Origin of the sequence: Halorussus halobius (assembly GCF_004765805.1) — an archaeon.
GTDB classification, from domain to species: domain Archaea; phylum Halobacteriota; class Halobacteria; order Halobacteriales; family Haladaptataceae; genus Halorussus; species Halorussus halobius.
Map to the genome: position 1 here is coordinate 1231405 of NZ_ML219773.1, position 106482 is coordinate 1337886.

The following is a 106482-nucleotide window of genomic DNA, read 5'->3' on the forward strand; positions in this document are numbered from 1 at the left end:
GTCGGGGGGGTCTAACCCCCCCGCCTGGGCGGCGCCCACCGCCGTGTCCTCGGCTATCCGCGACTCGATTTTGTCCGCGGTCCGTGCCATCGTGCCCAGTTTGGAACGTCCCGGTTAATCAACTTTCGCTCTCGGTTCGCGGTCGCGTTCAGATACGCGAGTTTCCGTGCCGACACGTCCTCGAACGCGCTCGGCGCGCTCTCACGCTCGAGAATCACACCGACGAACGCCCTCGGCGCGCTCGCGGTCGCTCTGGCGGACGTCCGCGCCTCACAGCCCCGCACCGCGACCGCGCGGATAGAGCCGCCGGCGACGACCACGGACGCGCGAGCGCCGGACGACGGGCCTGCTCGTTTCACTGGCTCCGAGAGCGTGACGACCAATCGCGCCACGGGCGCGATGACGTCCACGTAGCGTCGAACCCCTCGAATTATCTGTCATCGAATCTAACGGCGTCACATGGACGACTCTATCGAGGGGGTCGAATCTGAGGGGACCGCCAAGGTAGTGATGGCGGGAGTAGTTACGGTCGTACTGGGCACGGTCCTCGCCACCGAAGCGCCGACGGTGCTGGTCGTCCTCGCCGGCGTGCTGGGCGTGTTCGCGGTCGTCGGCCCGCTGGTGTGGTTCCTCGCGAAGACCGGAGCCGTCGATGGAATCGGCGGGTCGGAAGCCGACGACGCCGAGGCGGCGCTCGACCGACTCCGGCGGCGCTACGCCGACGGCGAACTGACCGACGACGAGTTCGAGCGCCGCCTCGACCGACTGCTGGAGACCGAGACGCTCGCAGACGCGAAAGTCCACCGAACCGACGCGACGCAGCCGACCGACCGGGAACTGGACGCCGAACTCGACCGGTAGGCGACCGCTCAGGCGTGCGTCTCGATGGCGTCGCTCACGTCGCCCCACACCTCGTCGGGGGTCTGTTCGCCGTCGACGCGGGCGAGTTCGCCCCGGTCGTCGTAGAACTCCACGACCGGCGCGGTGTTGTCCTCGTAGACGCGGATGCGCTCGCGAGCGGTCTCCTCGCTGTCGTCCTCGCGCTGGTAGAGGTCCCCGCCACACTCGTCGCAGACGCCCGCTTGCTCGGGCGGGTCGAAGTCGACGTGGAAGGTCGCGCCACACTCCTCGCACACCCGGCGGCCGGTCAGGCGCTCGACCAGCACGTCCTCGTCGACGTCGAGGTACAGCACGACGTCGAGGTCGGTCATCGCCGAGAGGTGCTCGGCCTGGTCGAGGTTGCGGGGGTAGCCGTCGAGCACGTAGCCGTCGGCCTCGTCGAGGGCCGTCTCGACGATCTCGTTGACGACCTCGTCGGGGACGAGTTCGCCCTTGTCCATGTACTCGCCGGGCGTGTCGTACGCCAGCCCGAGATGGCTGATGTCCATCCCCTTGTTCGACCGGAGGGCGTCGCCGGTCGTGACGTGGTCGACCCCGTACTCGTCGACGATGTTGTCGCTCTGGGTGCCCTTGCCTGCACCCGGCGCACCGAGTATCAGAATGTTCGGGTTCACGTTCCGACGTGCGGCGGCCACGTTTAAAGCTTTGAAGAAACCGGACGGGAGCCGAGGCGTGCGAGCGGCGAGCGCCGACGCGTCAGGACGGCAGCGGACAGAGGCTCGCGGTCAACACGACCGTCTCGTCGGTCTCGTTGCGCGCGCCGTGGACGACGCCGCGCTCGTGGACGACCACGCCCGGCGCATCGACGGGTTCCTCCTCGTCGCCCCGGACCACGGTGACGGTGCCCTCGACGACGTGGAAGACGTTCGTGGCGTCGGCGTGGTCGTGGGGCGACAGCTCCGCCCCGGGGCCGAGCGCGAACGCCTTGACCAGCACGTCGTCGGTCGCGGCCAGTTCGGCGTCGACGACCTCGCCCTCGTCGGGGTCGAGGTCGGGATAGCGGTCGAGTGCCATGTGTTCGCGGACGCAGCGACGCCACATAAGCTCCGGGCGTCGAATGGCTTCGGCGGTGCGGACCGCGACGCTCGCGTTACTCGTCCACCGGGAACCCCCGGTCGGCCAGCAGGTCGCGGACGCGCTCGCGATGGTCGCCCTGGAGCTCGATGCGGCCGTCGTCGACCGTGCCGCCGGTCGCGAGGTTGCTCTTGAGGTCGGAGGCCAGGTCCCCCACGTCGACCGACGACTCGTCGAACCCCGCCACTATCGTCATCGCCTTGCCGTAGGTGCGCTCGTCGACCCGGACGGTGAGTCGCTGGTCGGCCCGGCCGAGGTCCTCGTCGATACCGAGTTCGTCCGGTAGCCCCGAAACGTCGCTGATGTCGTCGTCCCCCATGGCTTCCCGTTGGAGTCGGACGCTATTGAGCCTTCGGCGGGCTCGCACCGTCGGGCTCCACACCGGACTCGACAGCCCCAACGCCCAGATTTAAGGCTGAGCGCCGCCTCTCCGAACGTAATGAGCCAGCAGGCGTCCCCGGAGTCGCTCCGGTCGGCCCTCCAGTCGCTGGCCGCCCGCCTCGGCAAGACCCCGACGGTCGTGGACATGCACGATGAGGGCGCGTACGCGCCCGAGCAGTACCAGGAGGCGTTCGGGAGCTGGAACGCCGCGCTGGAGGCGGCGGGGCTCGACCCCGACGAGATGGGGACCAAGCGCATCCCCGACCGGGAACTGCTGGCCGAGCTCCAGCGGCTCTACACCGAACTCGGCGAGCCCCCGACCCAGCGGGACATGACCGAGCGCGGCCGGTACTCCAACCGGACCTACCAGCTCCGGTTCGGGAGCTGGTCGGCCGCGCTCCAGGAGGCGATGCTCGACACCAACGACGGCATCTCCGAGGCCGAGCTCCTCCGGGAGATAGAGCGTCTAGCCGACGAGTTCGGCCGCGCGCCCAAGGTGGCCGAGATGGACGAGCGGGGCGCGTACGCCCCGGTGACCTACCACCGCCGGTTCGGCTCGTGGCGGCAGGCGCTCGACGAGGCCGACCTCGACCGGGAGCCGGACGCCGAACGTCGCCGGGTCGGTCGGTGACCGCGTTGGGCGGCCGACTCAGCCCTCGAACTCGTCGTAGGCGACCGAGCCCTCGTCCGCGATGGTCTCGGCGTCTGGTACCGCGCCGTCGGGCGGGTCACCCGTCACGTCGCCGGGCTGGCCGCAGACGACACGCCCGACCATCCCCAGGGTCTTGTGCGGGATGCAGAAGTAGTCGTAAGTGCCCTCGACCTCGAAGGTGTAGCTGAACGTCGCGCCCTCCTCGGTGAACGTGCCGCTGTCCCACGGCTCGGCGTCTTCGGGGATGCGCGTCACCTCCGCGCCGCCGGTGCCCTCGTCGTAGGCCGTCGCGGAGTGGGACCCGGACTCGTTGACCCACTCGACCGTGGTGCCCGGCTCGACGAACAGCCCGATTGGGTCGAAGTAGTACTCGTCGCCCTCGGTTATCATCGCGACCGTCCGGGTGCCCCCGCCGGCGGTCGTCTCCGCGCCCGCAGTGGTCTCGCTCCCCTCGGTCGTCGCCCCGTCCTCGTCGGCGGTCGTCTCGGCCCCCGCCGTCGTCTCGCCGCCTTCGGTCGCCTCCGCCGTCGTCGTGGTCCCGCCGGCCGGTGTCGTCTCGGTCTCGCCTTCGCCCCCGGCTTCCTCCTCGGTCTCCTCGTCGTCGGACGGACTGGCACACCCCGCGAGCCCACCCAGTAGCGCCCCGCTCGTCGCCGTGAGATACGTGCGTCGTCGCATGCTCGCAGGTAAGCCGTCGACCCGGAAAACCGGAGTGGCCCACACGTTCACGCGTCTCACGAGCCCACAGCCCTCGCGTCCGCGCCGTCTCCGGGTCACCGAACCTCGACGGTGGCCGCGCCGCGCTCGCGGTCGGCGCGAGCGAGGAGTCGCTCGACGCGCTCGTCCATGGCGGGATGGGTCGAGAGGAGTCGGGTGAGCCGCCCGTCCTCGTCGCCGTGCACGTACAGCGGCGCGGTCATGCCCCACCGGGGTCTGGTCGCGCGCTCTATCTTTCGGAGCGCACGAGCCAGCGCGAGCGGGTCGCCCGTGACCGAGGCGGCCCGGTCGTCGGCCGCGAGTTCCCGGCGGCGCGAGTGGGCCAGCAGGGCGAGCGTGAGCCCGGTGAACGCGACCATCACGACCTGTCCGACGCGGTGGCGAAGCTCCCCGAGCGGCGCGACCGGCCCGGACGGTCGCCCGCGGAGCCAGCCGAGCGCGCGACGCAGGCCCGACCCCACGAGCGCGACCGGGAGCGCGAGCACGACGACCACCCAGACCAGCGACTGGCCCGCGCTGACCGCCAGCGTCTGAATTAGGCTGTCCCGGCTCTCGAGGTGGGCGAGTTCGTGGGCCAGCAGCGCCGCCAGTTCGTCGCCCGACAGCAGTCGGAACAGCGAGCGGTCGAGCACGATTGCGCCGTCCCGGAGCCCGCCGACCGCCATCGCGTTCGGCGCGGCCATCCGGCCCACCAGCAGGCGGGGTCGGCCGACGTCCATCGCCTCGCAGAGCCGGTCGAACCGGGCGTGGAGCCGGGGCGCGCGCCGGCGCGGGAGGTCGGCCGCGCCGAGGCGGGCCAGCAGCTGGTCGGTGCCCCAGCGGTAGCTCAGGTAGCCCAGCGCGACCGCCAGCAGGGTGGTCCACGCGACGACCGCGAGCAGGTCGCCCCGGACGAGCCAGAGCGCCGCCAGCAGGCGGTAGCCGAGGTACGCGACGCCCGCGTAGACCGCGAGCAGGCCGACGCCGACGAGGACCGTCAGGGCGCGGCGTCCGAGGTGGCGCATGGTCGCTTGTTGGGTCGGGCGGGCCAAGGGGGTGTCGGTGGTGTGGCTGTCGGGGTGCTTGGCGTCGAGGCTCGGGTTTCGACGCCCTCGCCGCGCTCTGTGACATCGCTGGAACAGCAACTACGTCCTCGAACGCCCTCGGCGCGCTCTCTGACTCCAAAACAGCAGGCACAGCCTCGAACGCCCTCGGCGCGCTCTCTGACAGCAGACCCACAATCACAGCCCCGAAAGCTCTCGGAGCGGTCTCTGACAGCAAAACAGCAGGCACAGCCTCGAACGCCCTCGGCGCGCTCTCTGATAGCAGACCCACAATCACAGCCCCGAAAGCTCTCGGAGCGGTCTCTGACAGCAAAACAGCAGGCACAGCCTCGAAAGCCCTCGGCGCGCTCGCGGTCGCTCAGCGACATATTCGGCGCAAACCGCGCGCCGAATAGCGGTCGCTGAGACGACTGAACTGCACGCGACCGCGCCTCGCCCTTTCAGTCCGCCGAGGGTGGCGCACCGCCCCGCACCGCGACCGCACCGCGAACGCCTCACGCCTCCCCAGCCTCGGCGAGCGCCTGAACGCGCTCGCCTCCCTCGCGCAGTTGGCGCGGCACGGAGGCCGCGCCAGCGCGCGCCGACCGTGGAACGAGAACCACCACACGCCAGCGTGGAACACGGAACCGACGCGGAAAATGAATCGGCGCGCGTCGGTCGCGTGACCGAGTTGCCGGTACGTATCCGGACGCTGCGGTCTGGCAGAAGGAAAAGCTATAGTATCGTCGTCACCCGACTCTCGGACATGACCGCACCCGGAGAGCAGCGCGAGCGTGGCTTCGACCACGGCGAGGTCGAGCCGAAGTGGCAACGAGCGTGGGACGACGCCGACGCGTTCCGCATCGAGGACGACGCCGAGGACCCCGAGTACGTCCTCGCAATGTTCCCGTACACCTCCGGGAGCCTCCACATGGGCCACGTGCGCAACTACACCATCACCGACGCGTACGCCCGATTCGAGCGCCTCCGGGGTGAGGAGGTCCTGCATCCGATGGGGTGGGACTCCTTCGGCCTGCCGGCCGAGAACGCGGCCGAGGAGCGGGACACCAACCCCCGCGACTGGACCATGGACTGCATCGACTCGATGAAAGAGCAGATGAGCGCCATGGGCTTTGGCTACGACTGGGACCGGGAGGTAACCACCTGCGACCCCGACTACTACCGGTGGAACCAGTGGCTGTTCAAGCGGTTCCGCGACGAGGGGCTGGTCGAGCGCCAGAGTTCGGAACTCAACTGGTGTCCCTCCTGCGAGACGGTGCTGGCCGACGAGCAGGTCGAGGGCGAGGACGAACTGTGCTGGCGGTGTGACACGCCCATCGAGACCCGCGAGATGGACCAGTGGTTCTTCACCATCACCGACTACGCCGAGGAACTGCTGGAAGCGCTCGACGAACTGGACGGCTGGCCCAACAACGTCCGGGAGATGCAGCGCAACTGGATCGGCAAGCAGGAGGGCGCGTCGGTCGCGTTCGAGATTCCGGGCTACGGCGAGGTCGACATCTTCACCACCCGGCTAGACACCATCCACGGCGCGACCTTCTTCTCGCTCGCGCCAGGCCACCCCGTCGCGCAGGAAATCGCCGAGGGGAACGACGAGGTGGCCGAGTACGTCGAGATGGCCGAGAACGCCGACGAGGACGAACTCGACGTGACCTCGGGCGTGTTCACCGGCGAGTACGCGGTCAACCCCGCGACGGGCGAGGAGATTCCGGTGTACGTCGCCGACTACGTGCTGACCGACGTGGGGACGGGCGCGCTGTACGCCGTGCCGGGCCACGACGAGCGCGACCACGAGTTCGCCGAGGCCCACGACGTCCCCATCGAGCAGGTGGTCGAACCAGCGCCCGACGCGGAGGCCGACCCCGAGGACGTCGACGTGCAGGAGGCGGCCTACCCCGAGGACGGCGTGCTGGTCAACAGCGGCGAGTACGACGGACTGGAGAGCGCGGAAGCGCGCGACCGCTTCGTCGAGGAGTTCGACGGCGAGCACCGGACCGAGTACAACCTGCGGGACTGGGGCATCTCGCGCCAGCGATACTGGGGCACGCCCATCCCGATGATCCGGTGCGAGGAGTGTGGCTACGTGCCGGTGCCCGACGAGGACCTGCCGGTCGAACTGCCGGAGTTCGTCCACACCACGGGCAACCCGCTGGACGCCGCCGAGGAGTGGAAGTGCGTCGACTGTCCCGAGTGTGGCGGCGAGGCGGTCCGGGAGACCGACACGATGGACACCTTCGTCGACTCGTCGTGGTACTTCCTGCGATACGTCTCGCCCGACCTCGACGCTGCGCCGTTCGATTCCGAGCGCGCGAGCGACTGGATGCCGGTCGACCGGTACGTGGGCGGCATCGAACACGCCGTGATGCACCTGCTGTACGCTCGATTCTTCACCAAGGTTCTGGACGACGTCGACCTCGTCGAGGACGTGCGCGAACCGTTCGCGGACCTGACGAACCAGGGCATGGTGCTGGGCGAGGACGGCGACAAGATGTCCAAGTCCAAGGGCAACGGCGTCTCCCCCCAGCGCATTGTCGACGAGTACGGTGCCGACACGGCTCGCCTGTTCATCATGGAGGCCGCCCAGCCCGAGAAGGAGTTCGCGTGGAGCGCCGAGGGCGTCCAGTCGGCTCACGACTTCCTCCAGAACCTGTACACGCTGGTCGAGGAGTACGCCGCCGGCGAGGTCACGGGCGGGGCAGACGGGTCGGCGGGCGCGGTCGGCGAGTACGTCGTTCGAGAGATAGACGCGACGGTCGCGACCGCGACCGCCGAGTACGAGAAGTTCCGGTTCAACCACGCGCTACAGGCGGTCCGCGAGCAGGTGTCGCTGCTGCGGCGCTATCGGGAGCACACCACGCCCGACGCCGACACCTTCGAGCGCGGGCTGGTCGCGGCGGTGAAACTGCTCGCGCCGGTCGCGCCCCACGTCACCGAGGAGATGTGGAATCTGCTGGGCAACGACGGCCTGCTCGCGGCCGACGCCGACTGGCCCGACGCCGACGCGCCCGCCGACTACGACGTCGAGCGCCGCCTCGTGGAGAACACCCGCGCGGACGTGCGGGACATCGTAGAGACGGTGGGCATCGAGGACCCCGAGACCGTCACGCTCGCGGTCGCGCCCGAGTGGATGCACCGCGCGCACGAGCTCGCTGCCGGGGCCGACGGCGACGTGGTCGGGACGGTGATGGGCGACGAGCAGCTCCGACAGCAAGGCGAGGACGCCGCCGACTTCGCCAAGGACCTCGCGGCCCAACAGGAGGCGCTCGACGAGCAACTGTCGCCCGAGCGCGAGCGCGCCGCGCTCGAACGCGCCGCGTGGCTGCTCGAACGCGAGTTCGGCGCGGACGTGGTGGTCCGGAGCGCCGACGAGGCCGACCCGGACCTCGCGGGCAAGGCCGAACCGGGCCGGCCCGCCATCGACATCGCGGAGTAGTCTCGCGCGGCGACCGAGGCTCGTCGAAACGGTCGACCTGCGGGCACTCGTCTCGTGCAGTATCCGCGCTCGCGCGACCAATCCGCTATCAAATTCTATAATTGCATTTTCAGGTAAGCAAATATTTATATAGGGTTATTCCCAACGTGGCCACTACGCACGTATCATCTCGACAGAAGTGCCGGAACGGGGCGGCTTTGACGAACCCCCGCCGACGGAACTACCGTATTCCGCCGGACTAATAAAGGCGCGGCCACTTCTCACGGATGATAACGTGACGGGATACGGAGGAATCCAACGACATGAAAAGTAAACGCCTGGTCGACGACGAATCCGGGGTCTCGCCGGTCATCGGGGTCATCCTGATGGTGGCCATCACGGTCATCCTCGCGGCGGTCATCGGAACCTTCGTCCTCGACCTCGGCAATCAAGTCCAAAGCAGTTCTCCCACGGCGAGTTTCAGCTTCGACGAATCCGTAGGGAATGACGATACGGTCCAGATCGTCCACGACGGCGGAGATACGATTTCGGGCGACCAACTTAGTGTGAACTGCGGTAGTTGGTCGGGCAATTCGATCTCTGCCGGAGACACGACCCAGTGCGACATGAGCAGCGTTGAGACGGTCCAAGTCGTCTGGGAAAGCACCGACGGAAGTAACAGCCAGATACTCGCGGAATACGAAACCGACTAACGACACGACACAATGAAACTCAAAAACCTACGTTCGGACGACAGCGCAGTCTCGCCGGTCATCGGGGTCATCCTGATGGTGGCCATCACGGTCATCCTCGCGGCGGTCATCGGGACCTTCGTCCTCGACCTCGGCAATCAGGTGCAGAGTAGTTCACCGACTGCGAGCTTCAGCTTCGACCAGCACAGTAATAGTTCAGTCACAGTCACCCATGATGGTGGCGACACCATTCCTCATAGTAACATTGAGGTGACGGTGAACGGCAGTGATGCAAAAAATAATGGTGGCAGTAAGGTTTGGAATTCAGGTGAGGTAAGCGCGGGTAATTCGGCGCAAATCGTCAAATACGGGCAGGATGCGAATAACGACGTGTCATCTGATGACATCATCCGCGTGGTCTGGACGAGCGACAGCGGCGAGAACTCCCAGGTCCTCGCCGAGTACACCGTCGCGTAACCCGGCAACTCGCTCGAACTGACCTCGATTTTTACCGACCGCTTCGACCGGGAGCGACAGCGACCGAACAGCCAGCAGTCCTAAGCGTGCGCTCGTCCTGACTCCGCCGGGGGAACGCAGATGGCAAATCCACACCGAGAGCGAGAGCGGCGCGACGCCGCCGACCGGGACGAACTTCACGACAGCGACGACGGGGAGATGGACTGGACCGACCGCGACCGCGACCGCGACCGCGACCGCGACCGGTCCGGGCGCGGCGAGTCCGACCAGCGACATCATGGCGACCGGTCGCGGCGGGCGAGTCGGTCCCGGCGGAACGGGCAGTCCCGCGACCGCAAGTACGGCAGTCGCCGGCGGGACCGGAGCGACCGTCAGCGCGCCACCGCAGGGCAGGGGAGCCAGCGCGGGAGCGACCGCGACACCGACGAGCGCGACCGCAGGTACGGCAGTCGGCGCGGCCACGGCAGCCACCGCCGCGACCGTCGCCCCGACGAGTGAGCGCGCGACCGGCCCCGCGTCGTTCCGTACCGCCGGCGCGGTCGCCGGTCCGTCGACCGCGAGCGAGGTCGCTCACCGCGGCTCGGCGTCACCGACTCGCGGCCCGACGGCTCGCTTGCACGAACCGATACACCGCGAGCGCGACGAACGCGGTGCTTATCGCGCCGGTCATCGCGCCCAGCGCCGGGCGGGGCGCGCCGCCGACCAGCCAGACCACGCCCAGCACCAGCGAGTACGCGACCGCGACGAGGTAGAGTATCGGCCGCCAGAGCCGGGAGGCGAACAGGCCGACGCCGAGCAGGAAGCCCGCGCCCACCACCAGAAACGGCGTGCGCCCGTCGGCGACGCCCAGCGACAGGTGGACGCCCGCGAGGACGAGGCCGAACGCGACCACCAGCCAGTCGAGCGTCCCGCCGAACCCCGGCCGGACGACGCCCGACGACCGCGAGCGACTTCCCATATCGGTACTTCGACGGCCGGCGTGTTAGCTTCGTGGGCGGACGAGAGGCTGCGTCCTCGGCGCGCTCTCTGACAACATTTGAACCGCAACCCCAAACGTATCTTCGAAAGCCCTCGGCGCGCTCGCCACCGTCAGACGTTCCTGCTCGCTTCGCTGCGCGGGCTGCGACTGACGAGGTCTCGTTCGCTTCGCTCACGAGACGGTCGCTCAGCGGGATATCTCGCGGGCGCAGGACTGCGCCCGCGAGATAGTAGCCACGCTGAGGCGACCACGGCCTTCGGCCGCGAGCCCGCCTCGCCCTTTCAGTCCGCCGTCAGAGACGAGTTCTGACGAGCCTGCGCTCACGTTCGTTCGCGCAGACGCCGAGGGCGTGGATGTCTCAGTTCGCCGAGGACATGGACGTTTCAGTCCGCGAGGACATGGACGTTTCAGTCCGCCGAGGGCGTGGATTGTGTCATCGAGCGCACGTAGCTGCTGGTTGCCGGATTTGAACACTGCGCGGACGATTTCGGCGTTCACACCGTGAACAGGTGGCCCTCGCGGGGCACGTCGAACAGGCCGACGCGTGCGCCCGCGTCGAGCCACGCGTGGCCGTACGAGAACGAGGCGAGCGCGTTCACGGGGTCGCCGTCCTCGCGGAAGTGGCGGCCGTCCCGCAGGTACGACTCGGCCATCTCCAGACACTCGGCGGCGGCCTCGCCCATCGGCGTGTCGGCCGGGGGCGCGACCTCGGCGGCGTCCAGCGCCTCGGCGAGCAACTCCTCGTACCGGTCGGTCTTCTCGTGTAGGTCGGCGGCCATGCGCCCAACGAGGCGCGGAGTCGGGGTAAGCGCTTCGGGGGTCTATCGCCCGGCGATTCATCCGCGTCGTCGCCTCTCGACTCCGACGCCCTTGGTCTGTGCCCGCCGGTTTCGTCGTCGGTCGTGCCCCCGCCGCGGTTCCGCGCTTGTCCCGCTCTCGCTCATACGTCTGCCCACCGTCGCCCGGTCGCGAAGCGACGATACCGGAAACGCGACGCGACAACACAAGCTAAATACGCCCGCCGCGACAATATTGCACTATGAGCGAACAACCCCGAGTCGAGATATACACCAAGGAGGACTGTCCGTACTGCCGGAAGGCCAAGGACCTGTTCGATTCGAAGGGCGTCGACTACGAGACGTACAACGTGACCGGCGACGACGACCTGTTCGAGGAGATGGTCGAGCGCGCGGACGGCCGCAAGACCGCGCCCGAGGTGTTCGTCGACGACGAACTCATCGGCGGCTGGGACGACACGCAGGCGCTCGACGAGTCGGGCGAACTCGACGAGAAGCTGGGCATCGCCGACGACGCCGGCGACGGGCCCGAGCACCGCCGGCTCGTCGTCTCGGGCAGCGGCATCGCGGGGCTGACCGCCGCCATCTACGCCGCCCGGTCGAACAACGACCCGCTCGTGCTGCAGGGCGACGAGCCCGGCGGCCAGCTCACCCTGACCACCGACGTCGAGAACTACCCCGGCTTCCCAGAGGGCATCAGCGGCCCGGAGCTGGTCGACCAGATGAAAGAGCAGGCCGAGCGCTTCGGAGCCGAGATACGCAACGGCGTCGTCGCCGACGTCGACGACTCCGCCCGACCCTACCGGGTCGAACTCTCGAACGGCGACGTACTCACCGCCGACGCCTTCATCGCCGCCTCGGGCGCGAGCGCGCGAACCCTCGGCGTCCCCGGTGAGGACGAACTCATGGGCTACGGCGTCTCGACCTGCGCGACCTGCGACGGCGCGTTCTTCCGCGACGAGGACATGATAGTCGTCGGCGGCGGCGACGCCGCCTTCGAGGAGGCCGACTTCCTCACCAAGTTCGCCGACACCGTGTATCTGGTCCACCGCCGCGAGAACTTCCGCGCGGAGGACTACTGGGTCGACCGCGTCCAGGAGAAGGTCGACGCCGGCGACATCGAGATAATCGAGAACGCCGAACTCGTCGAGGTGCACGGCTCGGTCGAGGACGGCGTCGACTACGCCGAACTCGTCCGCCATCCCGAGGGCTACCCCTCCGAAAAGCTCGACGACCCGGAGACCGAGACGGTCGAGATGGACGTGGGCGCGGTGTTCCTCGCCATCGGCCACACGCCCAACACCGAGTACCTCGAGGGAACCGGCGTCGAACTCGACGAGGCGGGATACATCAAGACCGAGGGCGGGACGGGCGGCGGCCAGACCAAGACCGGCGTCCCCGGCATCTTCGGCGCGGGCGACGTGGTCGACTTCCACTACCAGCAGGCGGTGACCGCCGCCGGCATGGGCTGTAAGGCCGCGCTCGACGCCGACGACTACCTCGAAACCGCCGACCTCGGAGCCGGCCAGCCCGCGACCGAAGCGGCGGCGGGCGACGACTGAGCCGTCCCGAACCCACTCTTCTCCGCTCGCCGGTCAATCGTCGGTGAGCGCCGCGTCCCCGTCGCTCGCGTCGGTCGGGCCGGGGCCGGAGGTCCCGCGGACGTCGCCCTCGCGCCACGTCTCGCGCCGGAACCACAGCCACGCGATGGTCGCGCCGAGGACGTTCGAGACCCCGAACGCGAGCCAGATACCCGAGGCGCCGAGGAAGAACTCCGAGGCGACGAAAGCGACCGGGAGCCGGATGCCCGCGAGCGTAATCACGGAGATGGCGGCGGCCACCATCACGTTGCCAGCGCCCCGGAACCCGCCGGTGAACGCCCGCATGATGCCGATGAACCCGAAGGTCGGCGCGACGTACCGCAGGAAGGTCGCGCCGACCTCGACCACCTCGGGGTCGTTGGTGAATATCGCGACGATGGGGCTCGGCACGAGGAACACGAAGACCCCGACGACCGCGAGGATGACGAACAACACCTTCGCCGCGACGTAGTTCGCCTGCGCTGCGCGGTCGGGCTTGTCCGCGCCGATGTTCTGCCCGGTCATCGTCTCGACGCCGCGAGCGACCGCGATAGCGGGCAGGAAGATGACCGAGAACACCCGCGTTCCGATGCCGTAGGCCGCAACCACGGTCGTCGAGTACATCCCCACGACTATCAACAGCGCGTTCATCGACAGCGCCCGACCCGTGCCCTCGACGCTCGCGGGCACGCCGATCTGGAGTATCTTCCGGAGGTACTCGAAGTCGGGCCGCATGTCCGGGAAGTTGATCTGGATGCCGCGATTCCCCCGGAACAGGATGGCGACGCCCACGACCATCGCCAGACTCCGCGAGAACACGGTGGCGATGGCCGCGCCCTCGATGCCGAGTTCGGGGAAGCCGACCGTGCCGACGAGCGGCGCGCCCTCGACCAGCGTCCAGCCGTTGATGAGGAACGGGTCGACGACGATGTTGACCACGACCGTCCCGGCCATCAGGAACATCGGCGTCAGCGTGTCGCCCGACCCCCGCATCAGCGCGTTGAACACGAAGAAGCCGAACATGAACGGCAGGCCGAGCGAGATGACCTGCATGTAGGCGGTCGCGCCCGGCAGGACGTCGGGCGAGGCACCGAGGAAGCCAAGCAGGGGTTCGACGAAGGGGAACGCGGCCGTCCCGAAGATGGCCGACGCCGCGACCGCGAACACGACGGTCTGGGAGGCAGCGTACTCGGCCTGCTCGGTTTCGCCCGCGCCGGTGTGCTGGGCCACGAGGACGCTGCCCGCGACCGACAGCCCGAGTCCGAGCGAGATGAGCAGGAAGACGACCGGGAACGCGAAGGAGATGGCCGCGAGCGACTCGGTGGAGTACTGGCCGAGCCAGAACGTGTCCGCGAGGTTGTACGCGGTCTGCATCAGGTTCGTGAGGACGATGGGCAGCGAGAGGTAGAACAGCGGCTTGACGATGCCGCCCTCGGTGAGGTCGAGGTCGGCTTGGCCCTTGAGGAGGTTCACGCGACCACCTCCGGGGCGTATCCGAGCCGGTTGGACAGGTACGACTCGACGAGCTGGGCCGTCTCGCCCGGCGACTCGTCGAGCGCCACCTCCCGAGCGTGCGCGCCGTTGATCGCTGTGACGACGAACCGCGCCACCGTCTCGGGGTCGGCGGGCTCGAAGTCCCCCGACTCGACGCCGTCGCGGACCGCGGTCGCGACGCCCTCCCGCATCCGGTCGTCCATCTCGACGAACCGGTCCCGGTAGGTGTCGTGGTACGGCGCTTGGGCCTTGAGCTCCATGAGCGCCGTGGGGAAGTCGCCGTTCTCGTCCTGCGCGGGGCCGAACACCGCGTCCAGCAGGGCGTCGAGGCGCACGCGCGGGTCGTCGGACTCGCTGGCGAGTTGTTCCTCGAACCTGTCGAGGAAGTCGTCGAGGAACGCCTCCAGCAACTCCTCTTTGGTGTCGAAGTGGTAGTGGAGCGCGGACTTCGACACCGACGACTCGTCGGCGATTCGTTGCATCGTCAGGCCGGCGTACCCGTGTTCGCAGAGCGCGCAGTAGGTCGCCGCCATCAGATCGTCGGATGCGTCTCCCATTCTCTACTACTATTGACTAACCAGTCAGTCAAAAGGCTTGGGAAGTCGGCCGGGCCCGCCGGCGGCGTCGGGAGAACGCACCTGACGACCGACCGAGTAGCACCGCCGAATATCGAACCGCCTCGCGCTCGTCGCGTTCGTCGCGCTCGTCGCGGCCGCCGGTTGCGCCGGACTCGCGCCCGGCGAGGACGCGACGCCGACCGAGCACCCCATCCAGTCGACGACTGGTCCTGGAGCGACCGACCGCTCGGCCCCGCCAACGACCGTCGACGTCCCGTCGGCGACCACGAGGACACGACGGGGACGGCGAGTTCGACCGGACGGTCGACCGCGCCTGCGCCAGCGACGGCGAACTCGTCCGGGCCGGCCCGTCTACCGTCGACTTCGACGAGTTCGGGGACCGACCCCGCTTCCACTACATCTTTACGTCCGCCGGCGGAAGAGCGGGTATGGCAGACGACGTCGAAACCATCACGTACACCATCGAATCGCCGGAGGGCGACGCCGAGGAACTGACCGCGCCCGCGGGCGTCGTCGACCTCCTCCGGGAGGACGACGACGAGACCGACGCCGAGGTGCTGGGCGACCTCGCCATGCTGTCGCTGGCCCAGCAGGCCCACGCGCTGGTCCACCACGCCCCCGAGGACCCCGGCGAGGCGGTCCGGGCCCAGGAGGAGAAGGCGCTGGAACTGTTCGAGGAGCGGTTCGGCCAGTCGTTCGGCGAGATGACCGGCCACTCGCACTGACCAGCCGCTTCGTTCTCGCGCGGTGGCCTCCGACGCTGGTTGATTTACCAACAGGCGATGGCGGTTAAAAACCGCCGGCTATGGCAGGGGAAACCACTCCCCAACGGAGGACGAACGACTACCGGCCGATGGCCGAGGACGGGACCACGATCCGAGTGAAGTGCAAGGACTGCTCGTTCGAGCGAGTCGTGGACGCCGACGCCGACCCGAGGCCGGCCGACGTCGTCATCCAACACGGCGAGCGAACCGGCCACACCCTCGCGGTCTCACGCATCGAGGACGACGCCTAGGTCGCCTCGTATCGTAACACGACCCCGTCGTCGACGCGCTCGACGGCCTCCAGTTCGAGGTCCGGGAACCCCTCGACGAACCCCTCGCCGTCCGCCAGCGTCGGGGCGTCGCGGCCGCCGATGACCGTCGAGCCGACGAACAGCCGCAGCTCGTCGACGAGGCCCGCCTCGAACAGCGAGAAGATGAGTTCGCCGCCGCCCTCGACCAGCAGTCGGTCGACGCCTGCGTCGGCCAGCGCGGCCAACCCGGCGGTCAGGTCGACCCGCTCGTCGCCCGCCGTCCGGACCGTCGCGCCCGACGCCGCCAGTTCCGCCACGCGCTCGGCCGGGGCCGCTTCAGAGACGAGGACGTAGGTGGTCGCGGCGTCGTCCAGAATCCGGGCGTCGGCCGGGGTCCGGGCCCGCGAGTCCGCGATTACTCGGGCCGGGTGGGCCGACTCGCCGCGCTCGCGCCGGGCGTCGCTGCGGTCGGGGTCGTCGAGCGTGAGGTGGGGGTCGTCGGCCAGCACGGTCCCGACCCCGACCATCACGGCGTCGCTGTCGGCCCGGAGCGCGTCGACCCGGTCGAAGTCGTCCGGGCCGCTGATGGCGAGCTGCTCGCGCCGGCGCGACGACAGCTTCCCGTCGACGCTCGTCGCGGCGTTGACGACCACGCGCATACCGCAGCTAGTCGGCCGGGCGGAAAACCCGTTTCGGTCGGGCGGCCGGGGCGCGACCGCGAGCAGACTCCGGGTCGCCCCGGGTGACGAACACTTTTTACTTCGCCCGGGTAAAGTCCGAGCCATGAGTCTCGACGACCATGCCGAGGACCTCGCCTCCGACCTCGGCGTCGACAAGGAGGAGGTCAAAGCGGACCTCGAAAACCTGGTGGAGTACAGCGTGCCGGTCGAGGAGGCCAAACAGAGCCTCCGGCGCAAGTACGGCGACGGTGGCGGCGGCTCCGGGGGCCCCTCGGAGGTCGACGTCGCCGACGTGACCACCGACCAGGGCAACGTCACCGTGACCGCGAAGGTGTTGACCGCCGGCAAGCGCTCCATCCGGTATCAGGGCGACGAGCAGGTCATCCGCGAGGGCGAACTCGCCGACGAGACGGGACGGATTTCCTACACCGCCTGGCAGGAGTTCGGGCTCTCGCCCGGCGACACGGTCACCGTGGGCAACGCCGGCGTCCGCGAGTGGGAGGGCGACCCCGAACTCAACCTCGGCGAGAGTACCAACGTGGCGTACGCCGACGACATCGACGTGCCCGACGAGGCCGGCGGCGACTCGGACCTCTCGACGCTCGAACCCGGCGACCGGGGCCGGAACGTCGAGGTCACGGTTGTCGAGGTCGAGCGCAAGACCATCGACGGCCGCGACGGCGAGACCGAGATCAACAGCGGCGTGCTCGCCGACGAGACAGCGCGCCTGCCGTTCACCGACTGGGAGGCCCGCGAGGCGGTGGTCGAGGGCGCGACCCTCCGGGCCGAGGACGTGTACGTCCGGGAGTTCCGGGGCGTCCCCTCGGTCAACCTCTCGGAGTTCACGACCGTCGAACCCCTCGACCGCGAGGTCGAGGTCAGCGACACCGCGACCCGGATGTCGGTCCGGGACGCCGTCTCGACCGGCGGGGCCTACGACGTGGAAGTGCTGGCCAACGTGGTCGCGGTCCGGGACGGCTCCGGACTCATCGAGCGCTGTCCCGAGTGCGGTCGCGTCACCCAGAACGGCCAGTGTCGGAGCCACGGCGACGTCGACGGGCAGGACGACCTGCGCGTGAAGGCGATACTCGACGACGGCACGGGCACCGTCACGGCTGTCCTCGACGACGAACTCACCGCCGAGGTGTACGGCGGCGACCTCGACGACGCCCGCGAGCAGGCCCGCGACGCGATGGACAAGGAGGTCGTGGCCGACCGGATACGCGAGCGAATCGTGGGCCGGGAGTTCCGCGTCCGGGGCAACCTCTCGGTCGACGACTACGGCGCGAACCTCGAAGTGACCGAGTTCGAGGCGTCGGACGAGTCGCCGACCGACCGCGCGACGGCGCTGCTCGCGGAGGTGGCCGAATGAGCGCGAACGACGACGACGGGCAGGGCGGCGCGGGCCGCCGCGAGGTGGCGTGGCGCGTGTTCGCCGCCGAGTACGACGACGCCGACTTCGACTACTCCGAGAGCGACGAGGAGCGCGCGCCCAACTACGTGGTCACGCCGACCGGCGCGCGCGTCAACCGGCTGTTCGCGGTGGGCGTGCTGACCGAGGTCGAGCAGGTCAGCGACGACGTCCTGCGGGGCCGAGTGGTCGACCCCACCGGCGCGTTCGTCCTCTACGCCGGCCAGTACCAGCCCGACGAGATGGCGTTCCTCGAACGCGCCGACCCGCCGACGTTCGTCGCGGTGACGGGCAAGGCCCGGACCTTCCAGCCCGAGGATTCCGACCGGGTGTTCACCTCCATCCGGCCCGAGTCCATCAACGAGGTCGACGCCGAGACCCGCGACCGCTGGACGGTCCAGACGGCCGAGCAGACCCTCGCGCGCGCGTCCACCTTCGCGGACGCGCTCGACTCGGGCGAGCGGGGCGAGGACCTCCGCGGGGCGCTCGAAGCCGGCGGCGCGGACGCCGGCCTCGCGGCGGGGATTCCGCTCGCGCTCGACCACTACGGCACGACGCGGGGCTACCTCGCGGCCGTCCGGGACCTCGCGATCGACGCGACCCGCGTCGTGGCCGGCGAACTCGACGCCGACGACGTCGGGTCGCTCGACCTCGCGCCCGACGAGGGCGCGAGCGCGGCCGACGTGGCGCTCGACTACTCGCCGGGCAACGTCGACGTCGATTCGGCGGCGTCGGCGTCCGAAGGGAGCGCCGAGCCGGCCGCGAGCGACGACCTCGGCGACGCGCCAACCGGTACCGTCGACGACGCCGAGTCCGCGCCCGCGTCGGAAGCCGAGGCCGAACCGGACACCGACGATGAACCGGAAACCGAGGCCGAACCGGACGCCGAGGACGCGTCCGAACCCGAATCGGCTCCCGACCTCGGAGACGCGCCCGAACCCGAGGTCGAACCGGGAGTCGAGTCCGAGGGCGACGCGGAAGCCGTCCCCGAAGCTGACGCCACAGCGGACGCAGCGGAGCCGCCCGAGGTCGAGGACGCCGCGGACGCCGCCGAGTTGCAGGAGGAGGTCGGCACCGACGAACCGCCGGAAGTCGAGGCCGAGCAGGCCGGCACCGCCGACGCGGCGTCCGACCCCGAGGGCGACGCGGACGGTCCCGACCTCGGGACGGCCGGCGCGGGCGACGAGATGTACGAGTTCGACGACGAGGAGCGCGAGCAGGTCGAGGAGGAGTACGGGCTGGAGTTCTCGTCCGGTAGCGAGGTCGACAGTCCCGAGGAATCGGAGATGGAACCACCCGAGCCCGGCGTCGAGGCCGAATCCGGCGACGACGACCAGCACGCCGAGTCGACCGGCAAGGCGGTCGACGCCGAGGAGTTGCAGGACGTCGAGTCCGCGCAGGGCGGCACCGAGGCGGCCGTGAACGCCGACGACCAGTCGCCGGCCGGCGGGGAGACCGCCGCCACAGAAGCGGCCGGCGCGTCCGTCGGCGAGGACGCGCCGGCCGACTCGGGGGGCGAAGCGGACGAGTCGAGCGCCGACGAGAGCGGGGCGACCGACGAGGGCGGGGAGACGCCCGACGACCTCGAAGACGCCGTGATGGACCGAATGCAGGACCTCGACGACGGCGACGGCGTCGAGCACGAGGCGCTGCTGGCGGCCGTGGTCCAGACGTACGACGTGGTCCCCGCCGACGTCGACGACGCAATCGAGTCCGCGCTGATGGCCGGCCGGTGCTACGAGTCGGGCGAGGACACGCTCAAGCCCATCTGATGGGCCTCGTGGAACCGGTCCCCGGCGAACCGGCGGCGGTCGCGACCCTCGGCGAGGCTGGCGTCTCGCCCGCCGACTCCGGGGGCGGTCGACCCGCCGACGCCGCTCCCGAGCGCGCGCTGGTCGTGGCCGACTTCCACGCGGGCGTCGAGCAGGCGCTCCGCGCGGAGGGCGTGTCGCTCGACAGCCGCGCCGACCGTCGCCGCGAGCGCCTGCTGGACCTGCTCGACCGGACCGACGCCGACCGCGTCATCTTTCTCGGCGACCTGATGCAGGCCATCGGCGACCCCGGCGGGGCCGAGCGCGGCGAAATCGAGGTCCTGCTCGAGCGCCTCGACGACCGGGGCGTGCCCGCCACGCTCGTCAAGGGCAACCACGACGGGGCCATCGAGTCGTGGGCCGACCTCGACGTGACCGACGGCGCGGGGGTCCGACTCGGCGACGTGGGGTTCGCCCACGGGCACACGTGGCCCACGAGCGACGCGCTCGCCGGCGACGTCCTCTGCGTCGGTCACGAACACCCCGCCGTCCGACTCGAAGACGAGGTGGGCGGCAGTCGGGTCGAGCGCGTCTGGCTTCGCGGCGGGGCGAATCCGGCGGCGTTCGCGGGCCACGGCGAGGTCGGACCGGGGACCGAACTCGTGGTCTTCCCCGCGTTCAACGACCTCGTCGGAAAGACGTGGGTCAACGTCGCGGGACAGGAGTTTCTGGCCCCGTTCCTCCCCGCGGGGCTGGCAGACGGCGAGGCCTACCTGTTCGACGGGACGCGGCTGGGCGCGTACCGGACGGTCTGACTCGGTTCGCGTCGGACGACTCGGCTCGGCGCGCGCCCGACGAGCCGACCCGGCGCGTCTCAGACCTCCCGCCCCGACGCGTCCTGCACGGCGGCCAGCAGTTCGTCGGGGTCCTCGGAGCCGACGAACACCGACGACCCGTCCGACCGCTCGAACCGGACGCCGGTCGTCCCGCTCGCGGTGTAGGCCATCTCGCTCGGCCGCCACCGGATTCCCCAGCCGCCGTACCGGAGCGGGCTGTACCCCATCGACTGCACGTCGGCGAGTTCCGAGAACGGAATCCGCCGGAACGACCGGTGGAACGGCGCGAACTTCACGTGGATTCCGTCGGTCCGGACCTCGGTGTAGAGGGTCGCGGTCCGGACGAGCGCGGCGGCCGCGAGGACCGGAACCAGCGAACGGGCCGTCTCGCGGGTCGACCGCTCGCCGCGCGCGGCGCGAGCGAGCACGACGAATACCCGTAGCCCGAGCAGGCCCCAGAGCCACGGCTGGTCGAACGTCTGGGTTTCGCGATAGTGGACCTCGGTATCCATGCGACGCGATTCGTCGGCGAGGGACAAGTGGGTTGTCGCCGAGTCGGGGGGTGTCCAGTAGCCAGTTCGAGTAGTAATCGGTCCTCGAACGTCCTCGGCGCGGTCTCTGACACTGAGACAGCAATTACAGCCTCGAACGCCCTCGGCGCGCTCTCTGACAGCAGGACAGCAATCACAGCCTTGAACGCCCTCTGTGCGCACTGTGACAACAGAACCGCAACCACATCCCAGAAAGCCCTCGGCGCGCTCGCCACCGTCGGAGGCAAGCTCCGACGAGCCCTCGTTCGCTTCGCTCACGAGGAGGCCGCTCAGCGACATATTCGACGGACGTAGTTGCGTCGAATAGAGGTCGCTGAGACGACCACGCGATGCGCGAGCGCGCCTCGCCCTTTCAATCCGCCGTCAGAGGAAAGCTCTGACGAGCCTGCGCTCACGTTCGTTCGCGCAGACGCCGAGGACGTGGACGTTCTAGTCCGCCGAGGGCGTGGAGTGTGTCACCGAGCGCAACTCGTCGGTGGTCGCGCCTATTGAACGTCGTTGGTTCGTCCGAGTTGGGAGGCGGCGAGCGCCCCGCTACACCGCCTCGACGCGCTCGAACAGGTAGGTGCCGATGCCCACCATCACGACCGACGAGAGCACGAGCGCGCCCAAATCGACCGCCACCGGGTACGACGAGGTGCCGACCAGCACCGCGCGCAGCCCGTCGACGCCGTAGGTCAGCGGATTCGCCAGCGCGAGCAACTGGACCGGGTCGGGCAGGCTCCCGACGGGGTATATCGCGCCCGAGAGGAAGAAGAGCGGGAAGATGACGAACTGGACGACCAGCCCGAACCCCTCGCTGTCGCTGAACTGGGAGGCCAGTGCCACCCCGAATCCGACGAACGTGACCGCGATGAGGACGAGGAAGACGACCGCCAGCGGGAGCGACAGCAGGCTGTCGACCTCGAAGCCGAGCGGAATCGACAACAGGAGGATGAGTCCCGCCTGCACCAGCGCGGTGGTCGACCCGCCCGCGATGCGCCCGAGGACGATGGAGGTCCGGCTGACCGGCGCGACCAGAATCTCCTTGAGGAAGCCCACGTCCTGGTCCGAGAGGATGGACATGCCCGCGAACGACGCGCCGAACAGCATCGTGAACCCGACCATGCCGGGCACGAGGTACTGGAGGTAGTCGACGCCCTCGGGCAGGCCGGGGATGGCCGCGCCGCTGAAGCCGAACCCGAGGAACACGAGGAACAACAACGGCATGGCGATGGAGCCGATTATCCGGGAGGGCGCGCGCAGGAACCGCTTGACGTCCCGGAGCCAGAGCGCGTAGACGCTCAGGGGGTCGACGAGGTTCATGCCTCGTCCTCCGTGGCCGCGAGGTGGGCGCGCTCGCCGACTCGCTCGTCGCCCGCTCCCGAGTCGCTCGCGGTCCCGGACCCCTCGCTCGTGCCGGACTCGCGCTCGGCCATCGTCGCGCCGGTCAGCGAGAGGAAGACGGTTTCGAGGTTCGGCCGGTGGATGTCGACTGACCGTATCGCCACCCCGGCGTCGTCGGCCAGTCGCACGAGGTCGGCCACGCGGGCGTCGCCGCGCTCGACCGTGACCCGAATCCCCGCGTCGCTGCTGGCGTACTCGCTGACCCACTCGCAGTCGTCGAGCCGGCGGCGGAAGTCGGCAGTCGAGCCGTCGGCGTCGAGCGAGACCACGTCGCCCCCGAGCGATTCCTTGAGCGCGTCGGGCGTGTCGACCGCCGCGATGTCGCCGTCGTCGACCACGGCCACGCGGTCGCAGAGCTGTTCGGCCTCCTCGATGTAGTGGGTCGTCAGCACGATGGAGACGCCGGCCTCCTCGTTCATGCGCTGGATGTACTCCCACGTGTCCCGGCGCGTGCGGGCGTCGAGACCGACCGTCGGCTCGTCGAGGAAGAGGACGGACGGCTCGTGGAGCAGTCCGCGCCCGATTTCGAGCCGGCGCTTCATCCCGCCCGAGTAGGTCCCCACGCGGTCGTCGCGCTCCTCGGAGAGGCCGACCAGGTCGAATATCTCGTCGACGCGGCGCTCGCGGTCGGCCCTGTCCATCCCGTACAGCCGGGCGTGGAAGTGGAGGTTCTCCGCGCCGGTCAACTCCTCGTCGAGCGCGGGCTCCTGAAAGACGATGCCGATGCTGTTGCGGACCGCGCCGGTCTCCGAGACCACGTCGTGGCCGTCGACGCTCGCGGACCCCGACGTGGGCCGGAGCAGCGTCACCAGTACGTTGATGAGCGTCGACTTGCCCGCGCCGTTCGGCCCGAGCAGCCCGAACAGTTCGCCGTCCTCGACGCTGAAGGAGAGGCCGTCCACGGCGGTCGTGTCGCCGAACGTCTTCGTCAAGTCGTCTACCTGTATCGCGGCCATGATTTCCCGTTCGAACCTGACTAACCGGTCAGTACGTAAATAGCCACTGGAGACCGAACCGTCCCGGCTCGGACGCTACCGGTCGGTCTCGTCGTCGGCGTGGTAGATGGCCCGCCGGAGGACCCCGCGCAGGGTCCGGACCTCCCGGCCCGTGGGATGGGCGCGCCCGAACAGTCGCCGGACGAGCCGGAGGGTCTTGTCGCGCTTCTCCTCGGGATGGTCGATGGCCGCGAGGAAGTCGGCGAAGTGGTCGTAAAACCCCTCGATTTCGGCCTCGTCGGCTCGCTCGCGTTCGACGTCGGGAAGTTGGGTCTCCTCGACGCCCAGCTCGCGGAGTTCGTACAGCGTGACCGTGGCGGCCTGCCCCAGATTCAGCGACGGGTAGTCGGCGCTGGCGGGAATCGAGCATACCTCGTCCACGCGGGCGATCTCCTCGTTGGTCAGGCCGTTGTCCTCGCGGCCGAACACCAGACAGGTGTCGGCCTCGACCGTCCGGAGCGAGTCGGCCAACTCGTCGGGTGTCGTGAAGGGAAATCGGCGGTGCTTGCGAGCGTCCTCGTTGGTCGTGGCGGTCAGCCCCACGGTGTGGTAGTTGTCCACGAGGTGGTCGAAGGTGACCTCGTCGTGGTTCGGGAGCACGTCCTCGCGGGCCTGCCCGGCGTAGCCGTAGGCCTCGCCGTCCCGGTCGAGTTCCGGCGGGTCGACCAGCTTGAGGTCGTGCATGCCGAAGTTCTTCATCGCTCGCGCGATGGTGCCGACGTTGCCCGGGGTCTGGGGTTCGACCACGGCGACTGCGGGCGGACTCATGAGGGATAGTCGGCGTCGAGGTCGAGGTCCTCGGGCTCGTCGAGTTCCTGCCGGAGGTCGATGCGCCGTTGCTCCTCGCCGGGCTGGTCGACGTTGAGCGCCTCGGGGTCGGGTTCGGGCGGCTCGGGCACGTCCTCGGGGTCGGTCTCGACGTGTTCGACGCCGGCGTATCCCTCGGGGGCGCGCCCGCCGTCGGCGAACCACTCGTGGAACTCGTCCTGTAGCTCCTGTTGGCCCTTGAATCGGTCGCCGCCCGCCTCGGCGAACCAGTACAGGAAGTCGGGTTCGTGGTCCGCACAGAGGACGACCTCGGCCAGGGGCTCGCCGTACACCACGTCGGCGACGTTGCACTCGTCGAGGCCGGCGTCGCCGTGAATCAGCCAGCACGCGTCACAGGGCGCGGTCACCAGCGCCTGCAACCGCACGAGTCGCTTGCGGGCGTCGTCCGGCATCTCGTCGGTCGGCTTGAACTCGCCGTTCTCGGTAAACACGTCGCTCTCCTCGAATCGCCAGCCTCTGAGTCCGATGCTGACTTTGCCCATTTGCTCGGGATGTTGGTGTTCGGTGGTGAAAAAGAGCGCGTTCTACGCGTGGTCCGCCGTGTTCGATGTCGGTGTTCTCGCGTTCTCGCTCGATGCGTGAGTTCCGCTTTCCCGCTCCGGCCGTGATTTCGTCCTTCCCGCTCCAGACGTGATTTTCCGCCCGGCGCGTGCTGGTGGACCCTCGTGGTCCGCCAAAACGCGCGAGGGAGGCGAGCGCGTTCAGGCGCTCGCCGAGGCTGGGGAGGCGTGAGGCCCGCCGTCGCGGTGCGGTCGCGGTTGCTGTGCGGTCGCGGTTGCCGTGCGGTCACTCATAGGTCGAGGCTGAAGCTAGCGCGTTCGATGTGACGACAACTGTCGGGAAGCTAGCTACTGCCTCGACAAATGAGTACCCGCAACCGCCCCGCTCCGCAACCGCACAGCACCGCTCCGAAACCACATCGCGACCGCCCCGCACCGCAACCGCACAGCACCGCTCCGAAACCACACCGCGACCGCCCACCACACAGCACCGCAACAGCGACGGCCTCGTCCTCCCCAACCGCTTGCGCTTCTCGCTCCGCTGCGATGCTCAGCCCTCGCACGAGATGGCGCGGCGCACGAGAGCGCCGCGCAGCGCGCGCCGAAGTCGACAGTCAAATCACTGTGCGTGCTTTCGAGAGCGGCGTCACCGTGTGCCGGGGGCGGGACGCAGAGCCACCGCACTCCGACCGCAGCCGCCGTTTCCGGAAACAAACCCCTTTTGTCGCTCCTCGCCCGCCTACCCGACATGCAGAACGTCACCGCGTCGGGGCTGGGCATCGGCGACGACCACCCGCCCCGAATCATGGGCGTGCTCAACGTCAGCGAGGAGTCGCCCTACGACCCCAGCGTCTACGACGACCCGGGCGAGGCCGCCGCGTACGTCGACTCGGAGCTCATCGCGGAGGGCGCAGACATCGTGGACGTGGGGCTCGAATCCGCGAACAAGCGCTTCGAGGTGCTGTCGGCCGACCAGGAACTCGACCGGCTCGACACCGCCGTCGAGGCCATCGAGAGCGTGTCCGGCGACGCGGTGTTCTCCATCGAGACGCGGTACGCCGAGGTGGCCGACGAGGCGCTCTCGCGGGGGTTCGACATGGTGAACGACGTCTGTGGCTTCGCCGACCCCGAGATGCCCGAGGTCTGTGGGGCCCACGACGCCGCCGTGGTCAAGATGGCGAGTCCGCCCGACCTCGAACGCCCCGGCGCGGTTGAGCGGCCCGACGACATCTACGACGCCCTCGAACGGGGCGGCCTGACCGACAAGACCATCGTGGACCCGGCGTTCGGCGGCTGGTCCGAGGACAAGACCCTGGCGGACGACCGCGAGACCTTCCGCCGGCTCCGGGAGTTCCGGGGGCTTGGCCAGCCCATCCTCGTCTCCATCAACCGGAAGAACTTCCTGCGGGAGCTCGCCGGCCGGTCGACCGAGGAGGCCCTGCCCGTCTCGCTGGCCGCGACCGCGATGGCGGTCGAGCGCGGCGCGCACGTCGTCAGGACCCACGACGTGGCCGAGACGGCCGACGCCGCGACCGTCGGCGCGACCTTCGCCCGCGAGCGCGCTTTCGCGGCGATAGGCGGCGACGGCGAGACCGAGCTCCGGGTCGAGGAGCTCGACGTGACCACGGCCGCCGAGGCGGCCCGCCACCTCGACCGGCTCGGGGTCGACGACCGAGACGCCGGCTCGCTGGCCGACGAGGCCGCGCTCGACGTGTTCGAGTTCTCCGGGCTGACGAGCGACGAGCGCGAGGTCCTCGGCGCGGCCGCCCCGGAAGCGGGAGTCGCGGTCGCGGCGGGCGCGTCGGGCGTCCTGCTCGCGGGGACGCCGGCCGGACTGGCCCGGCTCCGGAACGCGGTCGGCGGGTCGGCCGACCGGCTCCGAACCGCCCTCGAACGGGCCGGCGAATCCAAACGCTAAGAGAAAACTTATGCCGGGGGAGCCAGAAACGTCGGTTGGGAAGCTGGAAGGGCACCTCGCGGGTAGGGGTACTTGCAAGGTGACCTTCCGGCTCGAACGGTTCTGCCATGAACTACGAAACGTGGAGTCCCGTGTATCGCGAGATTCTGGCCGACTTCGGGTTCGACGCCGGGGGCGACGAGCGCGCCCGCGACGAGCTCGCCGACCTGACCGCCCCGTTCGAGTGGCCCCGTCTCGACGCGACCGACCGGACGGTCGCCATCGCCGGGGCGGGGCCCTCGCTGGTCGACCCCGACCACCCGGACCGCGAGGACCACCTCGCTCGCGCTCGCGGGGCCGACGCGGTGTTCGCGGCCTCGACGGCGGCGCGCGCGCTCCGTGACGCGGGCCTCGCGGTCGACTGCATGGTCACCGACCTCGACGGTGCGCCGGAGACCGCCCGAGCGCTGACCCGCGAGGGGACGCCGGTCGCGGTCCACGCCCACGGCGACAACCTCTCGGCGGTCCGCGAGTGGGTCCCGCGACTCGACGCCGACCACGTGCTGGCGACCACGCAGGCCCGGCCGGTCGCGCACGTCCGCAACCCCGGCGGGTTCACCGACGGCGACAGGGCGGCGTTCCTCGCGGACTGCTGTGGCGCGGCCGAACTCCGGTTCGTCGGCTGGGACCTCGACGACCCCGACGTCGGCCCCCTCAAGGCGAGGAAACTCCGGTGGGCCGCGCGCCTGCTCCGGTGGCTCGAACGCCGTCGCGGCGAGCGGTTCGCGGTGCTGGACGGGCGGCGCGCCGGACTCGACGTCGACGGATTCCAGCTCGGGGACGGCTGACGCCGCCTCGAAACGACTTCCGACGGGCGCGTCGGCGCGCGAACGCCCGGTGGTCGTTTGTCGGTGTGGCTCGTCTGCGGTGGTGGACGATGAGCGTTCTCGCGGAGATAACGGTTCCGGCGAGCGAGTTCGTACTGACCGACACGCTGACCACGGCACCGGGGATGCGTATCGAAATCAAGCGCGTCGTCGCCGGGAGCGCGCGCGTGACGCCGTACTTCTGGGCGACCGGCGGGGACTTCGAAGCCTTCGAGCAGGCGCTCAGGGACGACCCGACTATCGAGGACATGCTCACGCTCGAAGAGCAGAGCGACGACGAGCGCTTCTACCGGGTCACGTGGGAGTCGGGCGACCCCAACCTGCTGTCGGCGGTCTCGGACACGAAGGCGACCATCCTGGAAGCGGTGACCGACGACGGCGACGAGTGGAGCCTCAAGGTGCTCTTTCCCGACCGAGACGCCCTCTCGGCGTTCCACGGCTACTGCGTGGCTCACGAGTTCTCGTTCCAACTCGAACGCGTCTACACCGCGGACAATCCGGAGGAAGCGGGCGAGTACGAAGTCACGAACGAACAGCAGGAGGCGCTAAAGGCGGCCTACGAGGCCGGCTACTTCGACGTGCCACGCCAGACCACGCTGACCGAACTCGCCGACCGACTCGGCATCTCCAGCAACGCGCTCTCGGCCCGGCTCCGGCGGGGTCACCGGAACCTCCTCTCGAACACGCTCGTCCACGATGAGTGACCGGTTCGCGCCGGGGCGAGACTCGACCCTCCATATAAATCACGCAGTGCTACCACACGGGGCCTTTGGACCGCGTGGCCCAACACCCCACGACGGACCCGGTGATACGATGAACCTGAACGAGAGACGACCGACCGACGACGGTACAAAAGCACCGAACCAGCCGGCAGTCGAATACGAGCGCGCGGACGACGAGACGACGACCCGCGCCGTCGTCACGGCGTTGAGTATCGCGCTGGACGTCCCCGAAACCGAGCTGTCCCCCATCTACGACGCGGTCGACCCGGACGCGCTCGACGCTCTCTTCCGGCCGGACGGCGCGCTGACGACCGCCGTCGACGGGCGCGTCGTCTTCGAGTACGGAACCCACCGCGTTCGGGTCGACAGCGACGGGCGCGTCTGCGTCTACTGAGCGGCGACGACCCAGGCGGACGCCGGGTCCACCGGACCCGCGCTATCGCGTGACGCGGTAACGTGATTCCGGCAAGCCTCAAGGGTAGGTGGTGCCTACGGTGTATCCTCCGAATCACGATGTGGAATCCGAACCTCCGCTCTCACGCCGATATCGGCCTGTTCGTCGGCCTCGCCGCAGTCTGGGGTACCGCCTATCTCGCCATCGAAGTCGGGCTGGCGACCGCTCCGCCAGTCACGTTCGCCGCGCTCCGGTACGACGTGGCCGGACTGGTGTTGCTCGCCGTCGCCGGCGTCCTCGCCGTCCGGCGCGGCAACCGGCTCCTGCCGCGCACCCGCGACGAGTGGACGCTGGTCGGCGTGGGCGGGCTGCTGGTCATCGGCGTCCACTTCGCGCTGCTGTTCGCCGGCCAGCGGTACGTCTCGGGCGGCGTGGCCTCGGTGGTGATGAGCCTGACGCCCGTCCTGACGCCGCTGTTCGCGCTCGGGCTGTTGCCCGACGAGCGCCCGGACGCCCGCCAGGCCGTCGGCGTCGTCCTCGGACTCGTCGGCGTGGGCATCGTCGCCCGGCCCGACCCGTCCGGCGGAGCCACTGCCGTCGGGGTCGGCCTGCTCGTCCTGTCGGCCGCGAGCTTCGCGCTCGGGTCGGTGCTCACCCGGCGCTACGAGTCGGGACTGTCGGTCGTGGCCGCCCAGGCGTGGACGATGCTGGTCGGAGCGGTCGTGCTCGACCTGCTGGTGGTCGGCCTGCCCGGCGAGTCGTTCGGGCGCGTCGTCGCGACGCCCGCGCTCGTCGGGGCGCTGGCGTATCTCTCGGTGGTCGCCAGCGTCGGCGGGTTCGTGGCGTACTTCCGGCTGCTCGACCGGTTCGGGCCGAACGAGGCAACGTTGGTGAGCTACGCGGTGCCGATGTTCGCCGCGCTGAGCGAGTGGCTCGTGCTGGGCGAGACCGTCACGGCGACCACGGTCGCGGGGTTCGCGGTCATCGCCTGCGGGTTCGCGGCCATCAAGTGGCGCGCGCTCCGGCGCGCCACGACGCCCTCGCCCGACAGGTCGGCCGCGCGGTCCCAGGCCTCGACCGCGGGCGCGGTGATGGTCCGGGGCAACGTCTACCTTCGCGACGCGGAGTAATAGGCCGAGGACTGTCCTCACGTCTCGTCCGCGCCGAGTCGCTCGCCGTGGAGGTACAGTCGCTCGGGGTCGGGCCGGCCCGCCGCGAAGGGCTCGTGGTACTCCATCAACTGGAAGAGCACGCCGGTCGGGTTCCGGGGCGAGACGAACGCCTCCGACCAGCCCTCGTAGTCTGTGCGGTCGACGACGCGAACGCCCTCGTCGTCGAGCAGGTCGATTGTGGCGTCCATGTCCCCGACTTCGAGCGTGACGTGGTGGACGCCCGGCCCGTTCTCCGCGAGGAACTCGGTCAGGAACGATTCGTCCGGTGCGTCCCCGCTGCCCGGCGACTCCTCCGGTCGCTCGTCGCGGACTGGTTCGATGAGTTCGACCCGCGAGGCGTCGCCCAGCAGGTAGTACGCCCACCGAAACGCGCCGGTGGGGTCGGTCTCGTGGACCAGCTTCTCGGCCCCCAGCAGTTCGAGCAGGGGTTCGGCGTCGGCGACCGATTCGACCGCGATGCCGACGTGGTCCACGCGGACGTCGGGACGGGGCTGGTCGGGTGACGCTGGGTCTGACGCGCCGGTCATGCCCTCGTCATCGCGTGCCACCGAGAAAGGGTTTGGGTGGTTTCGGACGGGGCGTTCAGATACGGGGCTGTGACCGCACTCATCCTCTCGACAACAGGACGACAAACGTGTCCTCGAAAGCCCTCGGCGCTCTTTGCGACTGAAACGATAATCAGCTCCTCGAAAGCCCTCGGCGCTCTCGCCACCGGAAGACGTTCCTGCTCGCTTCGCTGCGCGGGCATGCGACTTCCGAGGTCTCGTTCGCTTCGCTCACGAGACGGTCGCTCTGTGGGATATCCGACGGACGTAGTTGCGCTGGGAAGACGGTCCTGCTCGCTTCGCTGCGCGGGCTGTGATTTCCGAGGTCACACTCGCTTCGCTCGCGTGACCGCGTCTCGCCCGTTCAGTCCACCAAGGCCAACCGTACAGCCCCGCACCCGCACCGCACTGCCCCGTCCCGCACCGTGACGGCGGGCCTCACCCCGCCCCAGCCTCGGGGCGCATGAACGCGCCCCTCCCTCGCGCACGTCGGCGCGAGATGAACTCGCGCCAGCGCGCGCCACGTGAAACAGGAGTCAGCGCGTGTCGAGAGGACGTTCGAGGGGATGAGTGCGGTCACAGCCGCGTCACTCACCACCGCTCCCGAAACGGGAACAAGGTTGAAGCGTCGCGCCGGCCTACCGGTTCGCAGGTGGGGATTCAATGGATATCACCGAGGCAGTCACGACCGAGTACGTCGACGTGAACCCGGGGACGCGAGTCGGGAAGCTTCGGGGCATCTTCGACGGGGACCGGACCCTCGACGGCATCGTCGTCCGGGGCGAGGGGAAGTTCGACGGGCTCGTCACCCGCAAGGAGCTGGTGAGTTCGCACCACGACCCCGAACAGAAGGCCCAGTCGGTGGTGCGCCAACCGCCGAAGGTCGACCGCGACGAGGACGTGCGCGAGACCGCGCGACTCATGGTCGAAAACGAGTTCAAGCTGCTGCCCGCGTTCGCGGACGACCGGTTCGTGGGCGTCGTGACCGCCGACGACCTGCTCGAGCTGGTCCACGACAACCTCGGCGCGCTCGACGTGGCCGACGTCTACACTCAGGACGTGGTGTCGGTCGACCCCGACGCCGCCATCGGGGAGGTCATCAACCTGATTCGGACTCACAAGTTCACCCGCGTACCGGTCCTCGACGGCACCGACGCCGTCGGGATGATAAGCCTCTACGACCTCGTGTCGTTCACGACCCGGAAGCTGAACCAACAGCAGGGCGGCAACTCCAGCGACGCTCAGGACTCGTTCGGCGGCGGCGTCTCCAAGAGCCAGGGCCGGACCCACGGCGGGTGGGGCGAGCGCTCGGGGTCGCAGGCCAAACTGCTCGACGTCCCGGCCCGCGACGTGATGAACTCGCCGTGTGCGACCATCACCCCGGACGCCGGACTCGACGAGGCGCTGACCGAGATGAACGAGCACGGCTACTCGTCGCTGGTCGTCGTCCCCGACGAGTTCGAGTCGGCGTCGGGCATCGTGACGACCACCGACCTGCTCCGCGCGCTGACGTGGACCGACGGCGGCGAGGTCGCGGACGTGCAGGTCATCGGCGTGGACCTGCTCGACGACCTGTCCCGCGAGGACATCGCCGACCGGGTCGACGAGATCGACGGCAAGTACGAGAAGATGGACGTCCTCGAAGCCAACGTCATCTTCCACAAGCACAAGGAGCGCCACCGGGGGACGCCGCTGGTCCAGTGTACCGTCCGGCTGTTCACCACCGAGGGACTGTTCTCGGGCACAGGCGAGGAGTACGGCGCGCGCGCCGCGTTCCGGACCGCGGCCGAGATCGCCGAGTCGAACGCGCTCGACGACAAGGAACGCGGGTCGCCCCGAAACCAGATGCAGAACGAACGCGAGCGCGAGCGCACCGCGAACTTGGTCGAGTGGTGGACCACCACCGAGACCTGAGCGTCGAATCGCGAGTACCGGCCCACGGTCCCGAGTCGACGCCTCTACGGCTCCGAAGGGTGAAATCAGCGTTTGAGCCTCCGGAAGGTCCTTGGCCGCGGCCGTCCACGGAACGTGCATGGACCGACGGGAGTTCCTCCATCGCGGCGGCCCGCTCGCCGGGCTCGCGTGTCTCGGCGGCTGTCTCGGCGACGCGACCCTCGACTCGCCATCTGCGACCGCCCGGACGACCCGCGAAACCGCCGAGACGCCCAGAGAAACCGGCGAGGCGACCCGCGAGGGCGGCGAGACGACCGAAACCGCCGGGACGACTACCGACGACTCGTCGACGACCCGCGACGACGGCGAGGAGTTCCACGGCGTCGACTCGTCGGACGCCGAGCCGTTCCGGACCCTCTCGGTCGGCAGCCGCGAGGCCGTGACTTTTCCGGAGAGCAACCGACCCTGCTCGGTGTGGGTCTGGAACGACGCCGACGAGGACCGGGACCTCCGCGTCCGGGTGAACCGGGACGCGCGCGAACGCCTCGACAGGACGGTCGAGTTCGACGCCGACGCCTACCTCGCGGTCGAACTGAACGAGCCCGGCGACTACCGGGTCGCCGTGGGACTCGGGGACGACCGACCCACGACGTTCCGGGTCCGACCCGCGCGGTTCGACTGCAACCGCTCGACCACTCACGTCCGGGTCGCGCCAGACGGGCAGGTCGAGACGGCCGCGTTCTCGACGCTGATGGGCTGTCCCGCGCCGAGCGTCGCCGAGCGCGACCTCTCGGTGGGCGAGGCCGAGTGCGGGACCGACCACAGCGCGTCGGTCGAGTTCGACGGCGAGCAGGTCCGGGTCGAGGGTGCCGTCCGGACGCCCGAACCCGGTTACGACCTCGAACTCGCCGACGCGAGCTACGACCGGGAGGCCGACGAGTTGCGGGTCGAGGTCCGGGCGAGCGAGGACGACCTGTGGGGCGTCCAGTGCATCGGCGAGGTGCCGTACGAGGCGACGGTCGAGTTCGAGAACGCCCTGCCGGGCGAGGTGGTCGTCGTCCACGAGGTCGGCGACGAGAGCGAGGACGTGGCGCGGACGAGTCGGTAGCGCTCCGGCTCAGTCCCAGAACGACTGCGTGCGGGCGTACTGGCGCTCCTGGGCGAGGATGTCCCGGTAGAAGTCGTCCTCGTCCTCGCGGAGTTTGGCGATGATGCGGGCCGCGTTCTGCGGGCCGACGCCCCGGGCCGCGAGTGCGATTACCGCCTGCTTGCCGTGGCTCTGGACGAGGTTGCCGGCCTTGTAGGCGCGCTGGGTCATCTTCTCCTGCTCGTCGTCCTTCTCGTCGGCCCGGACCGCGTCGACCACCTCGTCGGCCCACGGATTGAGCGCCGCGACGCGGGTCGACCCGCACTCGGGACAACTGGGCTGGTCGCGGACGCGCCGGACCGGCTTCTTCCGCTTCCAGTCCTCGCAGTGGAGACACAACAGGATGACCTCGTCGTCCCGAATCCGCTCGCGGACGGTCTGGATGACGCTGGCGTCGGCGTTCTCGGGCGCGAGCAGTTCCTGCCCGGACGAGGTACCGCCCGTGCCGACCGGGGTGTGGCCGCCGGTGGTCACGACCTCGATGTCGCCCGACTGGATTCGGGCGAGTACCTCGCTGGCCCGCTCGACCGCTAAGTCGTCGTGGAACACTTCCCGCACCGCCTCGTCGTACATCGGCGTGTCCTCCAGCGCGGCCATGAGTCGGTCGATTCGGGGGCCGCCCGCGTTGCCCTCCCAGCGCCGGAGCGCGCCGAACTTGGCGGCGACCTGCGAGAGCTTGAACTTGAGCGAGTCCGAGTGCTTGAGGCTCAGCTCGATGATGGCCGCGACGTGGTCGGGGTCGGTCTCGTGGAGGACCTCGGCGACCTCTCGGCCCGACACCTTCGCCGGCACGTCGAGTTCGATGCGGTAGGGGTCGACCTCCAACCCGACCGACGAGCCGGTGCGCTGGCCCACCAGCGACGAGAGGACGCGACCGAGCGTCTCGTTGACCTTGTGGCCGAACGCGGCGTTGACCACCACCGTCCGGGCGGCGTGTTCGACCACGATTCGGTCGGCGGTCGGGACCGGCGCGTCGGTTTCCGCGTGTCTGTCGAGCTGGTCGAGCGCCTCGCTCGCGGTGTACTCGTCGGTCGGGTAGCGGTTCGTGAACTCCCGCGCCACGGCCTCGCGGGGCGCGCCGCGCTCGAACTGCGGGCCGGCCACCGCGCGCATCTCGCCGACCTCCTGTGCGACGTCGTAGGGCACCGGAATCTCCTCGCCGACCCACGAGGGAATCTCGCCGCCGGGGTCCTCTATCGGCGAGACCTTGACCGTCTCCTCGTCGTCGTCGACCTCCGTGATGCGCCACATCTCGCCGCGCTGGACGAAGATTTCGCCCGGTTCGGCGAAGTTGACCACGAACCGCTCGTCCAGCGTGCCGACCTGCGACCCGCTGGCGATGTCCTCGACGGTGTATTTCTGCTCGTCGGGAATCATCGAGAGGTTGGCGTAGAAGTACTGCCACGTCTTGCTCGACTTCTCCAACCGGTCGGCGTCCTCGTCGAGCCACACCAACCGGTTGCTCTTGAGTTCCCGGCAGACCGCCTTGAACGCCGATTCGGCGAGGTCCCGGAACGGGTAGGCCCGCGTGACGATTTCGTAGGCCCGCATCGCCGACAGCTCGTCGAAGTCCATCACCAGCCCGACTATCTGGTTGGCCACGGTGTCGAGGCTCCCGTCGTGTATCTCGGCGGCCTCGACCTCGCCGGCCTTCGCCTGCCGGGCGATTGCCAGCGCTTCGAGCGTGTCGTCGGGGTGTTTGGTGACGACGGTGCCGTGCGAGACCTGCTCGCTCCGGTGGCCCGCCCGCCCCACGCGCTGGAGCAGGCGCGCGACCTCCCGGGGGCTCGAGTACTGGACCACGTGGTCGATGCGGCCCACGTCGATGCCCAGCTCCATCGAGGAGGTACACAGCAAGGCGTCCAGCTCCCCGGCCTTGAATCGGTCCTCGACGTCGATGCGGGCCTCCTTCGACAGCGAGCCGTGGTGAACGCCGACGTCGGCGTCGAGTTCCTTGAACCGCGAGCCCAGCGCCTCGGCGGTCTGGCGCGTGTTGACGAATATCAGCGTCGAGTCGTGGGCCTCGACCACGTCCAGAATCGCGCGGACGTGGCTCGCGACCGACTCGTCGGTCGCCAGTTTCCCGGCGAGTCGCTCGTCCGCGTCGGTAATCTCGGGTTCGCGGACCGCGAACTCGACTTTGCTCCCCACGTCGACCTCCACGATTGCGGGGTCGTCGCGCTCGGCCGGGTCGCCGACGAGGAATCGGCCGACCTCCTCGGGGTCGCCCACGGTCGCCGACAGGCCGATGCGCTGGAACCCGTCGGCCAACTCCCGGAGGCGCTCCAGCCCGACGGTCAGTTGTGCGCCCCGCTTGGCGCTGGCGAGTTCGTGGACCTCGTCGACGACGACGTGATGGACGTCTTCGAGCGCCGTCCGGAGCTTGGAGCCGGTGAGCATCGCCTGCAGCGTCTCGGGCGTCGTGACCAGCACGTCCGGCGGGTCGTCGGCCTGCTTCTGGCGCTGGTAGTCGGTGGTGTCGCCGTGGCGCACGTCCACCCGGAGGTCGAGTTGCTCGCCCCACCACTCCAATCGCTGGCGCATGTCGCGGTTGAGCGCGCGCAGCGGCGTGACGTACAGCGCCGAGATGCCGAACCGGGGACCGTCTTCGGCCTGATTCCGTGCGATGGCGTCGAGGACGGGCAGCATCGCGGTCTCGGTCTTGCCGGTCCCGGTCGGCGCGACGACCAGGGCGTCCTCGCCCCGGACCAGCGGCGGGATGGCTCGGCGCTGTGGCTCGGTGGGCGTCGCGAACCCTCGCTCGGAGAGCGCCGCGCGGACCTGCTCGCCGAGTCGCGCGAAGGCCGCAGAACTCGCGGCCGACTGCTCGCTCATCGGTGTCAGGTTGGTCCTCGAAGGGATTAAGCCCGTTGTTCGCTCGGACCTCGTCGCCACGCAACCGTCGTCGGTCGTTCCGCATCGTCGAGGCTCCGACCGCGTCGAACCTGCTAGGCCCGTCGGAATCGACCGCCGAATCCGGTCAGGATGCGTCGCGACCGCCGACCTCGGTGTTACACCAGTGGCAGAAGTCGAGTTCCGGGTCGAGGTCGCGCCCGCAGTCGGGGCACGCCGGGCGCTCGTCGTCACGCGCCTCGCCGGTCGAAACGTCGCCGTCGAGCGTCGCGTCGCCGGCGGCCTCGGACGCGAGACGCGCCGAGTTGTGAGCGCGAGCGAGGACGTACGCGTCGGCGATGCTGAGGCTGCCGGCGACCAACACCGGCGCGATGGCCCCGACGTTCACTGCCTCGCCGTTCGCGAGCGCGTCGAGGGTCGCCGGCTCGACGAACAGCGCGGTCGTGCCGAACAGGACCGCGAGCCACCCCAGCGCGCGCCGCCACCGCCGCAGGTAGAGGTGGCCGAGCCCGGTAGCTACCGCCGCGAGCAGGACCGCGAGCCACGGTCGTTTCCGCGAGGTCGTCTGGCTCATACCGTTGACTAATCGGTCAGTCAGTGATAAGTCTTCTCCGTGAGTGCGACGACGCCGTCGGAGGTCAGTCCCGGCGATAGCGGCGCGTCCACTTCGGAATCGCGCGCCAATAGAGCGCCACGCCGACGCCCGCGAGCCCGACGCCCGCGAGCCCGACGCCGGCGAGGAGGCCGGTCGGGACGGGCGCGAGCGCGAACCCCACGACGAGGATCGGAACCAGCGGGACGACCATCGCCGCGCCGAAGGCGGCGAACGGACCGGCGTCGAAGAGGAACTCGTTGGGCGACAGCCCCGCGAGATACGCGGTCGTCCCGACGACGTAGCAGGCGACGCCGACCAGCAGGACGGCCCCGACGACGGCTTCGAGCGGCGGCGTCCCCAGCCAGCCGAGCGCCACCGCGTAGAACGCGAGGCCGACCGGCGGCCCGAGCGGGACGAACGCCCGGAACTTGGCCGCGAACACGTCGCCCACGGTCAGCGGGTGGGCGAGGGAGGCGTCGACGTCCTCGGACTGGGTGAGCCAGTTGTAGGTCGTGAACCCCGACAGGCCCAGCACCGCCCCGAACGAGACGCCCACGGACGGCGCGACGCCGGTTATCCGGCCGGCGAGGTCGACCAGTCCGACCGTGACCCCGAACAGGACGGCCGCCGAGAAGCCCACCTTCCCGACGCCGCCGGCGCTCCGGCGGAGGTCGAGCAGCGTCTTGGCCGCGACCGGGTCGCCGACCCGGGCCAGCCACCGCCGGAACGCGGGGGCGACCGTGCGCGCCGGTCGGCTCGCGGCCGGGTCGACGGCGGCGGCTCCGGCGACCGTGACCGTCACGACCAGCGCCGCGGCCGCGCCGACGTGCGGGAGCGTCGGGTCGCGGAACGCGCCGTAGGGCGTGTAAGCAAGGAGGTCGACCCCGCCGACCCACGCGGCGGCGGCCGCCGCGGCGACAGCGGCCAGCAGCGCCAGCCCCCGGACGCCCCGATTCGAGAGGCCGAGGCCGGTCAGCGTCGTTCCCATGCCGAGCACGAACGTCGCGGCGAGGCTCGCCCAGAGGCCGAGCGCGAGCTCGGCCGCGACCAGCGGCCCCAGTTCGCCGACGCCGAGCAGCCCCGAGGCCGTTCCGAGCGCCATCGGGAACAGGAACAGCAACGCGTAGTAGACGACGTCCTTGAGGACGAAGACGCCGAGCAGCCGGCCCGGGGACAGCGGGAGCGTCCGGGCCGAGGAGACCAGCAGCGTCACGTCCCCGAGCAGGTCGTCGAGCGCGTCCCGGCCGACGAGGCCGACCGACCCCGTGTGGAGGCCGAAGACGAACGCCAGCGCGTGGAGCCCGGCCAGGACCGTCCCGGTCGCCGTCCCCGTACTCGCGAGCAGCGCGGCCCCGCCGGCGGCGAGGGCGGCGACCAGCACGGGGAACGCCGCGAAGTGGCCGCCGCCGAACAGCCGGCTGTGGAGTCGCCACTCCTCGCGGACCATCTCGCGGAACGCTCGGCGGGTCCGACCGTCAGCCATGGAGCGGGGCACCCCGCTCGACCGTCTCGTCGACCCGGTCGAGGAACACGTCGAGCAGCGTCTCGCCCGCCGGCAGGTCCGCCGGGCGCACGTCCGCGACGAGGTCGCCGCCGTAGACGACGCCGACCCGCGAGCAGAGGTCGGCCGCCACGTCCACGTCGTGGGTCGTGAGGACCAGCGTGTTGCCCGCCTCGCGGTAGTCGCGCAGGAACCGCTTGACCCGCTCCTGGGCGATGGGGTCGAGGTTGGCCAGCGGCTCGTCGATGAACACGACGTCGGGGTCGTGGAGGAACGCGGCGGCGACCATCACCTTCTGCTGTTGGCCCCGCGAGAGGTCCGACGACAGGTGGTCGAGCCGGTCGGCGAGGCCGAGCCGGTCGGCCCACGTCCCGGCGCGCTCGTCGACCGTCTCGTCCGGCATCCCGCGAACCGCGCCGACGAACTCGAAGTACTCGCGCGGGGTCAGGAAGCTCGGCGGCGACGCCGCCTCCGGCAGGATGCCGACCCGCTCGCGGACGGCCGTGGGGCGCTCGACCGGGTCGACGCCCGCCACCGCGACCTCGCCGGCGTCGGGGACGGTCCGGCCGGTCAGCACCTCCATCGTCGTGGTCTTGCCCGCGCCGTTCGGCCCGAGCAGCCCGAACAGTTCGCCCTCCTCGACCGAAATCGAGAGGTCGTCGATGGCCGTGACGCCGCCGTAGGTCTTCCGGAGCGCCTCGATGTGGATGGCTGGCACGTGACTTCCGGGGGTTTCGCCTCCGATATCAAATAACTGCTGGCGGGCCGCCGTCCCCGTGCGGCCCCCTTCGGCGGGCCCCCGCTCGCTCAGTCGTCGACCGCGCGGGCCGACGGTCGGCCTCGCCCGGAGGTGATGCGCCGGACCGGCCGGAAGGCGAGGAGGGCGATGGCTATCTCCAGTCCGCCGGCCGCGAGGAACGCCGGGAGGTAGCCGTACGCGCTCGTGACGAGGCCGCCCACGAGGAAGCCGCTCAGCATCCCGAGGCTCCCGAACACGTTGAATCCGCCCATCGCCGCGCCCCGTTCCTCGGGCGGCACGATGTCGGTCACCAGCGCCATCGTGGTCGGCGAGACGAACGCGCCACAGACGCCCACGACGACCATCAGCCCGGCCGCGAGGGGGTAGCTCGGCGCGAGCCCGACCGCGATTATGACGACGCCGTACAGCGTCGACCCGCCGACCACCGGCAGGAACCGGCCGATTCGGTCCGAGAGCGAGCCGACCGGGTACTGCAACACCGCGAACGGGAGGAAAAACAGCGCGAGCGTGACGCCCGCCTGCGCCGGCCCGACGCCCTCGAACGCGTCCTGGAAGTAGGCCACGCCGGTCAGCGCGAAAAAGCCCGCGGTCAGCCGGTCGATGTAGCCGAACGCGAACGGGACGAGCAGGTCGGGACGGGCGCGGACGCGGTCGACCAGCGCGTCGACCGGGAGGCCGTCGCCGGGGCTCCGGTCGGGAACAGTCGCCGCGAGGGCGGCGACGCCGGCGAGGATGGCCGCGCCGCCGTACACCGGCCAGAGCGGGTCGACCGACGCGAGCTGGCCGCCGACCACCGACCCGAGCGCCGCGCCGAGCCCGATGGCGGTGCCGGCCGCGCCCATGTTCCGGCCGTGGCCCGACGAGAGGTCCATCAGCATCGTGATCGCCAGCGAGAACGCGCCGATGGTGAACGCGCCGCCGAGCACGCGCAACACCAGTACCGCGCCGAATCCGAGTTCGAGTCGCGGGACCAGCGCGACCCCGAGGTAGCTGGCCGCGCCGCCGACTCCCCCGAGGACGACCAGCGGCGTTCGGACGCCGAGTGCGTCGCTCAACAGCCCCCAGAGGACCGCACAGATTACGAACGCGCCGAACTCCGCGACGAGGAACCACGTCCGGGCGAGGATGCCGTCCCCGCCGCCCAGTGCGACGACCGTCGACTCCAGCCCGGGGTACAGCAACACCTGCGAGACGAGGACGCCCCACACGACTACGGCGAGGCGCGAGCGGTCGCTCATCCGAATCGGCTCCGGGCGGGCGCGGCGTCGGCGCGGCGATTCGACGGTTCGCTCGACGGACCCGGGCGGGCGGGCGGGACCGGGCGCGTGCGGTTCGCGACGTGCGTCCGCGACGGTTCGCCACCGGCGGTCGGATAGGTGGCCGGTCGGAACGCCATGTGCTAACCGAGCGATTAGCCGGGGGTAAATCTTGTCACTCGTGGGGACGGGCGGCGGTCTCACTGCGAAGATTTTTATCCTATCGCTTCGCTGGCGGGAACATGGTGGCCGGCTGGAACGTCGAGCGCTCGCGGGTCGGGTGGTGGCTCGTCGGGCTGGCGCTCGGCGCGGCGATACTGTTCGTGTTCTACTCGTTCGTCGGCACCTTCGTCTTCGGCATCTTCGTCTACTACGCCACGCGGCCGGTGTACCGGCGAATCCGCCGGCGGGTCCGGCCGCCGAGCCTCGCTGCCGGGACGTCGCTGCTCGTGCTCGCGCTGCCGGTCTTGCTCCTGATGGCATACACCGGAGCCATCGCGCTCCAGGAGTTCAACAGGCTCGTCAGACGGATCGACGTCGCGCTCGTCCAGTCGGCCATCAGGCCCTACGTGGACATCTCGTCGCTCGCGCGCAGCCCCGAGGAGCTGCTGGCGAACCCCGACCCGGCGCTGTTGCAGGACGTCGGGATGGCCGCGCTGGAGTACGCCGGCGTCCTCGGCACCGGCGCGCTCCACCTGTTCGTGATAATCGTCCTCGCGTTCTACCTGCTCCGGGACGACCACCGGCTCTCGCGGTTCGTCCGCCGGCAGTTCGCCGACGAGAGGGGCGTGCTGACGACGTACGTCCGGGCGGTCGACCGCGACTTCAACAGCATCTTCTTCGGCAACATCCTGAACGCGTTCGTCACGGGCATCATCGGCGCGGCGACCTACAACGCGCTCGACCTCGCCGCGCCCGCCGGACTGGGCGTGCCCTACCCGACCGTTCTGGGCCTGCTCACCGGGGCGGCGAGCCTCGTTCCCATCGTCGGGATGAAGCTGGTCTACTTCCCGGTGTCGGCGTACCTCGGCGTCCGGGTCGCGACCGGCGACCCGACGGTGCTGTGGTTCCCGATGTCGTTCTTCGTGGCCTCGTTCGTGGTGGTCGACTCCATCCCCGACCTCGTCCTCCGGCCGTACGTCTCGGGCCGGAACCTCCACCTCGGCATGGTGATGCTGGCGTACATCTTCGGCCCGCTGCTGTTCGGCTGGTACGGCATCTTCCTCGGGCCGATGGTACTCGTGCTGGTGGTCCACTTCGTCCGCATCGTGCTCCCGGAACTGGTCGCGGGCCAGCCCATCGAACCGTGGGCGGTCGACCCGACCTACCTCCTCGACGGGGTCGGGGACCCCACCGCCGGCGAGGGGACGGCGGCCGATGGTGCCGGGACGGACGCGACCGCTCGAACGGACTCGGACGGACGCTCGACCGCGGAACCAGCCACCGACCCGACCGGGTCGGGCGGCTCCCCGTCCGACTCGGGACGGGACGAGCCGCTGGACGAACCGGTCAGCGAGCCGCCCAACGACGACTGACGGGACTGCGGACCTGCGCCGGGCCGGCGACCGTCGGGGTGTGGATGCTCGGGACTCTCGCCGGCCTCAGGCCTCCGCGCTGGGATTCACGTACTGGGACTCCCACTCGCGGCGGGCCTCGATCTCGCGGGTCCCGCGCCGGGTCAGGGCGTAGTAGTTGGTGCGGCGGTCGAGTTGTCCCTTCTCGACGAGGCCCTTGTCGACGAGGGTGTCGAGGTTGGGGTAGAGCCGGCCGTGATGAATCTCCTTCTCGTAGTACGATTCGAGTTCCTCCTTGATGGCCAGCCCGTGTGGTTCGTCCAGCCCGGCGATGGCGTACAGCAGGTCCCGCTGAAACCCCGTCAGGTCGTACATCGGTACCGTACCAATCAGGCCGGCGACCTCCAAGAAGATGACGGCCCACCGTCCCCGACGCCGGACGGGCACGTCCGAGACGCGCCGAATCGGACGGTCGCGGTCGCGAACGGTGACCTCGTCCGGCGGGGCTCGCGAGCGACCGCGGACTTATGTCCGGCGACCCCATCGGTTCGCGTATGCCCGAAGAAGTCCTCTTCGAGACCGAGCAGCGCGCGTCCCGCGACGACGTCGCGGCCTACCTCAGGACCGTCGCAGAGAAACTGGAGGCGGGCGGGTCGGTCACGCTGTCGGCGGGCGACCAGTCGGTGACGCTCGACCCGCCGACGGAGCCGACCTTCGAGGTGAAAGCCGAGCGCGAGACGCCCGGCGGTGGCGGCCCGGGCGAACTCAGCGTGGAGTTCGAGCTGGAGTGGGACGAGGACGCGAGCGGTGCCGACGGGTCGGACGCGTCGCTCGACATCGAGTGAGTCGTTCGCGGACGGTTACCAGTCGCCAGCGTGTAGCAGCGCCGCCGAGTAATCGAGCCACGGACCCGTCGCTACGAGTCGTGAAAACGGATATGGAAAGGAAAGCGGAACGCGCGGGGGTGAAAACGCCCCGCGAGACCGCTTGCCGCCCTGAATTGGTCCCCGCTGACGCTTCGGCCCTCCAAGCGAAGCGTCAACTGAACCAAGCCGCCCTAGCACCTTAAAGCTAACGTCCTCGGTGACGCGCACCGGTTTCGGAGCGAAACCGCAGTCTCCGACCGGGAGACGCCACCCTGTCCCCGTCGGCCGTCAGATGTGTTCTTCCTCCAACGCCCATCCGAGCGCACGCTTGTAGTACGTGAACATCTGACGGACGCCCTCGTGGCGCATCTCCTCGTCGTCGAGGTGCTCTTTCAGGAACTCGTACTGCTCGCGAATCTCCTCCTCGTCTCGCATGGGCAGCCCTTCGGCTCCCGTGCCTATGAGTCCGGGGGACTCGACCGGCGGCGGCCCGTCTCGCGGTCCGCCCGCCGGCACGCGGGGGCCTGGCCCGTTAGGTCGCCCACTCGACCATCCGGTCGTAGAACTCGTCGGTCCGCAGGGCCGCCTCGTCGCCGACCAGCACCAGCGACTTCTTGGCGCGGGTCAGCGCCACGTTGATTCGCCGGTAGTCCTCGAAGATGGGGCTATCGAGGTCGTCGGTGGCGACGAACGACACGACGACGACCTCCTTGCTCGACCCCTGAAAGCGGTCCACCGTGTCGACGGTCACGCCGTCGGGGGTTCGGCGGCCGATTTCCGCGACCTGCGCGCGGAACGGCGCGATGACCCCGACCTCGGTCGGGTCGACGCCCGCCGCGAGGAACGCCTCGACCACGCGGGCCACGCAGTCGGCCTCCTCGGGGTTGGTGTTGCCCTCGGCCCGCCCGTCGGGGTCCACGAACGAGACGCCGCCGTTCCGGAGTTCGGGGGACAGTTCGTCGACCGAGACGTCCGGCAGGTCCGCGAGTCGCTGGCCCGCGACCTCGCCGGTCGCCGGGCGCAACTCGCCGTCGTAGAACTCCCGCGAGGCGAACGACTGGATGCGCTGGCTCATCCGGTACTGGCGGTCGAGCAGCACGCTGGCCTCGGGGTGGGTCTCGACGAGGCGCTCGAACAGCGAGGTCGAGAGGTCGGTCGCTCCCGGACCGTCGCTCGCGGGCCCGCCCGTCTCGTTCGCGGGTCGAGACGCCGCCGACCTCTCGCGGTCCCTGCTGCCCGACCGGACCACGGGCGGCAACTGTTCGTGGTCGCCCACGAGGACGAACCGGTCGGCGAGGTTGACCGCCGCCAGCGTCGCGGGTTCGGTGAGCTGCGAGGCCTCGTCGACCAGCGCGACGTCGAACGACTGTTCGCGCATCACGCGGGACCCGCAGGTCGCGGTCGTCGCGGCCACGACGCTTGCCTCCCGTAGCTCCGCCGCGCGCTCGCCGGGGTCGCCCGCTTGCTCCAGTCGGAGGTCCTGCATGTCCTCGCGGACGCCGCTCTCGGTCCCGACCCGGACGAGGTCGGCGGTTTCACCGCCTCCGTTTCGTTGCGCCTCCGCCGCAACGCCGTCTTCGAACCCCTGGTCGCGCAGGGCTTCGAGCGCGTTGTCCACCGCGCGGTTGGTGAACGCCGAGAGGAGGACCCTGTTCCCGTCCTCGACCAGCGCACGAATCGTCCGCGCGATGGTGTAGGTCTTGCCGGTGCCCGGCGGGCCGTGGACCAGCGCGAAGTCCTCGGCGTCGACCGCGAGGTTCACCGCCTCGTTCTGGGCCTCGTTGTTGTCGACGTAGGTCGGGTCGTCGTCTCGGGGGTCCTCGGCAAACTCGGGGTCCTCGCGGCCGAACAGCACGTCCTTCCGTCGGGGGTCGCCCTTGAGCAGGAAGTCGTGGAGCGCGGTGAGCATCCGGTCGGCCGACAGCTCGGAGGGGTAGACGTCGAGTCGCCGCACGGCCACCGGTTCGTCGGCGGTGACGACGACTTCCTCGTCTAAGCGCTCGACTCTCGCCAACTCGGCGTGACCGTTCACGGGGTCGCCGTCGCTGGCCAGCACCACGTCGCCCTCCCGAATCTTCGAGACGGCTCCGCCGGTCCGGTCGGCGCGTAGCTCCCACCGACCGCCGTCGAGTTGGCGGCGACCGGCGGGTTCGAGGTCGACCAGCGCGCGGTCGTCGTCGGCGCGCTCGGCGGCGGTCTGCTCCCAGAGCTTGGCGTACTCGCGGTGGGTCGCCCGGCGCTCGTCCTCTATCAGTCGGTAGAGGCGGTCGAAGTACTCGCGCTCGGCCTCGGGGATGGCCTCGCCGATCTGGCCCGCTTTGGACTCTTGGTCGAGCCGGCCTGACACCACCATGCAGGTGTCCTGCTCGAAGCAGTACTCGCAGGTCGCGTCGGCCTCGTACCCCGTGGGCACGTCCGAGTCGTACTCCATGGCGGCGATTTCGTTGCGCGTTCGCACCACGAACTTCAGGAGGCCGTCGCCGATGGAAAACTCCTTGGCGGGCGAGAGGTCGCCGTCGGCCTCGCTCCGGTCGAGCGCGCTGTTTTTGGTGTACAGCAGCGTGCCGGTGTCGACCGGCACGCCCTTCTCCTCCAGGAGGAGCCCGTAGCAGGCCGCCTGAATCTTGTCCTGAAACCGGGGGTCGCGCTTGAGGTTCTTGCCGGTCTTGAGTTCGACCGGCATTCCGCGCCGGAGCGCGTCGGCCCGGCCCTTGATGCCGAACCGCTCGCTGATGAGCGTCTGCTCGCTCCGCCAGTCGTCCTCCTCGGTCAGCGCGCCCTGTTGGAGCCAGCCCTCGATTGCGCTGGCGTTCTGGCGCACCTCCTCGGCGACTTCCTCGCGCTCGCGTCCCAGCAGTCCGAGTTCGAGGCCGGCCTCGCCGACGCGTTCCTCGATGGACTCGTCCAAGTCACGACCGCGGAGCAGGTCGCCGAACACCTCGTGGACGATGGTCCCCTTGACCACGGGGTACGCCAGCGGGACGCCCGAGAGCTTGTTGAGGTAGTACATGCGCGGGCACTGGACCCACGACCGGACGTCGGTCACGTCCACCAGAAAGGCGGGCTCGACCACGACGTACGAGTCCCCGCCGGTGGCGTAGGTGGTCTCGCCCCGGTACTCGTCGGTCTCGACCTCGGTCACCAGCAGTTCCATTCCGGGTTCGAGCAGGGCGGCGCTCTCGGTCCACTTGCCCCACAGCGTGACGCGCCTGTCGCCGTCCTCGGCGCGGACCGTGACCTCGGCGAGGTCGCGCTCGCCGTACTGCGTGTCGACGGTCTTTGGTTCGCCCGCCTCGACGACTTCGCCCCGTACGTTCACGGGAACCGGTTGCGCGCGCCGGTAGAAAATCCCGTCGGTCCTCGGGGTCGGGTTCGACGGTCGGAGGTCACTGGCGCTCCGCACGCAGTCGACGGACGTTCCACGTCAACTGTCCAGTCAGGCGCGCTGGCGCGACCCGCGAGTGGTCGCGCCAACTGCGCGAGGGAGGGGCGCGCTCGTGCGCCCCGAGGCTGGGGAGGCGTGAGGCTCCCGCTGGGCGGTCGCGGTTGCGGTCACTCATCGGCTCAAGCAGTAGCTAGCTTCTTCGCATCGTCTCCAGCTGTTTCAGGACGGACGAGGCTAGCTACTGCCTCGACATATGAGAACCGCACCGCTCAGCACCGCGACCGCGAACCTCACGCCTCCCCAGCCTCCTCCCTCACTTCGTTCGGTCGTCCCTCGCGCGAGTTGGCGCGACCACTTGCGGGTCGCACCAGCGCGCGCCGACGTGGAAGATAAGAGCCAGTGCGCGCCGGACGCACCAGTTCTTGAAAGCGCGCCGAATGGAACCACGTTTGACAGCGCACACCGCCCGCGACAATCGAGCCGTCCCGCGTAGAGAGCGACCGTGTTTTGTGGCGCGCGCTCGAACGAGCGAGCATGAAGGTTCGCGGCCAGCGCGAGTGTGGGGACTGTGGCGCGCGGTGGTCCTACTACGACACCGGGAGCGTCGAGTGTCCCGACTGCGGGAGCCTCCGGAGCGTCGGCGTCGACGACGAGCGCCGGCTTCACACCGACAGCCCCGCCGAGTTCGACCTGAGCGAAGCGCGCGAACTGGTCGACGCCAAACCCCTGCGAGAGGTCGCCGACCGCGCGGGCGAGGTCGCTCGCGCCTACGTCCGCCAGCGCGGGTTCGTCCGTGGCGGCGACCTGCTCGCACTCGACGACACCTATCTCGCCGCGCAGGAACTCCGCCACGCGGCCGACGTGGTGCGGCGCGGACTCGACGTGAGCGACGACGAGGAGTGGTACTTCCTCGAACTCCTCCGGAGCGCCGACGCCGAGGACGGCCCGACCCGGCCCGCGTCCGACGAAGTTCCGGCGTCGATGCATCCGATTCGCGGGCTGGCGGCCGCCGACGCCGCCGGGGAGTACCGGAGCGAGATGAGCGACTGGCTCGACGCGGCGGCCGACGACGCGAGCGCCGGGACGGGCGTCGACGCGCAGGCCGCCCGGAACGCGCTGGCGACGCTCGAAACCCACGTTAAGCGCGTGCGGGCGCTGGAGGGCGACGTGGAGCCGGCCACCGCCGACCGTCTCGTGGCGGCCGCTCGGGACGTGGGACGATACCTCCGCGAAGCCGACGCGGACGCGCTGGCGAGCGCCCGCGACCGGTTCGACCGACTGGCGTGAGCGGCGCGGTCGGCGAACGGCTCCGTCCTACCGAACGGCTCCGTCCTACCGAATCGCCTCGGTCGCCCCGCGCATGACCTCGATGGCCTCCTTCAGCGTCTCGAGGTCGGTCGCGTACGAGATGCGGGCGTGGCCCGCGCCGTGGTCGCCGAAGGCCTCGCCCGGCACGACCACGACGCCCCGGTCGATGACCTCGTCGACCCAGCCGTCGGGAACCTCGGGCATGGCGTAGAACGCGCCCTTCGGGGTCGGGCAGTCGATTCCCATGTCGGCGAAGCCGTCGAGCAACACGTCCCGGCGCTCCTCGAACGCGGCGACCATCTCCTCGACGGGCTCTTGGGGCCCGGCGAGGGCGGCCTCGGCCGCGAACTGCGCCGGGGCCGAGGCGCAGGCCTGCGCGTACTGGTGGACCCGGAGCATGCGCTCGATGCGGCGCTCGCTCGCGGCGACCCAGCCCAGCCGCCAGCCCGTCATCGAGTAGGTCTTCGAGCAGGCGTTGACCACGACCACGTTGTCCGACTCGGCGAACTCCATCGGCGAGTGGTGGTCGCCCTCGAAGACGATGTGTTCGTACACCTCGTCGGAGAGACAGAGCACGTCGTGTTCGTCGGCGATGCGTGCGAACTCCCGCACGTCTTCCTCGCTCTGGACCGCGCCGGTCGGGTTCCCCGGGCTGTTGACCACGAACGCGGCGGTGTCCTCGGTGATCGCGTCCTCGACCGCTCCGGGGTCGAGCGTCAGGTCCTCGCGTAGCGCCACGGGAACGGGTTCGCCGCCCGCGAGTCGGGTCAGCGCGTCGTAGGCGACGAAGCCGGGGTCGGGGATGAGGACCTCCTCGCCCGCGTCGACGTGGGCTTCGAGCGCGAGGTGGAGCGCCTCGCTCCCGCCGGCCGTGGCGATGACGTCCGCCGGGTCGACCGAGAGGTCGTTGTCCCGCTCGTGTTTCGCGCTGATGGCCTCCCGAAGCTCCCGGGTCCCCTTGTTCGAGGTGTAGGCGTCGGCCTCGCCCGCCTCAATTGCCTCGACTGCGGCCTGCCGGGCGTGTTCGGGCGTGGGGAAGTCGGGCTGGCCCAGTCCCAGGTTGATGGCGTCGTCGCCCGCCGCCTCGAACACTTCGCGGATGCCGCTGATCGAGACCTGCTCGACTCTGTCGGAGAAGCCGGTCATGGCCGGGAGTGTGAGGGCTGTGATGATAATACTTGATGTTCCGGAGGTGACCGACCCCGAACCACTGCGATAGGATTAGGACAACCGCGCCGCGATGTCGGCCTCCGTGATGATGCCGACGGTCTCGCCGCGCTCGGTGACGACGACCGCCTTGTGGTGGCCCAGGTCGGTGCTGAGTTCGTCCAGCGTCGCGGTCCGGGACTTGGTCGGGAAGCTCTCGCCCATGAACTCCCGGACGGGCTGGTCGCGGGCGTCCTCGCCCACGCTCATCAGGTCCTCGAAGCTGATCGAGCCGACCGGGATGCCGTCCTTGATGACCGGGAGCTGGGAGAACCCCTCGTCCTGCATGGTCGAGACCGCCTCGCTCACCGAGTCGTCGGGGTCGACGCTCACGACCGCCTCGTGCATCAGGTCCTCGGCGCGCACGATGTCGCCTTCCGACTCCGAGAGGGCGTCCACGATGCGCCGGAGCGTCGACAGCCGGGGGTCGACGTCGCCGCCCTCGATGCGGGCGATGAGCGGCTGGGAGACCTCCGCGCGGTCGGCCAGTTCGCTCTGGGTCAACCCGAGTTCGGTCCGGCGCTCCCGGACGTCCTGGGGCGTCGGCAGTTCCATGCCATCCGATAACTACTGGTTATAGATAAAGCTTCGGACTGCGATTCGCGGCGAGGGACTACTCGCCCTCGTCGCCGAACTCCACGTCCTCCTCGTCCTCGTACTCGATGGTCTCGACCACTTCGAGGGGGACGTCCCGGAGCGCGCCGCCGACCTCGCTCTTGGCGATGCGCTGGGCGTGCTCCTCGCCCTCGGCGTTGAAGACCTTCATTTCGAGGAGGAGGCCGACGAGCGAGGTGCCGGCTGCGATGAACGCCGCGTCGAACGGTTCGCCGCAGGCCGGGCACGGCGTCGCGCCGACCTCGACCTCGACGTAGTCCATGTCCTGGTCGTTCAACCGCTTGCCGGCCTCGCTGACCGCGACGCCGATGGCGTCGTCGACGTCCTCGACGTCCCGAACCAGCCACGCCGCCTCCATCGCAACGAGATAGTTGCTCATACTCGCCGGTCGTTCCGAGAGGGTTCGTTCTTTTTGGTTTCGGCCCGGCGCTCGCGCGCCCGGCCAGTCGCGGAACTGCGCTGCCCGACTCGCGGGTCGGTCAACGACCGCGAGTCGGGCGCGCACGTGAGCCGGATAATCCCCATAAGTTATGCGTACGCCCGACGTCGCCAGTTCGACGCCTACGTTCGCGCGCCACCGAGTCCTGCCCTCGTTGGACGTTCCGCAAGTGGAATTGAATCGCACGACGGGAGCGACCCGAAATCACTGCGATAGATAATTATGTAATCTGAATTCAGCAATTCTTATACGTACGGTTGGCCGAGGGCCGTTCGAGGTACGAACCCCGATGCACACGCGGCTCACCCGTGCGATACTGTTCGCCCTGTACCAGACTAGCGTCGCGGCCAGCATCGCGTTGCTGCCCCTGGCCGTGCTGACCCGGCGGCTCGGCGTCACGCTGCCCGCCCACAGAATCGTGAAGCGACTGGAACACGCGTACGACGCGGCGGTCTGACCCGGCTTCTCGCGGACGTTCCACGCACCGTCGAATCGTCTTCCTGAAGAGTGGGATTTATCCGTACTGGCGGCCTACGGTTCGGTAATGCCAGCACCTATGCAAGGTTCCGACTTCTCCCAGAACGTGGCACGTCTCGAATCCGACAGCGTCGACCCCCACGAGCCCCGACTCGGCTCGCTTCCCGACCGCGAGGTCGACGCCTCCGAGGTCAAGGAACTCAAGACCGGGACCACGACCATCGGCCTGACGACGGCCGACGGCGTCGTCATGGTCACCGACAAGCGCGCGAGCCTCCAGACCATGGTCTCGAGCAAGACCGCCCAGAAGGTCGAGGCCATCCACCCGGCCGGCGCGCTCACCATCTCCGGGTCGGTGTCGGCCGCCCAGTCGCTCATCCAGACGCTCGAAGTGGAGAACAACCTCTACGAGACCCGCCGGGGCGACGACATGAGCATGCAGGCGCTCTCGACGCTGACGAGCAACCTCCTGCGCTCGGGGAGCTTCCTCGTCACGGTTCCGGTACTGGGCGGCGTCGACGAGGAGGGCGGCCACATCTACTCCTACGACGCGCTGGGCGGCATGACCGAGGAGACCTACAGCGTCTCGGGCTCGGGCTCGCAGTTCGCGCTCGGCGTCCTCGAGCAGGAGTTCGAGGAGGGTCTCGGTCAGGACGAGGCCCGCGAGGTGGCGATCCGAGCGCTCAAGAGCGCGGTCGAGCGCGACACCGCCACGGGCAACGGCATGTGGCTCGCCGAGATAGACGCCGACGGCGTCGAGATATCGGACTACGAGGACTACGACGACCCGCTGTAGACGCTGGGGCTGCGACTGAGGCTTTCCTTTCTCGCGGAACTCGACGACGCGGTGGCCGTCTCACTCCTCGCGAGTCAGTTCCGTGTCGCCCCGGCCGACCCAGTCGGCGAACGTCGCGTCGATGAGCGTTTCGGCCTGCCGGTCGACGTAGTCGCGCTGCATCCCGTACACCGCCGCCTCGAAGGGCTCGCCGTCGGCGAGTCGGTCGCGGACCCGCTCGCGCTTCCAACTGGCGGGCGTGACGCGGTGGCGGGCGCGCTGGCGGAGCGGGTAGAGGTACTTGGCGGCCTGCTGGTCCGAGAGTCCCCGCAACTGGAGGCCGTCCTTGGCGTGGGCGAAGATGTCGGCGTACACGTCCTCGTGGTCGGTGGTCTCCTCGCCCGCGTTGGTTATCCAGTAGATGTCGGCCGCAAGTCCCTCGCGGGCGGCGTCGTAGAAGTTGTCCCGCGCGACCACCCAGTCGAGGTGTCGGACCGGATGCTCGCGCCGGAACGTCGATTCGAGCAGGCCTGCGAACGCGGCCTGAAAGGCGATGGAGTCCCTGACCGTGGGCTGGGCCGCGATGGGACGGAACTCGATGCGGGCGTTGGCCGCCGACCGCGTGGCACCGCCGAACACCGGCCGGACCCACCGCCAGTAGGTGCCGTGCTTGTGCCGGAAGTGGGCGAACTCGTCGTCGAACCGGTCGCTGGTCTCGACCGGCATCGGGACGACGGTCCGGTCGGCCGCGATGCGCTCGACCGCCTCCTCGACGCGCTCGAAGTCGCGCGGGAACCGAACCTTGTCGCGGTCGTCGGGGCTGCTGTTGAGGACGGTCTCGAACACGCCGATGCGGTGTTCGTCCCAGCCGTCGTCGAGGATGGCCTCCGGGCTCGCGTCGGCGTCGTAGAGGTCCGGCGGGAACAGCGGCGAGTTGACCCCGAGCGCGAGCAGGGGGCCGGCGACCCGGAGCGCGTACTGGAAGTAGGTCGGCAGGTCCCGGGCGTGGGGCACCTGGTAGTGGGGCTGGATGGAGGTGATGAGGCTCTCGGGCATCACGGTGTCGGCGTCGAGGCTCACGTGCGGGGCGTCGAGTTCCATGGCGGTCCGGGCCTCGGAGTTGGCCATCGCGTGATACCGGACCGCGTCGCTCATGTTCGAGGCGACCTGGACGCCCCGGTCGGCCACGCTGTCGGTGAGGTACTCGCGGGCGGTCTCGCCCTCCGGCGGGATGGTCCACATCGCGTCGCTGACCAGCCGCATCCCCTCCGCGCCGGTGCGGTCCTCGGCCGCCGACAGCCGAGCCTTCACCTCGGCCTCCTGGGCGGCCAGTCCGTGGGGATTGAGCGGCTGCGGGCTGGTCGACATCTCGGCGTTGTGCAGCCCCAGTTCCTTCTCGAAGCCGATGAGGTCGAGCAGTTGCCGGGGGACCCGGCGGAGTTCGGCCGTCCCGGCGTCGACCGCGTAGAACTCGTACTCGAACCCGACGATGGCCTGGGGGTTGTCGAACGTCCCGTCGTCTATCTCCTCGACGATGACCGCGGCCTCCTGGTCGACCTGCGACTGGAACTGGTCGGGGTCGACCGACAGCACCTCCTCGACCCGGGTCGCGAGGTCGGATTCGGGCATACCCGCCACGTCTCCCGGAACGGTCTTGAAACCACGGGCCACCGCGGTTATCGGGCGTCGCTCGACGCCTCGCGCGCCGCGCTGGATTCGGACCCGAGACGGCCGGGACGTCGACGACGCCGCCCGTGCCGAGCGGAGGAGCGTTCGACGACGAGGCCAATGGCGAACGCGCGAACGGCGTCGCGAGCGGGGACCGACCCGCGGCGTTTAAATTCACCCGGTAAGTACTCCCGGTCGATGGAGTTCGGGGAGTTCGCGGCCGCGGCGGCCGAGGTCGAGTCGCTGAGCGCCGACACCGAGATAACCGAGCGAGTGACGGCCCTGTTCGAGACCGCGGGCGAGGCCCGCCGCGCCCCGGGCGACGAGACCGCGAGCGACGACCTCCCCGTGCTGGCGCGGTTCGTCCAGGGGCGGGTGTTCCCGGCGTGGTCCTCGCGAACCCTCGACGTCGGGCCGAACTACTGCTACGAGGCCATCGCGCGGGCCGCCGGCACCAACGTCTCTGCTGCGGACGTCGAACGGCGACTCGCGGACGTGGGCGACATCGGCGCGGTCGCGGCGAGCTACGACTTCGGCGGCCAGCGCGGGCTGGGAGCGTTCGCGTCCGGGGGCGACGGGCGTGACGACGTCGGCGATGGCGGAACGAACGACCTCACCGTCGCCGAGGTCGCCGACGAACTCGACGGCCTCGCGGCGGTCGAGGGGTCGGGAAGCCAGGGCACGAAGATAGACGTCCTTTTCGGGTTGTTCAACCGCGCGAGCAGCGAGGAGGCCCGGTATCTGGCGCGCCTCGTGCTCTCGGAGATGCGCATCGGCGTCGGCGAGGGCACCGTCCGGGACGCGGTCGCCGCCGCGTTCGACGTGCCGGTCGCGGCGGTCGAGCGCGCGCTCCAGGTGTCGAACGACTACGGCGAGGTGGCCCGCGTCGCCCGCGACGAGGGCGAAGCCGGGTTGGACGCCATGGACCTCGAAGTCGGGCGTCCCGTACAGGCGATGCTCGCGCAGGCCGGCACCGTCACCGACGCGCTCGACGACTGGGGCGAGGCCGCCGTCGAGTGGAAGTACGACGGCGCGCGCGTTCAGGTCCACCACGACCCCGACGGTCTCGACTGGGACGCCGGGGACGACGCCGCGGCCGGGGCTGGCGGCGCGACCGACGACCGCGAGGTCGCGGTCTTCTCGCGCAACATGGAGGACGTGACCGACGCGCTCCCGGAGGTCGTCGAGTTCGTCCGCGAACGCCTCGACGCGCCCGCGATTCTGGACGGCGAGGTCGTCGCCACCGACGACGGCGACCCACTGCCGTTTCAGGAAGTGTTGCGGCGGTTCCGCCGGAAACACGACGTCGAGCGCGCCCGCGAGGAAGTCGAACTCGACCTGTACGTCTTCGATTGTCTCCACGCGGGCGGCGACGACCTGCTCGGCGACCCCGTCACCGACCGCCACGCGCGACTCGAATCGCTGCTCGCCGGCGGGTCCGCGGGCCCAGCGGGCGCGGACAGCACCGACCCGACCGACCCGTCCTCGGGCGTCTCCGCGCTGTGGGTCGCCGACGACGCCGAGGAGATCGCCGACGTCGAGGCGGCGGCCCTCGACGCGGGCCACGAGGGCATCATGCTCAAGGACCCCGAGTCGACGTACTCGCCCGGTCGCCGGGGGAAAAACTGGCTCAAGCGCAAACCCGACGTCGAGACCCTCGACCTCGTGGTCACGGGCGCGGAGTGGGGCGAGGGCCGCCGGGCGAACGTCCTCGGCACCTTCCTGCTGTCGGCGCGGGCCGACGAGCCGGACGGCGGCGAGGACAGGGCGAGCGGGGGCGGCACGGAGTTCGAGACCATCGGCAAGGTCGCCACGGGCGTCACCGACGAGCAACTCGACGACCTGACGGACCTGCTCGACCCCCACGTCAGGAGCCAGGACGGCCAATCGGTAGACGTCGAGCCCGCCGTCGTCTTCGAGGTGGGCTACGAGGAGATACAGGCGTCGCCCACCTACTCGTCGGGCTATGCCCTTCGATTCCCTCGATTCCTCGGCGTCCGGTCGGACAAGGACCCGGCCGACGCCGACTCGCTGGCGCGGGTCGAGCGACTGGCCGAGATGCAGTGACCGACCCGCCGCCCACCCGTCACCGCTCTCGTTCGCCGACCCACCTTTAAGGAACTCGACGTTGGCCGTCTATCGGATGGCATCCGACGAGACCGACGACCACCGGAAGGCCGACCACTACCGCCACCCGGACGGCACCGACGAGATCGTGTTCGCTGCCGACGAGGGCCACGTCCTGACGGTCCGGGAGTACCGGCGCGTCGAGGAGTTCGAGCGGGCCGTCGCCGACGCCGACTACGTCGGTACCCACGAAGGCGTCGCGGAACTCCCCGGCGTCGAGGCGTTCGAGGACGGCCCCGAGGAGTAGGCCGGTGGCGCGACCCCGTCCGGATTCGTTTCGACAACCGTTTTAGGCCGGGGCTATTTTGGCCGCGTATAAGATGGGTTCGTGTATCATCTGTGGGGCTCCTGCCGACGGCGCGATCTGCGAGAGCCACGAGCAGGACGTCCTCTTCGAGTTCACCGGCAACAACCCGAATCAGTTGACGCCGGGTCGGTACTACAGCGGAACTGTCGACGGCTTCGCCGAGTTCGGCGTCTTCGTCAACGTCGGCGATCAGGTGACGGGGCTGCTCCACCGGAGCGAACTGGACAGGCGACTCGACTCGCTCGACTGGGACGAGGGCGACGAGGTGTTCGTGCAGGTCACCGGCGTCCGCGACAACGGCAACGTCGACCTCGGCTGGTCGCTCCGCCAGTCCGAACGCGAGTTCCGGGGCAAACTGCTGGACGACCCCGAGCGCGGCGCGGTCCTCCCCGACGAGCCCGACGACGGGGACGCCGCCGGGGCCGACGAGGGCCGCGAGACCTCGACCGACGGCGCAGGTGCGGCCGCCCGGACCGACGGGGACGAGACGGAATCCGCGTCGACCGACGAGACGGAATCCGCGTCGACCGACGAGACCGAAGCCGCGTCGACCGACGCGACGACTGACGCCGACTCGGGGACCGACGCCGAAACGGCGACCGACGAGTCCGAGCCGTCCCGGGTCCAGATCGCCACGCTGCGCGACCGCGTCGACGAGACCGTCCGCATCGAGGGCGAGGTCGTCGGGGCGCGCCAGACCGGCGGCCCGACGATTTTCGAGGTCCGCGACGAGTCGGCGACCGTCGACTGCGCCGCGTTCGTGGAGGCGGGCGTCCGGGCCTACCCCGAGGTCGAGACCGGCGACTTCGTGCGCCTCGACGGCGAGGTCGAACTCCGGCACAACGAGTTGCAGGTCGAGACCGACGACCTCACGGAGCTGGACGGCGACGACCGCGAGGCGGTCGAGACCCGACTCGAAGACGCGCTCCGCGAGGAGGCTCGTCCGGACGACGTCGACCTGCTGGCCGACCACGAGCCGGTGGCGGCCGTCCACGACCGCATCCGCGACGCCGCCGAGACCGTCCGCCGGGCCGTGATCGAGTCCCGGCCGGTCATCGTGCGCCACGACGCCACCGCCGACGGCTACGTCGCGGGGGCGGCAATCGAGCGCGCGGTCCTGCCGCTGGTGCGCGACGAGCACGCCCAGAGCGACGCCGAGTACCACTACTTCGACCGGCGGCCGCTCGAAGGCGGCGACTACGACATGGCCGACGCCACGAAGGACGTGACCCAGATGCTCGACAACCGCGAGCGCCACGACGAGAAGCTCCCGCTGTTCGTGGTCGTCGGGGCGGGCAGCACCGTCGAGTCGGCCGACGGGCTCGAACTGCTCGACGTCTACGACACGCCCCGCGTCGTCGTCGACGCGGGTTCGCCCGACGAGGGCGTGGCCGACCTCGCCGACGTGGTCGTGAACCCGCACCTCGACGGCGCGGACGCCGACGACGTGACTGCGGGCGTCCTCGGCGCGAACCTCGCGGCCCACGTCAACGACGACGTGCGCGGCGGGGTCTCCCACCTGCCGGCCGTGAGCTACTGGGACGAGGCCCCCGAGGCGTACGTCGACCTCGCCGCCGAGGCCGACTACGAGGACTCCCACACCGACGCGCTCCGCGAGGCGGTCGCGCTGGAGGCGTACTACCAGTCCTACGAGGACAAGCGCGAACTCGTCACCGACCTGCTGTTCGAGCACGACAAGCGCGACCTGGCCGAGCACGTCGCCGAGCAGTTCCGGACGAAGCTCGAGACCGAGATCGAGACCGTCGAGCCCAACCTCGCCATCCGGGGCGAGAACGACGTCTCCTTTACCGTCCTCGACACCGAGGCGTTCACCCACCGGTTCGACTTCCCGCCGACCGACCTCCTGCTCGACGAGATTCACCGGCGCGAACTCGGTGCCGGAGACGCGCCGGGCGACCACCACGTCACGCTCGGATTCGACGAGGACGAGATTCGCGTCCGGAGCGACGGTCGCGTGAACGCCCGCGCGGTCGCCGACGCGGCCGACGAGAAGTCCCCCGAGGCCGGCATCGCGGCGAAGGGTACTCGCGACGGTCGCATCGAGTTCCTCGTCGGCGAGCGCGACGCCGCGCTCGACGCCGTGGTCGAGGCTATCGCCGAACAGTTGTAGCGTACGAGTTCTCCTTCCTCGTCGCGGTCGTCGACCATCACGTCACGATACCCACCTCACCATCAGCATCGCTCACGTCGAACTGCCGTCGGGCTCGCTCGCGTTCCGAACCGCCGTCGGGTGGGACCGAAAGGGGCAGGACGCTTTCTACAGCCCACCGGTGAAACTGACGACGACGATCGCATCTCGGGACGTCCCGCCCGTATCCCGCCGGCCGGTGGCTTGTTCGACCGTCGCACTCCGGAGATTCGTAGACGACACTCTTATCCACCCGAACCGCCCAAATACGACCCAATGAGTACCGAGACGCCGGACGCCACCGAGACCGAGGCGTTCGAGCGAGTCTGCGAGGAGTTGGTCGAGCGCATCCTCGCGGGCGAAGTCGAGCGCGACGAGTTGGAGAGCGAGAAGCTGTCGGTCTGCTCGGAGCATTCGTCGCCCAAGGTCCCGAAGAACTCCGAACTGCTCGACTACGCGCCCGACGAGCGCCGCGAGGACTTGCAGGAAGTCCTCCAGCGCAAGCCCGTCCGGACCGCGTCGGGCGTCTCGCCGGTCGCCATCATGACCAGTCCCCACCAGTGTCCCCACGGCAAGTGTCTCTACTGTCCGGGCGGCCCCGGCTCGGAGTTCTCCTCCTCTCAGAGCTACACCGGCCACGAGCCGGCGGCCGCGCGCGGCGTCCAGAACGACTACGACCCGTACGGGCAGGTGACTCTGCGGCTCGAACAGCTCCGGGAAATCGGCCACCCCGTCGACAAGGTCGAACTCATCCTGATGGGCGGGACGATGACCGCCCGGAGCCACGACTATCAGGAGTGGTTCGTCAAGCGCGCGCTCGAAGCGATGAACGACTACGACGCCGACGCCGAACCCGAGCCCGCCGAGGACGAGAGCTTCGCGCCCGACCCCGAGACGGTCGACTTTCGGTACCTCGAAGACGTGATCGCCGAGAACGAGCAAAACGACGTGCGGGCCATCGGTATCACCTTCGAGACCAAGCCCGACTGGTGTGACCCCGAGCAGATAGACCGGATGCTCGATTTGGGGGGCACGAAGGTCGAAGTGGGCGTCCAGACCACCTACGAGCGCATCAACCGCGAGATGCACCGCGGCCACGGCGTACAGGCCTCCATCGACGCCAACCGGCGGCTCCGGGACGCGGCGTTCAAGGTCGGCTTCCACATGATGCCCGGCCAGCCCGGCATGTCCAAGGAGATGTGTCTGGCGGACTTCCGGCGGCTGTTCGAGGACGAGAAGTACAGGCCCGACTACCTCAAGATATACCCGACGCTAGTGGTCCGGGGGACCGCGACCTACGACTCGTGGCACCGCGACGAGTACGAACCGCTCCGCAACGAGGAGGCGGCCGAACTCGTCGCCGAGATAAAGTCGATGATTCCCAAGTACACCCGGCTCCAGCGCGTGCAACGGGACATCCCCGCCGACTTCATCGACGCGGGCGTCTGGAAGTCGAACCTCCGCCAGTTGGCCCGCCAGCGGATGGACGACCACGGCTGGGAGTGTGACTGCATCCGGTGTCGCGAGGTCGGGATGAACGACGCCGACCCCGAGACCGTCGACCTCGACGTGTTGACCTACGAGGCCGCCGGCGGCACCGAACACTTCATCAGCTACGAGGACCCCGAGAAGGACCTCCTGATAGGGTTCTGCCGGCTACGCGAACCCGGCAATCCCGTGCGTCGGGAACTGGCGAACGCCGCACTCGTCCGCGAGTTGCACGTCTACGGCCCGATGGTGGAGGTGGGCGACGAATCGTACGACTGGCAACACAAGGGCTACGGCCGGAAGCTCCTCCGGAAAGCCGAGGCGATGGCGGCCGACGCGGGCTACGACAAGCTCAGCGTCATCTCGGGCATCGGCGCGCGCGAGTACTACCGCGAGAAGCTGGGCTACCATCAGGACGGGCCGTACGTGAGCAAGCGGTTGTGACTGCTCTCGGCGACGGCGACCCCCCGTCAGTCGCGTCGCTCGCTCCCGGGGTCGCTCGCGGCTCGCTGTTCGACGTCACGGTCGGGCCGGCCGACCCGCCGACTCAGCGAAACCCGGCGATTTTTGTCCGTCGACGGACAGTCACCGGATGTCGACATGAGATCGCACACGCGTCGGGCCGTCCTCGGAGCGGCGGCTGGCGTCGGCGTCGGTTTCGCCGGCTGTACCGGCCTCGTCGAGGAGAGCCGCGACATCGTGGCCGACGACCGCACGACCGAATCGACACCCGAAACCACGACCACGCCCGAACCGTTCGACTCGGTCGACGGCCGGTGGGAACGCTACATGGGCGACCTCGGAGCGACTGGCAACACCGACGACTACGGGCCGGCGACCGACCCACGGACAGTCTGGCGGTTTCGAGCCAGCGACCACGTGGGGTCGCCGGTCGTCGCCGACGGGAAGGTCTTCATCGGCGACGACGCCGACGGCGTGGTCTGTCTCGACGCCCGCACTGGCGACCAAGAGTGGGAACTCAGGGAGTCGATAACCAACAGCCGGTTCGTCCGGTCGCTGGCGGTCCACGAGGACAGGCTGTACGCGTCGCTCAACTGGGGCGACCACAACACCCGACACTACGAGCTGTCGTTTTCGGGCGACGAACTGTGGCAGACCGGCAACCCGCGGAGCAACCGGACCACCGCGGTCGTGACGGACGCCCACCTCTACGCCGTCTCGGTGGTGACTCACGACGACGACGACATATTGCACGCGTTCGACCGCGAAACCGGCGAAGTCGTCTGGAAGACCGAGGACCCTCTCGACACCGACCGAACGGACACCGACGTCTACGGGCCGGTCGTCCACGACGGTCTCCCGTACGTCGGCCACGACGACTACGTGTCTTTGGTCGACCCGACCGACGGCTCCCCGCAGTGGACCGTCGAGATCGAGGACGGCGGGTACGCCACCGCGTTCCCGACCGCCGCCGACGACGCCCTCTACTCGGCACACGTACGGACCCTCGTCGCGCTCGACGCCGGGTCGGGCGAACACCTGTGGAGCGCGGACTTCGACTCCAGCATCAGAAACTCCGTCGCGGTCGACGAGGAGTCGGTGTACGTCGTGAACGCCAACGGGGCGTTCGCGCTCGACCGCGAGACCGGCGAGCGCCTGTGGTCGTACTCGCTCGAAGGCAGCCAGGACCGGTCGGCTCCGGTCGTGGGCGTCGACACCGTCTACTTCGGGATGGACCAGACGCTCCACGCCGTTACCGCCGACGGGGGCGAACAGCGCTGGACGATTCGGTTCGACGGCGAGATTCGCTCCGCGCCCGCGGTGGTCGGCAACAAACTCTTCGTCGGGGCCGGCGAGGAACTGGTCGCTGTCGGCGTCGAATGACTCGGCGTGAGACCGCCCGCACGTCTCGGCACGAGGTCGGGCCACCCGGTTTTAGTGCGCGAGCGAACTACCCGCCCCATGAAGCTCACGCTCCTCGGGTCGGGCGGCGACTCGCCGACGCCGATGCCGACCTGCGACTGCCGGGTCTGTGGGCCCGCCCGTGAGCGAGGTCGGCCCCACGCTCGCCTCGGCAACTCCACCTTCGTCCACGACGCGAACGCGGTCGTAGACGCGCCCGAGTCCCTCTGGGCGATGCTGAACCGCGCGGACGTGCGCGACGTCGACTACGTCTTCCTCTCGCACCACCACGTCGACCACGTCGGGGGCCTGCGCGTCGTGCAGGCCATCGGGCGGCCCGAATTTCCCGTCGCCGACTGGGACAACGTCGACCCCGCGACCGTGGTGATGAGCGAGACCACCTACGACCGACTCGACGAGTCGCTGGACCTCGAATCCGAGTACGACGAGATGGGGTACGCCGAGTTCGAGTTCCTGTCCGACGGCGAGACGATGGCGCTCGGGAACGGCGTCGGGGTGACGGGAATCGGCGCGCCGCTCGAACCGGACGGACCGGCGGACGCCGCGATGGGGTATCTCTTCGAGCAGGGCGGCAGTTCGGCGCTGATATCGCCCGACGAAACGACGCTGCTCGACTGCTCGAAGCTACCCGACGACCTCGACCTGTGGGTCCGAGAGTGCGGGCTGTTCCGCGAAACCGGCGCGGGCGAGCCGATTCTGACCGACGAGCTGTGGGCCGAGACCAGCGAGCGACAGACCACCTTCGAGCAGACGGTCGCGCAGGTTCGGAGGGTCGGGCCGGACCGCGCGATTCTGACCGAAATCGAGGAGATATACCGGCGGCGGCCCGACGAGTACGCGAAACTGGCCCGCGAGTACGACGACCTGAATCTGGCGTTCGGACGCGACGGGATGGACGTCGAGGTGTGAGAGGGCCTCCACCGACGCGGACCCGGAAACCAGCGTAACGATACGCCTTTCCCCGACGATAGAGAACAACGCGGCATGGACCAGAAGCGGGAACTGTCGAGCATCGACCTCGCGGCCGTCGTCGCGGAACTCGGGGCCTACGAGGGCGCGAAGCTCGACAAGGCGTACCTCTACGGCGACGACTTCCTGCGGCTCAAGATGCGGGACTTCGACCGGGGCCGGGTCGAACTCCTCGTGGAGGTCGGCCAGAACAAGCGCGCCCACGTCGCCGCGCCCGAGAACGTCCCCGACGCGCCGGGGAGGCCCCCGAACTTCGCCAAGATGCTGCGCAACCGGCTGTCGGGCGCGGACCTCGCGGGCGTCGAACAGTACGGCTTCGACCGCATCCTCGAATTTCGCTTCGAGCGCGGCGACGAGGACACCACCGTCGTCGCGGAACTGTTCGGTCAGGGCAATATCGCGGTCCTCGACGAGACCCGCGAGGTCGTCGACAGCCTCGACACCGTCCGCCTGAAGTCCCGGACGGTCGCGCCCGGCAGCCAGTACGAGTTCCCCGACGAGCGGCTGAACCCCCTCGAAGTCGATTACGACACCTTCGTCGGCCACATGAACGAGTCGGACACCGACGTCGTGCGGACGCTCGCCACGCAACTCAACTTCGGCGGGCTCTACGCCGAGGAAGTCTGCACCCGCGCTGGCGTCGACAAGGAGACGGACATCGCGGACGCCGACGAGGCCGCCTACGAGGCCGTCTACGAGGCCATCCAGCGGCTCGCCGACCCCGTCCGGGAGCGCGAGTTCGACCCCCGCGTCTACCGCGAGGACGACCGACTCGTGGACGTGACGCCCCTGCCGTTAGAGGAGTACGCCGACCGCGACGCCGAGGCGTTCGACACGTTCAACGAGGCGGTCGACTTCTACTTCACGAACGTCGACTTCGAGGGCGACGACCCGGGCGACGACGCGGACGTCGGGAGCCAGCGCCCCGACTTCGAGGCCGAGATAGAGAAACACGAGCGCATCATCGAACAACAGGAGCAGGCCATCGAGGGGTTCGAGCAGGAGGCCGAGCAGGTCCGCGAGAAGGCCGAACGCCTCTACGGCCACTACGGGCTGGTCGACGAGATTCTGACCACGGTGCAGAACGCCCGCGACGAGGACACTCCGTGGGACGAAATCGAGGCCGGATTCGAGGAGGGGGCCGACAGGGGCATCGCGGCCGCCGAGGCCGTCCGGAGCCTCGACCCCGAGCAGGGGACCGTCACGGTCGAGATAGACGGCACGCCGGTCGAACTCGACGCCTCGACCGGGGTCGAGAAGAACGCCGACCGGCTCTACACCGAGGCCAAGCGCGTCGAGGGCAAGAAGGAGGGCGCGCTGGCCGCCATCGAGGACACCCGCGAGGACCTCGAAGCCGCAAAGCGCCGCAAGGCCGAGTGGGAGGCCGACGACGGGGACGACGCGGACGGCGAGGAAGACGGCGACGACGAGTCCGAGGAAGTCGACTGGCTGTCGGAGCCCTCGATTCCGATTCGCAAGCAAGAGCAGTGGTATGAGCGGTTCCGGTGGTTCCGGACCAGCGACGACTTTCTGGTCATCGGCGGGCGGGACGCCGACCAGAACGAGGAACTCGTCCAGAAGTATCTGGACGGCGACGACCTGTTCTTCCACGCGCAGGCCCACGGCGGTCCCGTGACGATTCTGAAGACCTCCGACCCGAGCGAGCCGTCCCGGGACGTGGACGTCCCCGAGGCGAGCAAGCGCGAGGCGGCCCAGTTCGCGGTGTCGTACTCGTCGGTCTGGAAGGACGGCCGGTACGCCGGCGACGCCTACCTCGTCGCGCCCGACCAGGTGAGCAAGACGCCCGAGAGCGGCGAGTACCTCGAAAAGGGCGGGTTCGCGATTCGGGGCGACCGCACCTACTTCCGGGACGTGGCGGTGAGCGTGGCCGTCGGCATCGCCTGCGAGCCCCACACCCGCGTCCTCGGGGGCCCGCCCGCGGCGGTCGTTCCGCAGGTCGAGACCCACGTCGAGGTCGAACCCGGCCGGTTCGCGCAGGGCGACGTGGCCAAGCGGGTCTACCGGACGTTCCGCGAGCGGTTCGCCGACACCTCGTTCGTCCGGAAGGTCGCCAGCCCCGACCTGATTCAGGAGTTCCTGCCGCCGGGCACGAGCCGGACGAGCGAGGAGTAGGCGGGGAGGGAGCGACGGTCGAGTACGGGGCGGTCAGGGGACGAGCGCCCGGATGGTCCGACCGCACGGATGGCCCGACCGCCCGTGACGAGCAGGTCGAGCGCGACGAACGCGGCGAGGACCACCGTGACGGCCGCGAGGACGCCGCCCCGCGACCGGAACACGACGTTCATCGCGCCGTCACTGTCGGTGTCGACGTCGAGTTTCCATCCGCTGGTGCCCGCCGCGTCGCCCTTCTCCTCGGATTTCGACGTCACGTATTTCTCGATTTTCGAAGGGGAAAATAAGGGTTTGGGCGGGGAGGTGAGTAGCGTTTAGACGAGCGGCTGTGATCGCAATCACCCACTCGAACGCTCTCGGGCCGCTCTGGGACAACGCTTGAACAGAAACCACAGCCTCGAACGCCCTCAGCGCGCTCTCTGACAGCAGAACAGAAACCACAGCCTCGAAAGCCCTCAGCGCGCTCGCGGTCGCTCAGCGGGATATTTCGCGGCTCTCTCCACACCGCCCGAGCCGCGAAATAGTTCCCGCGCTGAGGCGACCACGCGTTGCGCGAGCCCGCCTCGCCCTTTCAGTCCACCAAGGGGACCGCACCACAACCGCACAGCCCCGCACCCGCACCGACACCGCGACCGCAGGCCTCACGCCTCCCCAGCCTCGGGGCGCATGAACGCGCCCCTCCCTCGCGCGAAATTGTCGGCCCACACGGGGCCGACAGCGCGCGCCGAGAGCGTTGGAGGCGGTGGGCGCGATCTCACAGTCACGTATTCGAACACCGCCGGGAGGACCGCCGCGTTCAGCAGGGACCCGGCCTCCCTCGATTCCCGACGCGCCGATTCCCGGCGACCGGGTCTCGGCACCACATTTATGCGAGATTCCCGCGAACCACCGGACGTGGACGAGAACACAGGAGCACTGTCGGGACTGTTCGCGCCCGAGCGGGTCGCAGTCGTCGGCGCGACCGACAGCGAGGGCTCGGTCGGCCGGGCCATCGTGGAGAACCTGCGGGCGGACTTCGCGGGCGAGACGGTCCCCGTCAATCCCAACTACGACGAACTGTTCGGCCTCGACTGCTACCCGGCGGTCGGGGCGATTCCCGACGTCGAAAGCGTCGACCTCGGCGTGGTCGTGGTGCCGCCGGGCATCGCGGTCGAGGCAGTCCGGGAGTGTGGCGAGGCCGGCGTCCGGAACGTGGTGGTCATCACCGCCGGGTTCGGCGAGACCGGCAGCGAGGGCGCGAGCCGCGAGCGCGAGTTGACCGAGGTGGCCGAGGCCTACGAGCTCAACCTCGTCGGCCCCAACAGCCTCGGCGTGATGAGTACGCCGACCGGCCTGAACGCCACGTTCGGCCCGGAGAACGCGCTCGCCGGCTCGATATCGTTCATGAGCCAGTCGGGCGCGTTCATCACCGCGGCGCTCGACTGGGCCACCGACGAGGGAATCGGCTTCAAGGACGTGGTGTCGCTGGGCAACAAGGCGGTCCTCGACGAGACCGACTTCGTGCGCGCGTGGGGCGACGACCCCGAGACCGACGTGATTCTGGGCTATCTGGAGGGCGTCGAGGACGGCGGCGCGTTCATCGACGCGGCCCGCGAGGCGGCCGACGACACGCCGGTCGTGCTGGTCAAGTCCGGGCGGACCGAGGCCGGCGCGCAGGCGGTGTCCTCCCACACCGGCACCCTGGCGGGCAGCGACGAGGCCTACGAGGCCGGGCTGGAGCAGGCGGGCGTCCTCCGGGTCGAGAACGTCCAGGAGCTGTTCGACTTCGCCCAGATACTCTCGGGCCAGCCACTCCCCGAGGGCGACGACGTGGCCATCGTGACCAACGCGGGCGGGCCGGGCGTGATGACCACGGACGCGGTGGGCGACTCGCGGCTCTCGCTGGCGTCGTTCTCCGAGGAGACGATGGCGGGTCTCTCGGAGTCGATGCCCGAGGAGGCCAACATCTACAACCCCATCGACGCCATCGGCGACGCCGACGTCGAGCGGTTCGAGACGGCGCTGGACCTCGCGCTGGGCGACGAGAACGTCGACGCCGCCGTGGTGCTGTCGGCACCCACGGCCGTCATCGACTTCGACGACCTCGCGGCGTCCATCGTCGACCGGCAGGCCCACCACGGCAAGCCCGTGGCGGCCGTGCTGATGGGCGGCGAGCGGACCGAGTCCGCCAAGGGGACGCTGCGCGAGGGCGGCATCCCGAACTACTTCGACCCGGCGCGGGCGGTCCGGAGCCTCGACGCGCTCGTCCGGTACCGCGAGGTCAGCGAGCGGGCGTACGAGGACCCCGAGACGTTCGACGTGGACCGCGAGCGCGCCCGCGAAATCCTCGGTCGGGCGGTCGAGCGCGGCGACAACCGACTCGGCGTCGAGGCCATGGGTCTGCTCGACGCCTACGGGATTCCGACGCCCGAGGGCACGATCGCCGAGACGCCCGACGAGGCGCTCGCGGCGGCCGAGCGCGTCGACGGCGACGTAGTGATGAAGATAGTCTCGCCCGACATCCTCCACAAGTCCGACATCGGGGGCGTGAAGGTCGGCGTGGCCGACGGGGACGTCGAGGACGCCTTCGAGGACCTCGTGACTCGCGCTCGGAACTACCAGCCCGACGCCGAGATTCTGGGCGTGCAGGTCCAGGAGCTAGTCGACGTCGACGCCGGCACCGAGACCATCCTCGGCATGAACCGCGACCCGCAGTTCGGCCCGCTGGTTCTGTTCGGCCTCGGGGGCATCTTCGTGGAGGTCCTCGAAGACACCGAGACCCGCGTCGCGCCGGTGAGCGAGCGCGAGGCGACCGAGATGGTCGAGGGCATCCGGTCCGCGCCGCTGTTGCGGGGCGCGCGCGGCCGCGAGGCCGCCGACCGCGAGGCCATCGTCGAGAGCCTCCAGCGGCTCTCCCAGCTCGTGACCGACTTCCCGGCCATCCTCGAACTCGACGTGAACCCGCTGGTGGCCGGCCCCGAGGGCGTGCAGGCCGTCGACGTCCGGCTGACCGTCGACGCCGACGAACTGGACGCCGACGAACCGGACGCCGACGAACCGGACGCCGAGGAACTCGAACCATGAACACGATACTCGTCACCGCGACCGAAGCAAGCACAGGCAAGACCGCGGTCGCACTCGCGCTGGCCCGACTGGCCGCCGAGCGCGGCCTGTCGGTCGGCTACATGAAGCCCAAGGGCACCCGGCTCCAGAGCAACGTCGGCAAGACACTCGACGAGGACCCGATGCTGGCCCGGGACCTGCTCGACCTCGACGCCGAGATGCACGACCTCGAACCCGTGGTGTACTCGCCCACGTTCATCGAGCAGGCCATCCGGGGACGGGAGGACCCCGACGAACTCCGCGAGCAGGTCCGCGGGAGCTTCCAGCGCCTTTCGGAGGGCAAGGACCTGATGGTTGTCGAGGGCGGCGGGAAGCTCACCACGGGCGGCATCGTGAACCTCACCGACGCCGAGGTGGCCGACCTGCTCGACGCCGAGGTGTTGCTCCTCTCGCGGTACGAGCGCGGCGGCGACGTCGACGACGTGCTCGCGGGCGTCGCGGACGTGCGCGCCGGGGACGCCAGCGGCGGACCCGACCCGGACGGCCGGACCGGCGTGGACGACCGGCTGCTCGGCGTGCTGTTCAACGCGGTCCCGGACGCCAGCTTCGACGAACTCGAGACCGAGGTCGCGCCGTTCCTCGACGGCCGGGACGTCCCGGTGCTGGGCGTCGTCCCGCGCGAGCAGTCGCTGGCCGGCGTGACCGTCGCGGACCTCGCGGCCGAACTCTCGGCCGAGCAGTTGAACGACGCGCCCGGCGACGCGTTCGTCGAGCGGTTCCTCGTCGGCGCGATGTCGGGCGACTCCGCGCTCCGTCACCTCCGGCGCACGAAGGACGCCGCGCTCGTCACCGGCGGCGACCGGCCCGACCTCCAGCGGGTGGCGCTGGAAGCGCCGGGCGTGAAGTGTCTCATCCTGACCGGCGGATTCCGGCCGCCGGGGGCCGTGGTCGGCGCGGCCGAGGAGAAGGGCGTGCCGGTCCTGCTGGTCCAGTCGGACACGCTGACCACGGTCGAGCGCGCCGAGGACGTTGTCCGGAGCGGCCGGACCCGCGACGCCGAGACGGTCGAGACCATGCGGGGCCTGCTCCACGACCACGCCGACGTCGACGCCGTTCTCGGCGAGCCCGCCGAGTCGACCGACGGGGAGACGGACGCGAACTGACGGGACCCTCCCCTCGGCACGCTGCCGGTCACTCCCCGTCTCCCCCGTCGCGTCTGTCGCTTCCGCGCTCCTCGTCAACGTCGAGCAGGGGCACGAGGTCGCCGCGGAGCGCGCCTCGGGCCCGACGAAACCGGGTCGGACGCCCGAGCCGGGCGACGACCCCGAGCGAGCCGACGCGACGACCCGAGATGCGCTCATGGTCGGGTTATTTGGTTCGGGAACCGCAACTGCGCGCAAATGCTCGTCGAACGCGCACTCGCGCTGGCGACCACGGTCGTCCTCGCCGGGACGTTCCCGCTCGCGCTCATCGCGGCGCGCGGGTTCCGGGACGCCCCGTTCGGGTCGGTGTTGCGGCCCCTGCCCGTCGTGATACTCGCCTTCGTGGCGCTGAACGCGCCCGGAGCGCTGTCCGTAGATTCGCCCGATGCCGTCCGACTCGCGACGTCGCTGGTGGCGACCGTGAGCGCGCTGGTCTCGGCCGCGCACGCGGTCGTCCTGCTCACCGAGCGGAGGAAACTGTGAGCGACCTCGTCTCGTTTCTCTTCGTGGCTCAGACGGCGACGCTGGTCATCGCCAGCGCCCTGGTCGCTTATCCCGTGGTCGCGTACGCCCGGAACGTGGCCTACACCCGGGGACTCGCGTTGCTGTCGGCGTCGCTGTTCGTGCTCACGGCCACGTACGTCGTGACCTTCTTCTATCACCGCCCGGTCGTGTCGGGTGCGCTGGACCTGCTGGGCGCGCTGCTCGCGGCACTGGGAACGTGGGAGTTCGCCGAGCCGTTCGTCCGCGTCGGCGGGGACGGACTCGATGCGACCGCCGCGGACGGGTCGACCGCGACGGAGCAATCGGCCGGAGGGTTCGAGGGTGCCCGGGACGACTGACCCGCCGGAGGTCTCGCTCGCCCCCGGCGAGCAGGCGCTGGTGTCGGTGCCCTCGATGGGGACGCCGCTCGCGTACCTCCCCGACGACGCCTTCGACAACCTGCTGGTCGTGTCAGCCACCGCGCCGCCGGCGAAGGTCGAGTCGGTGGTCGAGCGGCGCGGCGGCGACCCGGCGGCGGTCGGCGTGGTCCCCGTGACGGGGTCGCCCGGCGAGTACGACGGCCCGCTGTGGACCACCGACCCGGTCGACCCGAGCGACCTGACCGGCATCAGCATCCGGCTCTCGACCGCGATGAACTACGTCATGGCGGGCGGGTGGGTCGTGTTCGACAACGTGAACGTCCTGTTGATGTACGGCCACGAGGAGCAGGTGTACCGGCTGCTGGACTCGGTGGCGGCCAGCGCCCGGGACCGCGACGCCCGGGGCGCGTACTGTACGGTCCGGGAAGCGGTGACCGACGACACCTACGCCCGATTGGCCGGCCTGTTCGACCGGACCACGTCGGTCGAGTAGCCGTCCCACCGCGCGACCGAAGCGTCGGTCGCCGCCAGCGCCCGGCCGCCCGACGCTGTGTCCGGAATTGAAGACGGCAAAATTAATACTGGGTCAGACCTAAAGTCCGCGCATAAATGAACCGTCGAACCTTTCTGACCGCCGGTGCGGTCTCGCTGTCGGCGACTGCTGGCTGCCTGGGTGTTCTCGGAGGTGGCGGAACCAGTGGCGCGCCGCCGACGCCCGACGACGACGACGTGGACGGCCGCCCGCCGGCGTTCGACGACCAGCCCGACGAACGCGAGGTCGACACCGACTCGTTCGGAACCGTCGAGGAGAGCGGCGTCGACGTACCGCTGGCCCCGATCGACGTGGCCCACTACTGGTACAAGCGCGGCGAGGCCCGGTTCGCCGACGCCCGGTCGCAAACCCAGTACGAGGCGTCCCACATCTACGGCGCGGTGTTGAGTCAGGCCGACGCGAATCGCCGGAGCGACGACGACCCCGTGGCCGACTGGCCCAGGGACGAACGGGTCGTCTGCTACTGCGGCTGTCCGCACCACCTCTCGTCGATTCGGGCCTCGGAGCTGATACAGAACGACTTCGAGGAGGTGTACGTCATCGACGAGGGGTTCTGGGAGTGGCACGACCGCGAGTACCCGATGCGGGGGTCCGACGTCGAGACGACGCCGGCGAACTGGGTCGTCGACGGCGAGGTCGCGGCGTCGTTCGCGGGCGAGAACGCGTGGGCGCGCCATCGGCCCTCCGGGCAGATGGAGTCGACCGACATCGGCGGCGACGGGCGCTACGAGCTCCACCTCAAGTTCAACGACGTCGGCCCAGACTCCACGATCGAGGTCGACACGCCCGCCTACACCGTCGAGGGGAAGCTGTCCGACCTCGCGACCGGCACCGTCCAGGGATAGTTCCGACGCGTTTCTCGGCGGCCGGACCGTCGGCGGCTCACTCGTCGGTCGATTCGCCCGCAGGGTCGGCGTCCGCGCGCTCGGGCTCGCCGTCGGGCGAATCGCCGGACGACGATTTCTCGGCGGAGTTCGCGACCGAATCGTCGGCCGCGCCCCGCGAGTCCTCGGCGGCCGTCACGTCCCCGGCGTCGGGTGCCGGGGCCTCCGGGTCCGTCCCATCTGTCGCGTCCACGTCGTCGCCGTGGAACCGCTTCCGGCGGCCGACGGCAGGTGGGTCCGACGCCGCGGTCCGATTGCCGCCCTCGCCGTCGGCCGCGATCTGGCGGCGCGTGCCCGCCTTCACCATCGACATCTCGCCGCTGGCGCGCATCGTCCCGTCGACGAGCGCGCCCTCGTGGAAGTGGAGGTTCTCGCAGGAGACGTCGCCCCGGACTTCGACGCCGTCGGCGAGTTCGACCGTCCCGTTCCTGGTGGTCACGTCGCCGTGGATGACGGTGCCCTCCGCGACCGAGACGTCGCCCCGGGCGCGCAGGCTGCCGAACACGTCGTTCCGGCGGCCGACCGCGATGGACTCGGCGCGGATGTTGCCGTGGAGCCGGCAGTCGTCGCCGATGGTCGCGGGCGTCGAGACGCGCCACGAGTCGTCGCTCACCCGGCCGTTCCGGGGGATTACCACCGGGTCGGCGTCTATCTCCTCGTTCTCGAGGAGTTCGGAGACGACCTCCTCGGCGGCCTCCTCCTCGCCGATGTGGAGCAGTTGCTGGAGGTAGACGAACACGAAGACGATGGTCGGCATCGGGTTGCGGATGACGATCCACCCGTTCGCTTCGAACCCCTCCTCGATGTTCACGTCGTCGCCGATGTCGAGGTCGCCCGACACCATCAGGCGACCGCCCACGTGGACGCGCTCGCCGAGGTAGGCGTCCCGTCCGACGAGCACGTCGGCCTCGACGTCCGACCACATGTCGAGCCGACAGTCGGCCTCGGCCTCGATGTGGCCGCCGAAGGTCACGCGCTCGCCCGCGATGACGTTGTGGCCCCGGACGCCGAACTCCACGGTGCTCTGGCCGCCGACGATGACGTCGCCGTCGGTCACGAGGTCGTGCTCTTCGACGGTCGTTCCGTCCGGAATCGCGAGTTCGTCGAGCGGGTCCGAGCCAAGCGGCACACCCAGCCGTTCCCGTCGAATCCTAATAAAGTTCCGTCAGACGTGCGACTCGCGCCCGCGTTCCTCGGCGACGCCGCCCGACCGCCGAAGTTTTGAAGGTTTTTAAATGGCCGGGGCGAACCGAGACGGTATGACGACGCTCTCGTTCGACGAGGACGGCGTGGACGTGGTGTACGAGGGGACGGAGTTCCGGCTCTCGAAGGACCTCATCGAGGGCGCGACCGGCAAGTCGTACTTCGACGTGACCGACCACGAGGTCCTCCAAATAGTCGAGGAGAGCCCCGACCTCGCGGGCGAACCCCGACGCATCGGCGACGTGGTCGGCTGACCCGTCGCCGGCCGCCGACGTCGTCAGGTACCATTAAGGCCCACGCCCGCCTCGCGTCGACCATGAACTTGCCAGCCGACTTCGACCATCCCTCGTGGCGGACCGCGCTCGGCACCGTCGCCGGCTACGCCGCCATACTGCTCGCGATGTTCGTCGCGCTGTTTCTGGTGCCGTACGGCATCTACGTGGCGCTCCCGTGAGCGAGTAGCCGTACGGACTCGTCCCGCGACACATATTCTGCTATATATATACACTCCGAAACAACTTTGCCGAGGTCTCGCAACTCCTCGAACGAGAGCCGAGGTTCCGAGACGGCCCAAGCGCCGGACTCCCCCATCGACCCATGGACGCACGAACTACCACTCTCGACGGTAACTCCCGGCAGTCGGAGGCCACGAGTGCGGACGCCTCCCCGACGCTCGACCAGTTGCACGAGTCCACGCGGGACCTGATTCGGGCCCGTACCCGCGAGGAAATCGCGGAGATAGTCGTCGACGCCGCACACCAGATTCTCGGGTTCACCGGGACCGGCATCCGGTTCTACGACCCCGAGTCGGACGCGCTGGTGAACGCCTCGTTCGACGGCGACCCCGCCGACGAGGTGGAGGCCAGACCCGACTTCGACGTCGACGACTCGCCCCACGGCGACGCGTTCCGGAGCGGCCAGACGGTCGCGTACGACGTCCCCGAGGACGGCGGCCCGTACGGACTCGACCCCTTCGAACGGACGATGTACGTCCCCATCGGCGACCACGGCGTGCTCAGCCTCGGTCGGGCCGACCCCGGGAGCTTCGACCGGGTGGACGTCCAGTACGCCGAGATACTGGCCGCGAACACGCGCGCGTCGCTCGACCGCATCGAACGCGAGGCCCGCCTCCGCGAGCAGCGCCGGGAACTCGAACGGAAGAACGAACGGCTCCAGCAGTTCGCCAGCGTCGTCTCCCACGACATGCGCGGCCCCATCAACGCCGCGCAGGGCTATCTGGAGTTCGCCCGGGACGACGGCGACGAGGAGTTCTTCCGGCGCATCGACGACGCGCTCGACCGACTGGCGCGGTTCACCACCGACCTGCTGACGCTGGCGCGCCGGACCGCCGAGGTCGGCGACCCCGCCGAGGTCGACCTCGCGAGCGTGGCCGGGGACGCGTGGCGCTCGGTCGACACCAAGCGGGCGACCCTGACCCGCCCCGAGGACGCGACGGTGGAGGCCGACCCGGAGTCGCTCCAGCGGCTGTTCGAGAACCTCTTCCGGAACGCCGTGATGCACGCCGGTCCGGACGTGGCGGTGACGGTCGGAACGGTCGACGGGGGGTTCTACGTGGCCGACGACGGCCCCGGAATCCCCGAGCGAGAGCGCGACTCGGTGTTCGAGGAGGGGTACTCGACGTCGTCGGACGGCACCGGCCTCGGACTCACGATAGTCGAGAGCCTGGCGGGGGCCCACGGGTGGGACGTGTCGCTCGCAGTCGGGGACGACGGCGGCGCGCGATTCGAGATTACCGGGGTCGAGCGCGTTTAACCCCGCTGCCGAAAGAAAGAAGCCGAAGGTGTCGGGCGCGAGCGGTTACGCGAACGTCTTCGAGATTTCCTCGTCGTCGTCCTCGGACTCTATCTTGGCCTTGGCGTCCTCGAAGTCGGCCATCGTGATCTCGGTCCGGTCGTCGCGGATGGCGAACATCCCCGCCTCGGTGCAGACCGCCTTGATGTCCGCGCCGGAGGCGTCCTCGGCGTCGCGTGCGAGCGTCTCGTAGTCGACGTCGTCGGCGACGTTCATGTCGCGGGTGTGGATGCGGAAAATCTTCTCGCGGCCGTCGAGGTTCGGCTTGGGCACCTCGATGAGGCGGTCGAAGCGGCCGGGCCGGAGGATGGCGCGGTCGAGCATGTCGAAGCGGTTGGTGGCGGCGATGATGCGAATCTCGCCGCGGTCCTCGAACCCGTCCATCTCGCTGAGCAGTTGCATCATCGTGCGCTGGACCTCCGCGTCGCCCGATGTCTTCGAGTCCGTGCGCTTGGCCGCGATGGCGTCTATCTCGTCGATGAAGAGGACGGCGGGCTCGTGCTGGCGGGCGACCTCGAAGAGGTCCCGGACCAGCTTCGCGCCCTCGCCGATGAACTTGTGAACGAGCTCCGACCCCGCCATCTTGATGAACGTGGCGTCGGTCTGGTTGGCGACCGCCTTCGCCAGCATCGTCTTGCCGGTGCCGGGCGGGCCGTACAGCAGGACGCCGCTGGGCGGGTCGATGCCGACCTCGCCGAACATGTCGGGGTTTTCGAGGGGCATCTCGACCGTCTCCCGGACCTCCTGCATCTGCTCTTCGAGGCCGCCGATGTCCTCGTAGGTCACCCCGGGGCTCTCCTCGACCTGCATCACGCGGGCGCGGACGTCGGTCTCGTTTTCGAGGGTCTTGACGATAGAGAGGGAGTTGTTGACCGCGACCCGGTCGTCGGGTTCGAGGTCCGAGCGCATCTCGTCGGTGACCTCGGTGACGGCCTCCTGGTTGTTGCCGTGCTGTTTGATGATGACGCCCTCGTCGGTCAGTTCCTGGACGGTGGCGACGAACAGCGGGGACTGCTTGAGCTTCTTGTTCTCGTGAGTGAGACGCTCGAGCTTCTGCTGGTACTTGTTGTTCTCGGCGTTGGCGTCCAGCAGCTTGTCGCGCATCTCCTCGTTCTGGGATTCGAGCACTTCCAGCCGCTCCTGGAGGGCCTCGATCTTCTCCTGTTGAGACGCGGCCTCGTCGTCGTAGGGGAGGTCGACGTCGTCCACAGTGTCAGTCATCACGACGGGGTAGGTGCCTGTCTCATAAGAGGCTTCGGGTGGGTGTGGCGGGCGCGACGCCCCGCGGGAGTCGGTCGACGACGCGACGGGTTGAATGCTTAATAGTAATATTCCAGAATGGGAAATATTATTACCTTGTATCCAAAACGAGGTGATAGCATGAGTGCCTCAGAAACTGCGAAGGCCGACGAGAGCGGGACGGGCGAGGAGAGTCGCCTCACGGGGGAGAACGCCACGGAAGCCATCCAGGAACTGCCGCCGAGCGCCAAGCTGGTCGCGAAGGTGCTCGAGTACAACGACACCCTGACTCAGAGCCAGATCGCCGAGGAGTCGCTGTTGCCCGACCGCACGGTCCGGTACGCGCTCAACCGGCTCGACGACGAGGGGCTCGTGGACTCGCGGTTCTCGTTTTCGGACGCCCGCAAGCGCCTGTACACGCTGAGCCTCGACTGAGCCAGCGGCGCGGGCGAGCGCGCTTCGCCACCGAATTCTCCGGACGCGCCCGCGACTCACCGGACGGCCACGGCCGCCCGCCACGTCGACAGCGACGCCACGCCGACGCTGGTGACGACCATCGCGAACGACGCCGGCGAGTTGCCGTGGAAGTACGGCGTCGCACGCAGCGCCAGGCCGATGGCGGCCGCGAGGACCCACGCGCCGGCCGCGCGGAACACGGCCGACCGGACCGTCCTGGTCGCGCCGGGCGCGTACGACCTGAACACGAGCGCCCCGACCACCCAGCCGGCGAGAAACGGTGCGACGGTGTCGGCCACGACCAGCGGCGACGCCACCGGGTCGACGCCGTGGTTGAGTTCGCCCACCATCAGGAATCCCAGAATCACCAGCAGGTCACCCAGCGCGAGCCGCGCGGCACCGGGCGTGGCCGCGACCCGCGAGCCGAGGCGTCCGTCGACGTTGCTCATGCGCGCGGGTTGGGGCGCGGTCGTTAAGATTCCCCCGGTGTGCGCCCGACGACAGCGTACTCGAATCCGTCCGTCCTGAATCGAGCGTCGAGGCCCGCGTCGGCGACCCGGCGGGCGAGCGACCGCGGCTCGAAGAACGTCGAGTCGAAGCCGTACAGGTGTTCGCCGCCGGCCGCGAGGCGGCCCACCAGCGTCGTCGGGTCCACCTCCCGTATCACCACCACACCGCCCGGTCGGAGCACGCGGGCCGCCTCGCGGAGCGCGGCGTCGGGGTCGCCGAAGTGGTGGAGCGCGTCGACTATCACCACCGCGTCGACGCTCCCGGCGGCGAACGGCAGGCCCGCAGCGTCGGCCCGGACCGCCTCGAACCCGTTCCGTCGGGCCTGTCGGACCATGCCGGGCGCGGCGTCGACGACGATGCGCTCGGCGGCCCCGAGCGCGCTCGCGCCCCGCCCGGTCCCGCCGCCGACGTCGAGGACCCGCTCGACCGGGCGCTGGGCGAATCCCAGCGCCTCGCGGAGTTCGTCGGCGGCGGGCGACGGCGCGAGCCAGTCGTAGAACCGGGCCATCCGGTCGAACGTCGCGGTGTCGCCGATGGCGTTGGTCACACGCGTTCGGCACGGGCCGCGGGGATAAAAAGCTGGACCGCGAGTTCCGGGGTCGACCGTGGTGGAGACGGGAGTGACCGACCTCGACATCACGTATCGGGAGCGACCGAGAAGCGCAGACGGCGCGCGGTGTGGGCGGAGACACGCTCCCACGAGCCTCGTCTCACCCTGTTCGACGAGACGCCAGCGCGCGCCGGGACGGAGCGGTGAGGCAGTCGCAGAGGGGACCGATAGCGCCCGACCGAGCGATTCGAGGGAATATCCAAGTCCCCCGGAGCCCAACTCCGACCATGGAGTACGCGGTGCTCGGCTGGCCCGAGGACGGCCCGCAGCTCCGGCTCGACCACCGGACGTTCAGCTACGCCGGGAAGTTCGTGATGTCGAACACCGGGAAGGCGGTGGCTCGTGGCGACGGAAGCGAGCGGGCGTCCGGCCGAACCGACGGGGCCGAGGAGTACGACGACCCCGTCGCCGCAATCGCGTTCAACGAGGACCGGACCGACCCGGGAACGGCGTGGCTCCGTTACGTGACCGTCCGGGACGACCGGCGCGGCGAGGGCGTCGGCGCGCGGCTCGCCCGGTTCGCAACGGCGCGCCTGCGCGAGCAGGGGTACGACCGGGTCCGCATCGCGGTCAACAACCCCTTCGCGTTCCACGCGCTCTACAAGGCCGGCTTCGGGTTCACGGGCGAGCGGACCGGCATCGCGGAGCTGGTGCTCGCGCGCCCGGGCGACCGGTCGGCCGAGCGCTACCGGTCGGGGCTCGACGAGTTCCGGGAGCGCGAGGGCCTCGCGCCCGAGGAGCGGTCGTTCCTCGACGCGAAGGCGGGCGCGGAGCTGCCGGACGTGATTCCGGTGCCACCGTCGTCGTAGGAGCCGAAGGCTGCGGCCACCGGCGTTAAGCGCCGCGCTGCCCAATCCGAACGCGATTCGGGGGTTTCCGGGCATGAGCCAACCAGACGCGCTACCGGGGCGACACGACTCGCTGTGGACGGCCACCACGCCGGGAACTGACTACCCGGCGCTCGACGGCGACCTGCGGGTCGACACCGCAGTCGTCGGCGGGGGCATCGTGGGGGTGACGGCTGCGCTCGAGTGCGCGGAGGCCGGCCGGGAGGTCGCGTTGCTCGAAGCCGACCGGGTGGTCGAGGGCGTGACCGGCAAGACGACCGCGAAGGTGACCGCCCAGCACGGGCTGGTCTACGACTCGCTGGTCGAACAACGCGGCCGCGAGACGACCCGAGCGTACGCCGAGGCGAACGCCGCCGCGATAGCGGAGATAGCCTCGCGGGTCGACGAGCGCGACGTCGACTGCGACTTCCAGCGCCTGCCGGCGTACGCCTACGGTGACGCGGGCGGCGACGCGGCGGACCACCGCCGGAAGCTCCGGCGCGAAGCGTCGGTCGCGGCCGACCTCGGCCTGCCCGCCTCCTACGTCGCTGACCCGCCCTTTCCCGAGGACGCGCCGGGCGCGGTGACGTTCGCCGACCAGGCCCAGTTCCACCCCCGGAAGTACCTGCTCGACCTCGCGGAAGCGATTCCCGAGGAGGGCTCGCACGTGTTCGAGGGGACGAAAGCCACCGGCATCGCGGACGCCTCGGAGGGGTCCGACGACCGCTGTCGGGTCGAGACCGAGCGCGGCACCGTGACCGCCGAGAACGTCGTCGTCGCCACCCACTTTCCCATCGAGGACCCCGCGTTCTACTTCGCGCGCCAGTTCCCCAAGCGGTCGTACGTCCTCGCGGTCCGACTCGCCGACGAGCCCCCCGAGGGGATGTTCTACCGGGACGCCGAGCCGCACTTCTCGGTCCGGCCCCATCCGACCGACGACGGCACGCTGACGCTGGTGGGCGGCCAGAACCACAAGACCGGACAGGGCGGGTCGACCGAGGAGCGCTACCGCAGCCTGCTGGCGCAGGCTCGCGAGCGCTTCGACGTGGCGTCGGTCGAGTATCGATGGTCGACCCAGGACTTCGTGTCGGCCGACGACGTGCCCTTCGTGGGCGAACTCGGGCCGACCACCGACGAGGTCTACGTCGGTACGGGCTTCGGCGGGTGGGGCATGACCAACGGGACGGCGGCCGGACTGATGCTCGCGGAGTTCGCACGGGGCGAGACGCCCGAGTGGGCCGACGCGTTCGACCCGATGCGATTCGACCCCGGCGCGGGAACCAAGGAACTCCTGACCGAGAACCTCGAGGTCGCCACGGCGTTCGCGACCGACTGGGCGAGGGCGCTGCTCGGCGGCGAGGCCCCCGTGGTCGCGCCGGGCGAGGGCGAAGTGGTCCGCCGGGACGGCCGGCCCCTCGCGGTCTCGCGCGACGACGACGGCGACCTCCACGTCCGGTCGGCGGTCTGTCCGCACCTGGGCTGTGTCGTCCGGTGGAACGACGGCGAGCGCTCGTGGGACTGCCCGTGTCACGGCTCGCGGTTCTCGGCGGACGGCGCGGTGCTTGACGGCCCGGCGGCCGAGGACCTGCCCGAGCGCGGGGAGTGAGGGCGTGTTGTCGACGACTATCCGGCCGCGTCGCGCCGGAGGACGGACGGCACGGACCCTTCGGCGATGACGTAGACCCCGAGCCCCAGTACCGCTATCGGCACCGCGGCCACCGCTACGGGGAGACCGCCGGTAAGCGTCATAGCGAAAAGTCCGAAGGCGACGACGGGCGTCGCGAGGAGGACGCCGAGCGTCAGGAGGGCCCGCAGGACGGGTCGGGTGTGGCCGGTTCGATACACGGCGAGCCCGCACGCCGTCGCGAGCGCCAACGCGACCGTGCCGAACAGAGCGACGACCATACGCCCGATTCACGCCGGGGGCAGATAACTATTCGCGTAGTCGGGGCGACCGCTCGGCCGACCAGTCCCAGCGGGGGCCGACGCCCAACGCGCTCGGCCGGGTTCGCGGTGCACGTCCAGCGTCCGCCCGGGAAAACGGACTGGAAGCTTTCAAAGCCCCGCGACGCCTACCCCATCCAAGGATGGGAAACACAGACCTCCGCCAACTCGCGGTCCTCCGCGAGGTCCCCTTCGCGGAACTCGCCGGCGACACCGTGGCGGTCGACGCTCACAACTGGCTCTACAAGTACCTCACGACCACCGTGCAGTGGACCCGCGACGAGGTGTACACCACCGACGACGGCACCGAGGTCGCCAACCTCGTCGGAGTCGTCCAGGGACTCCCCAAGTTCTTCGAGCACGACCTGACGCCCGTGTTCGTCTTCGACGGGGCGGTGACCGACCACAAGTCGGCCGAAATCGAGCAGCGGCGCGCGGAGCGCGAGAAGCGCGAGGAGCAACTGGAGGCGGCCCGCGAGGCGGGCGACGCGGTCGAAGTCGCCCGGCTGGAGGCCCACACCCAGCGGCTCACCGACACCATCCAGCGCACGACTCGCGGGTTGTTCGACCGACTCGACGTGCCCTACGTCGAGGCCCCCGCCGAGGGCGAGGCCCAGGCCGCGTACATGGCTCGGACCGGCGCGGTCGACTACTGTGGCACCGAGGACTACGACGCCCTGCCGCTGGGCGCGCCCCTGACGCTCCGCCAGCTCACGAGCAAGGGCGACCCCGAACTCATGGACTTCGAGGCCACGCTCGCCGAACACGACCTGACGTGGGAGCAACTGGTCGACGTCGCCATCCTGTGTGGCACCGACTTCAACGAGGGCGTGGCCGGCGTCGGCCCGAAGACCGCCGTCAAAGAGGTCAGGGAGTACGGCGACATCTGGGGCGTGCTGGAGGCGCGGGGCGCGAGCATCGAGAAGGACGTCGACGTGATACGCGACCTCTTCTTGAATCCGACCGTCACCGACGATTCGGCGTTCGACGTGGAGATGGACCCGGACATGGCGGCGGCCCGCGAGTACGTCGTCGAGGAGTGGGGCGTCCACGCCGAGGAGGTCGAGCGGGGCTTCGAGCGCATCGAGGCGTCGGTCGTCCAGACCGGGCTCGACGAGTGGACCTGAGCCGCGACTACTCGACGTACTCGTAGGTGCGCTCGTTCATCCGGCCCCGGCCGGTGAACACGAACTCGGCCTCGGGGACGGTGAACTCCTCGAGTTCGATGCTCTTGTCGTGGTTGTGCCGGTCGTGGACCTTCTCGTACTCCGCGAACGAGAGGTCGTAGCGGTCCTCGATCTGCTCGGCCACGTTGAGCTGGTCTATCTCCTCGCGCCAGCCGTCGGCGACCGTCTCGGCGTGGATTTCGGCCTGCGCGCCCGAGCCGTAGGAACCGACGCCGAGCCGCTGGCCCGCGAGCTCTAGGTCCTCGTCGGCGGCCCGCCGGAGCGCGGCGGCCCGCGCGATGTGGACCGACCCGGTGTACCAGTTGCCGACCTCCCGGGAGATGTCCAGCGTCGGCTCGATGGTGGCGTCGTACCACTCGCGGTAGGCGTCGGTCGACTTGAGCTCGTCCATGTGGTCGCGGATGGCCTCCTCGTAGGCCTCGCGGTCCTCGTAGTCGTCCTCGCGGGGCTGGAACCCGATGTCGTCGGCGAGGGCCTCCTCGATGGGCGTGTCCCGAATCATGTGCCGGTAGGCCAGCACGGCGGCCTTCCGAACCATGCCGGGGAACGGCGTGTGGAACGGGACGTACGCGAAGTCGTCGGGGTGGGAGGCTCCCGCGACCGACTCGTAGTCCTCCAGCGCCTCGCGCATCCGGGCCAGATACACCTGCATCGAGCGCTTGCCGTCGACGCTCGGGAACTGCTGGTTGGGCTTGAGGAAGTCGGTCTCGTCGGCGCTCCCGTACCCCTGCTCGGTCGACAGTTCGACGAGGCTCGGCTCCTCGGTGATGAGCATCGCGACCGCGCCCGCGCCCTGCGTGGCCTCGCCGGGGTCGCCCCGGGCGTACAGCGCGGTGTCGGTCGCCACGACCAGCGCCGCCCGCCCGCGATGCCGCCCGGCCTTGATCCAGTTGTAGGCGTCGTCGAGGCTCTGGGTGCCCGCGATGCAGGCGAACTTGCGCTCGCCCTTGTTGGCGTGGTGGAAGTCCTCGTCGTACACCGATTCGAGACAGCCCGCGATGTACGTCGAGACGGGCTTGGAGTTGTCGAACGCCGACTCGGTAGCCACGTCGATTCGGCCGACGTCGTCGGGGGTCAGCCCCTTGCGCTCCATCAGCCGGTGGGCCGCGTTCGCGCCCATCGTCACGATGTCCTCGTGGGCGTCCGGGAACGAACTCGCGTGCAGCCCGAGCCCCTTGGTGTACTTCTCGGGGTCCTCGCCCTTCTCGGGCGCGAACGTCTCCGCGAGGTCGAGTTTGAGCTTCCCCGTCCAGATCTCGATGGCGTCGATACCGACTGCTGTCATGTCCCGTACTCCGGCAACTGGCTATATGATATTGTCGATAGGAGATTCGACGGTCGTCGAACTCACGCGACCCGGCCCTCCTCCGGCTCGCCGTCGACCGGCGCGTCCTCGGGGTTTGCGAGCGTCCCCGGCGAACCGCCGACGCGGACGACCAGGTCGTCCACGTACAGCATCCCCGACTCGACGGACGCGGTCGGCGTCTGACTCGACTCGACTCGGCCCCGTTCGAGGACCGCGTCCCCGTCGGTCGCCGTGACCGTGATGCTGCCGTAGCCGTCGCCGCCGACGTAGTTGTCCAGCGTGGTGTTCGTGGCGTCGACCGACTCGCCCTCGACGTTCACGTTCGCCGCCGACTCGACGACCGAGTCGGTCACTGCCGCCCTCCCGTTCGCCGTCAGGGTGGCGCTGCCGTAGCCGTCGCCGCCGACGTAGTTGTCGAAGGTCGCGTTCGTCGTCGCAATCGAGCCGGCGTCGACGGTGAGGTCCGCGAGGGTCTCGACCACCGCGTCCTCCAACCGGGTCTCGCCGGCGGTCGAAACCGAGACGCCGCCGTAGCCGTCGCCGCCGAGGTAGTTGTCGAACGTGGTGTTCGTGGCGTCGACCGACCCGGCCTCGATGTCGAGGCCCGCTCCGGCTTTCGCCACCGTGTCCGCGACGGTCACGGCACCACCGACGTCGACGGTCACCGAACCGCTGCCGTCGCCGCCGACGTAGCTGTCGAGGGTGGCGTTCGTCGCGTCGAACGAGTCGGCGGTCACGTCGAAGTCGCTTCTGGCCTCGAAGCGAGCGTCGTCGGCGGTGACGTTCCCGCCGTCGACCGAGAGCGCGGCGTCCGTCTCCGCGACGAGACCGCTCGCGCGCAACTCGTCGGAGCCGGCCAGCGTGAGGTCGCCGTAGCCGTTGCCCCCGCGGTAGTTGTCGACGGTCGCGCCGGACGCGGACACCGCGGTCGCGCGCACCTCGATGTCGGCACTCGACCGGACGCGAGCGTCCGCCAGCGTCAGGTCCCCGTCGGCGACGACCGTCGCCGCGCCGCTGCCGTCGCCGCCGACGTAGTTGTCGATGGTCGCGTTGACCCCCGCCACCGACGTGGCGTCGACGCCGATTCGGCCCGAGGACTGGACGACCGCGTCCGTGAGGTCGGCGTCGCCGGTCGCGGTGATGGTCGCGGCTCCGCTGCCGCCGCCGTCCCGGTAGTTGTCGAACACCGCACCCGAAGCGGCGACCGAGTCGCCGCCGACGTCGAGCGCGCCCCGGCTCAGGAACCGCCCGCTCTCGGCGGTCACCGCGCCGCCGTCGAGCGAGAGGCTCCCCCGCGTCTCGACGAGCGCGTCGTCGACGGTCAGTCGCTCGGACCCGAGTATCGTCAGGTCGCCGCTCCCGTCGCCGCCGACGTAGTTGTCGAGCGTCGCGCCCGTCGCGCTCACGGTTTGTGCCTCCACGTCGACCGCGCCGCCGCTCTCGACGACCGCGTCCCTCGCGTCGAATTCGTCGGTCGCGGCCACCGTGACCGACCCGCTCCCGTCGCCCTCGACCGACGTGTCGAGCAACGCGTTCGACGCGTCGACGCCGGCCGCGTCGAGGCTGAGGTCGCTCCTCGACGCCAGACGCGACTCGCTGACGTTCACGGTCGCGTCGGCCACCAGCGAGAGGGCACCGCTGCCGTCGCCGCCGACGTAGGTGTCGAGCGTCCGGTCGGTCGCGGTCACGGACCCGTTCCGGCCGGTTATCGACACGGCTCCGGTACTCGAAACGTTCGCGTCGAGGGAGACGCTGTCGGCCGTCCAGTCCGCGCTCGACACGTCGAGCGCCCCGGTCCCGTCCACGCTGTCGGGGACGACGAGGTCGTTGCCGTCGCCCGCCGTGAACGTCCCGTCGAGTTCCGACGCGGGGACGGGTTCGTCGCCGACGGCTTGGTCGTACCGGCCGTCGCCGTTGACGTCCTCGTACGCGAACCCGGGGTCGACGCCGGCACCGACGTACTCGCCCTCCCCGTCGGCGACGTCGGTCGCGTTTCCGGTGACGGCGTTGTCGGCGTCGTCGGTCGCCGCTATCTCGACCGTGTACTCGTCGCCGTACCCGCCGTCGTCCGTGAGCGTCGTCGTTCCCGACGCCGAGGACCCGGTGACCGAGTACGTCTGACTGTCGGCGACGGTGTCGTCCGGGGCCACGAGCGACACCGTGACCGACGAGAGGTCGCTTCCGCTCTCGTCCGAGACTGCCCAGTCGGCGGTGTACTGGGCGTAGTTGCTGCCCGCACTCCCCCGGCAGTTACCGCCGGGGTTGACGTTCGAACAGACGCTCTCGTCGCTGACCATGAATTGGTCGAGCGTCAGCGTCCCGTTACCGCCCGGCTCTCGCGGGTCGACCGCGCGGACGTCTATCGCGTCGACGTCGTCACCGCTGGCGGCGTAGACGGTCACCGAGCCGTTGCGCCGGGGCAGCGTCAACGTGGTTCGGTCCTCGCCGTCGCCGGTCACGCCGTCGCCCGGCGAGAGGTCGCCGAAACTGCTGTTGTTGAGCGCGTAGTCGACGCTCGCACCCGTGACGGGGTCGCCGCCCTCGCTCACGTTGACCGTGAGGTCGACGCTCGTCCCCTCGCTGGTGTCGAGCGTGCAGTCGGTGAACCCGGGGTCGCAGTCGAGTCCGGGACCCGACGCGTCGGTCCAGTCGACGTCGTAGGTGTCGTTGCCGCCGCCCCCGGAGCCGCCGTCGACGAACAGCTCGGCGGTCGCCTTCTCGCGGGCGAGCGGGGAGCGACTGATGTTGAACGCGACCCGTTCGGTGCCCGACTCGTCGGGGGCCTCGTAGACGAACGTGGCGCGACCGTTCGAGTCGGTCTCGGCCCGCGTCGGCGTCACGGGGGCCCCGAGGTCGCTCACGTTCACCGTCGCGCCCGGGACGGGGTTGTTGAACCGGTCGCGGACCTCCACCACGACCTGCTGGTTGCCGCCGGCCGAGACGCTGGCGTTGTCGCCCCGAGCGACCGTCACGTAGTGGGGGTCGACGCCGGTGACGCCGGTGCCGACGCCGACCTTCGCGAGTTCGAGTTCGTAGCTCCCCGGTTCGAGCACGACTCGGACCGCGCTCTGCCCGCCCGCGAGCGTGGCGGCCTCGACGGTCTCGACCCGCGACTGGTCGGCCAGCGAGTCGTTCCACAGCTCGACCGCGCTCGCCCCCGAGAGGCTGGTGGGGACGACCAGCGTGACCGGCTCGCTCGCGCTCTCGTTGCGGACCGTCACCGTCCGGGTGGCCGTACTGACCGGCTGGACGTCCACGCTCTCGGCCCCGCTGCCCGCTTCCGAGAAGCTCCCGTCGACCGCTACCAGCGAGATGCGGTCGCCCTGCACGAGCCGCTGGCCGCCCAGCGTGAGGTTCGCGCCCGCGAACCGGTTGTAGAGGAGGCCGTTCCGGTACACCGTTCTCGGCGGGTCCTGGTACTCGCTGTACTCGGGCTGGTAGACCAGCCCGGCGGTCGAGAAGCGGCGCGCGCTCCCGTTCCAGTAGTCGAAGACCTCGCCGTCGGCGACCGCGTTGTCGACGGTGACGTTGGCCGCCGCCGTGGTCCGGAGCGTGCCCGACGGCGGAGGAGGGTTCACGAAGACGGCCCGGACAGGGTACCGGGTACCCAGCGTGACCGTCGCCGAGCCGCCCGTGCCGGTGACGGCGGTCCGGCGGAGTTCGTTCCGGAGGTCCTGGAGTTCCGACTGGACCTGCTGGTTGTGGTTGAACTCCACCCCCTCGTTTTGCTGGGGCACGACCGTCGCCTGATAGAGCGAGAGAAGCACTATCAGGACCGCGAACAGCAGCACCGTCCCGATCTGGACGGTCACCGCGCGGTCGTCGGTACGGAATCGCACTATCGATTCCTTTCAGTCCTGGTAGTTAAAAATAGCGTCTGTTCCCTGCCGGGGCGCGGCGCGTCGGGCCGTGGCTGCCGACCCGGCGACAACGCTTTGGTCGCGGTCGCCGTGTCGGACCTATGGTCAACGCGTACGTGACGGTCATCACGGGGTCGGGGGCGTCTGCGGACGTGGCGTCGGCGATTCGGGAGCTCTCGGGGGTCGAGGCGGCCCACGTCGTCGCGGGGGACTTCGACGTCATCGCAGAGGTGAGCGTCGAGAACGTCCGGGAGCTACAGGCGGTCGTCACCGGCGGCATCCACGCCATCGAGGGCGTCGGCACCACGCGGACGTACGTCCAACTGGACTGAGCGAGTCACACCGCCGCGACCCACGCCCGGAACGACTCGGGCTGGTCGTACACCTGCCGGAAGATGCGCTCGACGCACTGGGCGACCCTGTCGGCGTCGGCCAGCGCCGACACGCGGACGTTGACGCCTTCGGCCGCCTCCGGCCGCGTGAGCTCGTCTATCGCGAACGCCGGGAACTCGCCGAGCACGTCCTTGAGTCGGTCGAGCTCCGCGTCGGTGCAGTCGAGGTTGAGCGTCCCGTCGCCGAACTGGACCCACGGCGGCGCTCGCTCGGCGTCGTCCTCGTCGCCCGCGGCGGCTCCCTCGTCCGCAATCGCCGCGGCGTCCCGGTCGGCTTCGAAGGTGACGAAGGCGCTTCCGCGCTCGCGGTGGGCGTCGATGGCCGCGGCGAACAGCGCCCGGCGCTCGGCCGGCTCGTCGGCGTCGAATCGGGTCATGCGCCCCGGTACTCGGTCCGCCCGGAAAAAAGGTGCCGGCGTGAGCCCGCCCGCTCGCGCGGTCGGCAGGCGGCCCCGGGTCAGTCGCGCTCGTCGTCGCCGGGGAGCCGACCGACCGCCCGCTCCCACCGGTCCCGGGCCGCCTGACCGGGGTCGGCGAACGGGTCGTACGCGACGTCCTCGGCCGTCCCGACGTGTTCGGGCCCGGGGTCGTCGGTCCGCCCCCGCCACGCGCCGACCGCGGTCGCGACCACCAGCGACGCGAGCAGGGCCGCCAGCGGGAGGCCGGCCGGGCTATCGACGGGCGACGCCACGAAGACCAACAGCGCCACCAGCCCGACCAGCTGGAACGCGTAGACGAGGAGGCCGAACGAGTCGCCCGACAGCTCGATGCTCCGGACCATCTCGTCCCGGGGCGTCGGACCGCGGACGAATAACTGTTTCCGAACCTCAGTTCCGGAGCGCCGACGTGAGCGCGACCGCCGCCACCAGCAGGAACACCAGCGCGGTCACCGGCTGGCCGCCCGACGCGAACAGGTAGACGGCGTAGCCCAACCCGCCCCCGCCGACCGCGACGACCGTGCTGGCGGCCGCGTGGGTCGCTTCGAGCCTCGTCGTGTCGGCCGCCGGACCGAGCTGCTCGCCCACGTTGATGGCCTGCTCGCCGAGGTCCCACGCCAGCACCGACCCCATCACGCCCGGCAGGAGGAGGTGGGGCGCGTCCGAGGTCAGGCCGCCAGCCAGCGCGCCGACCAGCAGCGCCGCCGCGCCCAGCGTGACCCCGCGTCGCGAACCGAGGACCACGCCGACCAGCAGGACGAGAACGCCCGCGCCGCCGGCCGCCAGCGCCAGCGACCCGGTGAGCGCGCTGGTGGCCCACGCCACCGCGCCCGCCGTGAGCGACAGCACCGACGAGAGTCGGGCCGGCGAGCGGTCTCTCTCGCGGCTCACGTGCCCACCTCCCTCGCGCTCGGGGCGCGGTCGCGCGCTCGCCCCGTCACGCTCGCCCCCCGGAGACGCGGGCGGTTCGGGCCAGCGCCACGCCGAACGGGTCGTCGGTGTCCCAGTCCACGACCCGGACGCCGGCGCGTCTGAGGTCGGAGACCCGGTGGGCGCGCTCGGCGCGGGCGAACCGCTGGCCCGCGGTCGCGGTCGCGGTCGGGTCGGGGCTGACGACCGTCACGAGGTGGCCCTCGGCGTCGAGCCGTCTGGCGACCGACGGTCCGACGTCGTCACACAGCGGCGTGACGAACACCACCTGCGTCGACGCCGGCAGCCGCTTGCGCAGCCACCTGATTCGGGTGGTCGGGTAGAACACCTCCTCGGAGGGGACCGCCGAGAACGACGGGTGGGTCGCCAGCAGGTCGCGGGCGCGGGCCCGCTGCTCGTGGCCCGACCCCGGCGCGAGCCAGCAGGTCTCGGGGCCGAGAGACGCCAGCCCGACCCGGTCGCCGGCGTCGAGCAGCTTCGTGACCATCCGGCCGGCCGCGTCGACGCCGTACTGGACCGCGTTGCGCTCGTCGTCGTCGCGGGCCAGATACGCCGCCTCGCGGGTGTCGACCACCACGACCACGCTGGCCGCCCGCTCCTCGCGGAACTCCACGGTGGTAAGTTCGCCCGTGCGCGCCAGCCGGTTCCAGTCGACCCGCGAGAGCGGGTCGCCGCGCCGGTACTCGCGGGTGGCGTGGAACTCCACGCCCGACCCGCCGTCGTCGGTGGTGACCCGGCCCGTGTACCGGGTGGTCTGGGCGCGCAGGGGCACGTCGACGGTCGTGCCGAGCTTGGGTACGCACCGCACGCCGGTCTCGCACTCGACCTCGGTCTCGACCTCGGTCGCGCCGCTGAAGTCCCGGGCGACGACGGTCACGGGACCGAACTCGTGGTCGCCGCGCTCGGCCGTCACGACGTACGAGAGGCGGGCGGTCTTGCCCGGCCGGAGCGCGGTCCCGAGCCGCGGCGACCCGTCGGTCACGGGGATGGCGTCGGGCACGCCGTCGACGATTCGGAGGTCGGGCAACATCGCGTCGCCGGCGTTCTCGACGGTCAGGTTGATCCTCACCTCCTCGCCCGGTAAGGGCTCGTCGTCGCTGACGGTCCGGGTCACGTCGAGGTCGACGTCGGGCGCGCTCGCGGTCCTGGCGTAGGCCGCGAACGCCACGCCGACCACGCCCGACAGCAACACCGGCGGGCGGCTGAACACGATGCCCAGCGCCCCCGCCAGCAGGGCGACCGCGCTGACGCCCAGCCACCGGTTCGTGGGGCGGATGGACGTCACGACTCGACCTCCCGCGCTCGGCCGGCCCCGGGCGACTCGTCGTCGCCGGAGTCGGCGGTCGCGCTCGCGTCGGGGCCGTCCGCCGCGTCGGTCCCGCCGGCTCCGGTCGCGTCGACGCCGGCGGTCCGGGCCACGGCGTCGGCGGTCCGGCGGAGCCGGAGCTGGAACGTCGATTCGGCGCTGGCCGCCAGCTTCAGCCGGTCGACCAGCGGAACGTTCGGGGCGTCGTCGCCGCCGAGGAACGCCGCCGCGTGGATGTCGTCGGTCCACGTCCCGTCCGCGACGCGCTCGCGGGCCGCCTCCCGCGAACAGTTCTCCCGCTCGGCGACCGCGGTGACTGCGGCCTCCTCGATGCGGTCGTGGAGGTCGGCACGCTCGCGGACGAGCACCCGACGCGGTCCCGACCGGAGGTCGGCCACCGTCTCGTCGAACTCGTCGCCGGGCGTCGGCACCGTCTCGACCGCCTCGACGTCCGGGGTCTCCGCGCCCCGGACGTCGCTGGCCCGTCGCGCCTGGACGGTCCGGGCCGCCTGCACCAGCGCGATCAGCCCCACGAGCAGGGCGGCGGCGTAGTCGACGCCGACGGCGGCCGCGAGCCCGGGCTGGACGACGAACAGGACGCCGACCGCCACGGCGGCGACGCCCACGGTCGTCAACAGGGGGTGTCCGCCGTCGTCGCGGCTCATCGGCGCTCACCCCGGCAGTCGCTCGGTCGGCTCCGGTTGGGGGGTCGATTCCGGCTCACGAGTCGCCCCCCGAATACTCGCGCTCGATGCGCCGGAGCGCCTCGACTGCGCGCCGTTCGCGCTCGTCGGTCGGCGACTCGCCGCCGTAGCGCACCGCCTCAAACAGCGAGGTGAGTTCGTCGACGTCCTCGCGGTCGAGGCCGGCGTCGACCGCGGCGGCGGCGAACTCCGCCGGCGTGCTCGACTGCGGGTTCGACACGTCGAGGTGGTCGGTCATCTCCCGCCACGCGCGGTACACCTCGTTGTCGACGTCGGCGCTGGACTCGATGCGGTCGGCGGCCGCGCCGGCGGCCTGTGCCACCGCCTGTACGTCCTCGGGGTCGGCGACCGCCCCGTCGGGCTCGGGGTCCGGGTCGTCGCCGCTCGAGGAGACGAAAAGCAGCGCGACGGCGGCCAGCAGCGCGACGCCCAGCCCCGCCATCAGCAGCACGGAGGGGTCGGTGACGCTGGTCCCGCTCCCGCTCCCGAGCGCGCCGCTGCCGCCGTCTGGGGCCATCGAGACGTTGCCCGGCTCGAACAGCGACTGGCTCGCGTCCCGGAGGGGCGTCGTACACGTGGTGAGAACCGCGTGAGCCAGCAGTAGCGGGACGCCCACCGGACCGACGAACGCCACGACGCCGAGCCCGCCCAGCCGGCGGTAGGCGACGTAGGCCCCGAGCCCGAAGACGCCGAGGATGGTCGCGATGGCCCACCACGTCCCGAGTTCGGGGATGCACGGCGCGAGCCGGGAGAACCCGCCGGGGGCCGACTGGTTGCCGAACTCGAACTCCGGCTGCTGGCCCCCGCTCGCGCCCGCATCGGAGTCGGGCGTGCCGAAACCGAAGCCGCCGGAGGAGTCGGTCACGACTGCGGAGTCGAGCGTCGCGGCCGCCAGCCCGATTGCCACGACCGCGAGCAGCGCGAGGACGACTGGTCGTACGGTATCGCGGTCCACGGGAGTCCGTAGCGCGATTGATAACTTAGGGGTTCCGCCTTCCGACTCTCCGCAGTGGATGCGGATTTCGGGGTCTCGCGGCCTCGGACGTAGCTAGCTAGCTTCTCCGACGCTCGACTCACGGATTTCGGACGAGAGAAGCTAGCTACTGCCGAGGCCAATGAGTGACTGCACAGCATCGCGACCGCACCGCGACGGCGAGCCTCACGCCGCCCCAGCCTCGGGGTGCACGGGCGCGCCCCTCCCTCGCGCGGCGTGGCGGACCACGAGGGTCCGCCAGCGCGCGCCGACGTGGAAAATGGAGCCAGCGCGCCAGTTGGCCAAGAAAGGAAAGCGAACGCCGTAGGGTGTGAAAGTCAGCGACCGCCGACGACTTCGCGTGCTCCGACTCGATTTCCGGCGACCGTCACGTTCCGTCGCCTGTCGGGGGTTCGTCTTCGCCGTCCGCGTCGGTCACTTTCCCGTCCTCGCGGTCGGCCGCGCGCGCCTCGGGGTCGCGGTCGGCCGGGTCGCCGTACCCGCCGCCGCCGGGGGTCAACACCGTCACGGTCGCGCCGGCGTCGACGTCCACCGTGGTCTTCGCGCCGACGCGCTCGCCGTCGATGCGGTTCTCGCCGAGCGCGCCCGACTCGCCGCCGGCGAGGCCCTGGGGCGCGTAGCGTCGGCGTTCGGTCAGCAGCGACACCGTGGCGTCGGTCTCGACCGTGACCGAGCGCGCGAGCCCCAGACCGCCCCGACGCTCGCCCGCGCCGCCGGTGTCCGGCCGGAGCGCGTAGCGCTCGACCCGGAGGGGGTACTCGGCCTCCAGCGCCTCGACCGGCGTATTGAGCGTGTTGGTCATCCCGACCTGCACGCCGTCCATGCCGTCGGCGTCGACGCGCGCGCCGAACCCGCCGCCGATGGTCTCGTAGTAGGTGAACGCGCTCGAACGGCTCCCGATTATCAGGTTGTTCATCGTGCCCTGTCCGGCCGCCGGCACGCGCTCGGGCACCGCGTCGGCCAGCGCGGCGAACAGCACGTCGGTCACGCGCTGGCTGGTCTCGACGTTGCCCCCGACCACGGCGGCCGGCGGGTCGGGGTTCACCAGACAGCCCTCGGGCGCGCTGACCGACACCGGGTCGTAGCAGCCGTGATTGGGCGGAATCTCCGGGTCCGTGACGCACCGGACGACGAAGTACACCGCGCTCTTGGCGACCGCCAGCGGCGCGTTGAGGTTGCCCGGCACCTGTTCGGCGGTGCCCGAGAAGTCGACCGACAGCGAGGTCCCGTCGACCGTGACCGCGACCTCGATGGGCACGTCGTCATCGCGCACGCCGTCGCCCTCCAGCACGTCGCGGGCGGTGTACTCGCCGTCCGGCAAGTCGGCCAGTTCCGACTCGACGCGCTCGCGGGAGTAGTCGATTACGGCGTCGAACGCCCCGAGCAAGCGGTCGCCGTGGTCGGCCAGCAGGTCGCCGACTCGCTCCTCCGCGCGGTCGTTGGCCGCCAGCTGTGCGCGGAGGTCGGCCCGGCGCTCGTCGGGCGTCCGGACGTTGGCGAGCAGGAGGTCCCGGACGTCCTCGTTAATCTCGCCGGCCGAGACGAGTCGGACCGGCGGGAGCCGCAACCCCTCCTGAAATATCTCGCGCGCGCCGGCCGGCATGCTCCCCGGTGCGGACCCGCCCACGTCGGCGTGGTGGGCGCGCGAGACCGCGTAGCCGACGATCTCCCCGTCGGCTTCGTCCGGCGCGAGCGGCGAGACCAGCGTCACGTCCGGGAGGTGGGTGCCGCCCGCGAAGGGGTCGTTGAGGACGAACGTGTCGCCCGGTTCCGGGTCGCAGTCCAGCACGGCCGCCACCGCCTCGGGCATCGCGCCGAGGTGGACCGGTATGTGTTCGGCCTGCGCGACCATCCGGCCCGCGGCGTCGAACAGCGCGGTCGAGCAGTCGCGCCGCTCGGTGACGTTGGGCGAGTACGCGCCCCGAATCAGCACCCGGCCCATCTCCTCGGCCACGCTTTCGAGTTGGTTGCGCAGGATTTCGAGTTCCACGGGGTCGAGGTCGGCGTCGGTCACGCGTCCACCTCCGAGACCAGCACGAGCGTCCCGTCCGCGCGCACCTCGGCGGTCCAGTCGGGCGGGACGACCACGGTGCTGTCGGCCTGTTCGCAGATCGCCGGCCCCGCGACCGACTCGCCGGCCGGCAGTCCGCCGCGGCGATACACCGGCGTCTCGCGCACCGCGCCGCCGAAGACGGCCTCGCGCTCGCCGACGCGGGCGTCGCCGTCGGCGCGATAGGCCACGTCCGGCGTCTCGCGCGCGACGGTCGCCCGGACGCCGAGGCCGACGAGTTCGACCGCCTCGTCCATCCGGTAGCCGTAGGCCGTCTCGTGGGCGTCGTGGAACCGGCGAGCGACCGTCTCGGGGTCGAATCGCTCGTTCACGTCGACCGACAGCTCGAAGCTCTGGCCCGCGTACCGGAGGTCCGCGCGCCGGGCGAGGTCGGCCGCCTCGGGGTTTCGCAGGTCCGTGCGCGCCTCGGCCGCGAGTTCGTCGAGGACCGCCTCGACCGCGCCGGGGTCGGCGTCGTCGAGTCGCGCGCGGTAGGTCCGGACCGCGTCGCTGGTCTCGTCGGCCGCCAGCAGGCCGAACGCCGACAGCACCCCGCAGGCTCGCGGGACCACGACCCGGCCGACGTCGAGTCGGTCGGCGAGCGCGGCGGCGTGCATCGGTCCCGCGCCGCCGAACGCCGCGAGCGCGAACTCGCGGGGGTCGTGGCCGCGCTCGACAGTGACCGCCCGGACCGCCCGCGTCATGGTGGCGTTGGCGACGCGGTAGACGCCCCGCGCGGCCTCGACCGGCCCCTCCAGTCCCGCGTCGTCTGCGAGTCCGGCGAGCGCGCGTCGGGCGGCGTCGGCGTCGAGCGAGAGTTCCCCGCCCAGCGCGGCGTCGCTCCCGAGATAGCCCAGCACGACGGCGGCGTCCGTGACCGTCGGCTCGTCGCCGCCCCGCCCGTAGCACGCCGGGCCGGGGTTCGCGCCCGCCGACTCCGGGCCGACCCTGAGCGCGCCCCCGGCGTCGACCCGCGCGATGCTCCCGCCGCCCGCGCCCACGGTCGTCACGTCCACCATCGGGACGCTCACGGGGTGGCCGCCGATTTCGGCGTCGGTGGTGCGCTCGACGCCGCCGTCCCGAACGAGGCTCACGTCGCTGGAGGTCCCGCCCATGTCGAAGGTGACGAGCCCGCGCGCGTCGGTGACGCCTTCGGCCGTGGCCGCCGCGCCGACCACGCCCGCCGCCGGCCCCGAGAGACAGGTCGCCACGGCGCGCTCGCGAACCGTCTCGGCGTCGGCGATGCCGCCGTTCGACCGCATCACCAGCGGGGTCGGCAGTCCGGCCGCGTCGGCGCGCTCGACCAACCGGCCCAGGTACTCGTCGATGGCGGGTCCCACGGCGGCGTCGACGGCGGTGGTCGCGGTGCGCTCGTACTCCCGGAAGGCCGGCAGCACCTCGTGGGACGCCGAGACGGGCGCGTCGAGTTCCTCGCGGAGGATTTCGGCCACCCGGCGCTCGTTGTCCGGATGGGCGTAGGCGTGGAGCAGCGAGACCGCCACGCTCTGGGCGTCCGACGCCTCGATTTCCGCCGCGAGCTCCCGGACATCCCGCTCGTCGACCGCGCGCTCGATGCCCTCCGGGGTCGCGCGCTCGTCGACCTCGAATCGCCTGCGTCGGGGGACCAGCGGGTCGGGCTTCTCGGCGTCGAGGTCGTACAGCGCGGGGCGGTCCTGTCGGCCGATTTCCAGCACGTCGCGAAAGCCCTCGGTGGTGACCAGCGCGGTCCTCGCGCCGGTCCCCTCTAGCAGGGCGTTGGTCGAGACGGTGGTCGCGTGCGAGAACGCGTCCACCGACTCGGGGTCGACGCCGGCCTTCTGGCAGGCCCGACGCAGGCCGTCGAGGACGCCCTCGCTCTGGTCGTCGGTCGTCGGCACCTTCGCGGTCACGAGCCGGTCGTCGCGGGTCAACACCGCGACGTCGGTGAACGTCCCGCCCACGTCCGCGCCGACGCGGATCGCGTCGGTCACGGACAGCCACCTCCCCTCGGTCGGTTCGCGCGTCGACGGTTCATGGGTGCGGACTGTCGCTACAGCCGGTAATAGTTGATGCTTGCAGCAGTCGCCGGCCGCGTCGGGTCGAGACGCCCGACGCCGACCACCCCAGATATTTCTAGATAAAGGTGGGATAATTTTATTAGATACGGGGGTGTGTATCTGTCTGCAATGTCACGCGACGTCACCACCTCGCTCGAATCGGAGTACGAACCCGCCCGCGACGAGACCGACCGGCGCGCCGTCGTCGGCTCGACCGGCTGTCACGTCAGCGACAAGCCGCTCTGCGAGAGCACTGGCGACGCCACCGAGATGGAGTTCTGAGCGGATTCGTTCCACCGCGGCGTCCTTCGCGGAGCGTGCGACGCCGCGGCTGTAAATATTAGAAACTAGTGGAAAATATTTATGCGTCTCCGGTATGTGTGTGCTAATATGTCGCAAGACATCACCGCGTCGCTGGAAGCAGAGTACGAACCAGAGCACGACGAGACCGACGAGCAGATCGTCGTCGGCACCTCCTGTCCGGAGTCCCTGAGCGTCCAACCGGCCTGCATGAACTCCCCCGACGACGAACTGCAGTTCTGAGTCCGGTCCGTTCCACCCACGCGAACCGAAGCGTAACCTCGCAGGCGGCTCGACGACCGCTTTTTCCGGTTACTCCAGCCGGGTCACGTTCGGGAGCTCGCGGCCCCGTTCGCGCGCCTCGAACTGGAGCGCGGCGTAGCCGACGCCCGAGAGGCCGGTGAACAGCCCGAACCGGGGGAGCATCGGGAGGTGGTTGCCCAGCGGAATCCGCCCCTCGCGCTCGGCGCGTTCGAGCAGGTTGCCGAACAGTTCCTCGCCGCGGGCCACGAGCTCCGGGTCCTCGAGCGTGTCGCCCGCGTCGAGCATGAACGCGACCCGGCCGGACGTCCCGCAGCACAGCGACGCTTCCAGACTCGGACGCGTGCGCAGGTCCCCGCGGAGCGCCGCCACGCCGTCGGCCAGCTCGTCCGAGCCAGCCACCCCGGCCTCGGCCGCGACGACGCGGCCGAGGCCGACGCCGGCAGCGCCGTTGCACCAGCCCCATATCTGGGTCTCGCCCGGGTCGTCGGCTACGCTTCGGGTGGTCCCGTCGCCCGCCCCGACCGAGTACCCGTCGCTCGCGTCGACGTGGCGCTGCCACAGGTCGAGGTCGAGTTCGAGCGCGTCGCGGCCGACCCGAGCGAACTCGTCGTCGCCGGTGACGCCGGCCAGTCGGACGAGCGCGGCCCCGATGCCCCCGACGCCGTGGGCGAACGCGAACCGGTCGTCGCCCGTGGTCGGGACGCGATACCCCGCCGAGGTCTCGGTCGTCGCGTCGAGCAGCCGCCGACCGCACCACCGCGCGCGGTCGAGCGCCGCGCCGTCGCCGGTCCGGTCGTGGACCGCGAGCTGGGCGAGCAACTCGCCGGCCGCGCCGCCGACGACGTCGAGGGTCTCGTCGGCGCGAATCTCCTCGCGGGTGGTCCGGCGGGCGACCTCGCTCGCGGTTTCGAGGAGGCCCGAATCCTCGAGAAACGCCCCGGCGGCCGCCAGCCCGTAGGCCGCCGAGCCCGTGCCGCGAGCGCCGCCGACGCCGAGGTCCGGCGGGTCCTCCTCGAAGGCCAGTTCGACCGGCTTCAGCACGCGCCGGGCGCGGCCCGCGAGGTCGTCGTCGTCCCGGACCGACGCGACCGCCGCGAGGAACAGCCCCACGCCCGGGTACCCCTCGTAGAGGTGTCGGGTCGGCTCCTGGAGCAGGAACGCGTCGGTCGGCGACAGCCGGGCGAGTTCGGCCCATCGATAGCTCCCGTCCGGGTACTCCGTGGTGGTCGTCGCGAGGCGGTCGACGACGTGCGAGACCGCCGCGCTGGGCGCGTCGATTCCCGCCGCCGACTCCTCGCGCCCGCCGGACGGACTCGACACCGGGCCGGGCACCTTCGAGTCGGTGAACGCCAAGTCGAGCAGCCGGAGCTGGGTCTCGGTCCAGTGTTCGTCGAGGTCGGCCACGCGCTCGCGGGCGTCGGCCAGCGGCGACTGGTCGACGAACACGCCCTGGGGCTCGCCGCGTCCGTCACGGAGCTGGTGGCCCGTCGCGTCGACCGTGAACCGGGGGACGGTGAACCGCCGGAGCGTCTCGCGCTCGGCGTCGACGAGCTTCCAGAGGTCGCCCTCGTCGTCGGTCGGGACGAAGATGCGGTACAGCGACTCCAGCGCGAGCGACCGCTCGATGCCCGACCGGAGCTGCGAGGAGTAGACGCTCTCGGTCAGCTTCGAGGCGTAGTGACCCGTCGGCCGGAGCAGGTAGCGAATCTCGCAGCCCTCGAACGCGCCCAGCGGCCCGTCGGAGGCGGCGAACGCCTCGCGGTTCGTCCGGACGACGTCGGCCACCTCGCGGAACCCCCGCTTGAGTTGTTCGACGTGGTCCGACACCGACCGTATCTCGCCGCCGCGTCGGGGCAGGTTGGTCCCGTCCGGGCGGTACGTGCCCTCGAAGGTGAGCTCCATCGCGTCGGTGTTCGGGTCCACGAACGTCGGCGTCTCCTGGCCGGCCTCGACGTCGTCGAGTTCCGCGAGTCCGCTGTTGGTCAGCACCTCGGCGTCCTCGTCGCTCAGGCTGCTGGTGAACGGGACCAGCACCGTCTTGAGTATCGAGTCCGCGACGAGCGACGACAGCGCCGGCGAGGACGGGTCGTCGGTGGTCTCGAACTCCGGGGAGAGCGCCATCTCCTGGTCGACGATGACGGGGTACTCGCCCATCGCCACCACGTTGTCCTGATGCAGGTCGGTCGAGTCGAGCGCGAACGCCAGCGCGACGAGTCCGCCCATCCGCTCGTAGTAGCGCTCGACCGCCCGCTCGGAATCGCACTCGCGGTGGTCGACCAACTCCATCCAGCCGTACGTCCCCCTGTCGAGGAGGTTCGGGACGTAGAGGTCCGGGATGGCGGCGTTCGCGTTGGTCCACTCGAGGACCGTCCCGAACGCCCGCTCGGTCTCGACCGACCGGGGCTTGTAGACGACCGAGCAGTCCCCGGCGAACTCGACGCCGAAGACGATTTCCCCGTCGCCGTGCGGGTCGTCCGACAGCGCCGTCACGTCGGCGACCGCGCCGAGGTCGTCGCCGTCGGTGAAGGTCCGCGCGAGCGCGTCCCGGTCGGCCGCGATGCGGTCGGCCAACCGGCCGGCCGACCGGAGCCACTGGTCGGTGACGTCGCCGAGCAGCCCCAGCAGGACGGGATAGGTCTCGAAGACGGCCTCGTAGTCGGCCTCGCGGTGGCGCGCGACGAACTCCTCGTACACCTCGGTCGAGTCCGCGCGCTCGCCGAACGCCACGTCGGGGTACTCGGTCCGCTGGTGGGCCTTGAACAGGATGAACAGCGGGTGCTGGAACACCTCCGTCAGGCGCTCGAACAGCCGGTCTTCGAGCGACTCGACCGCCGAGGGAGCGAACCCCGGGCCGAGGTCGAGGCGCTCGCTCGCCGCGCCGACCAGCGGCGCGAGCAGGTCCACGAACGGCGAGTCGGCGTGGCGCTCGACCAGCGAGCCGACCCTCTCGGGGGGAAGTTCGACCGCGCGGTCGACGACCGCCTCGGCCGTCTCGAAGTGGGCGGGGATCCCGACAGTCGCCGGCGTCGCGTCCGGGTCGGACGACGAGTCGGCGTCGTCGCTGGGAGTCGAATCCGGGTCGCCGGTCGATGCCGCTCGTAGCCGCTCGCGGACGTCCTCGACGGTCAGGTCCGCGAACGACAGTCGCTCCCGGAACGCCTCCTCGGAGTCGAACGCGTCGCGCCAGTCGGCCAGCAACTCGTCGGGGTCGTGGCTGTCGGGCAGTTCGGCACCCTCGTCCGGGTCGAGGTAGGCGTCGAGCGGCCGCGACCGGGCCGCACAATCGGCGAGTAGCGTTTGTCGCATCGATATTCGAGAATGAGAACGACATAATTTAAGAATTGTGCAGCCTACGTCCCGAGGAAGAACCGATTGGAAATACTCGGCCGATAGTAACGAATAATATCAACCGGTCGAACGACTCAGTATGAGCGTCGACCCGAAGGCGGGTGGCGTGCTGGCGCTCGCCGGCAGCGCGACCCTCGGCGCGGCGACCGCGTCGTACTACGCCGACCTCTGGTTCGGCGCGGTCGTCGCGGTCCTGACCGGCGTTGTCGCGGCCGGCAGCGTCCTGTTCCCGCGTGCGATGGCGCACCTCGTCGGCCCGAATCGGAGCCGCTGGGCGTCGGTACTCGGTGTCGTCGCCGTCGTGGTCCTGTTCACGCCGCGTCGGTCGTCGGTGTTCACCACCGACCACCTGTACGCCACGATGTTGTTCCTGCTGGGCGTGCTGACCTGTGGCGTGGTCGTCGGCGTGGGCATCCAGCGCGAGTCGTGACGGGGCGGACGCGTCGGAGGTCGCCGGCCGTCCCGTGCGGCACGTCGGCGACGGTCTCCCGACGAACAAATAGTCGCGGACGCTATGTTTTAACCATATCCTAAAACTTTAAATTTAGTAGCGCAGAACACCGGGCCATGGACGACGTCTCACCGGAACTCGACTCGGTCGGCGACGACCCGCCGCTCGAAGGCGACGACCCGCTGGGCCGACCGGACGAATCGGTCGAAACGCCGTCGCAGGAGGTGCGAGTTTCGCCGCCGAAACCGCCCGACGACCCCGACGCGTGGTACGCCGAGTCGGTCCGCACGCAGGACGAACTCCACCCGGGCGTGGTGGCGACCATCGTGGAGACCGACGACGGCTTCGACTACCGGATTCGCGAGCCCCCACTGTCGCCCGCCGGGCGGGACGCGCTCGACCGCGTGGAGGAGTACTTCGCGGACGCCAACTTGGCGCGACCGCTCACCCGCGAGGGCGCGAGCGAGCGGATGGAGGCGGGGTTCGACCCGAAGTACCGCCGCATCGTCGACCGACTGACCGACCTGCCGCCGGGCGAGCGACGCCGGGTCGAGTACTACGCGCTCCGGGACCTGCGGTGTCTGGGCGAGCTGACGCCGCTGGCGCTCGACGACGGCATCGAAGTGGCCGACGCCGCGGGCGACCGACTGGTAGTCCACACCGACGACTACGCGCCGGCCGACACCCACTTGCCGGCCGACGCCGACCACCTCGAACGGTTCGCCAGCGAGCGCGTCGAGACCCACGCCGTCGAGTTCCGGGCGTTCCGGGTGCCGGTCGTCGTCTACCGCGAGCACCTGCTGGCCAGCGACTCGTTCACGACCAAGTACGCGGTCCAGGAGCCCGACCTGCTGCCGGGCGACGAGGAACTCATCAGGGAGTGCAAAGAGCGCATCTGGGAGTTTACACCGAGGTTAATAACCCACCCGTGCGTCACCACGATGCAATGGCCCAGAACCGCGCCCGCAAACTCAACCGCCTCCAAGACCAGATCGAGGCATCCGACACGATCACCGAGCACGACCGCGAACTCCTCCAGGCGTTCGACGACCGACTCGCCCTCCTGAAAAGCGAATACGCCACCGCGACGCGGTACAAACTCCTCCAGTACACCGCCATCATGGCCGGCCAGTCCCAGGAAATCCCACAGGAAGCGCTCCCGGACGTCGAACTCGCCGACGTCGTCGAGGACCGCGACGCCGCCGAGGAACTCGTCCGCTGGATTCACGACCGCTACGACAACGAGGAATCCAACGCCGGGTTTCGACGCGCCCTGCGCACGTTCGCCCGCCGCGCCACTGACGGCTCGGATATCCCCGAGAGCGTCGAGTGGGTGCCGACGACGCTCAGCAACAACTACGACCCGAGTCCGAACCCCCGCGACATGCTCCACTGGGATGCAGATGTCTTGCCGATGATCGACAACACACTGAATGACCGGGACGCGGCCCTGATCGCGGTCGCGTGGGACTCGGGGGCGCGCGGCGACGAACTCCACCAGCTTGAGGTCGGTGACGTCACCGACCACAAGCACGGCCTCCAGCTTACCGTCCAGGGAAAAACTGGTCAGCGAACGGTCACACTCATCCCTTCGGTGCCGTTCCTCCAGGAGTGGCTCGCCGACCACCCCGACAGCGGGGACAGGGACGCCCCCTTGTGGTCGCGGCTCAACAGCCCGGAGAGTGTGAGCTACGAGACGCTGTGGAAGGCGGTGACGCGGGCGGGCGAGCGCGCCGACATCGAGAAGCCCGTGAACTTCACGAACTTCCGGAAGAGTTCGGCGAGCTATCTCGCGAGCCAGGGGATGAGTCAGGCGCACCTGGAAGAACACCACGGCTGGGTGCGCGGGAGCGAGGTCGCAGGCCGATACGTCGCGGTGTTCGGCGACGAGGCCGACAACGAACTGGCACGGATTCACGGGAAAGAGATCGCCGCCGAGGATGAATCCCCGGACCATGCGCCCGTGCCGTGTCCTCGGTGTGGGGAGGAGACGCCCCGCGAGAAGGACTTCTGTATTCACTGCCGGCAGTCGCTCGATCTGGAGGTCAAGCAGCTGCTCGACAGAGTGAAGGAGACGCTCGACGACGAACTCGTCGAGGCTGACGACGCTGGTGACCGGGAGGATCTCGTTCGTGCGCGCCGGACGCTCGACGAGAAGCCCGGTGTGATGGACCGGAGCGAGCTTCATGAGTTGGCGTCCTCCTTGGAGGATTGAAGCACGAGTTCAGCGATGCGGCCGACGTCGGAATCGTCGTCGTACCGGTCGGCGAGCCGTTCGAACACGGACTGCTCGTCGTCGGTCAACGCGTCACGGTCGCTGGTGGTGTTGGGGGTACTGGTCTTACTCATTTGACTCACTCTCCTTCGGCTGGAAGGCGAGCAGTTCGTTCTCGGGGTTGTCCGTCCGCACTTCGAGGATCGTGTCCTCGCGGGTGTTGAGGTAGACCGCTGGCCCGATGTTCTCGGGTACGGGCTCGCCGCGCTGGCTGTCGTAGTAGAGGCCGGTGCCTGTGGCGCGACCGACGAGTCGGCCTTCGCGCTCCTCGGTGGTCACGCGGTCTTGGTGGTCGTCGTGGTGGGGGTCAAGCGGGTCGCGGTCGTCGACCTCCTGTTGGACGCGGACGTACGCCCCCTTGAGAACGGACCATGGTTCGTCGTGGAGGTCGCTCCACGACCACGCCGTCCCGTCGTCAGTCATCGGCAGAGCCTCCGGTTGGACTGTCGAGACTCGATTGCGGGCTGACGATGTCCGCGTCCGGCCTGGTGTGATAGATGCGAGCGACAGATTTCGGAATCCAGACACCGGCGTTCCCCTGCCGGACGTAGTGAGCTTTCTCCGTCTCGCGCTCAGAGACGGCCTCGGCGACGAAGACGTGGTCGCTCTGGCCGACTGGGGTGAGGGGTTTCTCCTCGGCGAGCCACGTGGGGAGCCAGAACGCGAGTTGGTCGTCGCTCGCGGGGAGGACACTGGCGAGGGTGTCGGCGTCGACGAGGTCGAGGTCGCTGTCGCTGACGAGGTCGCTATACGAGTCGACCGTGACCTCAGGCATCCCCCGCACCTCCCGAGCGGTCAGTGTCCGTACTCGACTTATCAGCCAGCGCCGCCTCAACCTCGACGCGCTCCGGACACGCCAGACACTCGACCGTTTTCCCCGGAACGTCCGACGGAGCGACTTGCCGATGCGGGGTTTTCTCTCCGCACCACTCGCACTCGCGGTAAGTTCCGTCCGTGGACGTACCGCCGTCAGCGCGCACCTCACCGGTGTCGCGCTCGCGCTCGTCGCCGAACTGGCTCTCGTCGACGTGGACGAGCGCGACCTCGTTGGCCTCGCGGATGTCGCCGAGGAACTGCTGGCGGCCCGCGACCCCCGTGTTGCGATGCTCGTGCGTGAACTCCACCGCGCCCTCGCGGACTCGGCAGTCGACCGGGAACAGCGACCCGCCGACGCGATGCCCGCCGTCGATTCGGACGACGAGCACGTCGACGCGTTTCAAGGCGACGTAGAAGTCCATGGACCGGGTGGCGACCTGCCGGCCGTCTTTGTGGCGGAGGACGCGCTGGCAGGGACTGCTGTGGTCGGCCGCCCGCACCAGCGCCTCGTAGAGCGTGTCGGCAGGCATGGGTTAGAGCACCTCGTTGACCTGCTCGTGGCGGTCGGCGAGCGCTTCCAGCCGGCTCGCGGTCTCTCGAAGTTGCTCGGGCGACGGGTCGTACCGGCGGACGACGGCACGGAGTTCGTCGCGGAACTCCTCACTCGACTCACCCATCGCTCTCACCACCGTCCGTGACCGTCACCGAGTCCAGCTGGTCGAGCTTCCGCGTCGCCCGCGACTCGGCCTCCGCTTCGACCTTGTCGAGGCACGTGATACACAACTCGCGGCCGTCCGGGCCCTCGTGCAGGCCCTTCTCGGGCTCCCGGCCACACCCCTCACAGACCTCCGACTCTTCGTCGTCTATGTCTTCGGTTTTGGCGTGGTGGAGCACCCACTTGCTGAGGTAGTCGACGAACTCGCCAGTATCCCAGTCTTCGTAGGCTTCAACGTAGCCGGTGCCCGCCGCGAGGTATGCTTTCGCGTGGGTGGTCTCGTGCCGGTGTTTGACGCCGAGTTCGTTGAGAGGTGTGTGGCTGAGTTCGCGGCCGAGGTCTGGGTCTTCGTCCACATGGCTTCCGTAGAGTGCGCCTTTCTCGCCGCCTTCGCCGACGTTCCGGCCACGGAACCCCAATTGATAGACGCTGGGCTCGGCAAAATCGTCAAGGAACCCACGGAGGTCGAGTTCGACGCGCGTCGGGTAGTCAATAACCGCTTGCGAGGCGACGGTCCGTACCCAGTCGTCAGTCGCAACCATCCAGCCGCCTTTAAGGATGAGCCAGTGCCCGAACTTCGCTCTGTGCCGGAACTCCGTACTGGACTTGACGCTTACGGTGTCGCCAGCGTCGTCAACAGTTGCACTGTCTTCTTCAACTTCTTCTCGCAGCATTGCGACGCCGCGTGCGTACGGGATCTCTTTCTCAGGCGAGGTGTCTTTCACGCGGCACGTGTACGCCCATTCGTGGTCGCCTGCGAGCGTCTTCTGACTGGCCGAGGAACCGATACTCTCGATGTCGAATTCGATGCCGAGACCTGCCGCGTAGATTCGCCCCCGGTTCATCACTCGCCACCTCCCGTGTCGCCGTCGAGACAGTTGAGCAACCACTGCACGCGCTGGTCGAGGAGCGCCCAGCCCTGGTCGGTGAGCGAGTAGACGTTCGTCCGCTGGTCGCGCTCTTGTTTCTCGACGAGACCCTTGTCGACGAGCGTGTCGAGGTTCGGGTAGAGGCGGCCGTGATGGACCTCCGCGTCGTAGCGTGCGTCGAGGGTGTCCTTGAGCGCGAGCCCGTGCGGGCGGGAGCCGGTGTGGCGGTCGTCGCGGTAGCGGCCGTGTTCGTAGCCGGCGATGACGACCAGGAGGTCGTGCTGGAACCGCGTCAGATCGTCCGCATGGACGGCCGTCATCGCGTCCCCCCGTCCATCGAGACGGTCGCGCCGCAGAGCGTGCAGCGCTCCTCGATCACTGCGCGACCGCGCAGGTCGGTGCGGCCGTACCGCCGCGTCCGGGGGTGCGAGCACCACGTGCCGACGCGTCCGCCGTCGGTTGCGACGGGCTGGCACTCCGGACAGGTCGACGGCAGTTCTCGTGGCGGGCCGTAGGCGACGTGCCCGCAGTCGTACTGCCGGTTCAGACACTCCGTGTACGGGTTCTCGGGAGCGAGGTTGAGCACGTACTCGCGGCCGCGCTTGTGGAGGATCGAGATCCGTTCCTCGGCGTCCTCGTCGTACTCGCTGGGGTCGATGGCGTCGAGGCTCCGCCCGGTCGCGTGCTCGAACGCCACCGCGTAGTCGGCCGTCCACCGCCGAGACCCACTCGGAAGCGTGACGGCGTAAACGTGGTCTCGCTTCTTGCCGGCGCGGGTGCCGCCGTCGGTAACGAGCCGGGGGCGGTCGTCGGTGTCGGTATCGTTATTCGGGTCGGGTGAGAACTGTTCGACTGGACGGGGACTCGGGTGTGAACAACCTCCCGTCTCCGCGGTCGCGCTGTCACGCGAGCGCGTTTTCTGCGAGGACTCCGTCTGCGAGTCGGTGGTGTCTCGGTCGCTACTGGGTCGACCGGCTGGTTCCGCTGTCGTATGGGGCTTATTTTTAAGACCCCTGATAGTGTCGTTCGACATGGCTTCTAAACTCCGTCGTAGGGTTGGAAGCCAGTCCGGCGTGCTTGTGACACGTCGGGCACCTTTTGAAGGCGACCCGAGAGGACTTGCTTCCAGTTGGAACGTTTTACTACAGGCCCATAATGTTACTGGTGGTAGCCTCCCTTTGTGAGGATGCCGACAGCCCTATCTGGGATGCTACCAACAGTATCATGTATGGCCCGCTTTTCGGATAGGATGATGCTGCTGCAGCTCCCGACGGATCAGATGATCCTCGAAGAGCTGCAGGACGGTCGAAATCTCGGGGCTAACATCGCCGAAGACATCGACCGACACCGAAAGACGGTGACTAAACGCCTGAACCAGCTCGAAGACTACGAACTCGTACGGAATGTTGGTCGAGGCGTCTACGAGATCACGTTGCGCGGCGAAATCGCTCTTGCGAACATCGACGAGTACGACCGCGAGACGACAGCGCTGGAAGAGCTTATCGAAGCAGAACACCAACGCCAAAGCTCGGACGAGTCGTCGTAGCATTACTCGGTCACGCTCGTTGGAGTTGGGCGACGATATCCTCGACCCAGTCTGGTTCGTCGACGTCAGCGAGTTCGCCGTCTGCATTCCAGCTGGTCACGACCTCGTACTTCCCTGATTTCGTGACGTCAAGCCGGAGCTTCGGACCATTTTCGGCGTCGAGGTCGACGCGTGCCCCACCCCCGGAGAGCGGTTTGACATCTTCGAAGCCGACCTCGGTGCCGTCGTACGCTTCGATGATTTCCGACTGTGGCATACATGTCGGTCGAGGAGCCGTATCTGCTTAAAAAGAGGTTGTATTTCCGGCATCGTCACTCTCGACACTCTCGACACACATCCCCGAATCCAGTGACGGCGTAACCGACTCGTCGACCACTCGATACACCCGACTTTTCGAATCGCCCACCGCCTCGACCAGCTCGTACTCGACGAGCTTCCGCAACTTATTCCGCCGCGACCGCCGCCCCACCGGCGTCCGCTCACGCCCATAGTACATCTGCTCACCCACCGCATCGTACCGGTCGTGAAGCTCGCCCGCCGGCACCTCGCCGGCCTCGTGCACCAACCCGTACAGAACATGATGATGGAACGTGAGCGAGTAGAGCTTCGACCGGCGAATCCGATGCTGGGCGCGCTCGTAGGCGTCCTCGATGTCCGTGTCGTGAATCCGGGCGTGCCCTCGCTCAGACGCGACCTCCGCAGCGGCCCGAAGCACCTGAATCCCTGAGCGTGCGACGCCCGCGACCTCGTCAGCAATCCCCCGCAGCTGGTCGTCGGAGACCACACTCGGCCGGAGCCCGACGTTCGCGCGCGCTCGCAGAATCGACGAGAGCTCGTCAACCCCATAGCGACCGAGTTGGATCGGTCCCGAAACGGCGCGACGGACCGCGTCGGGCGCACGCGAGAGCCAACGCTGCGGGTCGTGGACGACCGCGATGAACGACACCAACGGCACGTCGTCCAGAACATCGAGGACGTCGGTCTCGGGGAGTGAGTCGGCTTCGTCGAGGACGAGAATCGCGGGCTGGTCGACGGCCTCCCGCAGGGCGACGCGGAGATCGTCGACGGACGCGGCGTCGGTGGCCGAGTGGCCGGGGAGGTCGTCGAGCGCGGCCTGCAGGACGTCGGTTGTGGATTCGCCGAGGCACTGGATGTGGGTGTGGGCGACGGTGGCGAACTGGTCGAGTTTCCCGAGGGTGTGGCGGGCGAGCGCGGTTTTGCCGACACCGCTGGGGCCGGCGAGGAGGACGTCGGCGGCGGGTCGGCCGGCGAGTGCTGGGTCAAGCGCGTGTGAGAGGTCCTCGATTTCGGCCTCCCGGTGTTTGAGTTCACGGGGGAGGTGGTCGTCGCGGAAGACGCGCGGGTCGGTTATCATGCGTGGAAGACATGAACGCGGGTATATAAATCGCGGCGGCACTTCCGGAACCTGTGACAGGACCGGGAAAAGAGCTCTCGGTCGCCGCGTCAGTCGCCGACGGCGACGCGGTCGTGCACGCCGGCGAGCGGGCACGCCTCGTCATGCACAATCTCGAAGAGGTCCTCGTCGGCGTTTCCACAGGTGCAGACGAAGCCGAGGACCTCGCCTTCGCAGAGCCCGCCACGGCCTTCGGTTTCCGCACTCTCGATGACGATGAACTCGGTATCTGGGTCGAGCTCGGGCGCTGGGTCGTCCGGCGCGGGTTGGAGACCGTCGTAGTGCTCGCGGCCGTGCTGGCCGGCGAGCGAACACGTCTTCTCGTGCCAGATTTGGTCGCGGGTCTCGTCGGTCTGCCGGCACTCCGCACAATAGTAGCCGACGACCTCGCCCTCGACGTAGTCGGGCGGATGGGATTCGGAGGCGACGAGGCGCTGGACTTGGGTGCCGTGGAGGTCTTCGCGAACGACCTTCAT

General features: G+C 69.8%; 107 protein-coding genes. 51 read left to right on the forward strand and 56 right to left on the reverse strand.

What is annotated here, in order from left to right; translation table 11 throughout:
- Nucleotides 1–459 precede the first annotated feature (459 nt).
- Nucleotides 460–861 carry an SHOCT domain-containing protein gene (locus EPL03_RS06255; RefSeq protein WP_135828456.1) on the forward strand — a complete coding sequence of 134 codons (402 nt, stop codon included), beginning with the start codon at nucleotides 460–462 and terminating at the stop codon, nucleotides 859–861.
- 8 nt (nucleotides 862–869) lie between these two features.
- On the opposite strand, the gene EPL03_RS06260 is transcribed toward EPL03_RS06255, so the two are convergent.
- From EPL03_RS06260 to yciH, 3 genes are all read right to left on the reverse strand, one after another.
- On the reverse strand, nucleotides 870–1514 hold the full coding sequence (locus EPL03_RS06260) for an adenylate kinase (protein ID WP_135828457.1): 645 nt from the start codon (nucleotides 1512–1514) through the stop codon (nucleotides 870–872).
- Nucleotides 1515–1596: 82 nt separating this feature from the next.
- A complete protein-coding gene (locus EPL03_RS06265; RefSeq protein WP_135828458.1) occupies nucleotides 1597–1914 on the reverse strand; it encodes a cupin domain-containing protein in 318 nt (105 codons plus the stop codon).
- A gap of 76 nt (nucleotides 1915–1990) precedes the next feature.
- Entirely contained in the window at nucleotides 1991–2293 is a 303-nt protein-coding gene (yciH, locus tag EPL03_RS06270; RefSeq protein WP_135828459.1) for a translation initiation factor, read from the reverse strand.
- 120 nt (nucleotides 2294–2413) lie between these two features.
- Here yciH and EPL03_RS06275 point away from each other — a divergent pair, with 120 nt between their 5' ends.
- Nucleotides 2414–2986 (forward strand): homing endonuclease associated repeat-containing protein, encoded by a 573-nt coding sequence (locus tag EPL03_RS06275; protein ID WP_135828460.1) that lies wholly within the window; start codon nucleotides 2414–2416, stop codon nucleotides 2984–2986.
- Nucleotides 2987–3004: 18 nt separating this feature from the next.
- Here the strand turns inward: EPL03_RS06275 and EPL03_RS06280 are convergent, their stop codons facing one another.
- Together EPL03_RS06280 and EPL03_RS06285 are read right to left on the reverse strand one after the other, a co-directional pair.
- A complete protein-coding gene (locus tag EPL03_RS06280; protein WP_135828461.1) occupies nucleotides 3005–3685 on the reverse strand; it encodes a plastocyanin/azurin family copper-binding protein in 681 nt (226 codons plus the stop codon).
- 95 nt (nucleotides 3686–3780) lie between these two features.
- The gene (locus tag EPL03_RS06285) at nucleotides 3781–4728 is read right to left on the reverse strand and encodes a M48 family metallopeptidase (protein ID WP_135828462.1); all 948 of its coding nucleotides are present in this window, start codon (nucleotides 4726–4728) and stop codon (nucleotides 3781–3783) included.
- Between the two features lie 784 nt (nucleotides 4729–5512).
- Between EPL03_RS06285 and leuS the strand changes: the two genes are divergently transcribed.
- From leuS to EPL03_RS06305, 4 genes are all read left to right on the forward strand, one after another.
- Entirely contained in the window at nucleotides 5513–8200 is a 2688-nt protein-coding gene (gene leuS, locus EPL03_RS06290) for a leucine--tRNA ligase (protein WP_135828463.1), read from the forward strand.
- A gap of 302 nt (nucleotides 8201–8502) precedes the next feature.
- Nucleotides 8503–8892 (forward strand): type IV pilin domain-containing protein, encoded by a 390-nt coding sequence (locus tag EPL03_RS06295; protein WP_135828464.1) that lies wholly within the window; start codon nucleotides 8503–8505, stop codon nucleotides 8890–8892.
- Between the two features lie 12 nt (nucleotides 8893–8904).
- Nucleotides 8905–9348: a type IV pilin domain-containing protein gene (locus EPL03_RS06300; protein ID WP_135828465.1), complete on the forward strand. Its 444-nt coding sequence runs from the start codon at nucleotides 8905–8907 to the stop codon at nucleotides 9346–9348.
- A 120-nt stretch (nucleotides 9349–9468) separates the two neighbouring features.
- The gene (locus EPL03_RS06305) at nucleotides 9469–9846 is read left to right on the forward strand and encodes a hypothetical protein (protein ID WP_135828466.1); all 378 of its coding nucleotides are present in this window, start codon (nucleotides 9469–9471) and stop codon (nucleotides 9844–9846) included.
- A gap of 88 nt (nucleotides 9847–9934) precedes the next feature.
- On the opposite strand, the gene EPL03_RS06310 is transcribed toward EPL03_RS06305, so the two are convergent.
- Nucleotides 9935–10306 carry a hypothetical protein gene (locus EPL03_RS06310; RefSeq protein ID WP_135828467.1) on the reverse strand — a complete coding sequence of 124 codons (372 nt, stop codon included), beginning with the start codon at nucleotides 10304–10306 and terminating at the stop codon, nucleotides 9935–9937.
- 515 nt (nucleotides 10307–10821) lie between these two features.
- Nucleotides 10822–11106, reverse strand: coding sequence for a DUF357 domain-containing protein (locus EPL03_RS06315; RefSeq protein WP_135828468.1), 285 nt, complete (start codon nucleotides 11104–11106; stop codon nucleotides 10822–10824).
- Nucleotides 11107–11366: 260 nt separating this feature from the next.
- Between EPL03_RS06315 and EPL03_RS06320 the strand changes: the two genes are divergently transcribed.
- A complete protein-coding gene (locus EPL03_RS06320) occupies nucleotides 11367–12686 on the forward strand; it encodes an FAD-dependent oxidoreductase (protein ID WP_135828469.1) in 1320 nt (439 codons plus the stop codon).
- Nucleotides 12687–12719: 33 nt separating this feature from the next.
- On the opposite strand, the gene EPL03_RS06325 is transcribed toward EPL03_RS06320, so the two are convergent.
- Nucleotides 12720–14177, reverse strand: coding sequence for an MATE family efflux transporter (locus EPL03_RS06325; protein WP_135828470.1), 1458 nt, complete (start codon nucleotides 14175–14177; stop codon nucleotides 12720–12722).
- A complete protein-coding gene (locus EPL03_RS06330) occupies nucleotides 14174–14755 on the reverse strand; it encodes a TetR/AcrR family transcriptional regulator (RefSeq protein ID WP_135828471.1) in 582 nt (193 codons plus the stop codon). Before EPL03_RS06330 ends, EPL03_RS06325 begins: the two co-directional genes overlap by 4 nt.
- A 449-nt stretch (nucleotides 14756–15204) precedes the next feature.
- Between EPL03_RS06330 and EPL03_RS06335 the strand changes: the two genes are divergently transcribed.
- Nucleotides 15205–15501 carry a DUF7545 family protein gene (locus EPL03_RS06335; RefSeq protein ID WP_135828472.1) on the forward strand — a complete coding sequence of 99 codons (297 nt, stop codon included), beginning with the start codon at nucleotides 15205–15207 and terminating at the stop codon, nucleotides 15499–15501.
- A gap of 128 nt (nucleotides 15502–15629) precedes the next feature.
- Nucleotides 15630–15791, forward strand: a complete 162-nt coding sequence (locus EPL03_RS19830) for a hypothetical protein (protein WP_168216192.1) — start codon at nucleotides 15630–15632, stop codon at nucleotides 15789–15791.
- Here the strand turns inward: EPL03_RS19830 and EPL03_RS06340 are convergent.
- A complete protein-coding gene (locus EPL03_RS06340) occupies nucleotides 15788–16450 on the reverse strand; it encodes a 2,5-diamino-6-(ribosylamino)-4(3H)-pyrimidinone 5'-phosphate reductase (RefSeq protein WP_135828473.1) in 663 nt (220 codons plus the stop codon). The two genes, EPL03_RS19830 and EPL03_RS06340, sit on opposite strands and share 4 nt — an antisense overlap.
- A 124-nt stretch (nucleotides 16451–16574) precedes the next feature.
- Between EPL03_RS06340 and EPL03_RS06345 the strand changes: the two genes are divergently transcribed.
- The 3 genes from EPL03_RS06345 to EPL03_RS06355 are packed head-to-tail and all read left to right on the forward strand — an operon-like array spanning nucleotide 16575 to nucleotide 20448.
- Nucleotides 16575–17843 carry a Single-stranded DNA binding protein gene (locus EPL03_RS06345; protein WP_135828474.1) on the forward strand — a complete coding sequence of 423 codons (1269 nt, stop codon included), beginning with the start codon at nucleotides 16575–16577 and terminating at the stop codon, nucleotides 17841–17843.
- Nucleotides 17840–19654: a hypothetical protein gene (locus tag EPL03_RS06350; RefSeq protein ID WP_135828475.1), complete on the forward strand. Its 1815-nt coding sequence runs from the start codon at nucleotides 17840–17842 to the stop codon at nucleotides 19652–19654. Before EPL03_RS06345 ends, EPL03_RS06350 begins: the two co-directional genes overlap by 4 nt.
- Nucleotides 19654–20448 (forward strand): metallophosphoesterase, encoded by a 795-nt coding sequence (locus tag EPL03_RS06355; RefSeq protein WP_135828476.1) that lies wholly within the window; start codon nucleotides 19654–19656, stop codon nucleotides 20446–20448. The genes EPL03_RS06350 and EPL03_RS06355 overlap by 1 nt, the downstream gene beginning before the upstream one ends.
- Nucleotides 20449–20507: 59 nt before the next feature.
- Here EPL03_RS06355 and EPL03_RS06360 read toward each other — a convergent pair whose 3' ends face one another.
- The 5 genes from EPL03_RS06360 to EPL03_RS06380 form a co-directional block, all read right to left on the reverse strand.
- The gene (locus tag EPL03_RS06360; protein ID WP_135828477.1) at nucleotides 20508–20981 is read right to left on the reverse strand and encodes a hypothetical protein; all 474 of its coding nucleotides are present in this window, start codon (nucleotides 20979–20981) and stop codon (nucleotides 20508–20510) included.
- 573 nt (nucleotides 20982–21554) lie between these two features.
- A complete protein-coding gene (locus tag EPL03_RS06365; RefSeq protein WP_135828478.1) occupies nucleotides 21555–22325 on the reverse strand; it encodes an ABC transporter permease in 771 nt (256 codons plus the stop codon).
- Complete coding sequence (locus EPL03_RS06370; protein ID WP_135828479.1) at nucleotides 22322–23362, reverse strand: ABC transporter ATP-binding protein; 1041 nt, start codon at nucleotides 23360–23362, stop codon at nucleotides 22322–22324. Before EPL03_RS06370 ends, EPL03_RS06365 begins: the two co-directional genes overlap by 4 nt.
- Nucleotides 23363–23437: 75 nt before the next feature.
- Entirely contained in the window at nucleotides 23438–24169 is a 732-nt protein-coding gene (locus EPL03_RS06375) for an RNA methyltransferase (RefSeq protein ID WP_135828480.1), read from the reverse strand.
- Nucleotides 24166–24711 carry a hypothetical protein gene (locus EPL03_RS06380; protein WP_135828481.1) on the reverse strand — a complete coding sequence of 182 codons (546 nt, stop codon included), beginning with the start codon at nucleotides 24709–24711 and terminating at the stop codon, nucleotides 24166–24168. Before EPL03_RS06380 ends, EPL03_RS06375 begins: the two co-directional genes overlap by 4 nt.
- A gap of 766 nt (nucleotides 24712–25477) precedes the next feature.
- Here EPL03_RS06380 and folP point away from each other — a divergent pair.
- The 5 genes from folP (at nucleotide 25478) to EPL03_RS06405 (ending at nucleotide 29759) form a co-directional block, all read left to right on the forward strand.
- Nucleotides 25478–26647 (forward strand): dihydropteroate synthase, encoded by a 1170-nt coding sequence (gene folP, locus EPL03_RS06385; RefSeq protein ID WP_135828482.1) that lies wholly within the window; start codon nucleotides 25478–25480, stop codon nucleotides 26645–26647.
- A gap of 107 nt (nucleotides 26648–26754) precedes the next feature.
- The gene (locus EPL03_RS06390; protein WP_135828483.1) at nucleotides 26755–27474 is read left to right on the forward strand and encodes a 6-hydroxymethylpterin diphosphokinase MptE-like protein; all 720 of its coding nucleotides are present in this window, start codon (nucleotides 26755–26757) and stop codon (nucleotides 27472–27474) included.
- Nucleotides 27475–27563: 89 nt separating this feature from the next.
- Nucleotides 27564–28217 (forward strand): helix-turn-helix domain-containing protein, encoded by a 654-nt coding sequence (locus EPL03_RS06395; protein ID WP_135828484.1) that lies wholly within the window; start codon nucleotides 27564–27566, stop codon nucleotides 28215–28217.
- 109 nt (nucleotides 28218–28326) lie between these two features.
- A complete protein-coding gene (locus tag EPL03_RS06400; protein WP_135828485.1) occupies nucleotides 28327–28629 on the forward strand; it encodes a HalOD1 output domain-containing protein in 303 nt (100 codons plus the stop codon).
- A 119-nt stretch (nucleotides 28630–28748) separates the two neighbouring features.
- Nucleotides 28749–29759, forward strand: a complete 1011-nt coding sequence (locus tag EPL03_RS06405) for a DMT family transporter (protein ID WP_135828486.1) — start codon at nucleotides 28749–28751, stop codon at nucleotides 29757–29759.
- 17 nt (nucleotides 29760–29776) lie between these two features.
- Here the strand turns inward: EPL03_RS06405 and EPL03_RS06410 are convergent, their stop codons facing one another.
- A complete protein-coding gene (locus EPL03_RS06410; protein WP_135828487.1) occupies nucleotides 29777–30328 on the reverse strand; it encodes a VOC family protein in 552 nt (183 codons plus the stop codon).
- Between the two features lie 681 nt (nucleotides 30329–31009).
- Here EPL03_RS06410 and EPL03_RS06415 point away from each other — a divergent pair.
- Entirely contained in the window at nucleotides 31010–32260 is a 1251-nt protein-coding gene (locus EPL03_RS06415; protein WP_135828488.1) for a CBS domain-containing protein, read from the forward strand.
- Between the two features lie 118 nt (nucleotides 32261–32378).
- Nucleotides 32379–33347 carry a hypothetical protein gene (locus tag EPL03_RS06420; protein WP_135828489.1) on the forward strand — a complete coding sequence of 323 codons (969 nt, stop codon included), beginning with the start codon at nucleotides 32379–32381 and terminating at the stop codon, nucleotides 33345–33347.
- 9 nt (nucleotides 33348–33356) lie between these two features.
- Here EPL03_RS06420 and EPL03_RS06425 read toward each other — a convergent pair whose 3' ends face one another.
- From EPL03_RS06425 to EPL03_RS06445, 5 genes are all read right to left on the reverse strand, one after another.
- Nucleotides 33357–36221 (reverse strand): DEAD/DEAH box helicase, encoded by a 2865-nt coding sequence (locus EPL03_RS06425; RefSeq protein WP_135828490.1) that lies wholly within the window; start codon nucleotides 36219–36221, stop codon nucleotides 33357–33359.
- Nucleotides 36222–36366: 145 nt separating this feature from the next.
- Nucleotides 36367–36813: a zinc ribbon domain-containing protein gene (locus EPL03_RS06430; protein ID WP_135828491.1), complete on the reverse strand. Its 447-nt coding sequence runs from the start codon at nucleotides 36811–36813 to the stop codon at nucleotides 36367–36369.
- A gap of 64 nt (nucleotides 36814–36877) precedes the next feature.
- The gene (locus EPL03_RS06435; RefSeq protein ID WP_135828492.1) at nucleotides 36878–38317 is read right to left on the reverse strand and encodes a hypothetical protein; all 1440 of its coding nucleotides are present in this window, start codon (nucleotides 38315–38317) and stop codon (nucleotides 36878–36880) included.
- Nucleotides 38310–39053 carry an ABC transporter ATP-binding protein gene (locus tag EPL03_RS06440; protein WP_135828493.1) on the reverse strand — a complete coding sequence of 248 codons (744 nt, stop codon included), beginning with the start codon at nucleotides 39051–39053 and terminating at the stop codon, nucleotides 38310–38312. Before EPL03_RS06440 ends, EPL03_RS06435 begins: the two co-directional genes overlap by 8 nt.
- Nucleotides 39054–39142: 89 nt before the next feature.
- Nucleotides 39143–40333, reverse strand: coding sequence for an MFS transporter (locus EPL03_RS06445; protein ID WP_135828494.1), 1191 nt, complete (start codon nucleotides 40331–40333; stop codon nucleotides 39143–39145).
- A gap of 260 nt (nucleotides 40334–40593) precedes the next feature.
- Here EPL03_RS06445 and EPL03_RS06450 point away from each other — a divergent pair, with 260 nt between their 5' ends.
- Complete coding sequence (locus tag EPL03_RS06450; protein WP_135828495.1) at nucleotides 40594–41886, forward strand: AI-2E family transporter; 1293 nt, start codon at nucleotides 40594–40596, stop codon at nucleotides 41884–41886.
- Nucleotides 41887–41952: 66 nt separating this feature from the next.
- Here EPL03_RS06450 and EPL03_RS06455 read toward each other — a convergent pair whose 3' ends face one another.
- Complete coding sequence (locus EPL03_RS06455; protein WP_135828496.1) at nucleotides 41953–42240, reverse strand: helix-turn-helix transcriptional regulator; 288 nt, start codon at nucleotides 42238–42240, stop codon at nucleotides 41953–41955.
- A 179-nt stretch (nucleotides 42241–42419) separates the two neighbouring features.
- Here EPL03_RS06455 and EPL03_RS06460 point away from each other — a divergent pair, with 179 nt between their 5' ends.
- Nucleotides 42420–42710, forward strand: coding sequence for an amphi-Trp domain-containing protein (locus tag EPL03_RS06460; RefSeq protein WP_135828497.1), 291 nt, complete (start codon nucleotides 42420–42422; stop codon nucleotides 42708–42710).
- A 309-nt stretch (nucleotides 42711–43019) separates the two neighbouring features.
- On the opposite strand, the gene EPL03_RS19835 is transcribed toward EPL03_RS06460, so the two are convergent.
- Together EPL03_RS19835 and EPL03_RS06465 are read right to left on the reverse strand one after the other, a co-directional pair.
- On the reverse strand, nucleotides 43020–43166 hold the full coding sequence (locus EPL03_RS19835; RefSeq protein ID WP_168216193.1) for a hypothetical protein: 147 nt from the start codon (nucleotides 43164–43166) through the stop codon (nucleotides 43020–43022).
- Nucleotides 43167–43263: 97 nt separating this feature from the next.
- The gene (locus tag EPL03_RS06465; RefSeq protein WP_135828498.1) at nucleotides 43264–46050 is read right to left on the reverse strand and encodes an AAA domain-containing protein; all 2787 of its coding nucleotides are present in this window, start codon (nucleotides 46048–46050) and stop codon (nucleotides 43264–43266) included.
- 600 nt (nucleotides 46051–46650) lie between these two features.
- Here EPL03_RS06465 and EPL03_RS06470 point away from each other — a divergent pair.
- Nucleotides 46651–47403, forward strand: coding sequence for a DUF7117 family protein (locus EPL03_RS06470; protein WP_135828499.1), 753 nt, complete (start codon nucleotides 46651–46653; stop codon nucleotides 47401–47403).
- Nucleotides 47404–47448: 45 nt separating this feature from the next.
- Here EPL03_RS06470 and EPL03_RS06475 read toward each other — a convergent pair whose 3' ends face one another.
- From EPL03_RS06475 to EPL03_RS06485, 3 genes are all read right to left on the reverse strand, one after another.
- A complete protein-coding gene (locus EPL03_RS06475) occupies nucleotides 47449–48570 on the reverse strand; it encodes a pyridoxal phosphate-dependent aminotransferase (RefSeq protein WP_135828500.1) in 1122 nt (373 codons plus the stop codon).
- Between the two features lie 75 nt (nucleotides 48571–48645).
- Nucleotides 48646–49185: a CBS domain-containing protein gene (locus EPL03_RS06480; RefSeq protein WP_135828501.1), complete on the reverse strand. Its 540-nt coding sequence runs from the start codon at nucleotides 49183–49185 to the stop codon at nucleotides 48646–48648.
- A 58-nt stretch (nucleotides 49186–49243) separates the two neighbouring features.
- Nucleotides 49244–49624 (reverse strand): DUF555 domain-containing protein, encoded by a 381-nt coding sequence (locus EPL03_RS06485; RefSeq protein ID WP_135828502.1) that lies wholly within the window; start codon nucleotides 49622–49624, stop codon nucleotides 49244–49246.
- A gap of 349 nt (nucleotides 49625–49973) precedes the next feature.
- On the opposite strand from EPL03_RS06485, the gene EPL03_RS19840 reads away from it, so the two are divergent.
- Nucleotides 49974–50141 carry a hypothetical protein gene (locus tag EPL03_RS19840; protein WP_168216194.1) on the forward strand — a complete coding sequence of 56 codons (168 nt, stop codon included), beginning with the start codon at nucleotides 49974–49976 and terminating at the stop codon, nucleotides 50139–50141.
- A gap of 87 nt (nucleotides 50142–50228) precedes the next feature.
- Nucleotides 50229–50957 carry an Ntn hydrolase family protein gene (locus tag EPL03_RS06490; RefSeq protein ID WP_135828503.1) on the forward strand — a complete coding sequence of 243 codons (729 nt, stop codon included), beginning with the start codon at nucleotides 50229–50231 and terminating at the stop codon, nucleotides 50955–50957.
- A 60-nt stretch (nucleotides 50958–51017) separates the two neighbouring features.
- Here the strand turns inward: EPL03_RS06490 and EPL03_RS06495 are convergent, their stop codons facing one another.
- On the reverse strand, nucleotides 51018–52565 hold the full coding sequence (locus EPL03_RS06495) for a hypothetical protein (protein WP_135828504.1): 1548 nt from the start codon (nucleotides 52563–52565) through the stop codon (nucleotides 51018–51020).
- Between the two features lie 237 nt (nucleotides 52566–52802).
- Here EPL03_RS06495 and ligA point away from each other — a divergent pair, with 237 nt between their 5' ends.
- The 7 genes from ligA to rqcH all read left to right on the forward strand — a co-directional run bounded on the left by ligA (nucleotide 52803) and on the right by rqcH (nucleotide 63661).
- Nucleotides 52803–54671, forward strand: coding sequence for an ATP-dependent DNA ligase LigA (gene ligA, locus EPL03_RS06500; protein ID WP_135828505.1), 1869 nt, complete (start codon nucleotides 52803–52805; stop codon nucleotides 54669–54671).
- 76 nt (nucleotides 54672–54747) lie between these two features.
- Nucleotides 54748–54978, forward strand: coding sequence for a hypothetical protein (locus tag EPL03_RS06505; protein WP_135828506.1), 231 nt, complete (start codon nucleotides 54748–54750; stop codon nucleotides 54976–54978).
- A 73-nt stretch (nucleotides 54979–55051) separates the two neighbouring features.
- Nucleotides 55052–57169, forward strand: a complete 2118-nt coding sequence (locus EPL03_RS06510; protein ID WP_135828507.1) for a DHH family phosphoesterase — start codon at nucleotides 55052–55054, stop codon at nucleotides 57167–57169.
- A 294-nt stretch (nucleotides 57170–57463) separates the two neighbouring features.
- Nucleotides 57464–59119 (forward strand): tRNA uridine(34) 5-carboxymethylaminomethyl modification radical SAM/GNAT enzyme Elp3, encoded by a 1656-nt coding sequence (locus tag EPL03_RS06515; protein WP_135828508.1) that lies wholly within the window; start codon nucleotides 57464–57466, stop codon nucleotides 59117–59119.
- A gap of 156 nt (nucleotides 59120–59275) precedes the next feature.
- Nucleotides 59276–60520, forward strand: a complete 1245-nt coding sequence (locus EPL03_RS06520) for an outer membrane protein assembly factor BamB family protein (RefSeq protein ID WP_135828509.1) — start codon at nucleotides 59276–59278, stop codon at nucleotides 60518–60520.
- 78 nt (nucleotides 60521–60598) lie between these two features.
- The gene (locus EPL03_RS06525) at nucleotides 60599–61468 is read left to right on the forward strand and encodes an MBL fold metallo-hydrolase (RefSeq protein ID WP_135828510.1); all 870 of its coding nucleotides are present in this window, start codon (nucleotides 60599–60601) and stop codon (nucleotides 61466–61468) included.
- 75 nt (nucleotides 61469–61543) lie between these two features.
- Complete coding sequence (rqcH, locus tag EPL03_RS06530; protein WP_135828511.1) at nucleotides 61544–63661, forward strand: ribosome rescue protein RqcH; 2118 nt, start codon at nucleotides 61544–61546, stop codon at nucleotides 63659–63661.
- Here rqcH and EPL03_RS06535 read toward each other — a convergent pair.
- Nucleotides 63616–63918, reverse strand: coding sequence for a hypothetical protein (locus tag EPL03_RS06535; RefSeq protein ID WP_135828512.1), 303 nt, complete (start codon nucleotides 63916–63918; stop codon nucleotides 63616–63618). The genes rqcH and EPL03_RS06535 overlap by 46 nt on opposite strands.
- 637 nt (nucleotides 63919–64555) lie before the next feature.
- Between EPL03_RS06535 and EPL03_RS06540 the strand changes: the two genes are divergently transcribed.
- From EPL03_RS06540 to EPL03_RS06565, 6 genes are all read left to right on the forward strand, one after another.
- Entirely contained in the window at nucleotides 64556–66724 is a 2169-nt protein-coding gene (locus EPL03_RS06540) for an acetate--CoA ligase family protein (RefSeq protein WP_244605203.1), read from the forward strand.
- A complete protein-coding gene (locus EPL03_RS06545; protein ID WP_135828514.1) occupies nucleotides 66721–67866 on the forward strand; it encodes a phosphotransacetylase family protein in 1146 nt (381 codons plus the stop codon). The genes EPL03_RS06540 and EPL03_RS06545 overlap by 4 nt, the downstream gene beginning before the upstream one ends.
- 237 nt (nucleotides 67867–68103) lie before the next feature.
- Nucleotides 68104–68388 carry a hypothetical protein gene (locus EPL03_RS06550; protein WP_135828515.1) on the forward strand — a complete coding sequence of 95 codons (285 nt, stop codon included), beginning with the start codon at nucleotides 68104–68106 and terminating at the stop codon, nucleotides 68386–68388.
- Nucleotides 68385–68747, forward strand: a complete 363-nt coding sequence (locus tag EPL03_RS06555) for a hypothetical protein (RefSeq protein ID WP_135828516.1) — start codon at nucleotides 68385–68387, stop codon at nucleotides 68745–68747. The genes EPL03_RS06550 and EPL03_RS06555 overlap by 4 nt, the downstream gene beginning before the upstream one ends.
- Complete coding sequence (locus EPL03_RS06560; RefSeq protein ID WP_135828517.1) at nucleotides 68731–69261, forward strand: DUF7504 family protein; 531 nt, start codon at nucleotides 68731–68733, stop codon at nucleotides 69259–69261. The genes EPL03_RS06555 and EPL03_RS06560 overlap by 17 nt, the downstream gene beginning before the upstream one ends.
- Before the next feature lie 116 nt (nucleotides 69262–69377).
- Nucleotides 69378–70166: a rhodanese-like domain-containing protein gene (locus tag EPL03_RS06565; RefSeq protein ID WP_135828518.1), complete on the forward strand. Its 789-nt coding sequence runs from the start codon at nucleotides 69378–69380 to the stop codon at nucleotides 70164–70166.
- A 37-nt stretch (nucleotides 70167–70203) separates the two neighbouring features.
- Here EPL03_RS06565 and EPL03_RS06570 read toward each other — a convergent pair whose 3' ends face one another.
- Nucleotides 70204–71334 (reverse strand): polymer-forming cytoskeletal protein, encoded by a 1131-nt coding sequence (locus tag EPL03_RS06570; RefSeq protein WP_135828519.1) that lies wholly within the window; start codon nucleotides 71332–71334, stop codon nucleotides 70204–70206.
- 130 nt (nucleotides 71335–71464) lie between these two features.
- Between EPL03_RS06570 and EPL03_RS06575 the strand changes: the two genes are divergently transcribed.
- The 3 genes from EPL03_RS06575 to EPL03_RS06580 all read left to right on the forward strand — a co-directional run bounded on the left by EPL03_RS06575 (nucleotide 71465) and on the right by EPL03_RS06580 (nucleotide 73181).
- Nucleotides 71465–71662: a DUF5800 family protein gene (locus tag EPL03_RS06575; RefSeq protein WP_135828520.1), complete on the forward strand. Its 198-nt coding sequence runs from the start codon at nucleotides 71465–71467 to the stop codon at nucleotides 71660–71662.
- Nucleotides 71663–71724: 62 nt separating this feature from the next.
- Nucleotides 71725–71862, forward strand: coding sequence for a hypothetical protein (locus EPL03_RS19845; RefSeq protein WP_168216195.1), 138 nt, complete (start codon nucleotides 71725–71727; stop codon nucleotides 71860–71862).
- A 143-nt stretch (nucleotides 71863–72005) separates the two neighbouring features.
- Nucleotides 72006–73181, forward strand: coding sequence for a sensor histidine kinase (locus tag EPL03_RS06580; RefSeq protein ID WP_135828521.1), 1176 nt, complete (start codon nucleotides 72006–72008; stop codon nucleotides 73179–73181).
- Nucleotides 73182–73226: 45 nt separating this feature from the next.
- On the opposite strand, the gene pan1 is transcribed toward EPL03_RS06580, so the two are convergent.
- Nucleotides 73227–74441, reverse strand: coding sequence for a proteasome-activating nucleotidase Pan1 (pan1, locus tag EPL03_RS06585; protein ID WP_135828522.1), 1215 nt, complete (start codon nucleotides 74439–74441; stop codon nucleotides 73227–73229).
- A gap of 159 nt (nucleotides 74442–74600) precedes the next feature.
- Between pan1 and EPL03_RS06590 the strand changes: the two genes are divergently transcribed.
- On the forward strand, nucleotides 74601–74894 hold the full coding sequence (locus tag EPL03_RS06590; RefSeq protein ID WP_135828523.1) for a MarR family transcriptional regulator: 294 nt from the start codon (nucleotides 74601–74603) through the stop codon (nucleotides 74892–74894).
- Nucleotides 74895–74950: 56 nt separating this feature from the next.
- Here EPL03_RS06590 and EPL03_RS06595 read toward each other — a convergent pair whose 3' ends face one another.
- The gene (locus tag EPL03_RS06595; protein WP_135828524.1) at nucleotides 74951–75364 is read right to left on the reverse strand and encodes a DUF3054 domain-containing protein; all 414 of its coding nucleotides are present in this window, start codon (nucleotides 75362–75364) and stop codon (nucleotides 74951–74953) included.
- A 23-nt stretch (nucleotides 75365–75387) separates the two neighbouring features.
- Nucleotides 75388–75972, reverse strand: coding sequence for a class I SAM-dependent methyltransferase (locus EPL03_RS06600; RefSeq protein ID WP_368277061.1), 585 nt, complete (start codon nucleotides 75970–75972; stop codon nucleotides 75388–75390).
- Between the two features lie 290 nt (nucleotides 75973–76262).
- Between EPL03_RS06600 and EPL03_RS06605 the strand changes: the two genes are divergently transcribed.
- Both EPL03_RS06605 and EPL03_RS06610 read left to right on the forward strand, forming a co-directional pair.
- Nucleotides 76263–76844 (forward strand): GNAT family N-acetyltransferase, encoded by a 582-nt coding sequence (locus tag EPL03_RS06605; protein ID WP_135828526.1) that lies wholly within the window; start codon nucleotides 76263–76265, stop codon nucleotides 76842–76844.
- 73 nt (nucleotides 76845–76917) lie between these two features.
- Nucleotides 76918–78468, forward strand: a complete 1551-nt coding sequence (locus EPL03_RS06610; RefSeq protein WP_135828527.1) for an FAD-dependent oxidoreductase — start codon at nucleotides 76918–76920, stop codon at nucleotides 78466–78468.
- A 17-nt stretch (nucleotides 78469–78485) separates the two neighbouring features.
- Here the strand turns inward: EPL03_RS06610 and EPL03_RS06615 are convergent, their stop codons facing one another.
- Nucleotides 78486–78767, reverse strand: coding sequence for a hypothetical protein (locus tag EPL03_RS06615; RefSeq protein ID WP_135828528.1), 282 nt, complete (start codon nucleotides 78765–78767; stop codon nucleotides 78486–78488).
- Between the two features lie 182 nt (nucleotides 78768–78949).
- Between EPL03_RS06615 and fen the strand changes: the two genes are divergently transcribed.
- Complete coding sequence (gene fen, locus EPL03_RS06620) at nucleotides 78950–79933, forward strand: flap endonuclease-1 (RefSeq protein WP_135828529.1); 984 nt, start codon at nucleotides 78950–78952, stop codon at nucleotides 79931–79933.
- A gap of 7 nt (nucleotides 79934–79940) precedes the next feature.
- On the opposite strand, the gene hmgB is transcribed toward fen, so the two are convergent.
- Nucleotides 79941–81278: a hydroxymethylglutaryl-CoA synthase gene (gene hmgB / locus EPL03_RS06625; protein WP_135828530.1), complete on the reverse strand. Its 1338-nt coding sequence runs from the start codon at nucleotides 81276–81278 to the stop codon at nucleotides 79941–79943.
- A gap of 62 nt (nucleotides 81279–81340) precedes the next feature.
- On the reverse strand, nucleotides 81341–85138 hold the full coding sequence (locus tag EPL03_RS06630; protein ID WP_135828531.1) for a beta strand repeat-containing protein: 3798 nt from the start codon (nucleotides 85136–85138) through the stop codon (nucleotides 81341–81343).
- A 122-nt stretch (nucleotides 85139–85260) separates the two neighbouring features.
- Between EPL03_RS06630 and EPL03_RS06635 the strand changes: the two genes are divergently transcribed.
- Nucleotides 85261–85491 (forward strand): Lrp/AsnC family transcriptional regulator, encoded by a 231-nt coding sequence (locus EPL03_RS06635; protein WP_135828532.1) that lies wholly within the window; start codon nucleotides 85261–85263, stop codon nucleotides 85489–85491.
- Between the two features lie 5 nt (nucleotides 85492–85496).
- On the opposite strand, the gene EPL03_RS06640 is transcribed toward EPL03_RS06635, so the two are convergent.
- The 8 genes from EPL03_RS06640 to EPL03_RS06675 form a co-directional block, all read right to left on the reverse strand.
- Nucleotides 85497–85928, reverse strand: a complete 432-nt coding sequence (locus tag EPL03_RS06640) for a hypothetical protein (protein ID WP_135828533.1) — start codon at nucleotides 85926–85928, stop codon at nucleotides 85497–85499.
- Nucleotides 85929–86008: 80 nt separating this feature from the next.
- Entirely contained in the window at nucleotides 86009–86332 is a 324-nt protein-coding gene (locus tag EPL03_RS06645) for a hypothetical protein (protein ID WP_135828534.1), read from the reverse strand.
- Between the two features lie 46 nt (nucleotides 86333–86378).
- Nucleotides 86379–86879, reverse strand: coding sequence for a DUF7519 family protein (locus EPL03_RS06650; protein ID WP_135828535.1), 501 nt, complete (start codon nucleotides 86877–86879; stop codon nucleotides 86379–86381).
- Nucleotides 86880–86925: 46 nt separating this feature from the next.
- A complete protein-coding gene (locus EPL03_RS06655; protein ID WP_135828536.1) occupies nucleotides 86926–88203 on the reverse strand; it encodes a DUF58 domain-containing protein in 1278 nt (425 codons plus the stop codon).
- Entirely contained in the window at nucleotides 88200–88889 is a 690-nt protein-coding gene (locus tag EPL03_RS06660) for a DUF7269 family protein (protein ID WP_135828537.1), read from the reverse strand. Before EPL03_RS06660 ends, EPL03_RS06655 begins: the two co-directional genes overlap by 4 nt.
- Before the next feature lie 55 nt (nucleotides 88890–88944).
- Nucleotides 88945–89883 (reverse strand): DUF4129 domain-containing protein, encoded by a 939-nt coding sequence (locus EPL03_RS06665; protein WP_135828538.1) that lies wholly within the window; start codon nucleotides 89881–89883, stop codon nucleotides 88945–88947.
- A gap of 406 nt (nucleotides 89884–90289) precedes the next feature.
- On the reverse strand, nucleotides 90290–91936 hold the full coding sequence (locus EPL03_RS06670; RefSeq protein WP_135828539.1) for a hydantoinase B/oxoprolinase family protein: 1647 nt from the start codon (nucleotides 91934–91936) through the stop codon (nucleotides 90290–90292).
- Nucleotides 91933–93942: a hydantoinase/oxoprolinase family protein gene (locus tag EPL03_RS06675; RefSeq protein ID WP_135828540.1), complete on the reverse strand. Its 2010-nt coding sequence runs from the start codon at nucleotides 93940–93942 to the stop codon at nucleotides 91933–91935. Before EPL03_RS06675 ends, EPL03_RS06670 begins: the two co-directional genes overlap by 4 nt.
- 195 nt (nucleotides 93943–94137) lie before the next feature.
- On the opposite strand from EPL03_RS06675, the gene EPL03_RS19850 reads away from it, so the two are divergent.
- Together EPL03_RS19850 and EPL03_RS19855 are read left to right on the forward strand one after the other, a co-directional pair.
- Complete coding sequence (locus tag EPL03_RS19850) at nucleotides 94138–94290, forward strand: hypothetical protein (RefSeq protein ID WP_168216196.1); 153 nt, start codon at nucleotides 94138–94140, stop codon at nucleotides 94288–94290.
- A 108-nt stretch (nucleotides 94291–94398) separates the two neighbouring features.
- On the forward strand, nucleotides 94399–94551 hold the full coding sequence (locus tag EPL03_RS19855; protein WP_168216197.1) for a hypothetical protein: 153 nt from the start codon (nucleotides 94399–94401) through the stop codon (nucleotides 94549–94551).
- A gap of 69 nt (nucleotides 94552–94620) precedes the next feature.
- Here the strand turns inward: EPL03_RS19855 and lanM are convergent, their stop codons facing one another.
- Nucleotides 94621–97878 carry a type 2 lanthipeptide synthetase LanM gene (gene lanM / locus EPL03_RS06680; protein WP_135828541.1) on the reverse strand — a complete coding sequence of 1086 codons (3258 nt, stop codon included), beginning with the start codon at nucleotides 97876–97878 and terminating at the stop codon, nucleotides 94621–94623.
- Nucleotides 97879–97999: 121 nt separating this feature from the next.
- Here lanM and EPL03_RS06685 point away from each other — a divergent pair, with 121 nt between their 5' ends.
- The 3 genes from EPL03_RS06685 to EPL03_RS06695 all read left to right on the forward strand — a co-directional run bounded on the left by EPL03_RS06685 (nucleotide 98000) and on the right by EPL03_RS06695 (nucleotide 100586).
- Nucleotides 98000–98350, forward strand: a complete 351-nt coding sequence (locus EPL03_RS06685; protein ID WP_135828542.1) for a hypothetical protein — start codon at nucleotides 98000–98002, stop codon at nucleotides 98348–98350.
- Nucleotides 98351–98487: 137 nt separating this feature from the next.
- A complete protein-coding gene (locus EPL03_RS20445) occupies nucleotides 98488–99438 on the forward strand; it encodes a hypothetical protein (RefSeq protein WP_244605204.1) in 951 nt (316 codons plus the stop codon).
- 53 nt (nucleotides 99439–99491) lie between these two features.
- Nucleotides 99492–100586, forward strand: a complete 1095-nt coding sequence (locus EPL03_RS06695; protein ID WP_394346939.1) for a tyrosine-type recombinase/integrase — start codon at nucleotides 99492–99494, stop codon at nucleotides 100584–100586.
- Here EPL03_RS06695 and EPL03_RS06700 read toward each other — a convergent pair.
- The 8 genes from EPL03_RS06700 to EPL03_RS06730 are packed head-to-tail and all read right to left on the reverse strand — an operon-like array spanning nucleotide 100556 to nucleotide 103743.
- Nucleotides 100556–100720, reverse strand: coding sequence for a kinesin (locus tag EPL03_RS06700; RefSeq protein WP_135828544.1), 165 nt, complete (start codon nucleotides 100718–100720; stop codon nucleotides 100556–100558). The two genes, EPL03_RS06695 and EPL03_RS06700, sit on opposite strands and share 31 nt — an antisense overlap.
- Nucleotides 100713–101069, reverse strand: a complete 357-nt coding sequence (locus EPL03_RS06705) for a hypothetical protein (protein ID WP_135828545.1) — start codon at nucleotides 101067–101069, stop codon at nucleotides 100713–100715. The genes EPL03_RS06700 and EPL03_RS06705 overlap by 8 nt, the downstream gene beginning before the upstream one ends.
- A complete protein-coding gene (locus EPL03_RS06710; protein ID WP_135828546.1) occupies nucleotides 101062–101421 on the reverse strand; it encodes a hypothetical protein in 360 nt (119 codons plus the stop codon). Before EPL03_RS06710 ends, EPL03_RS06705 begins: the two co-directional genes overlap by 8 nt.
- On the reverse strand, nucleotides 101414–101992 hold the full coding sequence (locus EPL03_RS06715; protein ID WP_135828547.1) for a hypothetical protein: 579 nt from the start codon (nucleotides 101990–101992) through the stop codon (nucleotides 101414–101416). The genes EPL03_RS06710 and EPL03_RS06715 overlap by 8 nt, the downstream gene beginning before the upstream one ends.
- Before the next feature lie 3 nt (nucleotides 101993–101995).
- Entirely contained in the window at nucleotides 101996–102139 is a 144-nt protein-coding gene (locus EPL03_RS19860) for a hypothetical protein (protein ID WP_168216198.1), read from the reverse strand.
- Nucleotides 102132–103022 (reverse strand): hypothetical protein, encoded by an 891-nt coding sequence (locus tag EPL03_RS06720; protein WP_135828548.1) that lies wholly within the window; start codon nucleotides 103020–103022, stop codon nucleotides 102132–102134. Before EPL03_RS06720 ends, EPL03_RS19860 begins: the two co-directional genes overlap by 8 nt.
- Nucleotides 103022–103366, reverse strand: a complete 345-nt coding sequence (locus tag EPL03_RS06725; protein ID WP_135828549.1) for a PadR family transcriptional regulator — start codon at nucleotides 103364–103366, stop codon at nucleotides 103022–103024. Before EPL03_RS06725 ends, EPL03_RS06720 begins: the two co-directional genes overlap by 1 nt.
- A complete protein-coding gene (locus EPL03_RS06730; RefSeq protein WP_135828550.1) occupies nucleotides 103363–103743 on the reverse strand; it encodes a hypothetical protein in 381 nt (126 codons plus the stop codon). Before EPL03_RS06730 ends, EPL03_RS06725 begins: the two co-directional genes overlap by 4 nt.
- A 552-nt stretch (nucleotides 103744–104295) precedes the next feature.
- Between EPL03_RS06730 and EPL03_RS06735 the strand changes: the two genes are divergently transcribed.
- Nucleotides 104296–104592 (forward strand): phage repressor protein, encoded by a 297-nt coding sequence (locus EPL03_RS06735; protein WP_210424906.1) that lies wholly within the window; start codon nucleotides 104296–104298, stop codon nucleotides 104590–104592.
- Between the two features lie 10 nt (nucleotides 104593–104602).
- Here EPL03_RS06735 and EPL03_RS06740 read toward each other — a convergent pair whose 3' ends face one another.
- From EPL03_RS06740 to EPL03_RS19865, 3 genes are all read right to left on the reverse strand, one after another.
- Nucleotides 104603–104848, reverse strand: coding sequence for a hypothetical protein (locus tag EPL03_RS06740; RefSeq protein ID WP_135828551.1), 246 nt, complete (start codon nucleotides 104846–104848; stop codon nucleotides 104603–104605).
- 27 nt (nucleotides 104849–104875) lie between these two features.
- On the reverse strand, nucleotides 104876–105967 hold the full coding sequence (locus EPL03_RS06745; protein ID WP_135828552.1) for a Cdc6/Cdc18 family protein: 1092 nt from the start codon (nucleotides 105965–105967) through the stop codon (nucleotides 104876–104878).
- An 89-nt stretch (nucleotides 105968–106056) separates the two neighbouring features.
- A partial coding sequence (locus tag EPL03_RS19865) for a hypothetical protein (protein WP_168216199.1) occupies nucleotides 106057–106482 on the reverse strand: 426 nt, incomplete at its 5' end.

Coding starts and splice junctions, on each gene's coding strand:
- EPL03_RS06255 (WP_135828456.1), top strand. CDS start 460: ATGGACGACTCTATCGAGGGGGTCGAATCTGAGGGGACCGCCAAGGTA.
- EPL03_RS06265 (WP_135828458.1), bottom strand. CDS start 1,914: ATGGCACTCGACCGCTATCCCGACCTCGACCCCGACGAGGGCGAGGTC.
- yciH (WP_135828459.1), bottom strand. CDS start 2,293: ATGGGGGACGACGACATCAGCGACGTTTCGGGGCTACCGGACGAACTC.
- EPL03_RS06275 (WP_135828460.1), top strand. CDS start 2,414: ATGAGCCAGCAGGCGTCCCCGGAGTCGCTCCGGTCGGCCCTCCAGTCG.
- EPL03_RS06280 (WP_135828461.1), bottom strand. CDS start 3,685: ATGCGACGACGCACGTATCTCACGGCGACGAGCGGGGCGCTACTGGGT.
- EPL03_RS06285 (WP_135828462.1), bottom strand. CDS start 4,728: ATGCGCCACCTCGGACGCCGCGCCCTGACGGTCCTCGTCGGCGTCGGC.
- leuS (WP_135828463.1), top strand. CDS start 5,513: ATGACCGCACCCGGAGAGCAGCGCGAGCGTGGCTTCGACCACGGCGAG.
- EPL03_RS06295 (WP_135828464.1), top strand. CDS start 8,503: ATGAAAAGTAAACGCCTGGTCGACGACGAATCCGGGGTCTCGCCGGTC.
- EPL03_RS06300 (WP_135828465.1), top strand. CDS start 8,905: ATGAAACTCAAAAACCTACGTTCGGACGACAGCGCAGTCTCGCCGGTC.
- EPL03_RS06305 (WP_135828466.1), top strand. CDS start 9,469: ATGGCAAATCCACACCGAGAGCGAGAGCGGCGCGACGCCGCCGACCGG.
- EPL03_RS06310 (WP_135828467.1), bottom strand. CDS start 10,306: ATGGGAAGTCGCTCGCGGTCGTCGGGCGTCGTCCGGCCGGGGTTCGGC.
- EPL03_RS06315 (WP_135828468.1), bottom strand. CDS start 11,106: ATGGCCGCCGACCTACACGAGAAGACCGACCGGTACGAGGAGTTGCTC.
- EPL03_RS06320 (WP_135828469.1), top strand. CDS start 11,367: ATGAGCGAACAACCCCGAGTCGAGATATACACCAAGGAGGACTGTCCG.
- EPL03_RS06330 (WP_135828471.1), bottom strand. CDS start 14,755: ATGGGAGACGCATCCGACGATCTGATGGCGGCGACCTACTGCGCGCTC.
- EPL03_RS06335 (WP_135828472.1), top strand. CDS start 15,205: ATGGCAGACGACGTCGAAACCATCACGTACACCATCGAATCGCCGGAG.
- EPL03_RS19830 (WP_168216192.1), top strand. CDS start 15,630: ATGGCCGAGGACGGGACCACGATCCGAGTGAAGTGCAAGGACTGCTCG.
- EPL03_RS06340 (WP_135828473.1), bottom strand. CDS start 16,450: ATGCGCGTGGTCGTCAACGCCGCGACGAGCGTCGACGGGAAGCTGTCG.
- EPL03_RS06345 (WP_135828474.1), top strand. CDS start 16,575: ATGAGTCTCGACGACCATGCCGAGGACCTCGCCTCCGACCTCGGCGTC.
- EPL03_RS06350 (WP_135828475.1), top strand. CDS start 17,840: ATGAGCGCGAACGACGACGACGGGCAGGGCGGCGCGGGCCGCCGCGAG.
- EPL03_RS06355 (WP_135828476.1), top strand. CDS start 19,654: ATGGGCCTCGTGGAACCGGTCCCCGGCGAACCGGCGGCGGTCGCGACC.
- EPL03_RS06360 (WP_135828477.1), bottom strand. CDS start 20,981: ATGGATACCGAGGTCCACTATCGCGAAACCCAGACGTTCGACCAGCCG.
- EPL03_RS06365 (WP_135828478.1), bottom strand. CDS start 22,325: ATGAACCTCGTCGACCCCCTGAGCGTCTACGCGCTCTGGCTCCGGGAC.
- EPL03_RS06370 (WP_135828479.1), bottom strand. CDS start 23,362: ATGGCCGCGATACAGGTAGACGACTTGACGAAGACGTTCGGCGACACG.
- EPL03_RS06375 (WP_135828480.1), bottom strand. CDS start 24,169: ATGAGTCCGCCCGCAGTCGCCGTGGTCGAACCCCAGACCCCGGGCAAC.
- EPL03_RS06380 (WP_135828481.1), bottom strand. CDS start 24,711: ATGGGCAAAGTCAGCATCGGACTCAGAGGCTGGCGATTCGAGGAGAGC.
- folP (WP_135828482.1), top strand. CDS start 25,478: ATGCAGAACGTCACCGCGTCGGGGCTGGGCATCGGCGACGACCACCCG.
- EPL03_RS06390 (WP_135828483.1), top strand. CDS start 26,755: ATGAACTACGAAACGTGGAGTCCCGTGTATCGCGAGATTCTGGCCGAC.
- EPL03_RS06395 (WP_135828484.1), top strand. CDS start 27,564: ATGAGCGTTCTCGCGGAGATAACGGTTCCGGCGAGCGAGTTCGTACTG.
- EPL03_RS06400 (WP_135828485.1), top strand. CDS start 28,327: ATGAACCTGAACGAGAGACGACCGACCGACGACGGTACAAAAGCACCG.
- EPL03_RS06405 (WP_135828486.1), top strand. CDS start 28,749: ATGTGGAATCCGAACCTCCGCTCTCACGCCGATATCGGCCTGTTCGTC.
- EPL03_RS06410 (WP_135828487.1), bottom strand. CDS start 30,328: ATGACCGGCGCGTCAGACCCAGCGTCACCCGACCAGCCCCGTCCCGAC.
- EPL03_RS06415 (WP_135828488.1), top strand. CDS start 31,010: ATGGATATCACCGAGGCAGTCACGACCGAGTACGTCGACGTGAACCCG.
- EPL03_RS06420 (WP_135828489.1), top strand. CDS start 32,379: ATGGACCGACGGGAGTTCCTCCATCGCGGCGGCCCGCTCGCCGGGCTC.
- EPL03_RS06425 (WP_135828490.1), bottom strand. CDS start 36,221: ATGAGCGAGCAGTCGGCCGCGAGTTCTGCGGCCTTCGCGCGACTCGGC.
- EPL03_RS06430 (WP_135828491.1), bottom strand. CDS start 36,813: ATGAGCCAGACGACCTCGCGGAAACGACCGTGGCTCGCGGTCCTGCTC.
- EPL03_RS06435 (WP_135828492.1), bottom strand. CDS start 38,317: ATGGCTGACGGTCGGACCCGCCGAGCGTTCCGCGAGATGGTCCGCGAG.
- EPL03_RS06445 (WP_135828494.1), bottom strand. CDS start 40,333: ATGAGCGACCGCTCGCGCCTCGCCGTAGTCGTGTGGGGCGTCCTCGTC.
- EPL03_RS06450 (WP_135828495.1), top strand. CDS start 40,594: ATGGTGGCCGGCTGGAACGTCGAGCGCTCGCGGGTCGGGTGGTGGCTC.
- EPL03_RS06455 (WP_135828496.1), bottom strand. CDS start 42,240: ATGTACGACCTGACGGGGTTTCAGCGGGACCTGCTGTACGCCATCGCC.
- EPL03_RS06460 (WP_135828497.1), top strand. CDS start 42,420: ATGCCCGAAGAAGTCCTCTTCGAGACCGAGCAGCGCGCGTCCCGCGAC.
- EPL03_RS19835 (WP_168216193.1), bottom strand. CDS start 43,166: ATGCGAGACGAGGAGGAGATTCGCGAGCAGTACGAGTTCCTGAAAGAG.
- EPL03_RS06470 (WP_135828499.1), top strand. CDS start 46,651: ATGAAGGTTCGCGGCCAGCGCGAGTGTGGGGACTGTGGCGCGCGGTGG.
- EPL03_RS06475 (WP_135828500.1), bottom strand. CDS start 48,570: ATGACCGGCTTCTCCGACAGAGTCGAGCAGGTCTCGATCAGCGGCATC.
- EPL03_RS06480 (WP_135828501.1), bottom strand. CDS start 49,185: ATGGAACTGCCGACGCCCCAGGACGTCCGGGAGCGCCGGACCGAACTC.
- EPL03_RS06485 (WP_135828502.1), bottom strand. CDS start 49,624: ATGAGCAACTATCTCGTTGCGATGGAGGCGGCGTGGCTGGTTCGGGAC.
- EPL03_RS19840 (WP_168216194.1), top strand. CDS start 49,974: ATGCACACGCGGCTCACCCGTGCGATACTGTTCGCCCTGTACCAGACT.
- EPL03_RS06490 (WP_135828503.1), top strand. CDS start 50,229: ATGCCAGCACCTATGCAAGGTTCCGACTTCTCCCAGAACGTGGCACGT.
- EPL03_RS06495 (WP_135828504.1), bottom strand. CDS start 52,565: ATGCCCGAATCCGACCTCGCGACCCGGGTCGAGGAGGTGCTGTCGGTC.
- ligA (WP_135828505.1), top strand. CDS start 52,803: ATGGAGTTCGGGGAGTTCGCGGCCGCGGCGGCCGAGGTCGAGTCGCTG.
- EPL03_RS06505 (WP_135828506.1), top strand. CDS start 54,748: ATGGCATCCGACGAGACCGACGACCACCGGAAGGCCGACCACTACCGC.
- EPL03_RS06510 (WP_135828507.1), top strand. CDS start 55,052: ATGGGTTCGTGTATCATCTGTGGGGCTCCTGCCGACGGCGCGATCTGC.
- EPL03_RS06515 (WP_135828508.1), top strand. CDS start 57,464: ATGAGTACCGAGACGCCGGACGCCACCGAGACCGAGGCGTTCGAGCGA.
- EPL03_RS06520 (WP_135828509.1), top strand. CDS start 59,276: ATGAGATCGCACACGCGTCGGGCCGTCCTCGGAGCGGCGGCTGGCGTC.
- EPL03_RS06525 (WP_135828510.1), top strand. CDS start 60,599: ATGAAGCTCACGCTCCTCGGGTCGGGCGGCGACTCGCCGACGCCGATG.
- rqcH (WP_135828511.1), top strand. CDS start 61,544: ATGGACCAGAAGCGGGAACTGTCGAGCATCGACCTCGCGGCCGTCGTC.
- EPL03_RS06545 (WP_135828514.1), top strand. CDS start 66,721: ATGAACACGATACTCGTCACCGCGACCGAAGCAAGCACAGGCAAGACC.
- EPL03_RS06550 (WP_135828515.1), top strand. CDS start 68,104: ATGCTCGTCGAACGCGCACTCGCGCTGGCGACCACGGTCGTCCTCGCC.
- EPL03_RS06565 (WP_135828518.1), top strand. CDS start 69,378: ATGAACCGTCGAACCTTTCTGACCGCCGGTGCGGTCTCGCTGTCGGCG.
- EPL03_RS06575 (WP_135828520.1), top strand. CDS start 71,465: ATGACGACGCTCTCGTTCGACGAGGACGGCGTGGACGTGGTGTACGAG.
- EPL03_RS19845 (WP_168216195.1), top strand. CDS start 71,725: ATGAACTTGCCAGCCGACTTCGACCATCCCTCGTGGCGGACCGCGCTC.
- EPL03_RS06580 (WP_135828521.1), top strand. CDS start 72,006: ATGGACGCACGAACTACCACTCTCGACGGTAACTCCCGGCAGTCGGAG.
- pan1 (WP_135828522.1), bottom strand. CDS start 74,441: ATGACTGACACTGTGGACGACGTCGACCTCCCCTACGACGACGAGGCC.
- EPL03_RS06590 (WP_135828523.1), top strand. CDS start 74,601: ATGAGTGCCTCAGAAACTGCGAAGGCCGACGAGAGCGGGACGGGCGAG.
- EPL03_RS06595 (WP_135828524.1), bottom strand. CDS start 75,364: ATGAGCAACGTCGACGGACGCCTCGGCTCGCGGGTCGCGGCCACGCCC.
- EPL03_RS06605 (WP_135828526.1), top strand. CDS start 76,263: ATGGAGTACGCGGTGCTCGGCTGGCCCGAGGACGGCCCGCAGCTCCGG.
- EPL03_RS06610 (WP_135828527.1), top strand. CDS start 76,918: ATGAGCCAACCAGACGCGCTACCGGGGCGACACGACTCGCTGTGGACG.
- EPL03_RS06615 (WP_135828528.1), bottom strand. CDS start 78,767: ATGGTCGTCGCTCTGTTCGGCACGGTCGCGTTGGCGCTCGCGACGGCG.
- fen (WP_135828529.1), top strand. CDS start 78,950: ATGGGAAACACAGACCTCCGCCAACTCGCGGTCCTCCGCGAGGTCCCC.
- hmgB (WP_135828530.1), bottom strand. CDS start 81,278: ATGACAGCAGTCGGTATCGACGCCATCGAGATCTGGACGGGGAAGCTC.
- EPL03_RS06635 (WP_135828532.1), top strand. CDS start 85,261: ATGGTCAACGCGTACGTGACGGTCATCACGGGGTCGGGGGCGTCTGCG.
- EPL03_RS06640 (WP_135828533.1), bottom strand. CDS start 85,928: ATGACCCGATTCGACGCCGACGAGCCGGCCGAGCGCCGGGCGCTGTTC.
- EPL03_RS06645 (WP_135828534.1), bottom strand. CDS start 86,332: ATGGTCCGGAGCATCGAGCTGTCGGGCGACTCGTTCGGCCTCCTCGTC.
- EPL03_RS06660 (WP_135828537.1), bottom strand. CDS start 88,889: ATGAGCCGCGACGACGGCGGACACCCCCTGTTGACGACCGTGGGCGTC.
- EPL03_RS19850 (WP_168216196.1), top strand. CDS start 94,138: ATGTCACGCGACGTCACCACCTCGCTCGAATCGGAGTACGAACCCGCC.
- EPL03_RS19855 (WP_168216197.1), top strand. CDS start 94,399: ATGTCGCAAGACATCACCGCGTCGCTGGAAGCAGAGTACGAACCAGAG.
- lanM (WP_135828541.1), bottom strand. CDS start 97,878: ATGCGACAAACGCTACTCGCCGATTGTGCGGCCCGGTCGCGGCCGCTC.
- EPL03_RS06685 (WP_135828542.1), top strand. CDS start 98,000: ATGAGCGTCGACCCGAAGGCGGGTGGCGTGCTGGCGCTCGCCGGCAGC.
- EPL03_RS20445 (WP_244605204.1), top strand. CDS start 98,488: ATGGACGACGTCTCACCGGAACTCGACTCGGTCGGCGACGACCCGCCG.
- EPL03_RS06695 (WP_394346939.1), top strand. CDS start 99,492: ATGGCCGGCCAGTCCCAGGAAATCCCACAGGAAGCGCTCCCGGACGTC.
- EPL03_RS06700 (WP_135828544.1), bottom strand. CDS start 100,720: ATGAGTAAGACCAGTACCCCCAACACCACCAGCGACCGTGACGCGTTG.
- EPL03_RS06705 (WP_135828545.1), bottom strand. CDS start 101,069: ATGACTGACGACGGGACGGCGTGGTCGTGGAGCGACCTCCACGACGAA.
- EPL03_RS06710 (WP_135828546.1), bottom strand. CDS start 101,421: ATGCCTGAGGTCACGGTCGACTCGTATAGCGACCTCGTCAGCGACAGC.
- EPL03_RS06715 (WP_135828547.1), bottom strand. CDS start 101,992: ATGCCTGCCGACACGCTCTACGAGGCGCTGGTGCGGGCGGCCGACCAC.
- EPL03_RS19860 (WP_168216198.1), bottom strand. CDS start 102,139: ATGGGTGAGTCGAGTGAGGAGTTCCGCGACGAACTCCGTGCCGTCGTC.
- EPL03_RS06720 (WP_135828548.1), bottom strand. CDS start 103,022: ATGAACCGGGGGCGAATCTACGCGGCAGGTCTCGGCATCGAATTCGAC.
- EPL03_RS06725 (WP_135828549.1), bottom strand. CDS start 103,366: ATGACGGCCGTCCATGCGGACGATCTGACGCGGTTCCAGCACGACCTC.
- EPL03_RS06735 (WP_210424906.1), top strand. CDS start 104,296: ATGATGCTGCTGCAGCTCCCGACGGATCAGATGATCCTCGAAGAGCTG.
- EPL03_RS06740 (WP_135828551.1), bottom strand. CDS start 104,848: ATGCCACAGTCGGAAATCATCGAAGCGTACGACGGCACCGAGGTCGGC.
- EPL03_RS06745 (WP_135828552.1), bottom strand. CDS start 105,967: ATGATAACCGACCCGCGCGTCTTCCGCGACGACCACCTCCCCCGTGAA.